This window comes from Leifsonia sp. C5G2, from assembly GCF_013359685.1.
GTDB lineage: Bacteria > Actinomycetota > Actinomycetes > Actinomycetales > Microbacteriaceae > Leifsonia.
Genome location: NZ_JABFMV010000008.1, coordinates 53,535 through 166,064, shown reverse-complemented (window position 1 = coordinate 166,064; position 112,530 = coordinate 53,535). Strand labels below are relative to the sequence as shown.

Below are 112,530 nucleotides of genomic sequence, written 5' to 3'. Positions count from 1 at the left end.
TCCTGAGTTCTTCGCCCGACACGCCGCGCCCGGCTCGAAAAAGTCCGGAGCCGACGGCGTAGCGGGAGGGTTACTGCTGGCGCGGAGCGCGGGTGACGGCGCCGAGGCGCGGCAGCCGCGGCACGTGCGCCTCGGCCCCGGCTTCCGGCGGGACGACGATCTCCTGGGCGGCCGCGACGGGGGTGCCGTCGGCATCCACCGTCAGCGTCGCTCCGGGATCGGCGGAGCGCTTCACCACCGCGAGCGCGATGGGGCCGAGCTCGTAGTGCAGTGCGGAGGAGGTCACCGAGCCGACCTCGGCCCCGTCGAGCGAGACGACGGCGCCGGGAGCAGGGTGCACCCCCTCCGACCCGTCGAGGTGCAGCATCACCAGGCGGCGCGGAGGGTGACCGAGGTTGTGCACCTTCGCCACCGTCTCCTGACCGCGATAGCACCCCTTGCTGAGGTGGACGGCGGTGCGCAGCCAGTCCAGTTCGTGCGGGATGGTGCGCTCGTCGACCTCTGTGGCGAAGCGCGGCCGCCAGGCCGCGATGCGCAGGGCGTCGGCCGCGAGGGTGCCCGCCACGGACAGTTCGCCGGTGCACACGCGTGCCACCAGCGACGGCAGAGCGTCGCGCGGGACGAGGCGCTCGCTCCACGTCCACCCGGCGCCCGGATGCTCGCCGCGGGCGTACTGGTGGCCGCCGGGCGTCACCGTGCGCCACGGGTCGTGCCAGATGAGCGGCACGCCGTTCGGGGCGGCGATCGGCAGCGGCGGGTCGCCGAGCGTGCCGACGGTGGCGAGGTCGGCGGTGCGGTCGGCCAGCTCGACGCGCAGCATGAACCGCATCGAGTCGAGCCAGGCGAGCAGTCCTGCGGCCTCCGGCCGGTCCACGAGCAGCCACAGCGTCTCGCCGTCGTCGAGGAGGCGGGCGGCGTGCTCCACGCGGCCGGTGACATCCAGCAGCAGCGTCTCGGACGACTCCCCCGGCCGCAGCCCGGTCAGCGCCTGGCTGGTCAGGGAGTTCAGCCAGCTGAGCCGGTCGGGGCCTTGGACGGTGAGCACGGCGCGGTCGGAGAGGTCGACGATGGCGTCGCCCTCGGCGAGGGCGCGCTGCTCGGAGAGCGGGCTGCCGTAGTGGGCCGGGACTCCTGCGCCGGTCGAGTCGACGGCGCCGGGGAGCTCGAGGAAAGGAGAAGGGGATGCGTCGCTCATGGCGCCTCAGTCGACCTTGGCGAGCCGGGCGGAGGCGTGCGTGCGCAGCTCCTGCCCCAGGGCTGCGATGTCCCACGCCCAGAGCAGGTGGCCCTCCACCAGTCCGTACAGCCGGGTCGCGGCCGTGTACTCCTTCGCCCCCGCCGTGCGGAGCACCGCGTCGGTCGCGAGGTCGATGCGCGGACCGGAGACCTGGCCGAGGTAGAGCTCGCTGACGCCGTCGGGATGGATGATCGAGACGTCGATGTCGAAGGCGCCGTTGGAGTTGCGCAGCGCCTCGACCGACTGCGCCGTGGAGAACGGCCGCGCGCCGATCCCGGGCAGCATCGCCGGTCCGGCGTCGCCCTCCACGAGCTTGCGGTGCAGGCGCCAGTACCCCGTCTCGGCGGCGAGGGGCGTGTTCTCCTCGTCGAGGATCCACGACGTGGACGAGTAGTTGAGGTACCCCAGACCGTCGTGGCTGAAGCTGATGCGCTGGCCGAACTCCCGCTGCGTGTGCTCCTCGCCGACCGCGTAATCGAGCACACCCGTGCCCTCCCAGACCCCGATCAGCCAGGAGAGGGGGACCAGCTCCGCCGGAAGGTCGGTGGGGATCTCGATCATGGGAGCGGGATGCTCAGCGCTGACCGCGGAAGAGGTTGTAGACCACGACCCCGGAGACGCCGAGGATCGCGAGCGTTGCCAGGCCGAGAAGGCCGATGAAGAAGAGTTCGAGAGCGACCAGCATGGGTCCAGTCTAACCGGCTGCCGCCGACATCCGGTCGGTGTCGTCAGCGCAGTCCGGCGATCAGGGCGAGGACGGCGCCGATGACCCCGAGGATGACGAAGCTGCCGGTGAGGGTCGCGGCCAGGCGCGTGACGAAGCCGTCCTTCTGCTGCGTGGCGAGCTGCGAGACGAAGCCGAGCAGCGCGCAGACCGCGAGGGCGAGGGAGAGCCAGGAGGCGTACGCCGCCGGGTGCGAGAGCGAGCCGATCAGCACGCCGAGCACCAGCGCGATCGCCCAGACCGAGCCGATGCTGAGCGCGGTCGCCCACCGCGGGAGCGGAGGCTGTGCGGCTCCGGCCGCCGCGGCCGGGCCGAGCGCGTGCGGGAGAGGGGTGTCCGGGATGTCGTCGCTCACGCTCCCATTCTGCCCCGCGCGGCCCGCGGTCCGGCTGCCGAGGGCCGCGGGAAGGGGTGCTGCGCATTTCCGGTAGCATTGCGGCACAGACGGGTGAGGAGGAATGGGTGGCGCAACTTCTGATCCTCACGTCTGCGTCGAACGCTTCCGGACAGGGCCAAAGCAGTGCCGCCTCCCCGGGATCCGCAGCCTCTGTGAGCGATGCCGAGGTGCTCCCCTCCCTCGCGCTACTGAGCCACCGGGTCCGCCACATCCCGGCCGAGCCGGCCGCGCTCGTCAACGCTCCGAGTTGCGACCTAATCTTCGTGGACGCCCGGCGCGACCTGGCCAGCGCGAAGTCGCTGTGCAAGATCCTCACCACGACCGGAGTCACCGTCCCGCTCGTGCTCGTGCTCACCGAGGGCGGCCTCACCGCCGTGAGCGCCGACTGGGGCGTCAGCGATGTCGTGCTCGACAACGCCGGTCCTGCCGAGGTGGATGCGCGCATCCGGCTGGCGATCGGCCGCCAGACTCAGGAGCACGCGCAGAGCAAGATCCAGGCCTCGGGCATCACGATCGACGAGGCCAGCTACTCGGCGAAGGCGCACGGACGCCAGCTCGACCTCACCTTCAAGGAGTTCGAACTGCTCCGCTTCTTCGCGACGCACCCCTCCCGTGTCTTCACGCGCGAGCAGCTGCTCAGCGAGGTGTGGGGCTACGACTACTTCGGCGGCACGCGGACGGTCGACGTGCACGTGCGGCGGCTGCGGGCGAAGCTGGGCGACCTCGAGTCGCTCATCGGCACCGTGCGCAACGTCGGGTACCGGTTCAACGTCTACGAGGACGACAACGACCGGCTGCCGACGTCGGTCCGGCCCTGAACCGGCGGAGCAGCACGGAGCGTTCTTCCACAGCGAGGCGTTTATCCACCGTTTACGTACGGCCGTCCCTGGCGCGCGTCGGCGGTGACATGATGGGGGGATGGACGAGCGCACGACCCTCGAGAACGGCCTTCTTGACTCCGGGCTGGGCGGGAGCCTGGGCAGTGACTTCGACGACGACTTCGCCCCCTTCATCTACGAGCCCGACCCGACGCTGCCGGAAGACCGCTACCTCGACCGCGAGCTGAGCTGGCTGGCATTCAACCAGCGGGTGCTCGAACTGGCGGAGGACCCGCTGCTCCCGGTGCTGGAGCGCGCGAACTTCCTCGCCATCTTCGCGAGCAACCTCGACGAGTTCTTCATGGTGCGCGTCGCGGGTCTCAAGCGACGCATCGCCACCGGTCTCGCGGTGCCGACCAACGTCGGCCGCGCTCCGCAGGACGTGCTGGCCGACATCTCGGAGAAGGCGCACGAACTGCAGCTCCGGCACGCCCGCGCCTACCACGACCTGGTGCAGCCGGCGCTGGCGGAGGCCGGCATCACGGTGGCGACGTGGGGTGAACTCGACGAGGCCGACAAGGCGCAGATGCGCGAGGTCTTCTCGCAGCAGATCTTCCCGGTCCTGATGCCCCTCGCGGTCGACCCGGCGCACCCGTTCCCCTACATCTCCGGGCTCTCGCTCAACCTCTCCGTGCGGGTGCGCAACTCCCGCTCGGGCAAGGAGCAGTTCGCCCGCCTCAAGGTGCCGCAGATGCTCCCCCGGTTCGTGCGCATCGACCAGCGCGAGGGCCTCGGCCAGGTCCGGTTCATCATGCTGGAGGACCTGATCGCCAACCACCTGGGCGACCTCTTCCCCGGCATGGAGATCCTCGACCACCACGTCTTCCGCGTCACCCGCAATGAAGACGTCGAGATCGACGAGGACGAGACCGAGAACCTCATCCAGGCGCTGGAGCGCGAACTCCTGCGCCGCCGGTTCGGCCCGCCGATCCGCCTCGAGGTCACCGACGACATGGATGCCGTCACCCTCGGCCTCCTGGTGCGCGAGCTCGACGTGACCGAGCAGGAGGTGTACCGGCTGCCCGCCCCGCTCGACCTCGGCGGCCTGTTCGACCTGGCGAAGATCGACCGGCCCGACCTCCACTACCCCAACCACGTGCCGACCACGCCCGCGCAGTTGATGCCGAGCGAGCCGAATGCCAAGCCCGACATCTTCGCCGCGATCTCGCGGCAGGACGTCCTGGTGCACCACCCGTACGAGTCCTTCGCGACCAGCGTTCAGGCGTTCCTGGAGCAGGCCGCGGCCGATCCGCACGTGCTCGCCATCAAGCAGACGCTCTACCGCACCTCCGGCGACAGCCCGATCGTCGAGGCCCTGATCGACGCCGCCGAGGCCGGCAAGCAGGTGCTGGCGCTCGTCGAGATCAAGGCGCGCTTCGACGAGCAGAACAACATCTCCTGGGCCCGCAAGCTCGAGAAGGCCGGCGTGCACGTGGTCTACGGCCTCGTCGGGCTCAAGACCCACTGCAAGCTGGCGCTCGTCATCCGCGAGGAGAAGGGCGTGCTCAAGAGCTACAGCCACATCGGCACGGGCAACTACAACCCGAAGACGTCGCGCATCTACGAAGACCTCGGGCTCTTCACCGACGACGATCAGGTCGGCAAAGACCTCACGCGCCTGTTCAACGAGCTCTCCGGCTACGCGATCGAGAAGAAGTTCAAGCGGCTGCTCGTCGCCCCGCTGCACCTCCGCAAGGGACTGCTGAAGCGGATCGACACCGAGCGGGCCAACGCCGAGGCGGGCCGGCCCTCCGGCATCCGGATCAAGCTCAACTCCATCGTCGACGAGGCGATCATCGACGCCCTCTACCGCGCCAGCCAGGCCGGCGTCCCTGTCGACCTGTGGGTGCGCGGCATCTGCGGCGTCGTCCCCGGGCGCGAGGGCCTGTCCGAGAACATCCGGGTGCGGTCCGTTCTCGGCCGCTATCTCGAGCACTCGCGGGTGTTCTCGTTCGTCAACGGCGGGGAGCCGCAGGTCTACATCGGCAGCGCCGACATGATGCACCGCAACCTCGACCGCCGCGTCGAGGCGCTCGTGCGCCTCAGCGACCCGGACCACGTCCGCGAGCTGGAAGACCTGTTCGACCTCGCCTTCGACGAGCGCACCGCCACCTGGAAGCTCGACCAGGACGGCGTGTGGACACGGCACCACCTGGACGACAACGGCAAGCCGCTGGCCGACCTGCAGAGCAAGCTCATCCAGCAGTACAGCCACCGTCCGCGCAGCACCCGCACGGGAACGAGGCGGTGAGCCCGGCCATCTACGCCGCGGGCGCCCTCTGCTGGCGCGTCGTGGACGACCGCATCGTCGTGCTCGTGGTGCACCGCACGAAGTACGGCGACGTGACGATCCCCAAGGGCAAGGTCGATCCGGGCGAGACGCTTCCGCAGACGGCCGTCCGCGAGATCCTGGAGGAGACCGGGCTCGCCATCGGCCTGGGGGTCCCGCTGGGAGTCTCCACCTACGCGCTCGGCAGCGGCAGGGAGAAGATCGTCCACTTCTGGGCCGCCGAAGTGTCCGACAAGGCGATCGAGCGCTCCACCTTCGTGCCGAACAGCGAGATCGCGGCGATCGAGTGGGTCACCATCAAGAAGGCGCGCGGCTACCTCACCTATGAGCGCGACGTCGAGATCCTCGAGGCGTTCGACGCGCTCGTGCGCCAGGGCATCACCTCCACCTTCGCGCTCATCGCCCTCCGTCACGGCAAGGCGGCTCCGCGCGACAACTGGGGCGGCTCCGACGCCGCGCGTCCGCTCACCGAGCGCGGCGTGCGGCAGGCGGCGGCCGACGTCCCCACACTGCAGTCCTGGCGGCCGAAGCGCATCGTCACGAGCGACGCCGTCCGCTGCGTGACCACGGTCGCGCCTCTCGCCGCCGCCACCGGAATCAAGCCCTCGCGCGACCACGGCATCAGCCAGGACGCCTACGAAGAGGGCGCCGGAGACGTGCGGCGCGTGGTCGGGAAGCGCATCCGCTCCCGGAAGACCGCGGTGCTGTGCAGCCACGGCCCGGTCCTCCCGGAGATCATGCGCGAGATCGCGCTGGCCACCGGCACGATGCCGGGCGGCTACCTCAACGACGCCGCCGACCTGGACACGGGCGGATTCTCGGTCGTGCACCTCTCTGCGACCAATCCGGCCTCCGGCATCGTGTCGATCGAGACCTACCCGCCCGCCGGATAGCGTCCCGACCCCGGCCCGGGGGAAGCCTTCGCCGACGGCGGCGCACGAGTCGTCCGAGAATCCCAGCGGCGGAGGCGCCGAATGGGCAACGCCGGCGTGAAATGCAATCATTACTGGCATATCATGCATAAGATTGTGGATTGGTGTGTCTCCTGTTAGCGTGACTGCGGCGTCGATTCGGGCGCTCAGAAACACCAGAGGAAATACATGACCAGCTCTACGCGAATCCGATTCGGGGCCCTCGCGGCCGCGGCGGCCGTGGTCGCCGGCGGCTTCTTTGCCGCCGCGCCGGCCAACGCCGCCACCGGAACCATCACGCTCAATCAGTCCAGCTTCGTCGAGGGCGACTGGGCCGGCGGCATCGCCGTCGCGGGCACCGGCTTCACCGCCGACTCGGAGGTGACACTCCACCTCGCCAACTCCGCGACCGGCCCGATCGAGGACGCGCAGGTCACGGCCGACAGCTCGGGCGACTTCAGCACGATCTTCGTCCCCACGGCACCGCCGGTTCTCCCTGCCGACGGCGAGACCCTCTCCATCTGGGCAACCAGCGATGCGGGCGATGACTCCAACGCAGTCCAGCTGATCGTGGTCGCCGCGACGGATCCGACCGACCCGACGGACCCGACCGACCCGACGGACCCGACCGACCCGACGGACCCGACCGACCCCACGGACCCGACCGACCCCACGGACCCGGCCGCACCGACGATCACCACGGACGTCTCCACGATCACGACCGCTGACCTGATCGACGCCGAGGAGGGCATCCACGTCAACGCCACGGGCTACACGCCCGGCGAGAAGGTCACCGTGACGGTCGACTACGACGGCGAGGAGATCACGCTGGGGACGTACGACGCCGACGAGAACGGCGAAGTCGAGTTCGGCTTCTACCTCAAGGCCGGCCGCGCGACCGCAGGCCCGCTGAAGATCACCGTCACCGGCGTGGATTCGGGCGTCAGCCAGGACATCACGGTCACCGTCACCGGCGACGACCTCGTCGCGGGCGAGGAGACCGGCGGCGAGGAGACCGGCGGCGAGGAGACGCCGTCCGACGACGATGCGCCCATCCTCGGCAAGACGCCCGCCTCCGTGACGCCCGCCGCGCAGTCACACCTGCCGGTCGTCGCAGGCTGACTCGCGCTTCCTGAGCGAATGGCGGCGCGGACCCCGGGTCCGCGCCGCCATTCTGCGTTCCGCCCGCCGCTTGATCCGAACCACCCCAGGGAGACACCGCACATGACCCTCCGCCGCCTCCTCACCACCGTGCTCGCCGCCACGGCCGCGCTCGCCCTCGTGGCCGGCTGCAGCGAGCAGCCCGCCCCGGCCCGAAGCTCTGCCGCACCTCCCCTGCCGCCCGGGCTCACCACCTCCACCCTCCGCGCGCTCCCCGCAGCCGACTACGGCGCGGTCATTCCCGGGCTCCTCGCCGCTCCCGCGCAGTTGCGCATCCGCGACTCTTACAAGGTCGTCTTCGACACCGCCGTCTACGGCGACGACTTCACGACCCCCGTCGCCCGGCTCCTGGCCAAGAACTTCCTCGGCGAGCCCTCCGTGGTGGTCCGCGCCGAAACACGTGGCGACTGGTCCCTCGTGCTGACGCCGGCGCGGCAGAAGCTGCCCTCGAAAGCCTCCGCGGCGTCTCCCGCGCCCACCCAGAGCGCCGCCTGGGTCCCCACCTCCGCGCTGCGCCACACGGCGAAGCTCGACAAGCGTGTCGTGGTCTCGACCGCGAAGCAGACGCTGACCGTCGTCGACGCACAGGGTGCGACGCTCGACAGCTTCCCCGTCGGTGTCGGCGCGAAGGATACGCCGACGCCGACCGGCACGGGGTACCTGCAGGCGCGCTACTTCGACCCCGCGCAGGACCAGACCGCGCACCGCATCCAGCTGACGTCACTCCACGCCACCGCCGCCGACGAACCGTACGGCGGCTCGGACGGCGGGCTGATCGGGATCCATCACCAGACCACCGCGACCGGGGCGGTCTCGCACGGCTGCCTGAGGCTCTCCGCCGCCGCGATCGCGGCGGTCGACGCGCTGCCGCTCGGAACAGCTATCGAGATCGCGGACTGATCCTTCTCAAACATCTCCATCTGGGCTGAGAAATCCCAACGTTTGACGGTGACATTTCAAACTGTTATGGTCATCGCGATGCCAATCGGCATCTCTTCCGCGATCATCTTGAGGAAACGAATGACCAACTCAACCCGCATCCGGTTCGGAGCCCTCGCGGCTGCGGCGGCCGTCGTCGCCGGAGGCTTCCTCGCCGCCGCGCCCGCGAACGCCGCCACCGGGACGATCACCGTCGCCAACACGACCTTCACGGCCGGCGACTGGGGCACCGGCCTCGACGTCTCCGGGACCGGCTTCACTGCCGACGCCGTCGTCACTGTCGCCGTCGCCGTGGTCCCGAACGGCAGCACCGACACGACTCTGCTGGGTTCGAAGGACGTGACCGCCGACGCGACGGGCGCGTTCCAGCTGGACGACTTCGTTCCGGCCGGCGCGCTCCCGCTGCCGGGCCCGGATGCGACGGTTCAGGTCAGTGCCATCAGCGACGCCGACGACACGGCCAACACCGTTCCGCTCACTGTTCTCGCCCCGAAGGGCCTGACGACCAGCGTCTCGACGATCACGACGGCCGACCTGGCGAACAAGGAGGTCGGCTTCGACATCGCCGGCGGTGGCTACACCCCCGGCGAGACCGTCAAGATCTCGGCCACCTACAACGGCGAGGTTCTGGACAGCACTCTGGAGGCGACGGCCGGGGCGGACGGCTCGATCCTCCTCGAGCACGTCTACATCACCGGCTTCGTCGAGTCCGGCACGCTGGTCATCACCGCCACGGGTGTCGACTCGGGCCTCGCGCAGACCGCCTCCATCTCGGTGGTCGGCGAGACCATCGTCACGGACGACGGCGCGCCGACCGTGGGCGGCTCGACCGCGCCCGCAGCGACCCAGACCCCGGCCAAGCGCCTGCCGGTCGTCAGCGGCTGACACGCACCACACGCCGATGGCGGCGCGGACCACTCTCCTGGTTCGCGCCGCCATCTCCGTTTGACCCCGTCGCCGACACCCACTCTCAGTACCCAGTGCACCCAACGAATCGCCGAGAACAATGACCCAACGCCGCATGCTCACCGCCCTCCTCGTCGCCGCAGCCCTGACCGCCACGACGACCGCCTGCACCGCGCCCTCGCCCGCAGCGACTCGCACGCCGACCGCGAGCGCGACCGCCGCGCACAGCGGCCCCGCCCTTCCGCCGGGCCTCACGACGTCGGCTCTTCAAGCCCTCCCCGCCGCCGAGTTCGACGCGGTGATCCCCGGGCTCCTGGCCGCGCCGACCGCCACCCCGAAGATCGACGCCACCTACCGCATGACGTTCGACACCGCTGTCTACGGGAGCGACTTCCGAACGCCGGTCGCGCGTATCCCCGCCAAGAACTTCCTGGGCGAGCCCACCGTGATCGTCCGGATCGAGACCCGGGGAGACTGGTCGCTCATCCTCACCCCTGCTCGTCAGCAGCTGCCGTCGAAGGCGACCGCCGAGGCTCCGGCTCCGGCCCAGAGCGCCGCGTGGGTACCGACCTCCGCGCTCACGAAGGCCGGGGCAGTGGACAAGCGCGTCCGCATCTCGACATCCAAGCAGACCCTCAGCATCCTCGATGCCAAGGGCGCCGCCGTGAGCACGTTCCCCGTGGGCGTGGGGACCGCCGAGACGCCGACCCCGACCGGCGTCACCGGGTACCTGCAGGCGCGCTACCACGACCCGGAGCAGGGACAGACGGAGCACCGCATCCAGCTGACCTCGCTTCACGCCACCGCTGCCGACGAACCGTACGGCGGCTCCGACGGCGGCCTGATCGGCATCCATTACCAGGCGACCGCGACGGGCGCCGTCTCGCACGGCTGCGTGCGCCTGAGCAGCGAGGCCATCGCCGCGGTGGATGCGCTTCCGCTCGGCACGCCCGTCGAGGTCACGGACTGACCGAGACCCCGATCAGCTGATTCAGTATTCACGTATTAATACTTGCACCCAGAATTTCTCACTGTTACGGTCGATACCGCCACTCGGCACACTTCAGCAATCCAAAGGAAACGAATGACCAGCTCTACGCGCATCCGCTTCGGTGCCCTCGCCGCCGCGGCGGCCGTCGTCGCCAGCGGCTTCTTCGCCGCCGCTCCGGCCCAGGCCGCTGATGAAGCGACCATCAGCCTCGCGAACACCACCTTCACCGCGGGCGACTGGGGCTCCGGCCTCGACGTCACGGGAACCGGCTTCACCGCCGACTCTGATGTGACGATCTTCGTCGCCCAGTCGATCGGCGGCGACCTGACGAGCGTCCAGACCACCGCCGACGGCTCGGGCGGATTCCAGATCTCGTACAAGCCCACGGTCGAGCTCCCCCTGCCCGCTTCGGGCGAGTTCCTCTATGTGACCGCGACCAGCGACGAGGGCGACAGCTCGAACCAGGTCAAGCTCACGGTTCTCGCGCCGAAGGGCATCGCGACGAGCGTCTCGAAGATCACCACGGCGGATCTCGCCGACAAGGAGATCGGCTTCACGTTGAGCGCGGGCGGCTACACGCCCGGCGAGACGGTCACGGTCTCTGCGACGATGAACGGCGAGGCGCTCCAGGGCACCTTCGACGAGATCGCCGGCCCGGATGGTGCTATCGCCGTCCAGATCTACATGGGAGGCGTCGTCGAGTCCGGCACCCTGACCATCACCGCGGTGGGCAAGACTTCGGGCCTGTCCCAGTCCGTGTCCCTCGAGGTGATCGGCGAGACGGTCGTCACCGAAGGCACGCAGACCCCCACGATCGGCGGCGGCGCGACCGCGACCGCGTCGACCTCGCGGTCCCTCCCGGTCGTCAGCGGCTGACGCCGGCACTTCCCGCGGTGGCGGCGTGGACTCCCGCAGTCCACGCCGCCATCGCGCTTTCGCCCCCTCGTCACCGGACCGGACGCGCCGGGACCCTCGCAAGCACTGTCTTTCGCCGCCGAACGGTTGCCTGTTCACTGGCCGCATCCGCTTCGACCACACGAGGACGTTCATGACCACTTCACTACGCATCCGCTACGGTGCCCTCGCGGCCACCGCCGCCCTCATCGCCGGAGGACTCTTCGCCGCCGTCCCGGCGAACGCCGCCCAGGAGGGAACGCTCACCGTCACCCCCGACGTCATCTCGGGTGACGCGACCGGATGGGGCGATGGCTTCACCGTCACCGGGAGCGGATTCACCCCCGACTCCACCCTCGACCTCGACCTGGAAGGCCCCGACTCCGCGTCGCTGGAGACCTTCCCCGTGACAGTCGACGGCACCGGCGCGTTCTCGGCCGAGATCGACCCGACGGTCGCATTCCCCGCTCTGCTTCCTCGCGAGACGCTCACCATCGCCGTCACCGACAGCAGCGATGGCGACAGCGCGAACCCCGTCACCATCACGCAGCTCGCGCCGACCGGGATCCGGACGAGCGTGTCGACGATCTCCACCGAGGATCTCGCCGCCGGCACACCCATCGACGTGAACGCCTGCGGCTACGTTCCGGGCGAGCCCATCACCACCACGGTCGACTACTCGGGCCAGACCTTCGACATCTCGGAGTCCAGTCACGTCGCGGACGAGGCAGGCTGCATCGCGATCTCGATCGCGCTGCAGGCCGGGACCGCGGTCGCCGGCGAGATCGTCGTCCACGTCGCCGGTGCGACGCTCACCCAGGACGCCACCGTCACCGTCACCGGGTCGCCCACCGAGGTCCCCGGCGGCGACCCGGGCACCCCGCCGGCGGTCGGAACGGGCTCGGCCACGGGCGCCGTCACTCCGTACCTGCCCGTCGTCAGCGGCTGACCGTTCGTCGACGCTGTGGCGGCGTGGGCTCGCAGCCCGCGCCGCCACAGCGCTTTGCTCCTCCCCCAGCAGCCCCTCCCCGAATCGCCACACAACCGAAAGACCAGGATGCGTCGTCGCGCGATCCCCCTCCTCCTCGGCGCTGCCGTCGTCTCGGCGCTCCTCACCGGCTGCGGCCCGACCTCGACGGCCGGAGAGCCCTCCCGACCGACCTCCGCCTCGACGCCGAAGGCGACCGCCCGGGAAAGCGCCGATGCCGGGCCGGCGGTTCCTCCCGCTCTCAGCGCGGAGGCGCTGAAGGCGCTTCCCGCGGCGCAGTTCGATGCCGTGATCCCCGGGCTGCTCGCCGCACCTCCACGGCTCGACGCCCGCGCGGTCTTCCACGTCCCCTTCGACACGGCGGTCTACGGCGCCGACTTCACGACGCCGGTCGCCCGAATCCCGGCTCATGACTTCCTGGGCGAGCCCACGGTGCTGGTGGTGGCCGGGACCCGCGGGAAGTGGTCCCTGGTCCTGACGCCCGCGCGCCAGAAGCTACCGTCGACGGCGACCGCCGACGCGCCGGCTCCGGCCCAGAGCGCGGCATGGGTTCCGAGCTCGGCACTGCAGTTCGCCGGACGTCTCACCGAGCGCATCGTCATCTCCACGTCGACGCAGACGCTCAGCATCCTGGATGAGACGGGCGCCGTCGCGAGCAGCTTCGCGGTCGGCGTGGGGACTCCCGAGACCCCCACCCCGACGGCAACGGGCTACCTGCAGGCTCGCTACCTCGACCCGTCGCAGGGTCAGGACGAGCACCGCATCCAGCTGACCTCACTGCACGCCACGGCGGCGGACGAGCCGTACGGCGGGTCCGACGGCGGGCTCATCGGCATCCACTACCAGTCGACGGCCAGGGGCGCCGTCTCTCACGGGTGCGTGCGCCTGAGCAGCGACGCGATCGCCGCGGTCGACGCGCTGCCCCTCGGGACGACCGTCGAGATCGGGGATTGACCCGCCGCCGAGCACACCCCTTCGAGCACAAGAGAACACCCCGCGTTAACCTTCCGTTTACCAGTGCGGGGGACTCTGGACAGACATCGGGAATAGCGTCACCAGCGGGTCGCACCGGCCCCGTCCTGTTGTTACTGATCCCCGAAGGGACAACTGTGAATCTCAAGCGCATCGGCGCTCCTGTGGCTCTGCTCGCCGCGGCCGCCATCTCTCTCACCGCCTGCGCGGCGAACGAGGGCAGCACCCCGTCGACCACGACGGCTGCTGCGACGAACTTCTCCGGCACGCTGAACGGCATCGGCTCGTCCGCCCAGGCCGCCGCGCAGACCGTCTGGGCCGCCGGCTTCCAGCAGGCCAACCCGAAGGCCACCGTCAACTACGACCCGCAGGGTTCCGGCGCGGGCCGCAAGAGCTTCATGTCGGGCGCGGCGGACTTCGCCGGTTCCGATGCCGCCCTCAAGACGGAGGAGCTCGCCGGAACGTTCGCGGGCTGCGCCGCGGGCAGCAAGGGCATCGACCTCCCGGTCTACATCTCCCCGATCGCCATCGCGTACAACGTCGACGGCGTGAAGGACCTCAAGCTCGACGCCGCGACCATCGCGGGCATCTTCTCGGGCAAGATCACCACCTGGGACGACGCCAAGATCAAGGGCCAGAACTCGGGTGCCTCGCTCCCGTCGGCCCCGATCACGGTCGTGCACCGCTCCGACGACTCGGGCACCACGCAGAACTTCACCGAGTACCTCGCGGCGAACGCTCCCGACGTCTGGACCGCTCCGTCCTCCCAGACCTTCCCGTTCCAGGTCGGCGACGCCGCCAAGGGCACCTCTGGTGTCGGCGACGCCGTGAAGAACGCGAAGAACTCGATCACCTACATCGACGAGTCGGGCTCGGCCGGCCTCAGCATCGCCCAGCTGAAGGTGGGCGACAACTACGAGAAGATCAGCGCCGACGGTGCTGCCGCCGTGGTCGCCGCCTCCCCGATCGCCAGCGGTCGCGAGACCAACGACCTCGCCATCCAGATCGACCGCAAGGACACCAAGAAGGGCGCCTGGCCGCTCGTGCTGGTCTCCTACGTGATCGCGTGCCAGGAGTACAAGGACGCCGCCAAGGCGGACCTGGTCAAGGGCTACGTGAACCACATCATCTCCAGCGACGCCCAGAAGGCCGCCGCGGAGCAGGCCGGCTCGGCCCCGCTGTCGAGCGACCTGACGGACAAGATCTCGAAGGCCGTCAGCAGCATCAAGTAACACCGGACCGCTCGGCCTGGGCTGCATCCGCAGCCCGGGCCGAGCGGCGCTCCCGCCCTCAGCCGCCCACCGGGCGGCACACCCGATGAGAGAAAGCAAGGAATGACCGCCGGAACCGCAGGAGCCGTCAGGCCGAGAGCGAAGGTCCGCCTCGGCGACCGCGTCTTCTCCACCAGCACCGTCGTCGCGGGGTCGCTCATCCTCGCCACCCTGGCCGCCGTCGCCCTCTTCCTCGTCCTGCAGAGCATTCCCGCGCTCTTCGCCACGGCCGGCGAACTGCCCAACAACGCCACCAACTTCTGGTCGTGGGTCTGGCCGCTCGTCTTCGGAACCATCTGGGCCGCCGTCATCGCGCTGCTCATCGCGACCCCGCTCTCCATCGGCATCGCGCTCTTCATCTCGCACTACGCGCCCCGCCGGGTCGCGCAGGCGCTCGGCTACATCATCGACCTGCTCGCCGCCGTCCCCTCCGTCGTCTTCGGCCTGTGGGGCATCGCGACGCTCTCGTCGTTCGTGCAGCCCTTCTACGTCTGGCTCGGCGACAACCTCGGCTGGATCCCGCTCTTCGCACCGCCGGTCTCCGGCACCGGCCGCACCATCCTGACCGCCGGTCTCGTGCTCGCCGTCATGGTCATCCCGATCATGACGGCCATCTGCCGCGAGATCTTCCTGCAGACCCCGCGCCTGCACGAGGAGGCGGCCCTCGCCCTCGGCGCCACGCGCTGGGAGATGGTCAAGATGGCCGTGCTCCCCTTCGCCCGCAGCGGCATCATCTCGGCCATGATGCTCGGCCTCGGCCGCGCGCTCGGCGAGACGCTCGCCATCGCCATGGTGCTCTCCCCCGCCCTGATCGTGAAGTTCGCGCTGCTGCAGGCGCAGAGCCCGAACACGATCGCCGCGAACATCGCGCTTCAGTTCCCCGAAGCCACCGGCATCGGCGTCAACGCGCTCATCGCGTCCGGCCTGGTGCTGTTCGTGGTGACGCTGCTGATCAACATGCTCGCCCGCTACATCGTCAGCCGCCGCAAGGCCTTCTCTGGAGCGAACTGATGGCCACCACGACCGCCACCGCCCCGCGCCCGCTCGCCAACTCCTACACCGCGGGCAAGCTCCCCGGCTGGGCCCCGTGGACGATGCTCGTCGTCTCCTGGCTCGTCATCGGAGCCGTGTTCGCCATGCTCGCGGCGAGCGGAGCGACCAAGGGCTTCAACATCGTCGGGGCCGTCTTCTTCGGCACCGTGCTGTTCGACATCGCCATCTACGTCACCTCGCTGCTGATCGAGGGCTCGCGCAAGGCGGCCGACCGGCTCGTCACCTCGCTCGTCGCCACCGCGTTCATCATCGCCCTGCTGCCGCTGATCTCGCTCGGCTGGACCGTCGTCTCGCAGGGCCTCGCCCGCTTCGACCTCGCGTTCTTCTCCGAGTCGATGCGCAACGTCATCGGCGACGGCGGCGGCGCGCTGCACGCCATCGTCGGAACGCTCGAGATCACCCTCCTGACGGCGGTCATCTCGGTTCCGATCGGCCTGCTCACCTCGATCTACCTGGTCGAGTACGGGCGCGGCGTGCTCGCGCGCGGTATCACCTTCTTCGTGGACGTCATGACGGGCATCCCTTCGATCGTCGCGGGTCTGTTCGCCTACGCCCTGTTCGCGCTGTTCTTCGGCCCGAGCATCCGCAACGGCTTCATGGGCGCCGTCGCGTTGTCGGTGCTCATGATCCCGGTCGTGGTCCGCTCCAGCGAGGAGATCCTCCGGATCGTGCCGAACGAGCTGCGCGAAGCGTCGCTGGCGCTCGGCGTGCCCAAGTGGCTCACCGTGCTCAAAGTCGTGCTGCCGACCTCGCTCGCGGGACTTGTGACCGGCGTCATGCTGGCGATCGCCCGCGTCATCGGCGAGACCGCCCCGCTGCTGATCGTCGCCGGCTTCACCACGAGCATGAACTACGACCCCTTCAACGACCGGATGATGACCCTCCCGGTGTTCGTGTACACCCAGTACACGCAGGCGGCCGGTCTGCACGCACAGGCCTCCATCGACCGCGCCTGGACCGGCGCGCTCGCCCTGATCATCATCGTGATGCTGCTCAACCTCATCGGCCGCATCATCGCCAAGGCCTTCGCCCCCAAGTACGGCCGCTGAGCCCGCACCCGAACCCACAAGGAAAAAAGTGTCAAAGCGCATCGAAGTCAACGACCTCAACGTCTACTACGGCAGCTTCCGCGCCGTGGAGGGCGTGTCGCTCACCATCGAGCCCCGCACCGTCACCGCCTTCATCGGCCCGTCGGGATGCGGCAAGTCGACGTTCCTCCGCACGCTGAACCGCATGCACGAGGTCATCCCCGGCGCCTACGTCGAGGGCGAGGTGCTCATCGACGGCAACAACCTGTACGGTGCGGGCGTCGACCCCGTGCTCGTCCGCCGCCAGGTCGGCATGGTGTTCCAGCGGCCGAACCCGTTCCCGACCATGAGCATCCGCGACAACGTGCTCGCCGGCGTGAAGCTCAACAACCGCCGGATGTCGAAGAGCGACGCCGACGACCTGGTGGAGAAGTCGCTGCAGGGCGCCAACCTGTGGAACGAGGTCAAGGACCGACTGAACCTCCCCGGCTCCGGCCTCTCCGGCGGTCAGCAGCAGCGCCTCTGCATCGCGCGCGCCATCGCCGTCTCCCCCGACGTGCTCCTGATGGACGAGCCGTGCTCGGCACTCGACCCGATCTCCACCCTCGCCATCGAGGACCTGATCGAGGAGCTGAAGAACGACTACACGATCGTGATCGTGACCCACAACATGCAGCAGGCCAGCCGTGTCTCGGACCGCACCGCGTTCTTCAACATCGCGGGCACCGGCAAGCCCGGCAAGCTCATCGAGTACAACGACACGAACATGATCTTCTCGAACCCGACCGTTCAGGCCACCGAGGACTACGTCTCCGGCCGCTTCGGCTGATCCCCCACCCTCTCTTCCACGGAAAATCCCACGAAACGCATCGTTTCGTGGGTTTTTTCGTGGAAGCGAGGGAGGGGCCGGAGGGCGTCAGGAGGAGATGGCGACGATCGGGTCGGTCGTGGGGCGGTCGGAGCCGCCGGAGGGCTCGACGGTGACGCCGACGGTGTCCCCCGCGGCCATGTCGCCGGTGAGCACGCGCCAGGTCGAGCCGGAGCCCGACGGGGTCATGGTGCCGGCCGGGATGGCCTTGCCGTCGCGGATGTACCAGAGCTCGTAGGTCTTGTCGTCCGGCAGCGGCGGGAGCTGGTCGGCGACGAGTGCGGACCGGCCGAGCTTCCCCGACCAGACCAGCGTCGCCGTTCCGCCACCCGCAACCGTCGCCGTTGCCCGCTGGACGTCCGGCGCCGCGTTGATCTCGGCAAGGGCGGAGGCCTGCTGCGACTGATAGGAGTTGCTGCCGGAGAGCGTCGAGCCGACGAAGGTGCCGCCGACGAAGAGGAGCACGGCCGCCGCGGCCGCGCCGAGGATGAGCCCTGGACGCTGGAACCAGCGGCGCCGGGCCGTGCGCTCGGCCGGGGTGAGGGCGGGCGACGGCATCGGAGCGGAGGTGGCCTCGCCCGCGGTTTCCTCCGCGCCCACCTGCTCGTCCGCATCCTGTGCAGGCAGCTGCGGGGTGTCCGCGAGGCGCGCGAACAACGCCGCCTTCAGCTCCGGCCGCGGCTCGACAGGGTCTGCGGCGAGCGCGAGCTCGGCCGCGACATCCTCGAAGGATCTCGCCTCCGCCTCGTCCTGGGCGCCGAGACGGTATCCCAGGCGCTCGGGGTCGCTCCCGCGCCCGCGGTCGTTCTCGTCGGTCATGTCGTCACCCCCAGTTCCTCTCGCAGCCGTATCATCGCATCGCGCAGCCGTGTCTTCGCTGTGCCGAGCGGGATGCCCAGCTGTGCGGCGACCTCCGATTGGCTGAGACCGCCGTAGTAGGCGAGGGTGATGGCCTGACGCTGCGGCTCGCTCAACGTTCGCATCGCCACCTCCACCCTCTCGTGCTCCACACGGACCTCCACCGTCTCGGCGACCTGGTCGTACGCGGTGGGCAGGTCGCGCATCCCGACCACGGCGTCCCTGTCACGGGACGCCTGGGATGCGCGGATGCGGTCCACCGCACGACGGTGGGCCATCGTCAGGATCCACGTCTGCGCTCGACCTTTATTCGGATCGAACCGCGCAGCGGATTGCCACGCCTCCAGGAAGACCTCCTGGGCGACCTCCTCCGACTGCGCGGTGTCGACGAGGAGCCGCCGGATGAGGCCGAGCACGCGCGAGGCGGTGGCGTCGTAGAAGAGGGAGAACGCCTGCTGGTCGCCCTGAGCCGTGCGCACGAGCAGGGCGTCGAGCTCAGCCGCAGGGGCGTCTTCCACGTCGTCTCCGCTCTCGACAGAAAAAGTGCCGGGCCGCAGAACGCCTCTCGGCGCGAGGCCGCTCGAAGCGGCTAGTTTTGGAGCCCGGGGTTACTGCGGCCCGGCGACATCCAGTGTACAGGAGGCGTTCCGCCGACCCGTCGGCGTGGCGTTCGCGGCCCGAGAACGGCCGATGCCGGGCAGGGCTTGACCTCACGGGCTTCAGTCGAGCGAGTCGGACCGCCACAGCCGGGCACAGGCGGACAGCTCCTCCGCCGTGCGCGTGAAACGCAGGGCGCGGGTGGTCAGCTCGCTCGCCCGTTCCGGGTCGAGCACGTCGCGGTCGTCCGCGACCGAGGCGGCACCCGCCGCGGTCACGCGGCAGAACGCGGCGGCACGGTCGAGCGCGACGGCGAAGTCGCCCTCGAACAGTCCGCGCAGGATGCGATCCGCCAGCTCGGTGATCTCGGCCGGCCCCGCCGGCGTCGGCGCCCCCGCCACGACGGCGTCGATCGACGGCAGCACCTCGGTCCCCCGCTGGTACAGGTAGGCGGTGCCTTCCGCGTCCTGCCGGATGAGCAGCCGCAGCAGGTAGATGCGCCAGAGCGCCCCGGGCAGGCTCTTCGGCGTGGACCGCGACCACAGCTCGGCGATGGCGTCGATGCCGTTGGCGTCCGTGAACGCGACGAGCCGGTCGACCACCTCCGGCTCGGGGTTGTCGCGCACCCGCGCGAGCAGGGCGCGCGCGGTCTCGTGGGCGACCCGGCTGATCTGGGCCGGGTCCTCCCCGCCCATGAACGCCTCGAACATCCCGCTCGTGAAGAAGGTGGGCTTGTGGAACCGATCCGACATCCCTCCATTCTGCCCCCGTGTGCCGGGGGCAGCGGCAGCCGGGCGGGACGAATCCACGCTAGATTGGTGGGACGGGCCTCTAGCTCAGTCGGTAGAGCATCGGACTTTTAATCCGCGGGTCGTGGGTTCGAGCCCCACGGGGCCCACGTCATCGCCAGACGCACCCGTGAAGCACGAGTGGCACAGCATCTTGCACCACGTGGAGGAACCATGGCCATCACGGCAAGCGAAGCTCGCAGCGACCTGTTCGGTCTCATCGAGCGTGTGAACCTCGACCAGACCGAGGTCGAGATCACGTCCAAGTGCGGTTCGGCCGTGCTGATGTCGAAGGACGAGTACGACTCGCTGCTCGAGACCACCTACCTCCTGCGCTCCCCCAAGAACGCACGACGCCTCATCGACGCCATCGAGAGCGCCCGATCGGGAAGCATCACCGCGACCTGACCGGTGAGTGACCGCACGCCGGCCTGGACGGCCGGCGGCTGGGAGGACTACGTCCACTGGCAACGCCAGGACCGGCGAACGCTCAAGCGGATCAACTGTTGACGACGGGTGAAAACTAGTCCGGAAACGGCGGGCGAATTTGGTGCATCCTCCGATACGTCTGGAGGGTGATTTCCTTGGAAGACTGGGCTGAGATCCGTCGGTTGTACCGGGTCGAGAAGCTTTCGATGACCGAGATCGCGAAGCATCTCGGGATCGGCCGGAACACGGTCTCTCGGGCGCTCGCGTCGGATCGCCTGCCGAAGTACGCGCGGCCCGCACGTGGGTCGAAGGTCGACGCGTACGAGCCACAGATCCGTGCATTGCTGGCGGACTTCCCGCGGATGAAAGCGACGGTGATCGCTGAGCGGCTCGAGTTCCCGCACTCGATCTCGATCCTGAAAGACCGGATCCGGCAGATCCGCCCGGAGTACGTCGGGATCGACCCGGCCGATCGCACCGTGTATCGGCCGGGTGAGATTACACAGTGCGATCTCTGGTTTCCCGGGGTGGCGATCCCGGTCGGGCACGGACAGACCGATGACATGCTGCCGGTGCTCGTGATGACGAACACGTACTCGAGGTTCCAGTCCGCGATGATGCTCCCGTCCAGGCAGGGCGGCGACCTGACGGCGGGGATGTGGTCGGTGATCGACGCGATCGGGCGGGCACCGAAGACACTGCTGTGGGATCGGGAATCCGCGATCGGGCCGCGTGGGAAGGTCACCGTGCTCGCGGCCGCGTTCGCGGGGACACTGTCGACTCGTTTCCGGTTGGCGCCACGGCGGGACCCGGAATACAAGGGCATGGTCGAGCGGAACAACGACTACCTCGAGGGATCATTCCTGCCCGGGCGGCGGTTCAGATCGCCGGCGGATTTCAACCTGCAACTGCAGACCTGGCTCACCGAACGCGCGAACCGACGGCACGTTCGCTCGTTGGGTGGGCGGCCGGTCGACTTCCTCGAGGAAGACTACGACCACATGATCCCGCTTCCGCCGACCGCGCCGGTCATCGGGCTCAAGAACCGCATCCGGTTGGCGCGTGACTACTACGTCCGGATCGGGTCGAACGACTACTCCGTCGACCCACGCGTGATCGGGAAGTTCGTCGACATCACCGCCTCGATGACGAAAGTCACCGTCCGGTGCGAGGGCGAGCTCGTCGCTGAGCACGAACGCTGCTGGGCGTCGCACCAAGTCATCCGCGACGAGAACCATCTCGTGCTGGCCAAGCAGATGCGTCGGGCGTTGGCAATCGAACGGGACAGCCGTGAGCGTGCCGAACGTCACCATGCCGACGGGCACACGGTGATGCTCAGAGCGCTCCCGGACTACGACGCCCTGTTCGGCGTCGACTTCACCGCACCACCCAGGAAGGAAGGAACAAACCAGTGACCACCATCACCACCCCGGCTGAGGGAATACCGTCCCAGCTCGCGTACCTCAGCCGAGTCCTGAAGACCCCGACGATCGGACGGGTCTGGGAAGAGATCGCCCAGCACGCCCGCGACGAGAACTGATCCCACGAGGAGTACCTCGCCGCAGTCCTGCAACGCCAACTCGCGGACCGGGAGTCCGCCGGCAGCATCATGCGGATCCGCACCGCGCACTTCCCAGCCCCGAAGACCCTCGAGGATTTCAACCTGGACCACCTCCCGTCCCTGCGTCGCGACCTGCTCGCCCACCTGGCCATGTCGACCTTCGTCGCGAAGGCGGAGAACGTGATCCTGCTCGGCCCGCCCGGGATCGGGAAAACCCACCTCGCGATCGGGCTCGGCATCAAAGCCGCCAACGCCGGCTACAGCGTCTTGTTCGACACCGCAAACAACTGGATCGCCAGACTCGCGGCCGCGCACCACGCCGGCCAGCTCGAGGCGGAGCTGAAGAAGATCCGCCGGTACAAGCTGATCATCGTCGACGAGGTCGGGTACATCCCGTTCGACCAAGACGCCGCGAACCTGTTCTTCCAACTCGTCGCATCCCGGTACGAGCAGGGCTCGATCATGGTCACCTCGAACCTGCCATTCGGCCGCTGGGGCGAGACCTTCAGCGACGACGTCGTAGCCGCCACGATGATCGACCGCCTCGTCCACCACGCCGAAGTCCTCACCCTCACCGGCGACTCCTTCCGCACCCGCCAACGCCGCGAACTCCTCAGCAAGAAGAACAGCGATGACCGCTAGCAGGAGAGTTGTCGCGGCTAATGCCGGAAGAACTCAATTGGTGAGGGCAGCGGAGACGGGTAGCCCATCGGCACAGTCCAGATATCCGGGCTACCTTCCTCGTTCGTGCCATAGAACAAGGCAACGTGATCATCAGGCACACCGGCATCACCCGGAACGCCGACCACCACAGCGAATGCACCGTTCATCTTCACGAGCGAGCCCAGTTCGAGTGATGACATCCGCCGAACCCTTCCCCACGACAGCAAGCGATCACGGCAGTCAGGCCCCGCAGTAGCCCCAGAAGGGCGGAATCTGACCGGTCCGATTCCGTTCCAGCGATGTTACGTGACCGCTCATCGCCTGACCGCACACCAAACCTTAGCTACATCCGCTAAGCACAAACCACAACAGGATGCACCAAATTCAGTCGCCGAAACCGGTATCAAACTAAGTCGTCGTTGACATCAACCTCCTGATCGACGACATCCTGCGAGACGACCCGTTCGAGGGCGTCGGCAAGCCGGAACCCCTGAAGCACGTCCTGGCGGGGGCATGGTCACGACGCATCGAAGCGGAGGGATCCGCGTCCCGGATGGCCGCGGGTGCGCGCGGCGGACTAGTGGCGGACGGAATCGGTTCGGATCTCCGCCTGGGCTGCCTTCGGTCGGAGATCCGGGCGCAAGGCGCTCGAATCTCCGACCCCGTCGGCGGGGCGGGCGTGCAGAACGGCACGGACGGCGCTGGGGCCGGTCCTACGCCGCGTGAGCCTCCGTCGCGGGCCGGCCGGCGGCCAGGGCGGCTCGGGCGTCGAGGCGGGCGTGCGCCCAGGCGCGGATCGGTCGCTCGACGAAGCGCCAGGACAGCAACGCCAGCGCGGTCGTGATGAGGAACGCAAGCCCCACGCGGACGATCTGCGGGCCGGCGAGCGCGGGGATCATCCCGAGCACGGGGTAGTGCCAGAGGTAGAAGCCATAGGACAGGTTGCGGCCAGGCCAGCTGAGCCAGCGCGCCGAGAGGCCGCGGGTGAGCGGCGACGTCGGATTGGTGGCGAGGCCGCAGATCGCGACGGCCGCGAGGACGCCGGTCACGACGAAGCCGAAGCGGTGGTGGTACGCGAGCCCGGCCGCATCCAGGCTCCGGTACGGGTAGAAGAGCGCGATCCAGACGAGGCCGGCGAGCGCCGGCCACATCAGGATCCGGCTGATCCGCTGGAACCAGCGCGCGAGCGGCGGCCAGCCGACGAGCACCAGGGCGAGCGCGCAGCCGAACAGCAGCTGGTCGGCCCGGGTGTCGAGGCCGTTCGTGACGCGATTGGCGCCGGCGCCGCCATGCCAGAGCAGGATGCGCATCCCGAGCGGGACCAGCGACAGTGCGGCCGTGACGACGGCGGCGGAGCGCAGGCTCAGCCAGCGCAGCAGGACGACGAGCAGGATCGGCCAGACGAGGTAGAACTGCTCCTCCACGCCGAGTGTCCAGGTGTGGCCGATGGGGCTCGCCGTGAGACCGTCGACGGGGGTGGCCGCCCGCACGATGTTCTCCACGTACGTCGCACCCCAGAGCGCGTCCCACGCGCCGTTCCGGTAGAGCAGATCGTGGCGGAAGATCGCGATGACGGCGACCGCGGCGCACATCGCCAGCAGCGCAGGCCACAGCCGCGCGAGGCGCAGCAGGTAGAACCGGCCGAACCGGATGCGGCGGGTCGCCGTCCACTCGCGCAGCAGCAGGAGGGTGATGACGAAGCCGCTCAGGACGAAGAACACGTCGACGCCGACCTCGCCGCCGAGCATCCTGTCGCTGTACGCGTGGAAGACGAAGACCGCGATGACGGCGAAGACCCGGAGCCCGTCGAGCGCGAAGAGCCGCGTGGACAGGATGGGAGGATTCACGTCGTGCAGGATACCGGACCTCGCGGTTCAGGGTCGGGCGGGGAGCGCCGCCGCCGCGGGGATGCGCAGCCGGACCCGATAGTCGGCGCCCGAATAGCCCTCCGGCCGGTCGTCGACCGGGACCGCATCCACCTCGCGTTCGACCGTGTCGTCCGGATCGGTGCGGTGGGCCCCGGGCACGATCCGAGCGTGCACCGCGACGATGCGCTCGACTCTGCCGCGGACATCCACCAGCGGCAGATCGTGGACGTTGTGGCGCTCGTCGGCGAACTCCGGCGCATCCGGGCCGGCGTGGCCGGCGGGCAGCCCGATGAGCGAGAAGCCGATGTCGTCGCCCCGGGCGAACGGCACGCCGCAGCAGCCGTAGTCCATCCCGGAGACGAGCACCTCGATCGTGCGCGTCGCGTCCATCCGGACACGGTAGCGGACATCGCCGCCTACGCCACCCCGGTGACGCGGGCGCGCTCGAGCAGATAGCCGACCGCAACGGCGCCCGCGATGCACAGCATGACGGGCACGAGCAGGTCGGGCCCCTGCCCGGTGAACTCCATGGTCAGCAGGAGGGCCGTCAGCGGCGCCCGCATGGTGACCGCGAGGAACGCCGCTGCGCCGATCAGGGCGAACGCGGGGAGCTCGGCGCCGGGCCAGAGGTGGCTCCAGACCGCGCCGCCGGCCAGCCCCAGTCCCGCGCCGATCGCGAGGGAGGGCGTGAGCGTTCCGCCCGCGGCGCCCGCGCCGATGGTGCCTATCGTCGCCGCGGCCTTCACCAGCGTGGTGAGGAGGATGACGATCAGCGGGAGCGACGCCGCGAACGCCAGCTGGCCGAGCGCCCGGCCGTTGCCGAGGATGGCCGGCAGCCACAGCGAGGCGACGCCGACGGCGACGAAGGTCAACGGCATCGCGATGAGGATGCCCCACGACCTCGGCCGGTGGTCCTGCGCGAACCGCGCACCGCGCACGAAGCCGACCGCGGCGAAGCCGATCAGTGGACCGGCGAGCAGCGACCAGACGACGATCGACGGCGACAGGTGCAGCTCCGGGAGCTGGTAGAGCGGGTTCGCCGGGACGACCGCCCGTGCCACCAGCGCCGCGATGGCGGAGGTCGCGAACGCCGGGAGCACGGTGGCGAAGCTCACCTCCGCCAGCAGGATCTCGACCGCGAACACCGCGCCACCGAACGGGACGTTGTAGACCGCCGCCAGCCCGGCGCCCGCGCCGCAGGCGACCAGGATGCGGCGCTCCCGAGCGGTCACCCCCGCGCGCTCGGCGAGCCAGCCCGCCCACAGCGCGCCGACCTCGCGCGGGGCCACCTCGCGCCCGATGGACGCTCCGAGTCCGACGATGATCACCTGCAGCCCGGCATTGAGCACGGTGACGATGCCCGGCATCCTCCGCCCGCCGACCGCCTGCTCCACCGACACGACCGTGTGCGAGGGCGAGCGCGAACCCCAGCGCCGGAGGGCCCACCAGCCGACGCCGCCGATGACACCCGCGACGGCGAGCGCGACCACCCGGTTCAGCGGGGGCGCGTCGAGCAGTCCCTCGTAGAAGTCGCCCTCCGAATAACCGAAGGCGAGATGCTGGATGGAGTGGAGCCCCAGATACACCAGCCCGCCTCCGACTCCGGCGCCGACGCCGACGAGGGCCGTCACCACGATCAGCCGGACGAACCAGCGGGGCGTGGATCGGCCGGGCGGCACGGAGGGGAACGGGGGCACGGCTTCCAGCGTACTGGGACGCCGCGGGCCACCCGGCAGCGACCGAATCCGGCAACGAACAGTTCACCCGCGGGCGGTAGCGTGCTGTCGTGGCGACGATTCTGGAGGAGCCGCCGGCAACGGGGCACGGAACGCGGCGGACCGGGAGCATTCCCCCCGCCGTCTCACCGTCCGGCACCCGGCGGCCGGGGATGACCGGGCTGCGGTCCGGCGCTCTGGCCCTCGCCGGGGGCGTCGTCGCTGCGACCCTCGTGCTCTCCGTCGCGCTGCAGTCCGAGTTCCCGCTGTTCGCGGAGGCCTCCGCCGCCCGGGGGCGGGACTGCATCGTGATCGCCAGCGCCCGGCACGCGCTGGACGCCGCGCTCGACGCCCGGCTGCCGCTCCGGCCGGCCGACCCCGACGGCGCACGCGCCGTGCTGTCGGCGATCGCGGCCTTCGACGCCCGCACTTCGGACCTGGGGACGGAGTCCGCCGCCGACGGGCTGGCGGATGTGCGCGGGTCGCTGTCGGAGCTCGCGGGACGCGTTCAGGCGGCGTCGGCCACCGGCTCGCAGCAGGCGGCCGCGGACGCCGTGGAGGAGGCGCTGGGGTCGGTGCGCCACGCCTGGCGGGGCACCATCGCGCGCGTCTGCTCCTGACCTCGCGGGCGGCGGGACGGGTCAGCCGGCGACCAGGCCCCCGACGGTCAGCAGGGAGATGGTGTCGGAGGTGCAGGCGGTGACGCCCGCGTCCTTCACGAACAGCGACTCGGTCGATCCGGGCGGGTAGACCCGGAACCCGTCGGCCGCCTTCGGCTTGCACTCGGCCTCGTCGTAGTTGAGGGCCTGCGTGATCTTCAGAGGCGCCGTGGCGGTGCCGCCGGGCTGCAGGACGACGGTGGGATGCGGCTTGCTCCGGTCGAACGACGCTGCGGCGCCGAGCTGGGTACCGTTGCCGTCCCCGACGAAGGACACACCCGGCCAGCCCTGCAGCGAACACTCGGTCGACCCGGTGTTGGTGAGCACCAGGCTCACCTCGACGCTGCCCGCTGCGCCTCCGCCGCCCCGGCCGATGCTCCCGGTGAGCTTGCCGGTATCGCACTGGCCCTCGATCGGCACCGCTGTGGAGGAGGCGGTGGCGGTGGGCCGCGGGCTCGTCGTCGCCGTGGACGACGACGATGCGGTCGGCGTTCCGGTGTCCTGCCCGGAGTTCGTCGTCGCGCAGGCGGCGACGACGACGGCGACGGCGAGGGCGACGGCGGCGGCACCGGCCGCGCGGAAGGTCAGCTTCCCAGTCATGGGGCCATCCCATCACGCCGGGCGGAGCACGTCGCGCGGACCCGCCGGGGTCCGCCGCCTTCGAGAAAGGAAGACGGCGGGTTCTCCACAACCCGGCGGATCCCGGCCGCTCGGCAGGCGGCGGCTGGCAGGATGGACGCATGAAAGCGATCGGCTCCTGGCTCGCACGATGGTGGACGGTCGTGGTGCCGGTGGTCGGCGTCGTGGTCCTGGTGGCGTTCTGGGCGGTGGAGCTGAACACCGTGGCCGTGGTAGTGATCGCCGTCGTGCTGGCCGGCACGGTGCTCGCCGCTGTGCAGCACGCCGAGGTGGTCGCCCACCGGGTCGGCGAGCCCTTCGGGTCGCTGGTGCTCGCGGTCGCCGTGACCGTGATCGAGGTCGCCCTGATCGTCACGCTGATGACGACGGGCAAGGACTCGCCGGAGCTCGCGCGCGACACGGTCTTCTCCGCCGTCATGATCACGATGAACGGCATCGTCGGGCTGTCGCTGCTGCTGAGCGCCTCCCGCCGCGAGTCCACCGCCTTCAACGCCCAGGGCAGCGGCGCGGCGCTCGCGACCGTCACCGCGCTGGCGACGCTCACCCTCGTGCTCCCGAGCTTCACCAGCTCGCCGGGGCCGGTCTTCTCGGGTCCGCAGCTCGTTTTCGCGGCGGTCGCCTCTCTCGCCCTCTACGGGATGTTCGTCTTCACCCAGACGGTCGCGCATCGCGACTTCTTCCTGCCCGTCGGCAGCAAAGGGCAGCCACTGACCGAGGACGACCACGCGGCCGCGCCGTCGAACCGTACAGCGCTGATCAGCCTCGGCCTCCTGTTCGTCTCCCTCGTCGCCGTCGTCGGACTGGCGAAGCTGGAGTCCACGCCGATCGAGCGGGCCGTGACCGGCATCGGGCTGCCGCAGTCGTTCGTCGGCGTGGTGATCGCCCTTCTCGTGCTGCTCCCGGAGGGCATCGCGGCGGCGAAGGCCGCGAACCGCAACCGTACGCAGACCAGCCTGAACCTCGCCCTCGGCTCCGCCATGGCGAGCATCGGCCTCACCATCCCGGCGATCGCCGTCGCCTCCATCTGGCTGCCGGGCGCTCTGCACCTCGGACTCGGCGCGAGTCAGATCGTGCTGCTCGTCCTCACCGTGCTGGTTAGCATCCTGACCATCGTGCAGGGGCGCGCGGTCCGGCTGCAGGGCGGCATCCACCTCGTGCTGTTCGCGGCGTTCATCTTCCTGTCGATCTCGCCGTAGACCGGCCCCCGTCGACGGTCAGCGCGGCCGCACCGCGGCGTCGAACAGTTGGGCGGCGGCGTCGAGAGCCGCGTCGGGCGTCCCACCCCGCATCGCCGCGCCGGCGGAGGCCCCGTCGAACAACAGGGTCAGCTGCACCGCCAGGAGGTGCGGATCGACCGCGCCGGCGGCGGCCGCCTGGCGCTCGAAGTACTCGGTCAGCCGGTCCTTGTACTGCCGCGCCACGACCGCGGCAGGATGCTCCCGGTCGCGCAGCTCGGTGGCCACGTTGACGAACGGACAGCCGAAGAAGTCGCTGACGGCGGCCGCCTCGTGCAGCGCCTCGAAAACGTGCAGCGCGCGCTCCCGCGGGGTGCCGAGATCGTCCGGAGCGAAGTAGCCCGCGACCACCGCGGGGCCGTACTCCTGCAGCATCGTCGCGACGATCGCATCCTTGCTGTCGAAGTGCTGGTAGATCGACCGTTTGGACACGCCGGCCTCCTGAGCGAGCCGGTCCACGCCGACGGCGTTCACGCCTTCCCGGACGAAGAGGCGTGCGGCCGCATCCAGCACCCGCTCGCGCGGTCTCGGCTTCGCTTCGGAGTCGGTGGTCACGCGCTCAGTCTACGAAGAGGCTTGCAGAAAGTAAACCGATCTGTGTACATTGTCCCGGTACTCGATACACAGATCGGTTTACTTTTCCGGAAGGACTCCCCATGACCGACATCACCGGACGCGTCGCCCTCGTCACCGGCGCCAACCGCGGCCTCGGCGCCGCCTTCGTCGCCGAGCTCCTCGAGCGCGGCGCCGCCAAGGTCTACGCCGCCGCGCGACGCCCCGAGAGCATCGCCGCCGACGACCCGCGAGTGGTCCCGCTCGCGCTCGACGTGACCGACCCGGACAGCATCGCGGCGGCCGCCGAGGCGGCCCCCGACGTCACGATCCTCGTCAACAACGCGGGAATCGCCGCGAACCAGTCGCTCGTCACCGGCGACCTGGACGAGGTGCGGCGCGAACTCGACACCAACTACTGGGGACCGGTCCTGCTCACGCGGGCCTTCGCCCCGGCGATCGAGGCGAACGGCGGCGGCGCGATCGTCACGATGCATTCCGCCCTGAGCTGGCTGGCCACCGGCTCGTACAGCGCATCGAAGGCCGCGGTGTGGTCCGCCAGCAACTCGGCGCGCGTGGAGCTGGCGCCCCGCGGCATCCAGGTCGTCGGCGTCCACGTCGGCTACGTCGACACCGACATGGCGGCGGACGTCACGGCGGACAAGGTGCCGCCGCAGCAGGTCGTCGCCGAGGCGCTCGACGCGGTCGAGGCGGATGAGGCGGAGGCGATCGTCGGCGACGTCGCGCGCCACGTGAAGTCGCGGCTGCACGAGGACGTCCGCGTGCTCTACCCCCAGCTGGCCAGGTAGGCCTCGCCGCCGAACCCCTCCGGCCGGATGCCCCAGCTCACGGTCCAGGTCTCGCCCGGCTCCAGCCAGCGCAGACCCGTCCCGGAGTTGAGGGCGTTCGCCGGGGCGGTCATCGGCTCGATCGCGAGCGCGACTCCCCCGGGCTTCGTCGCGAAGGACCGGTGCGTGAAGACCTGCACGTAGCGGAACGCCTCGTCGCCCCAGAGCACGACCCGGCGCCCGTCGTCGGCCGCGAGCACGTGCTCCACGGCCCCCTCCGGCAGGTCGGCGAACCCGGTGTCCAGGTCGAGCTCGCTGACGCGGCGGCCGGCGGAGAGGTCGAAGTCGGTGCCCTCCACCGGCAGCTGTGCGACCACGTTGCTGCGGGCATCCACCTCGAAGCGCGTGCGCGCCTTCACGGTGACGGTCAGCTGCTCCGGTGGCACGTCGGCGATGCGGAGGTATGGATGCGCACCGACCGCGACCGGCGCCGGGCGGTCGCCCGCGTTGACGATCGAGTGGGTGACCTGGAGGCCGTCGGTGTGCAGCTCGTGCGTCACCGCCGTCTCGAGCAGGAACGGGTACCCCGGTTCGGGGAAGATCGTGGCCGCTTGGGTCACCGTCGAGTCGGTGCGGTCGACCAGTTCGTACGGGCGGCGGCGGAGCAGACCGTGGATGGCGTTGCGCTTGGCCGGCTCCGTCAGGTCGAGCTGACGCGGCTCGCCGTCGAGCTCCCAGCGCCCGTCCGCGACGCGGTTCGGCCAGGGCACCAGCACGATCCCGCACGCCGACGGCGGCTGCTCCTGCGCCCCGTACGGTTCGGTGAGGTCGGACTCGGCGAAGCGCAGCGACCGGATGCCGGCGCCCACCTGCGTGATCGTGGCGCTCAGGTCGCCGAAGTCGAGCTCGTACTGTTCGCCGGTCGCTGGTCGCATGAAACCAGGGTAGGCCTCAGGCGACGACCACAGGGAGACCCGCATCCCGGAGCGCCTCGACCTGGTCGACCGGAGCCGAGGGCCCGGTGACGAGCTCGGCGACCTCGCCGAGGGCGGCGATGCGGCCGAGGTGGGTGCGGCCCAGCTTGCTGCCGTCGGCCACCACGACCGCACGTTCGGCGGATCCCACCATCACCCGCTTGAGGTCCGCCTCCGGCAGGTTCACGTTGGTGATCCCGCCCGCGGGGTGGACGCCGGTGCAGCCGATGAACGCCAGGTCGGCATGGACGCGCTCCAGCAGCACGGCCGCGAGCGGCTCGACCAGCGAGTGCTGCAGGGGGCGCAGCGTCCCGCCCGTGACGACGACGTCGAAGCGCGGGATGGCGCGCTCCAGTTCGAGCGCGATGGTGAGCCCGTTGGTGATCACCGTGACCTGCTCCAGGTCCTCCCGCTCGACGAGGGCCCGCGCGATCGCCGTGGTCGTGGTGCCGACGTCGAGGAGGACGCTGCTCCCGGAGGCGACCATGGCCGCTGCGGCCTGGCCGATGCGGCGCTTCTCCTCCGCCGACGACTCCAGGGCCTCCTCGAAGCTGGCTTCGCGCATCCCGGCGGTCCGGAGCACCGCACCGCCGTGCACGCGCCGGATGCTCTGCTCGCGGTCGAGCGCGTCGAGGTCGCTGCGCACGGTGACGTCGGAGACCTGGAACGCCTCGCTGAGGTCGGAGACGCGTGCGAAGCCGGCGCGGCCGATCAGCTCCAGCATCCGCTCGCGGCGGAGCGCGGCGGGCAGCGGTTCGCTCATCCGCCCATGGTGGAACGCTTGCGGATTCTTGTCAATACGAAAGCGCCAGCGTATTCTTCCTTTCGGAAACGAAAGGAACGCATGGCCGCGATCACGAAGCGACCCACCCGTCTCTCCGACGGCCGGGAGCTCATCTACTACGACGACGCCGACACGAGTCTGTCGCCCGCGCGCAAGCCGGACGGCCGGGAGCCGGCCGCTCGTCCCGCGACCGCCGCCATGCGGCAGGATCCGCTCACCGGCGAGTGGGTGTCCATCGCCGCCGCGCGGCAGAACCGCGTCATGCTCCCCCCGGCCGAGCTCGACCCGCTCGCGCCCGCCTCGCCGACCAATCCGTCCGAGATCCCCGACCTGTACGACGTCGCCGTCTTCGAGAACAAGTCGCCGTCGTTCGGCCCGCTGCTCGAAGACGGCAACGCACCGGAGAGTATCGAGGACCTCGCGCAGGTCGGCCTCGACCGCACCCGCACGTCCGTCGGCCGCTGCGAGGTCGTCTGCTTCAGCCCGGCCACCGCCGGCGCGTTCGGGAGCCTCACGCCGTCGCGCGCGCGGACGGTCATCGAGGCATGGGCCGACCGGACCGCCGCGCTCTCCGCCCTGCCCGGGGTGCGCCAGGTCTTCCCGTTCGAGAACCGCGGCGAGGCGATCGGCGTCACACTGCACCACCCGCACGGCCAGATCTACGCCTATCCGTACATCACCCCGCGCACCTCCGCCCTCATCCGCTCGCTCGACTCCTACGGGCCGACGCTGTTCGCCGACATCCTGGAGCGCGAGCGGGCGTCCGAGCGCGTGGTGCTCGCGGGCGAGCACTGGACCGCCTTCGTGCCCTTCGCCGCGCGCTGGCCGATCGAGATCCACGTCCTCCCGCACCGCCACGTCGCCGACCTCACCGAGACGAGCGCCGCCGAGCGCGACGAGCTCGCGACGCTGTACCTCCGGGTGCTCCGCGGGGTGGATGCGCTCTACGACTCCCCGACGCCGTACATCGCCGCGTGGCACCAGGCCCCGGTCGGCGTCCGACGCGACGAGATCCGGCTCATGCTCCAGCTCACCTCTCCCCGCCGCGGCGCGGATAAGCTGAAGTTCCTGGCCGGCTCCGAGGCCGCCATGGGCGCCTGGGTGGGCGATGTCCCGCCGGAGCAGGCCGCCGCCGCGCTGCGCGACGCCGTCGCGAAAGCGGACCGCGAGAACCCGGTCGGCGACCTGCCGGTCCGGGTGACCGGGCTCGTCACCGAGCCCGTCGCCGCCAGCGCCCCCACGACCGACCGAGAGGCTGACCGATGACCGACCTGCGCACGGGTGTCCGCGACGACTTCGCCGAGGTGTTCGGCCGCGAGCCCGACGGCGTGTGGTCGGCTCCCGGCCGCGTCAACCTGATCGGCGAGCACACCGACTACAACCTCGGCTTCGTGCTGCCCTTCGCGATCAACCGCCGGACCGTCGCCGCCGTCGGGGCGCGCGACGACCGCATGCTGCGCGTCGGGAGCACCTTCGCCGACGAGCTGGTGGAGGTGTCCCTCGACGAGCTCGGCCCGGAGGTGCTGAGCGGCTGGTCGGCCTACCCGCTGGGCGTCGCCTGGGCGCTCGGCGAGTTCGGGACCGACCTGCAGGCCGTCCCCGGTGTCGACATCCTGATCGACTCCAACGTTCCGGTCGGCGCCGGCCTGTCGTCGTCCGCCGCGATCGAGAGCGCCGTGCTGGTGGCCCTCGACGAGCTCTGGCGGCTCGGTCTGGACCGCCGCACGCTCGCGCGGGTCGGACAGCGCGCCGAGAACGTCGCCGTCGGCGCCCCGACCGGGATCATGGACCAGTCCGCCTCGCTCCTCGGCCGCCGCGACGCGGCCGTCTTCCTCGACTGCCGGTCGCTGGAGTCGCAGATCGTTCCGCTCGGCCTCGAGGAGGCCGGGCTCGAGATCCTCATCATCGACACCGGCGTCACGCACGCCCACGCCACCGGCGGGTACGCCGACCGGCGCGCCTCCTGCGAAGAGGGTGCGCGCATCCTCGGGGTCGACGCGCTCCGGGACGTCTCGGTCGCCGACCTGGACCGTGCGCGCGAGGTGCTCGACGACGTGACGTTCCGTCGCGTCCGCCACATCGTGACCGAGGACCAGCGCGTGCTCGACACCGTGCGCACACTGCGCGAGCAGGGGCCGCGGGCGATCGGCGAGCTGCTCGACGCCTCCCACATCTCGATGCGGGACGACTTCGAGATCTCGGTGCCGGAGCTCGACCTCGCCGTCGAGACCGCGCAGGCGAACGGCGCGATCGGCGCGCGGATGACCGGGGGCGGCTTCGGCGGCTCGGCCATCGCGCTGGTGCCGTCCGACGCCGTCAGCCGGGTGCAGGTCGCGCTCGACGGCGCCTTCGCAGAGCACGCCTTCGCCGCACCGGACGTGTTCACCGTGGCGGCCTCGGAGGGCGCCCGCCGCGAGAGCTGACGCGAGGTGCTCGCCGTTGCGCTCCCGGCCGGCGTGTCGGGCGCAACGACGAGCACCTCACCGGGCTGTTCACCTGGGGTTTACCGGGGGTTGGAAGAATAGAGGGTGTGACTGGGGATGCTGCGCCGGAGGTGACCTGGCTGGACGGGGACACGGTCCAGGTGCGCCAGCCGAAGGGCTCGCACTGGGAGGCGCCGTTCCTGTTCCTGCTGTTCGGCCGCGAGCGCGCCCTGCTCATCGACACGGGTGCGACCACCGACGAGTCGGTCTTCCCGCTCCGGGCCACCGTCGAAGGGCTCATCGCGGAGTGGCTGCGCCGCAATCCCGTCGTGTTCGTCCGGCCGTATCCGCTCGTCGTGGCGCACTCGCACGCGCACCGCGACCACATCGCCGGCGACGCGCTGCTGCGGGACCGGCCGGGCACGACCGTCGTCGGCACCAGCCCCGCCGAGGTCATCGGCTTCTTCGGCTTCCGCTCCTGGCCGGACGACAGGGTCGCGTTCGACCTGGGCCGCCGCGTCGTCGACGTGATCGGCGGGCCGGGCCACGAGCCGTCCGCCGTGGTGTTCTTCGACCGCCGCACCGGCATCCTGTTCACCGGCGACACGGTGCTCCCGGCGCGCCTGTACGTGCGCGACCTGCCGCAGTACCGGGCGACGATCGAGCGGCTGATCCGGTTCCGCGACGACCCAACGGCGCCCGTACGGGAGCTGCGCGGCGCGCACGTGGAGATGTCCACCGAACCGGGCGTCGACTACCCCGCGGGCACGGTGGAGCAGCCCGACGAAGCGCCCCTGCCGCTGCGGCCGGGCATCCTGGACCGGGTGCTCGCCGCACTCGGCGACCTCCGCGGCGAGCCGGGCGAGCGGGTCGTGCGCAAACGGTTCGTGGTGGTGTTCGAGGGCTAGGGGCGGCGCGGTCGCCCGCCGAGGACGGCCAGCGTGAGTCCGCCGCCGATCGCCGCGTAGGTCGCGGCAGACAGGGCGAGGTCGCCGTTGTCGCTCCTCACGGTCCCCCGGCCGTCGGCTCGGCGCCAGTCGCAGACGCTGCCGATCGGCCAGAAGCTCCGCTGTTCGCCGACCACCGCCGGGGTCTCCGATACCACGGCGCCGGGAGGTGGAGTGCCGAAGCGCGAGCACGGGTTCTTCCATGCCGCGCCCAGCTGCATCACGCCGGCGTACAGTCCGAATCCGACGAAGAGGACGCCGACGCAGACGGCGAGCGTACGGCGGGTGGACGACCTCATGCGTCGACGGTAACGGCGATCACCGTCCCGCATCGTCCGCCTCCGGTCGGACGCGGCTCCGTCGTCAGGCCGACGCCGGCCCCGGCTCCACCGGCCCGGGCTCGCCGCCGGTGAGCCGGACCAGCTCGTCGAACGTGGTCGGGAACACCGTGTGCGCGTGGCCCGCCGCGGCCCAGACCTCCGGGTAGCCGGCGAGCGCCACATCCACCACGGTCCGCAGCGGCGCAGGGTGTCCGACCGGCGCGACACCGCCGATCGTCTGGCCGGTCGCCGCCTTCACGGTGTCGGCGTCGGCGCGGCGGATCCGGCCGCCCAGCCGCTCGCCGAGGAACTGCGTGTCGACGCGGTGCGCGCCGGAGGTCATCACGAGGAGCGGCTCCCCGTCGATCGTGAAGACGAGGGAGTTGGCGATCGCGCCGACCTCGACGCCCAGCTCCGCGGCGGCCGCGACGGCGGTCGGCGTGGCGGTCTCGAACCACCGCACCCGCGGCTCCACCCCGGCGGCGAGCAGCGCCGCCTCGACGCGCTCGACGGCCGGATGCGTGCGCTCGGCGTCGGTCACGCCAGCTCCCGCTCCGCGGACTCGACGACGTTCTGCAGCAGCAGGGCGCGGGTCATCGGCCCGACGCCGCCCGGATTCGGCGACACCCAGGAGGCGACCTCGGCCACATCCGGTGCCACATCGCCCGCGACGACGCTCTTGCCGGTCACCGGGTCCTCCACACGGCTGACGCCGACGTCGAGCACGATCGCGCCCGGCTTGACGTTCGCGGCCGTGACCAGGCCCGCGACGCCCGCAGCGGCGACGATGATGTCGGCGCGGCGCAGGTGCGCGTCGAGGTCGCGGGTGCCGGTGTGGGTGAGGGTGACGGTCGCGTTGAACTCGCGGCGGGTGAGCAGCGAGCCGATCGGGCGGCCCACGGTGACGCCGCGGCCCACGACCACGACATCCTTGCCGCGGATGTCGATGTCGTGGCGCAGCATGAGCTCGATGACGCCCCGAGGGGTGCACGGGAGCGGGGAGGTGATGGGGCGGTTCACGTTCAGCACCAGGCGGCCGAGGTTCGTGGGGTGGAGGCCGTCGGCGTCCTTCGCCGGGTCGACCAGCTCGAGGATCGCATCGGTGTCGAGATGCGCCGGCAGCGGCAGCTGCACGATGAAGCCGGTGCAGTCGGGGTCGGCGTTGAGCTCCTCGACGACGGCCTCGAGCTCGGCCTGCGAGATGTCGGCGGGGAGGTCGCGGCGGATGGACGCGATGCCCACCTCGGCGCAGTCCCGGTGCTTGCCCGCGACGTACCACTGCGAGCCCGGGTCGTCCCCGACCAGAATCGTCCCGAGCCCCGGTACGACCCCCTTCTCGCGCAGCGCGCTGACGCGCTCCTTCAGCTCCGCCTTGATCTCTCCGGCGGTCGCCTTCCCGTCCAGAATCCGTGCCGTCACATTCTCTCCTTGCGCGCGAAGCCAACAGCTCCTGAGTTCTTCGAGCAGATCGGCGCGAAATGCTCGAAGAACTCAGGAACTGATGGTGAGGGGGGTGGGGTCAGATCGAGGAGGGGAGCTCGACCGGGAAGCCCTCCTGGCCGGACGGGGTCAGGCCGGGATAGAGCGGGAAGGCCGCGGTGAGGGCGTCGACGCGGGCGCGGAGGGCGCGGGTGTCGGCGCCGGGGCGCAGCGCGAGGGCGATGATGTCGGCCACCTCGGTGAACTCGGTGTCGCCGAAGCCGCGGGTCGCGAGCGCCGGAGTGCCGATGCGCAGGCCGGAGGTCACCATCGGCGGGCGCGGGTCGAACGGCACCGCGTTGCGGTTCACGGTGATGCCGACCTCGTGCAGCACGTCCTCCGCCTGCTGGCCGTCGAGCTCCGAGGTGCGCAGGTCGGCGAGCACCAGATGCACGTCGGTGCCTCCGGTGAGCACGTCCACGCCGGCGGCGCGGGAGTCGTCGGCGGTCAGCCGCTCGGCCAGAAGCTGGGCGCCGCGGATGGTGCGGGCCTGGCGGTCCTTGAACTCCTCCGTCGCCGCGAGCTTGAACGCGGTCGCCTTCGCCGCGATCACGTGCATGAGCGGTCCGCCCTGCTGGCCGGGGAAGACGTTGGAGTTGAGCTTCTTGGCGAGCTCCATGTCGCGGCTGACGATGAAGCCGGAACGCGGGCCGCCGATGGTCTTGTGCACCGTGGAGCTGACGACGTCGGCGAAGGGCACGGGCGAGGGGTGGAGCCCGGCGGCGACGAGGCCGGCGAAGTGCGCCATGTCGACCCAGAGCTTGGCGCCCACCTCGTCCGCGATCTCGCGGAAGGCGGCGAAGTCGAGCTGGCGCGGGTAGGCGGACCAGCCGGCGATGATGACCTGCGGCTTGTGCTCCAGCGCCTTGTCGCGCACGACGTTCATGTCGACGAGGAAGGTCTCCGGGTCGACGCCGTACGACACGGCGTTGTAGAGCTTGCCGGAGAAGTTGAGCTTCATCCCGTGGGTCAGGTGGCCGCCGTGGGCGAGCTCCAGGCCCAGGATGGTGTCGCCGGGCGTCGCGATCGCCGACAGCACCGCGGCGTTGGCCGAGGCGCCGGAGTGCGGCTGGACGTTGGCGTACTCGGCGCCGAACAGGGCCTTCGCCCGGTCGATCGCCAGCTGCTCGGCGATGTCGACGTACTCGCAGCCGCCGTAGTAGCGGCGGCCCGGGTAGCCCTCGGCGTACTTGTTGGTGAGCACCGAGCCGACGGCTTCGAGCACCGCGCGCGGCACGAAGTTCTCGGAGGCGATCATCTCGAGGTAGTCGCGCTGGCGACCGAGCTCGAGCTGCAGCACCTCGGCGATCTCCGGGTCGACCTCGGAGAGCGGGGCTGTGAAGGTGGAGGGCAACGTGTCGGTCAAAACCGGCTCCTTCGGACAGGGGTGGACCATCTGCGTATCGACCCAGGCGCGCGGCCGAATCCACCCGTGTTCAAGGAGGTTGCGTGTCGCTCCCCGATGGTGACCATCTGAGCGCCAGTTGCGACCTGGCCAGCATAGCAAAGCGGGCGGTGGGCGGAACCCTTGCCCATAAGTAAAGGCTCCTGCAATACTCGCTGTGGCCGACCCTCGTGGGGCGGGCGACGTCGGCCCCCCGTCCCCGACGTGCAAGGAGCCAGCGTGGTCGTGCCCCGCCCTGTCCGCATGGACCAGCTGGACGCCGCCCCCTTCACCCTCTCCCCCGCCGCCCGCATCAGCGTGGCCGGCCCGGGCGCCCACGACGTCGCGGTTCTGCTGCGCGCAGAATTGGCGACGGATTGCGGCCGCCTGCCTGCGATCGTGGACGAGCCCCCCGCGTTCGGCGACATCGCCATCGTGATCGCACCGGGCGAGGGACCGCACGGGGACGGCGCCGACAGCGAGGAGGGCTACACGCTGGAGGTCGCGGCGGAGGGCGTGCGCATCGGCGCGGCCACCCCGGCCGGCGCGTTCTGGGGCGCGCAGACCCTCCGGCAACTGCTGCCCGCAGACGGCGGCGACGCGCCCACGATCGACGCGGTGAACGTCCACGACCACCCGCGCTTCCGCTACCGCGGGGCGATGCTGGATGTGGCCCGCCACTTCTTCACGCCCGCCGAGGTCGAGCGCTTCATCGACGCGATCGTGCTGCTCAAGGTCAACCACCTGCACCTGCACCTGACCGACGACCAGGGCTGGCGCCTCCAGATCGAGTCGTGGCCCGACCTGACCCGCGTCGGCGGCTCGACCGGCAGCGACGGCAGCCGCGGCGGCTCCTACACGCAGCGGGAGTTCCGCGACCTCGTCGCGTACGCCGCCGCCCGGCACGTGACGATCGTGCCGGAGATCGACATGCCCGGGCACACCAACGCCGCGCTCGCGTCGTATCCCGAGCTCACCGCGGACGGCGTCGCGCCGGAGCTCTACACCGGCCGGGAGGTCGGCTTCAGCAGCCTCCGGTCGGGCGACGAGACGACGCGCCGGTTCGTGCGGGACGTCGTGCGCGAGGTCGCCGCGCTCACTCCCGGCCCGTTCCTGCACCTGGGCGGCGACGAGGCGCTGAGCACCACGCCCGGCGACTTCGCGGAGTTCGTCCGGGATGCCGCCGCCGTCATCGCCGCGAACGGCAAGATCCCGGTCGGCTGGCACGAGGTGGGGAAGGTCGAGGGTCTTCCGGCGGGGACCGTCGGCCAGTACTGGGATTTCACGACCCCGCGTGACCGAGCGGCCGACCTCGCGCTCGCCTTCGTCCGCAACGGCGGGTCCGTCATCCTGTCGCCCTCCGACGCCGCCTACCTCGACATCGTGTACGAGGACGGCGACACGATGGGCCAGGACTGGACCGGCGGCCCGACCACGCTGCGCGACTCCTATGCCTGGGACCCGGCCCGCATCGTGCCCGGTCTCGGAGACGCGCACATCCTCGGCGTCGAGGCGCCGCTCTGGACCGAGACGGTCCCGACCATCGAGGACGTCGAGGAGATGGTGTTCCCGCGCCTGGCCGCGGTCGCGGAGATCGGCTGGTCCCCCGCCCCGGCCGACACCGAGCCGGTCGAGTCCGCCCGCGACCTCGAGGAGTTCGCCGAGCGGGTGGCCGTGCTGGCCGAGCACTGGGACGCGGCAGGGACCCGCTACCGGCAGGTGCCCGAGGTGCCATCGCGGCAGCTGGCCGCGGAGCCCGGCGCCGGCTGAACCGGCACCACCCGGATCACGGGTACCCGATGAACCACAGCAGCACGAGCGCCACCGGCTGCAGCGCGATGCAGGTCAGCAGCGCGGCCTTCCGCGCCCTGCGGTGGCGCGTCAGCCCGCGGGCCCCGGCCAGCGGCGCGAGCGGCAGCAGGAGCCGGAACGTGCTCTGCTGCGGGAGGAACACCGCGAACAGGTACAGCCCGTAGCTCGCCGCGTACGCGATCACCTCGGTGCCGAGGGCTCGCACGGACGGCCGGGTGAGGATCCAGGTGTAGCCGGCGACGATCCCGATCACGATCACGGCACCGAGGATGCTCAGGTACCGCCAGCTGAGCAGGAACCACGGGGTCAGCGGAACGAAGGCGACGTTGCCGATGAAGCCGGTCCACCACGACAGCTCCGTGCTCACGTAGGCGTCGCCCGTGCCGGTGACGACCGCAGCGATGATCGGCCACGCCATCCCGGCGACCGCCATGAGCGCGCCGGTGACGAGCATGGTGAGCTGCTCGCGCGGCCGGAATGCGTCCGTCCCACGGCGGGCGCGCACGAAGCGCACGACCAGCACGATCGCGAGGGCCAGCGGGAGCGCGAGCGCGCCGGGCCGCGTGAACGCGGCAGCCACCCCGAACGGCAGCATCACCCAGTAGCGGCGGTGGATCATCGCGAGCAGCGCCGCGAACATCAGGAAGAAGAACAGCGTCTCGGCGTACGCGATCTGCAGCACGAACGACAGCGGGCTGAAGCAGAAGAACGCCGTCGCCCAGAAAGCGCTGGAGACCCCTGCGCGCGCCGCGACCAGCCGGAACAGCACGACGCTCGCCGCCGCCCCGAACAGGATCGCCACGGTGAACCCGGCCGGGTAGAAGCCGAGCCCGGTGACGAACATCAGCCCGCGCACGATCAGCGGGAACAGCGGGAGGAACGCCCACGGGTTCTGCTGCACCGAGCCGTCGGCGTCGAGCGGGAGCGAGGTCGGGTAGCCCTGCTCGACGATCTGGCTGTAGTACGAGCCGTCCCACGAGCCGGAGAACGTGAAGAACGTGGGGTTCATCCGGGGGCTGGCGAACTCCCAGTGGCCGACGGTGGCGGCGATGAACAGGGCGAGCATCAGCGCCGTCGTCAGCAGCCGCGAGACGGCGTAGACGACCAGCACGGCCGCCCACCACGGGACCTCGCGGCCGGCGAAGCGCAGCCGGCGCGGTACTCCCAGCGGTTCGGCGGCGACCGGTCGCCTGGTGCTCGTCGTGCCCGCTGTCATCGTCCCATCCGGTTCGGCCATCCGCTGTCCGCCATCTTGGATGGTACCCGCCGAGGCGGGTCCGCGGGCACGGGTCGACGCGGCGTCGCGCTCCGCCCCGTCCATGGGACGCAACACGCCGTTATGCGCCAGCGTGAACGGCGTGTTGCGACCCATGGATGCCGCGTCGCGACCCATGGATCAGGGGCGGCGCTCCAGGCGGCCCACCACCGCGACGAGCACGACCGACACGAGCAGCAGCGCGACGTAGCACCACGGCAGCACCATCAGCCCGCCCGCGTCGAAGATGAGCGAGCCGACCAGCGCACCGCCGCCGATCCCGATGTTGAACGAGGTCGTGTACAGCGCGCTCGCGGTGTCGCGGAACGCCGGCGACGACATGTGCAGGAGGCGGGTCTGCAGGAGCGGCGGGAGCGCGCCGAAGGCGAGGCCCCAGAGCAGGAACGCGACGAGGGCGGCCACCGGCTGCGCGGCGACCAGGGCGAGCACCGCGACGGACAGCCCGGTGACCAGCAGCGTCACGATCAGCCCCAGCTGCGGGCGCGGCCCCAGCACGGATCCGGCAAGCAGCAGGCCGCCCGCCCCGGCAATGCCGTAGACGAACAGCAGGGCCCCGACGTTGCCCGCGGCCACGCCCATCGGGCCGGTGAGGAAGGGCACGACGAACGTGTAGAACGCGTAGTGGCCGACCATCGTCACGGCCGCGATCACGCACACCATGACGACGGCGGGGATGCTGCGGTCGCGAACCTTCGGCGCCGAGCGGTCCCGGCGGCGCGACGACGCGCCGTCCGCATCGCGCTGCACAGCGGGCAGGAACCTCCAGATCACCAGCGCGCCCACGACCATCAGCCCGGCCAGGAGCCCGAACGACAGCCTCCAGCCGAACACATGGCCGGCGAACGTGCCGAGCGGCACGCCGAGCACGAAGGCGAGCGTCCCCCCGCCCAGCGTGATCGAGACCGCGCGGCCGATCTGCTCCTTGGGCACGAGGTGCCCGGCGTAGGCACCGACGATCGACCAGAACATGCCGTGCGCGACACCGCCGAGGATGCGCGAGCCGACGACGAACTCGTAGCTCGGAGCGATCGCGGTGAGCCCGTTCGAGACGGCGAGCACGAGGAGGATGCCGATCAGCAGCCCGTGCCGCGGCCAGCGCCGCGTCAGCGCGGTCAGCGGGGTGCTGGTCACGACGACCGTGAACGCGAACACGGTCACCAGCAGGCCGATCTGCGCCTCGCTCACGCCGAGCGAGGCGCTCATGTCGGGCAGGAGCCCGGTCGGGATCATCTCGCTGGTCACCGACAGGAAGGTCGCGGCGGCGAGGGCGATCAGCCCCGTCCAGGGGAATTTCGGCGCGACGCGCGCCGGGGTCGTCGAAGTGGCAGTCATACCGGATCTGTCCAACGGATGGCGTTCCCCGGCCATTCCGCGCGGTGCGCGTCCCGGAGTCGCCGGGGGGAATGGCGGGTCGACTACGCGCCGATGTGCGCGCCCAGGGCCGTGCGGGAACCGCCGACCACACCCGATTCTACCGGAGGCCGTCAAGCACGGCCGCGGAGTCCGTGATCTCGATGAGGGGCGCGTAAAGGGCCATCGCATCCAGCGCACGCCGGTGGTCGTCGTCGCTCAGGCCGGCGCAGGCGTCCGCGGCCACCCGGATGTGCACGCCGGCGTCGGCGGCGCCGAGGGCCGTGCTGAGCACGCAGCAGTCGGTCGAGACACCGGCGAGCACCACCTCCGTCGAGCCGCGCAGCGCCTCCCGCAGCGACGGGCCCCACTTGCCGAAGGTCGGCTCGGTGACGACCGCGTGACCGGTGTCGCGGAACGCGAGCACCAGGTCGTAGATCGGGTCGTCCGCGGGGACGAGCGCGAACGGCCACTGCTCGTAGTACGGCACCCAGGCGCCTTCCGGACGCTCAGGAGCGATGAAGCGCGTGAAGACGACGCGGTCGCCGAACGCCGGCACGAGGCCCGCGATCGTCGCCTCCGCCTCCGCGAACCGCGGCGTGAACCACGGGCTCGCCGGGTCGCCGAACACCTGCTGCATGTCGACGACGACGAGGGTCGCGTCGTCGGTCACCGCTGCTCCTGGCGGCGCACGGCGTTCCGCGAGAACAGCAGGGTGCCGAGGTAGCCGATCACGAGGGCGACGAGCACGCCGAGGTTGGCGAACGCCCAGTCCCCCTGCTTGCCGCCGAGGGGACCCAGCAGGTAGCCCTGCCAGCTGAGCCAGTCGGCGTAGGTGTTCGTCACCAGGCCCCAGCCGATCGCCGTGCCGATGACGATGAGCGCGATCGGCAGCCAGCGCACCGAGCCGTAGCGCCCGTTCCTGTCGTACAGCTCGGCCTCCGCGTAGTCGCGCTTGCGCAGCTGGATGTCGGCGACGAAGATGCCGCACCACGCCGCGATCGGCACGCCCAGGGTGATGAGGAAGCCCTGGAACGGACCGATGAAGTCGGTGGCGAAGAGCACGACGTAGATGGCGCCGGCGGTCATGATCACGCCGTCGATGCCCGCCGCGACGTACCGCGGCACGCGGACGCCGACGCTCAGCAGCGCCAGGCCCGAGGAGTAGATGTCGAGCACCGCACCGCCGACGAGGCCCAGCACGGCGACGATCACGAACGGCACCAGGAACCAGGTCGGGAGCAGGGTGGCGAGCGCGCCGATCGGGTCCGCCCCGATCGCCTGGCTCAGCTTCGTGGACGACCCGGCGAGCAGGATGCCGAAGATCAGCAGGATCACGGGCGCGAGCGAGGAGCCGAACGTCGTCCACCCCACGACCGCACCGCTGCGGGAGGAGCGCGGCAGGTAGCGGGAGTAGTCCGCCGCCGCGTTCACCCAGCCGAGTCCGAACCCGGTGAGCATGAAGACGAAACCGCCGATCACATGAGGCGCGTCGCCGGCGGGGAGCGCGGCCACGGCGCCGAGGTCGATGTGGTTCAGCACGAGAAGGATGTAGAGGACCGTGAGCACGCCGGTCACGATCGTGATCACCATCTGCATGCGCATGATCAGGTGGAAGCCGACCACCCCGCCGACGATGACGAGGGCCACGACGACGATGAGCGCCACCAGCTTGGTGACGATGCCGCCCTCCCAGCCGAGCTGCTGGAACACCGTCGCGGTGGCGAGCGCCGCGAGCGAGACGAGCACCGTCTCCCACCCGACCGTCAGCAGCCAGGACAGGAACGACGGGACGCGGTTGCCCTCGACGCCGAACACGGCCCGGCTGAGCACCATCGTCGGGGCCGAGCCGCGCTTGCCCGCGAGCGCGATGATCCCGCACAGCAGGAAGGAGGCGACGATGCCGACGACGCCGATGATGGTCGCCTGCCAGAACGAGATGCCGAAGCCGAGCAGGAACGACCCATAGCTGAGCCCGAACACCGAGACGTTCGCGCCGAACCACGGCCAGAACAGGTCGCGCGGCCGTCCCTTCCGCTCGCTCTCGTGGATGGTGTTCAGCCCGTTGAGCTCGACGTTGAAGGCGGACGCCGCGCCCGTCCGGGCGTCGGGCGTGTCCTCGCCGGTGGTGGTCATGCACCGATCGTGGTGCACGCTGCGGCGATCGTCAACTTCCGACGCGCGTCAGGCCGCCCAGGGGTCCAGCACCGGGATGCCCACATCGGTGAAGTCCTTGTCGCGCGTCGCGATCGCATCCGCTTCGACGGCGATCGCCGTGGCGGCGATCATCGCATCGGCCAGCGCGATCGGACGGCCCGCCGCGAAGCGGAGCGACGTGATGTTCGCGCACTCCGTCGCGGCGAGCGCGTCGAACGCCAGAGTCCTGCGGTGGTAGCGCTCAAGGACCTTGAGGACCATCTCGGCCTTCGCGTCTGCATCAGGGCTGTCCTCCATCCGGTTGACCCCGGTCAGCATCTCAGCCATGGTCACGGTGGTGATGTAGAGGTCGGCTTGGCTCGCCCGCTGATACCAGCGGATCACGTTCGGATCCGGTCGACGCTTCGTCAGTTCCGAGAGGACGTTCGTGTCGACGACGATCATCAGTCCCACGCCTCGACCCGGTTGCGGATGAACTCGACGAAACCGAGCTTGGGAATCTCCGGACGAGGATCGACAGGCTCTCCGACCGCAGCCTGTCCGACGATGTAGTGCAACTCTTGGTCCACCGTGCGCCGAGAACCCGCGGCCAGCCGTTCGATCACCTCGTACAGGTCCTCGTCGATCCCGAACGTCACCGAAACTTGCTTCATCATGGATGCCCCCTAAATGCAGACATATTTTGGATATCAATCCATACTAGCAGCCCCTCCGGATGCCGCTACCCTGATCAGGTGACCGACTCGTCCCCCTCCAACCACTGGGTGCTCACCTTCAGCTGCGCCGACCGTCCGGGCATCGTGCACGCCGTCAGCGGTGCGATCGTGGCGGCCCGCGGCAACATCACCGAGAGCCAGCAGTTCGCGAGCACCGACACCGGGCGCTTCTTCATGCGGCTGCAGGTCGAGTCGGAGGCCGGCCGGGACGAGTTCGAGGACGCCCTCGCCCCCGTCGTCGAGCGCTTCGGGATGACGCACCGCGTCGACAACGTCGGCCGCCCGTTGCGCACCCTCGTGCTGGTGTCCAAGGCCGCCCACTGCCTCAACGACCTGCTGTTCCGGCAGCGCGCCGGCCAGCTGCCGGTCGAGATCCCGCTCGTGCTCTCCAACCACGACACGCTGAGCGACCTCGCCGGGTTCTACGGCGTCCCGTTCGAATCGCACCCGGTGAGCGGCGCAGAGGACAAGGCGGCGTTCGAGCGGCGCATCCTGGACGCCGTCGAGGAGCACGACATCGAGCTGGTCGTGCTCGCCCGCTACATGCAGATCCTGTCGCCGGAGCTGTGCGAGCGGCTGGCGGGGCGTGCGATCAACATCCACCACTCGTTCCTCCCCGGCTTCAAGGGGGCGAACCCCTACCGCCAGGCCCACGCCCGCGGGGTCAAGCTGATCGGCGCGACGGCGCATTTCGTCACGAGCGACCTCGACGAGGGCCCGATCATCGAGCAGAACGTCGTGCGGGTCGACCACACCAACACGGTGCAGGAGCTGGTGGCGATCGGACAGGACGAGGAGAGCCGCACCCTCACCCAGGCGGTGAAGTGGTTCGCGGAGGACCGCGTGCTGCTCGACGGCGCCAGGACGATCATCTTCCGGTAACGGTGGCCCCGTAAACTGGCCAGGTGACTTCCGCGCCCGATCAGCATCCCGCCGTCAAGGTGGGCGTCAACGACGTGCTCCGGTTCGTGCTCGAACTGTTCGCCATCGTCTCGCTCGGCCTCTGGGGCTTCCTGGCGTGGCCGCTGCCCTGGAACATCCTGATCGGCATCGGCGCTCCCGTCATCGCGATCCTGCTCTGGGCCCTCTTCCGCTCGCCGAAGGCGGTGCTCCACGTCGACGCGTTCGTGAAGGCGATCGTCGAGGTCGTCGTCATGGGATCGGCGGCCTTCGCCTGGTGGGACCTCGGCCAGCCCGTGGTCGCGATCGTGTTCGCGGTGGTCGCCACGGTCAGCGGCGTCGTCAACGGACGGCGCGAGTTCGCATGAGCGGCCTCGTCGTCCACAGCGCCCGCAAGCTCGATGCGGACGGGCGCTCCGACGACTTCTGGCTGGCGGCCGACGGCGCGCACATCGTCGCCACGGGGACGGGCGCGGGATGGCGCACTCACGCCGCCGGGGCCGACGTCGCCGTGATCGACGGCCAGGGCCGCTGGCTCACCCCCGGCTTCATCGACCTGCACTGCCACGGCGGCGGCGGTCACCCCTACGACGACGGCGTCGACGAGATGCGCGCGGCCCTCGCCACCCACCGGGCCCACGGCACCACCCGGTCGCTGGTCTCGCACGTCGCCAACCCGCTCGCCTCCCTCCGGGAGAGCCTCGGGATCGTCGCCGAGCTGACGGCGAGCGACGCCCTGGTGCTGGGTTCGCACCTCGAGGGCCCCTTCCTCGCGCCCGAACGACGGGGCGCGCACGACGCCCGCTTCCTGCGCGACCCGGAGCCGGAGGCGGTCGAGGAGCTGCTCGGCGCCGCGCGCGGCACGCTCCGCACCGCCACCATCGCGCCGGAGCTGCCGAACGCGCTGGAGGCGATCGGCGTGCTGATCGAGGCCGGCGTCGTCGTCGGCGTCGGGCACACCACCGCCGACTACGCCACGGCCGCCCGCGCGTTCGAGGTGGGCGCGCGGCTGCTCACCCACGCGTTCAACGCCATGCCGGGCATCCACCACCGCGCGCCCGGGCCGGTGATGGCGGCCGTCGAGAACCCCGAGGTGACGCTCGAGCTCATCCTCGACGGACTGCACGTGCACCCGTCGGTCGCCGCCCTGCTGTTCCGGGAGGCGCCGGGCCGCGTCGCACTCGTGACGGACGCGATGGCCGCGGCGGGCGCATCCGACGGCGACTACCGCCTGGGCGGTCTCAACGTGACGGTCCATGACGGGCTGGCCGTCCTATCCGGCACCGACACGATCGCGGGCTCGACCCTGACCCAGGATGCGGCCCTCCGCAACGCCGTCACCCTCGCCGGCGTCGACCCGGTTGCCGCCGTGACCGCCCTGACCCGCACCCCGGCGCGCGTCCTCGGCGAGGACCACCGCCTCGGCCGGCTGCGCGCCGGCTACCTGGCCGACGCCGTGCTGCTCGACCACGACTGGCACGTCCGCACGGTCGTCGCCGACGGCGCCGTCCTCCCCGGCTGACCCGCTCCTCATCCGACAGCTCCTGAGTTCTTCGACCGAATCGCGCCGATCGGGTCGAAGAACTCAGGAGCTGTCGGCTCGGGCTCGGCCCTAGAGGGTCTGCCAGGCGGGCTTGTTGGCGTACGCGTAGCGGTAGTACGCGAGGTTGCGCAGCCGCGAGGCGGCGGCCTCGTCCACCAGCACGGTCACGTGCGGGTGCAGCTGGATGGCCGACCCCGGGTTCGAGGCCGACACCGGCCCCTCGACCGCGCCGGCCAGCGCCTCCGCCTTGCCCTCGCCGAACGCCAGCAGCATCAGGTGCCGCGCCTTCAGGATGGTCGAGAGCCCCTGGGTGATGCAGTGCATCGGGACGTCGTCCTCCGAGGCGAAGAACCGCGCGTTGTCCTTGCGGGTCTGCTCCGTCAGCGTCTTCACCCGGGTGACCGACGCGAACGAGGAGCCGGGCTCGTTGAACCCGATGTGCCCGTCCGTCCCGATGCCCAGCAGCTGCACATCCACCCCGCCGGACTCGGCGATCGCCTTCTCGTAGTCGGCGCCCGCGTGCTCGATCCCCTGCAGCGATCCGTTCGGCACGTGGATCAGCGACGGCGTGAGCCCGAGCGGCTCCACCACCTCCCGCGTGATCACCGCCCGGTACGACTCGGGGTGGTCGGCCGGCAGACCCACGTACTCGTCCAGTGCGTAGCCGCGCACGTGCGAGACGTCGACGCCGCGTTCGCGGATGCCGCGCTCCAGCGCCCGGTACACAGCGAGCGGCGTCGAGCCCGTCGCCAGCCCCAGCACGGTGTCCGGCTTGGCGGCGATCAGGTCGAGGATGCTGCCCGCGGCGAGCTCGCCCGCGGCATCCTGGTCGCGGACGACGACGATTTCGGCCATCAGTTCTCTCCTACGAGGGCCGCTCCGAGCGCGGCGACGGGGGTTCCTTCCGGGACGAGGCGCACCCGCGCAGGGAGGTCGAGCGACGCCAGGAACGGCGACGTGCGCTCCCAGTCGTGCAGCACCTCGTGGACGTCACCGAGCAGGCGCTCCCCCAGGTGGCTCAGTCCGCCGCCGATCACGACGGTGCCGACGTCGACGGTGAGCACGAGGATGCGCACCGCGGAGGCGATGCCCTCCGCCAGCCTAGCCTTGATCGTCAGTGCCTCGCGGTCGCCGTCGGCGGCCGCGGCGAACAGCGCGCGCACCGGAAGCGGGTCGCCGGTCGGCCACTGGCGCGCGATGCCTGAGCCGCTCGCGACGGTCTCGAGGCAGCCGCGCTGGCCGCAACCGCACAGGGCGCCCGCCGGGTCGACCGGGATGTGGCCGATCTCGCCCGCGATCCCGGTGCTCCCCCGCCACAGGCGGCCGTCGACGACGATGCCCGCCGCCATCCCGGTGCCGAGGTTCAGGAAAGCCATGGTCCCGCTGAGCCGCAGCAGGTGGTAGGTGCCGAGCGCCGCCGCCTTGACGTCGTTCTCGACCCGGACGCCGACGCCGAGCCGGCCGGCCAGCATGCCGCCGAGCTCGAGCCGCTCGAGCCCCAGGTTGACGGCGTGGGCGACGTGCCCGGAGACCGTGTCGACCATCCCGGGCACGCCGACGCCGATGGACTGGAACCCCGCAGGCGACAGGCCGGTCAGCTCGCCGATGCGCGACACGGCCGTCACGGCCGTCTCGACGACGGCCGTGTGCCCGAACCCGGTGGCGAGGCGCACGCGCTGCGCGAGCGCGCCGCTCTCGTCGACGGCGACCGCGTCGGTCTTGGTGCCGCCGATGTCGATGCCGAGCCTCACGAGCCGCGACCGAGCAGTTCGAGCAGCGCCCGGCCGACCAGCCGGGAGGCGCCGAAGGTGGCGATGTCCGCGTACGCGCGGTCGGGTGCAGGCCAGCCCATGTCCACGACGACCACGTTCTCACGTTCCGCGCGCAGGCGGTCGATCGCCGCACGGGCGAACGCGTGACGATGGAGGTCCTTCCCGACGACGAGCACCGGCAGAGCCGGGTCGAGCGCGAGCACGGAATCCCTGTCCGCCCCTTCGGTGAGCACCGCGACCGGGTTCGCCGCGAAGGCCGCCGCAGCCGGATCCCCCGGATCGGCCTGCGCCGCAGCGAACGGCCCCCACGGGGCCACCCCGACCGCGATGTTCGCCACCGTCTCGACCCGCACCACCGAGTACGTTCTTCCGCCGTGCGCCCTGACCCACGCCCGCCCCGCCTCACTCACATCGAAGCCCCCCACCGTCGAGTCCGCAGAGACTGCACAGTCCTCCGGCGTGTCGCGTGCAGTCTGTGCGGACTCGACGGGGGCGGACCCGACGGGGGCGGAGAGGGCGTGGACGCGGTGGGCGGCGTCGGCTAGGCGAGCGGGGGTCAGGCGGGAGGTTGCGACGGCGTGGGCGATGGCGTCCTCGATCGACTGCAGCTGGGCGTCGGTGTTCTCGGTGCCGATGCAGAGCAGGTCGCAGCCCGCGGCGAGCGCGAGGACCGCCGCCTCCGGGATGCCGCGTTCACCGCTGGCGCCGTGCATGTCCAGGGCGTCGGTGACGATCACGCCGTCGAAGCCGAGGTCGTCGCGCAGCATCCCGAGGATGGCCGGGCTCATGGTGGCGGGCAGCTCCGGGTCGAGCTGCGGCAGCAGGATGTGCGAGGTCATCACGGCCCGGGCTCCGGCTTCGACGGCGGCGCGGAACGGCACCAGCTCCCGCTCACGCAGCACCTCCGCCGGAACGTCGACGACGGGCAACTCCAGGTGCGAGTCCGCGGCGGTGTCGCCGTGACCCGGGAAGTGCTTGGCGGCGGCCGCGATGCCCGTGGACTGCAGCCCGCGCGTCCAGGCGGCCGCGTGCCGCGCGACCAGCTCGGGCGAGGCGCCGAAGCTGCGCACCCCGATCACCGGATTGTCCGGGTTCGAGTTGATGTCGACGTCGGGCGCGAAGTCGAGGGTCACGCCCGCGCGGCGCAGCTCCTCCCCCACCCGGCGTCCGACGCGCTCGGTGAGGGCGGTGTCGTCGAGGCGGCCGAGCACGGCGTTGCCGGGGAACGGCGACCCGGTGGCGTAGTGGAGCCGCGTGACGTCGCCGCCCTCCTCGTCTATCGCGATGACCGCGTCGGGGTTGGCGGCGCGGATGGCGTCGGTGAGGGCACGCAGCTGCTCGGGCGACGCGATGTTCTGCCCGAACAGGCAGATGCCGCCGAGGCCGGCGCGCAGCCGCGCCTCGAGCCACGCGGGCAGGGTGGTGCCGACGAAACCGGGAAGCAGGGTCGCGGCGATGCTCCGGCGCAGCTCCGCGTCCGCCGGGGCGGTCGTGACGGAGGCGCCGCTCACCCCTTCACCGCCCCGCTCACCAGGCCGCTGGTCATCCGGCCCTGCACGATCAGGAAGAAGATGATCACCGGGACGGCGACCAGCGTCGACGCCGCCATGACCTGTCCCCAGTCGGTGGCGCGGGAGGCGGACTGCTGCACGAAGCCGCGCAGCCACAGCGGCAGGGTCGCGCTGCTCGACTGCGGCAGGATGACGAGCGCGACGGTGAACTCGTTCCACGCCTGCAGGAAGGCGTACACCCCAGACGCGACGAGCCCAGGCGCGAGCAGCGGGAACGTGATCCGCAGGAACGCCTGCGTGCGGCTCAGTCCGTCCACCATCGCCGCCTCCTCCAGGTCGGCGGGGATGCCGGCGACGAAGCCGCGCAGCATCCAGATCGTGAACGGCACGACGGCGGCGATGTAGAGGATGCTGACGCCCACGACGGTGTTGAGCAGACCCAGCGTGCCCATCAGCTTGTACTGCGCGATGAACAGGCCTTCGGCGGGCAGCATCTGGATGAGCAGCACTGCGAGCACGAACGAGCGCCGCCCGCGGAACTTGAACCGGCTGATCGCCAGCGCCGCGAGGAACGCGAACGCCAGGCAGCACACCACGGTGATGAGCGCGACGGCGAGGCTCATGCCCAGCGCCGGGAAGAACGTCCCGCCGGCGACCACCGCGCTGAAATTGTCGAAGGAGCCGCCGAACGGCAGCCACGTGGGTGTGGTGTTCTGCAGGATGACGTTCGGCAGCAGTGCCGAGTTCACCATCCAATACACCGGGAACACCCAGATCAGCGCGAGCACGACCCCGAGCGCACCGAGCAGCACGCGGGAGGGGCGGATGCGGCGGCGCGGGCGCGGGCGAGCCGTGGAGGTGAGCGTTCTGGTCGACGTCGCGGCGGTCACGATTCGTCCTCCTTGAGCAGCGAGCGGACGTAGAACCAGCTGAGGGCGACGGTGAGCACGAGCACGAAGACGCTGACGGCGCTCGCCATCGCGAAGTCGCTCGAACCGACGCCGAGCTGGTAGATGTAGGTGCCGAGCAGGTTGGTCTCGCTGGCGATCGAGCCCTTGTCCTGCAGCAGCTTGATCTGGGCGAACACGCGCAGGTCCCAGATGATCTGCAGCAGCAGCACGATCCCGAGCACCGGCCGGATGATCGGCAGGATGATGTAGCGCAGCCGCTGCCATCCCCGCGCGCCGTCCATCTGCGCGGCCTCGACCACCTCCGTGGAGACCTGGGTCAGCCCGGCGTAGACGGAGAACGCGACGAAGGGGACGCTCATCCACACGACGATGACCATCGCGACGAAGAAGAACGAGAGCGGATTCTGCAGCCAGTTGTGGTCCTGGAAGTCGAGGCCCCACGAGGTCAGCGTGTAGTTGACGACGCCGCGGCGCCAGTCGAACAGCCAGTTCCAGACGGTCATCGCGGCGACGACCGGCATGGCCCAGGCGAGCAGCAGGGCGACCTGCAGGATGATGCGGACGGTCCGGCCGACGGCGTTCATCAGGAGCGCCATCCCGATGCCGATCACGACGGTGACGAAGGCGGTGACCAGGCAGAACGCGATGGACCGGGCCACGACGACCCAGGTGTACGAGTCGGAGAACAGCGTGATGTAGTTCTCGAACCAGACGAACTCGGCCGGCTTGCCGAACTGCTGGGCGAGGCCGAAGTGCTGCATCGCGGTGACGAACTGCCAGACGATCGGGTAGCCGAGTGCGACGAGCAGGATGACGATGGCCGGGAGCAGCAGCACGTACGGCGCGATCCTGCCCCGGCGGCGGCGGGGCTGCGTCGCCGCGGGTCGCGGCGCCTGCGGCAGGACCAGGCGGGTGTCCTCTGTGGCGGTCACGGGCGTCCTCCCTCCTTGGGTGAAGTCTTGTTGACGCGACACGCCGTGCCGGCGCATTCCGGCACGGCGCGTCGCGTCAATCGGGTGGAGTCGATCAGCTCTTGGCGTTCAGCATGCCGTCGAGCTTCTTGTCGTACTCCTGCGCCAGCGCCTTGAGGTCGGCGGCGTCACGGATCTTGGAGAAGAACTCCTCCATCACGTTGCCGGCCTCGACGCTCGCCCAGCCGGGCGCGGCCGGGGTCAGCTTGGAGTTGGACGCGGACGCGATCAGCGCCTTCGCGAACTGGTCGTCGCCGAGCGAGGAGGTGTACTTCGCGTTCGCCGGGCCGAGGCCGTTCTTGCCCAGCATCTCCTGGTACTCCTTCGAGAAGATGATCTTCAGGAGCGTCTTCGACAGGCCCGGCTCGGAGGTCTTCGCCGAGATGCCGATGTTGGAGCCGCCGGCGAACACCGGGGCCGGCTTGCCGTCGTTGCCCGGGAGCACGTAGGTGCCGAAGGTGGCGTCGTTCCAGGTGCGGACCGGCTTCCCGTCCTTCTGCGACAGGTCGCCGATCGACCAGTGCGCCCATCCCGGAGCCATGATGGTGGCCGCCGCGAGGGAGGTGTCACCCGTCTTGTTGCCGTTGGCGTCGAGGGTCTGGTCGGTGTCGTTCAGGTAGATGTACTGGTTCGAGTCCTTGGCGTCATTCGGCGCCTTGGATGCGTTCTTGTACAAGTCCTGCAGCTGCTGGAGGCCCTTCAGCGAGTCGGCGGATTCGAGGGTGCCGACCCACTTGCCGTCCTTCTTCTGGGCGATGTCCCCGCCGTTGGCGAAGATCCAGGAGATGCCGTCGCGCCAGTCCTGGCCGCCGAGGAAGAAGCCGGAGAAGTTGCTGATGTTCTTCGGGTTCTTCGCGGTGATGTCGGCCACGGTGGTGTTGAACTGGTCGAGCGTGGTCGGCACCGTCGCGCCGGCCGCCTGGTAGACGTCCTTGCGGTAGAACATGTAGCGCGAGCCGAAGTAGTAGGGCAGCGTGTAGTTCTTGCCGTCGACCTTGCCCGCGTCGACGAACGACTGCAGCAGGTCGCTCCCGCCCAGCTCCTTGTACATGTCGGAGACGTCGAGGAACGCGCCGACGTTGGTGAAGGTCGGCGACTGCGTGTTGCCGATCTCGGTCACGTCGGGAGTGTTCTTCGCGTCGGGCAGGGCGGTCGTCAGCTTGGTGACGATGTCGCTCCAGTCCTGCTGCTCGATCTTGAGCGTGGCCCCGGTCTCTTTGTTGAACTCCGTCTTGAGGTAGGTGCGGAGCGCGTCCGGTGTGTCGGAGCCGACCAGCCACAGGGTGACGGTCTTGCCCTTGCCGTCGGTGCTCGCTGCGGTCGAGCCTCCCGAGGCGCATCCGGCGAGCACGAGAGCGGAAGCTGTTGCCACAGCGGCGAGGCCGACGAGCTTTCTCTTCATTGCTGGTTCCTTTCTTGAGTGTCAGTGGCTGCGGCTGCAGCGCACCGTCGGTGCAGGGGTCGGGTGTTTCGGGTCGTGCTGTGTCAAGAGACCCCGAGTTGTCCGGAGAGGACGAGTACGGCCGCGCCGCGCAGGACGATGTCCTGCCCCTGCGTGGTCATCCGGAGGGACAGATCGGCGTGGTTCTCGGCCATCGTCCGGTTCCGGAGCGTGTGGACGGTCGCCTCCGCGAGGGGGCCGTCGAGCAGTTCGGTCGGGCCGCTGAGCACGATCTCCGACAGGTTGAGGGCGCCGACGACCGGCGCGAGGGCGATGCCGAGCCGCTGGCCGGCCTCGCGGAGCAAGGGGGTCGCGTCGGCCCCTGCGGCGTGGGCGGCCTGGATGCCGCGCTGCAGCTGCGGGACGCTGAGCCAGTGCTCGAGCACCTGGTCCCGGCTGTAGGTGGCGTCGAGGCCGAGGTCGGTGCCGACCATGACCTGGCCGATCTCGCCCGCGGCGTAGTGGCTGCCGTAGACGAGGGCGCCGGCGACGAGGAGGCCCGCGCCGATACCGTGGCCGATCCGGATCAGCATCATGTCGCCCGCGGCGTCGCCGTACGTGTGCTCGGCGAGCGCGGCGACGTTCGCGTCGTTCGCGACGACGACGGGGAGGCCGGTGCGGGAGGCGAGCCGCTGCTGCAGCGGCAGGTCCTTCCAGCCGAGGTTCGGCGCGGTGAGGATGGTGCCGCTCAGGTCGACGACACCCGGCGACCCGACGCCGAGCCCGAGGATCGGGGCCGTGGCGGCGGCGACGAGCCGGTCGACGAGTGCGTCGACCTTGGCGGCGGCGGTCTCGCCGGTGGCGGCGGATCCCCCCTCGTCATCGGCGAGCATAACCTCGGCCCGGGCGAGGATGGCGCCGTCGAGGTCCATGACAGCACCGCGGAAGCGGTCGTGGTCGCTGAGGTCGACGCCGACGATCTGGTGGGCGCCGCGGTCGATGTCGAGCAGCACGGCGGGCTTGCCCGGCCGGGCGGACTCGCGCTGGCCCAGCTCGACGACGAGCCCTTCGGCGAGGAGTTCCGCCACGAGGTCGGAGACGGTGACGCGCGTGAGGCCGGTCTCGCGAGCGAGGTCGGCCCGGCTCAGGCGGCCGCAGCGGTAGAGCGTCTGCAGCACCAGGGAGCGGTTGTGGCTGCGGGCGTGCTCGGGCAGCACTTTCACGCGGGGCCGGAGCACCCGGCCCGGGCCCAGCCCATTGGCGCCACCCTGCACCTCGGTCGTCGTCATGTTTGTTAGTAAACCTTACGAACAAATAAATCGCAAGAGACGAAACGAAGTCGTTACACGACGGTGGACTCCGGCATCCGACCGGACTCCGGAGTGGCGCAGGGCTACGCTCCAGGCATGACCGACTCCCCCGCCGCCGCCCGCACCCCGTTCTCGCTCACCGGCTCCCGAGCCCTCGTCACCGCCGCGAGCCGTGGCCTCGGGCGGGAGATCGCACTCGAACTCGCCGGCCAGGGCGCCGACGTCATCCTCGGCGTCCGCGACCCCGGCGGGTCCGCCGAGCTCGTCGAGGAGCTGCGCGCGTTCGGCGTGGAGGCCTCGGCCATCCGGATGGACGTGCTCGACCTCGCCGCCTGCCGTTCCGCCATCGATGCCGCGGTCGCCGAGCACGGCCGCATCGACATCCTGGTGAACAACGCGGGCGGTGGAATCGACGCTCCGGCATTGGAGGTCACCGAGGAGGACTTCGAGCGCGTCTGGCAGCTCAATACGCGGTCGACGTTCTTCCTCTCGCAGCATCTGGCCAAGCACATGCGCGAGCACGGCGGCGGCGCGATCGTGAACATCGCCTCGCAGGCGGGGCTCGTCGCCCTCCCCGGCGAGTCGTCGTACTGCAGCGCGAAGGCCGCGGTCGTGCACCTCACCCGTTGCCTCGCGGTGGAATGGGGTGAGTACGGCATCCGGGTGAATGCGGTCGCGCCGACCTTCATCGAGACCGACGGGACCGCCGCCGCGCTCTCCGACGACGCATTCCGCGCCGACACCGTCGACCGCATCGCGGCGCTGCACCGCATCGGGCAGCCGCGGGAGGTGTCGGGCGCCGTCGCCTTCCTGGCCTCCCCCTCCGCCTCCCTCATCACCGGGGTCACCATCCCCGTCGACGGCGGGTGGACTTCCCGCTGACCCCTTAACGATTCGTGCCGAATGCGCGCAATCCGTGACGGAGAGCGCGCATTCGGCACGAATGTCGCGAGGGAGGGTTAGGAGAGGCGGGCCTTCAGGTTGGCGGCGATCGCGTCCAGGAACTCCTCGGTGGTGAGGAACTTCTGCTCCGGGCCGACCAGGAGCGCGAGGTCCTTGGTCATCTTGCCCTCCTCGACCGTCTTCACCACGACGTCCTCGAGGGTGTGGGTGAAGTCGATCAGGTCCTGGTTGCCGTCGAGCTTGCCGCGGTGCGCGAGGCCGCGCGTCCAGGCGAAGATCGAGGCGATCGGGTTGGTGGAGGTGGGCTTGCCCTGCTGGTACTGACGGTAGTGGCGGGTCACCGTGCCGTGCGCGGCCTCCGCCTCGACGACGGAGCCGTCGGGCGTGGTCAGCACCGACGTCATCAGGCCGAGCGAGCCGAAGCCCTGCGCGACCGTGTCGGACTGCACGTCGCCGTCGTAGTTCTTGCAGGCCCAGACGTAGCCGCCCTCCCACTTGAGACTGGAGGCGACCATGTCGTCGATCAGGCGGTGCTCGTAGGTGAGGCCGGCCGCGTCGAACTTCTCCTTGTACTCGGTGTCGAAGACCTCCTGGAACAGGTCCTTGAAGCGGCCGTCGTAGGCCTTCAGGATCGTGTTCTTGGTGGAGAGGTACACCGGGTACTGACGGTCGAGGCCGTAGTTGAAGGAGGCGCGGGCGAAGTCGCGGATGGACGCGTCCTGGTTGTACATGCCCATCGCGACGCCGGCGCCGGGCGCCTGGTAGATCTCGAACGACTGCGCCTCACCGCCGTCGGCCGGCTGGAAGCTCATGGTCAGCGTCCCGGGGCCGTCGAAGACGAAGTCGGTCGCGCGGTACTGGTCGCCGAAGGCGTGACGGCCGATGACGATCGGCTTGTTCCAGCCCGGGACCAGCCGCGGGATGTTCGAGATGATGATCGGCTCGCGGAAGACGACGCCGCCGAGGATGTTGCGGATGGTGCCGTTCGGGCTCCGCCACATCTTGTTCAGGCCGAACTCCTCGACGCGCGCCTCGTCGGGCGTGATCGTCGCGCACTTCACGCCGACGCCGTGCTTCTGGATGGCGTGCGCCGCGTCGATGGTGATCTGGTCGTCGGTCTCGTCGCGCTTCTGGATGCCGAGGTCGTAGTACTCGAGGTTCACGTCGAGGTACGGGTGGATGAGAGAGTCTTTGATGGCCTTCCAGATGATGCGAGTCATCTCGTCGCCGTCGAGTTCGACGACCGTTCCGTCAACCTTGATCTTGTCCATGGTTCTCCTGGGGTGTCTGCCGTTTCAGCCGACGACAGCTTACCCGTTCGCGGCAACTATCTTGACATCGAGACACTTTCTCCCGGCGAACGGTCGGGTTGCGGCCGAGCTATGCCTCGGTCGCCCGCGCACGTTACCCTTTCGTCATGGCTGAGTTGAGACTGGAAGAGTTGAGCGCGCGGAACGTGGTTGCGGCGAACGCGCTCACACTGAAGCCAGGCCAGGAGCAGTTCGTGGCTCCGGTCTCCTACTCGGCCGCTGCGGCCATCCCGGACCCCACGACCTCCTGGCAGCGCGTCGTCCTCGACGGCGACGAGGTCGTCGCCTTCGTCATGGGCAGCTTCGACCCGAACGCCGAGCACGAGGAGTTCAAGGCCATCCTCTGGCGCATCAACGTGGATGCGGACGACCAGGGCCGCGGAATCGGCACCTTCGCGGTCCGCGCCCTCGCCGACGAGGCCCGCGCGCGCGGCCACCAGCGCCTCTACGTCATCTGGGAGTCCGGCGAGCTCGGCCCGGAGCAGTTCTTCCTCCGCAGCGGCTTCCAGCCGATCGGCGAGACCCAGTACGGCGAGACGATCGGTGCCCTCGATCTCTGACGGCCGACCGGGTCCCGACGATGCGCCGGGCTCCTTCGTCGAGCGGGTCCTGAACGTCGTGGACGCCATCCCGCCTGGCCGCGTCATGACCTATGGAGACGTCGCGGCGACGCTCGGCTCGCGGGCCGCGCGCATGGTCGGCCAGGTGATGGCGTACTACGGCAGCGACGTGCCGTGGTGGCGCGTCGTGCGGGCGAGCGGCCATCCGCCCGCGAACCACGAGCACCTCGCCCTGCAGCATTACCGGGCCGAGGGGACGCCGCTCCTGGGCGGCGGGGACGCGCCGTACCGCGTCGACCTGCGCACCGCCCGGCTCGACGGGGCTGTACCGTGGGATGCGGGTGGGGGGAATCATCCCTCCGGCCGATGATTCGTTCAGCCGCGTAGTGTTCACTGCGTTAACAGACCCTGTCCACTTCTCCTGGAGCTGCCCGTGCCCCGCATCCGAACCGCCGGAGTCATCGCGACGATCTCCCTGCTCGCCCTGACCCTCTCCGGATGCTCGGTGGTGAGCGCGTTCGAGCCTCACGTGGAGGCGGACATCTTCGATACGGCGAAGGACATGAAGGCAGCCGGCACCTCCGCGTTCGGCTCCCCCGGTTTCGTGCCCGACGACGCGACGATCATCCGGGTCGACTACGACCGCCAGAACGGGTCGGCGATCCTGACCTACGGGGCCAAGTCGATCATCAAGCCGAACGTCTGCATCACGGAGGTCCCGGTCCCGAAGCCGCCGATCCAGGACAGCTGGTGGCCCGTCGACGGTCTGCCGCCGAAGGCCTATCGCTGCCCCGGCGGGTGGACCGCCTTCAACATCGGCGAGCAGGTCTGGGCGGCGAAGGCCGCGACGAAGTAGGTCCCGGCCGCGCGTCGACGCGCTGAAGAAACACCTCCCGGTCAGGCGCCGAGCGGGATGGTCAGCTCCACGATCGTTCCGAGCCCTTCCACCGAACGCACGTCCGCCCGGCCGGACACGGCCTCCACCCGGTCGCGCAGGCCCTCGAGCCCGCCGCCCGGCTCGATGCGGGCTCCGCCCTGACCGTCGTCCTTCACGACGACGCTCACGGTGGAGTCGGCGGCTGCGACCACGACCGAGCAGGTGCGGGCGCGGGCGTGCTTCGCGGCGTTGGCGAGGCACTCGGAGACGCAGTAGTAGATGGTCTCCTCGACGACCTCCGGCAGACGTCCCGGAATGTCGACGTCCACCTCGACGGGCAGGTGGCTGCGCATCCCGAGCTCCTCGATGGCCGAGCGCAGGTCGCCGTCGGTGAGCACGGTCGGGTGGATGCCGCGCGCCAGCTCCCGCAGCTCCCGCAGCGCGTCCGCGAGCTGACCGGACGCGCGCTGGAGGTCGCCGGCGAGGTCCTCGTCGCCGTGCGCCTCGGCCTTCGCGGTGGCGATCCGCAGGCTGATCGCGAGCGAGACCAGTTGCTGCTGGCTGCCGTCGTGCAGGTCGCGTTCCAGCCGCCGACGGGCCAGGTAGCCCTCCTCGACGATGCGCAGGCGCGACTCCCGCAGCTCCTGGATGGTGCGCTGCAGCCGCTCCCGCAGCCGGTCGTTGTCGACGGAGAGCAGCAGGGCGGAGGAAACGGCGTCGAGCAACCGGTCGTCCTGCGCGAGGGCGACGTCGTGCTCGATGAGGGCGATCGGGCCCTGGTCCGAGTCGATGGCGAGCGTCGAGCGGCCGGGGCGGTCGGTGGGTCCTGCGTCGGGGACCGGGCTCCCGTCGCTGGTCTGGTACGTCTGCAGCGGTTCGTCCCACCAGAACACGCGGAGCGACGGATCGTGCAGCGTGCGCGCGAGGCTCGACTCCCACAGCTCGCGGTCGACCTTGTCGCGCGCGACGATCACCAGGTCGGCCACGCGGGAGCGCAGCCCGCGCGCGTACATCACTCCGCCGACGAAGGCGGGAGGGATGAGCGCGATCGCGACGGGCGGGATGAACTGCAGCCAGCCGCCGTCCCAGTCGAGCGCGAAGCTCAGCGAGTCCTGCACCGTGCCGTAGCACCAGAGCAGGATCGCCAGCGGCATCACGAACGCGACGCGCCTGGCCGGGAGCGAGCTGGTGAACCAGCGGGCGATGAGGCGGGCGGCGACGGTGAGCATCAGGGCGAGACCGACGGCGCGCCAGGCGATGCCCAGCCAGAAGTCGGCAGTGTCGCTCGGCAGCACCGCGTACGGGTTGGTGGCGCATCCGCACTCCGCGGGCGCGGGCGAGGAGAACAGCAGGATTCCGCCCAGCCGGACCGCGAACGCGACCGCCACGGCCAGCACCACCACGCGGTCGAAGCGCGCGGTCAGCCGACCGGTCGGATAGCAGAGCACGAGGATGCCGACCAGGACGGCCCACAGGTCGGTGACGCCCGCCACCCACGGCCACACCCAGCCCCACTGGCGCACCAGGGGGTACCACGCGCCGGCCGACCAGAAGAGGGCGGCGCCGACCATCAGCCACCCCGGAACGGGACTGCGGACGATACGCCACGCGACCACGGCGCACACGATGTAGACCATGGCGACGGAGATGAAGATGAGCGCCCAGCCCAGGCCCGCAGGACGCGGCCCGTAGTCGCCGGTCATCGCGCTGATCACCTGCGCGATCACGTTGGAGGCGACCGCGACGGCCACCGCGAGCGCGCGGAGGGCGATGCGCGCGAAGGCCGGCCGTCCGGCGTCCATGGGGCTCAGGCGTCCCGGCCGAGGAACCGCAGCACGGCGAGCACCCTCCGGTGGCCCTCCGCGGAGTCCTCCACACCGAGCTTCGCCATGATGTGGCCGATGTGCGACTCGACGGTGCGGAGGCTGAGGTGCAGGTCGCCGGCGATGCCGACGTTCGACTTGCCCTCGGCCATGAGCCGCAGCACGTCGCGCTCGCGGGCGGACAGCGACTCGACGGTTGCCTCGGAGGATCGGGCCGTCACGAGCAGCTGCACGACCTCGGGGTCGACGACGGAGCCGCCGCGGGCGACCGTGCGCACGGCGCTGACCAGCGTGTCGGCGTCGGCGACGCGGTCCTTCAGCAGGTAGCCCGTGCCGCTGCCGGCGCTCATCGCGCGGATCGCGTACGACGCGGTCGTGTACATGGAGAGCAGGAGCACTCCGGCGCGGTTCCCGCCGGCCCGCAGGCGTTCCAGTGCGCGCAGCCCCTCGTCGGTGTGGGTCGGCGGCATCTTGATGTCGAGCACGATGGCGTCGATGCCGTCGTCGTCCGCGACGGCGCCGAGGAGCTCCTCAGCGGTGTCGACCGATGCGACGACCTCCATACCGCCCGCACGCAGGATCTGGCCGATCCCTTCGCGCAGCAGCACTGCATCGTCGGCGACGGCCACCCGGAGCGCGCGGGAACCATCTGTCTGTCCCCCGCTCACGCGCTTACCTTAGCAGGCTGCGGATCGCCTCACCGGTCAGTTCGTCTTTGCTGACGAAGCCCTCTGCCCCGCTGTCGGCCACACGTCTGCCGTAGTCCTTCGCCGAGCGGCTGGAGGTGAGCACGACGACCGCTCCGACGGCCCGCATCGCGGCGACCACGTCGAAGCCGCTGGCGTCCGGCAGGCCGATGTCGAGGAGGACGACGTCGGGGGCCAGCCGCCTGCTCAGCTCGACGCCGCGAGCCGCCGTGTCCGTGTCGCCCACGACCGTGAACCGCTCCAGACGGAGCAGCTCCGCGGCTTGTTCGCGGAACCGTTCGTGGTCGTCGACGATCACAACACGGAGGGACATGTGCCCATCATCTCCGCACGCGACCCGGCATTCATCCGTGCCTCCACGCATTCGGAATCTCGTGACCCCCCGGATGCGGGTCAGATCGGGCGAGGCCACGATATGAGACAACCTCACCGACCCGAACGGAGGGGGACCCGCCCGTCGTGGCGGGACGTACGACCGAGGAGAGGGCGATGTCCACCGTCACGCGAGCCGCCGACCCGACCGGCGCCGCCGACCCCGACGGCACGGCCGTCCGGCCCGGCCCGGCGTCCGGGGCGGCCGCCGGCGCAGCGCCCTCTCCCGTGGTCGTGATCGACCTCGACCGTGCCGCCCGCCGGTTCCGCGAACTGCGCGAGGCTCTGCCGTGGGTGGATGCGCGCTACGAGGTGACCGCACTGGCCCACCCCCGCCTGCTGGCCGGCTTCGCCGCGGACGGTTCCGGCTTCAGCGTGGCGAGCGACGCCGGGCTGGAGGCGCTCCGCCGCGTCGACGCCGATCCGCGCCGTGTGCTGCACGCCGCGACCGGGGCGGCGTGGCACGAGCGCCGGCGTGCGTGGGACGCCGGGGTGCGCCTGTTCGTCGTGGACGACGTCCACGCCCTCGACGTCTTCGTTGGCGCACCGGCCGAGACGGCTGTGCTCCTCCGGCTCGCGCCGGAGCATGCGGTGGCGGCCGCGCGCCACGCCCAGATCCTCGGCATCCGCGTGGCGGGCCTGTCCCTCCGCCTGCCCGCGGGTGCCCCGGCCGCCCGGATCGCCGCGGACCTGCGCGAGGCGTCCGCCGCCTACACCGCGATCGCCGCGGCGACCGGGCGCAGGCCCGCGATGCTCGACCTCGGCGAGATCCTGGCGACGCGCGCCTCCGTGCGCCCGGCGGAGGTCGCCGAGCTCGCCCGCAGCGTCCGCTCGCTGATCGCCCCTGCGACCTTCGGCACGGTCGTCACCGCGTCGCTCGGCCGGGCGGTCGTCGCCGACTGCATCTCCATCGTCAGCGGCGCCGACGAGCGGTACGCCGACCCGGCCACCGCGAGCGGCTACATCGACGAGGGAGCCGAGGTCGTCATCGTCCGGGCCCGCACCCGCACATCCTCACGCGCTCCGCGTCGCCCGACGCGCGCGCGGACCACCTGGTCCCCGGCCGGCTGACTCGACCCCTCGCCGCCGGAGACAGGAGACGGGGCCACGGGAGTCTCCTCCCGTGGCCCCGTCGGAGCCCTGCCTCGCTGCGCGCTACACCAGCGAGTCGCGCCAGGCGGCGTGCAGCTGGGCGAAGCGCCCTGTGCCGGCGATCAGGTCGTCCGGCGTGCCGTCCTCCACCACCCGGCCGTGCTCCATCACGAGCACGCGGTCCGCGATGGCGACCGTCGACAGACGGTGCGCGATGATCACGGCGGTGCGGTCGGCGAGCAGCGTCTGCAGCGCCTCCTGCACCAGGCGCTCGCTCGGGATGTCGAGCGAGCTGGTGGCCTCGTCCAGGATGAGCACCGACGGGTCGGCGAGGAACGCCCGGGCGAACGAGATCAGCTGCCGCTGACCCGCCGAGACCCGGCCGCCGCGCTTGTTCACGTCGGTGTCGTAGCCGTTCGGCAGGCCCTCGATGAACTCGTGGGCGCCGACCGCCTCCGCCGCCCGCACGATCTCCTCGCGCGTCGCGTCCGGCTTGCCGAGCGCGATGTTGTCGGCGACCGAGCCGCTGAACAGGTAGGCCTCCTGCGTGACCATGACGATCGCGCGGCGCAGGTCCTTCGGGTGCAGGTCGCGCAGATCCACGCCGTCCAGCATCACCGAGCCCTCGCTGGGGTCGTAGAACCGCGAGATCAGCTTGGCCAGCGTCGACTTGCCCGCACCCGTGGAGCCCACCAGCGCGACGGTCTGCCCCGCCGGGATGTCGAGCGTGAACTCCGGCAGGATCACCCGGTCGCGCTTGTACGCGAAGGTCACGCCGTCGAAGCGCACGTGGCCCTCCGCCTGCCACAGGTCGACCGGCTTCACCGGGTCGGGGACGCTCGGCTCCTCCTCCAGGACGCCGGAGATCTTCTCCAGCGCGGCCGCGGCCGACTGGTAGGAGTTGTAGAACATCGCCATCTCCTCGATCGGGTCGAAGAACCGGCGCGTGTACAGCAGCACCGCCAGCAGCACGCCGATCGCGAGCTGGCCGTCGGCGACCCGGAAGCCCCCGACGAGCAGCACGACGCCGACCGCCACGTTGCCGATCATCACGAGGCCCGGGTCGAAGATCCCGAACAGCTGGATGACGCGCGCGTTGACATCCCGGTAGTCCTCGACCAGGCCGCCGAACTCCTTCTCGTTGCGCTTCTCCTTGCGGAACGCCTTGACCGCGCGGATGCCGGTCATGGTCTCCACGAAGTGCACGATCAGCTTGGCCGACGCCACCCGCGAGATGCGGAACAGCCTCTGCGAGCGCTTCTGGAACCAGCGGGTGAGCAGGTACAGGGGCACCAGCGAGCACACCAGCACCACACCGCTCGCCCAGTCGATCGAGAACAGCGCGATCGCGATGAAGAGCATGTACAGCACGCCCTGCACCAGCTGGTTGATGCCGGAGTCGAGCAGCTCGCGGATGGAGTCGAGGTCGCTCGTCTGGCGCGAGATGATGCGGCCGGACGTGTACGACTCGTGGAACTCCAGCGAGAGCTTCTGCGTGTGCAGGAACACCCGCTTGCGCAGGTCGATCAGGATGGCCTGGCTGATCCGCGCGCTCAGCACCGTGTACCAGGCGATCAGGCCGGCGCCGATGATGCCGGTGACCAGGTACGCGACACCGGCGGCCGCCAGCGGGAACCAGTCCTGCTTCAGCAGGGCCGGCAGTCCGTTGTCGATGCCGAACGCGATGATCGCGGGGCCGGCCACCTGCGCGGCCGTGCTCACCACGACCACCACCGCGGTCAGCAGCAGCCGCGACCGTAGCGGATGCAGCAGCGAACCGAGCAGCCGCAGCGAACGCCCGCGGATCTGCCTGCTCTCCTCTTTGCTGAGGTCGTTGCGCTCCTCGCCCTCGACGCCCAGCACTGTCGTCGTGCTCACAGGTTCACCTCCTCCAGGATCTCCTCGTTCTGTTCGTCCTCCAGGCTGGAGATGACGAAGCGGTAGTGCTCGCTGGTGGCGAGCAGTTCGCTGTGGGTGCCGACCGCGGTGATGCGGCCGTCCTCCAGCAGCGCGACCCGGTCGGCGAGCATGACCGTGGACGGCCGGTGCGCGACGATCAGCGCGGTGGTGGAGGCGAGCACCCGCCGGAGGGCCGCCTCGACGAGCGCCTCTGTGTCGACGTCGAGCGCCGACAGCGGGTCGTCGAGCACCAGGATGCTCGGATTCGCCGCCACGGCCCGCGCCAGCGCGAGGCGCTGCCGCTGGCCGCCGGAGAGGCTGAGCCCCTCCTCGCCGACCTTCGTCTCGACGCCCTCTGGCAGGTCGTAGACGAAGCCCGCCTGGGCGATCTCGAGCGCCTCGGTGAGCACTCGCTCCGCTTCCGCCGACACGGGGTCGAGGCCGTCGCGGCCCAGCAGGACGTTGTCGCGCACGGAGGCCGAGAACAGGGTCGCGTCCTCGAAGGCCATGGCGATCGCCTTGCGCAGGTCGTAGCGGGTGAGGTCGCGCACGTCGACGCCGTCGACCTTCACCGCGCCTCCGGTCACGTCGTACAGACGCGTCGTGAGCGCGGTCAGGGTCGACTTGCCGGAGCCGGTCAGGCCGACGAGGGCCATCGTCTCCCCCGGCTTCACCGTCAGGCGCACGCCGTCGAGCAGGTCGGGGAAGCGCTCCGGCGAGTCCTGGTAGCGGAAGTGCACGTCGTCGAAGACGAGCTCGCCCCGGGGCTCCTCGATCGTCTTCGGGTCGGCGGGATCGGTGATGGAGTTGGTCTCGTCCATCACCTCGAAGAAGCGGTCGGCCGCGGTGCGCGTGTCGAACGTCATCGAGAGCAGGAAGCCGATCGACTCGATCGGGAACCGCAGCACGGTGGCCGTCGCGAAGAACGCGACCAGCTCGCCGACCGACAGCTGCCCCTGCGACGAGAGCCAGACGCCGACGACGAGGGAGATGGCAAACGCGATGTCCGGCACCAGCAGCAGCCACAGCCAGATCCCCGCGATCGCCTTGGCCTTCTCGATCTCGGTGCCGCGCAGCTGCTCCGCCTGCGACTCGAAGCTCTTCAGGGCGTGCTTGCCCCGGCCGAAGGCCTTGAGAACGCGGATGCCGTGCACCGACTCCTCCACGGCCGTGGCGAGGTCGCCGGCCTGGTCCTGGCTGCGGCGGGCGACGACCGAGTACTTGTTCTCGAAGACGAAGCCGTAGATCCACAGCGGCACCGAGCACACCAGGAAGATGAGCCCGAGGATCCAGTTCCAGCCGATCAGGATGGCGAAGCCGACGATGATCGTGACCACGTTGACCACCAGCAGCACGATGCCGAAGGACAGCCAGCGGCGGATCAGGCTGAGGTCGCTGACGGCGCGCGACAGCAGCTGGCCGCTCGGCCAGCGGTCGTGGAAGGCGACGGGCAGGTCCTGCAGCTTCTCGTAGAGCGCGTTGCGCATCCTCGCCTCGACGTGGGTGCCCGGGGTGAGCACGAACCAGCGGCGCAGCGAGATGAACACCGCCTCCGCCGCGCCCAGCCCGACCACGAGCAGTGCAGCCGGCCAGACTGCGCTGGGGTCACCGGTCGACAGCGGGCCGTCGACCAGCCAGCGCAGCACCTGGGGGATGCTGAGCGCGACCAGGCTGGCGAGCAGCGCGGCCACCATGCCGAGCACGATGCGGGGCGCGGCGGACTTGGCGAACGGCAGGATGCGCAGCAGGGTGCGGACGGTGCTCGACCGCTTCTTCGTGGTGTTCTTCTGTGCCGTGGCGACAGACATGGAGATTCCGTTTTCTGTGAGTGGTCCGACGTCGTGGGTCGGCGGCGACCACGCGGAGGAGTCGCCGAAGGCCTGCCGACGGTGGCAGACCCTGTGAGTGAGGGAGCGGGTGCGCGCGGGAACGGCGCGGGGCGGGTGACCTACCGCCCGTACGGTCGGGCGCCGGCCACACGGGCGGCGACGGACCCGGGCACGGTGGTCTTTCGTGCGGTCTCGATCGTCGTCATGGCGTCCTCCCAGCCTCGATGTATGCGTCCTCAGTGCCGCGACAAGGCAGCCCTACAGAATATTGCCAGGTTCATTGAGTTCGCAAGAGTTTTCTTGGATGCGGTCGTCTGGAACGACTGCGGCGGGTCGACCCGTCGCCGTCGTTCCGCACGCACGCAGTCGCGGCGGCGGCCCGCCCGCGTCAGCGGATGCGGATGGAGAGGCAGGTGACGCAGCCCTCGAGCTTCTCGAACTCCGAGATGTCGACCTGGACGACCGTGTAGCCGAGGTCCTCGACCAGGGCCACCGACTGCGGCGCCGACGACGACATCAGCACGGTGTCGTCGGAGAGCACGACGACCGCGGTGCCGTGCGCCTCGGGCACCGGGAGGAAGCGCTCGAAGATGCGCGGATCGTCCACGATGGGCTCGTACCCGATGACGGTGCCGTCGGGCAGGGCGGTGACCGCGGTCTTCAGGTGGAGCGCCTTGGTCACCGGCACGGCGACGACCGAGTAGCCGAGCGGGCCGGCGATGGCGCGCAGCTGGCGGATGCCCTCGGCGTTCGTGCGGCCGCCGCGGCCGACGTACACGGTCGAGCCGACCTTGAGGACGTCGCCGCCCTCGAGCGTGCCCGGCGCCACGATCCGCTCGAGGTGCAGGCCCTGGGCGCGCAGGGCGGCCTCGGTGCCCTCCGGCTCGTTCTGGCGCGACTCGGCGCCCGGACGGGTGATGACGGCGAGGTCGCCCAGGACAACGGCCGTGTCCTCGACGAACACCGAGTCGGCCATGCGGTCGGCGCTCGTCACCTCGACGGTCTGCCAGCCGGCCTCGGACAGGGCGGCGACGTAGGCGTCCCACTGCTTGTCGGCGAGCTCCGCATCCACCGGCTCGCGGTCGATGTGGGTGACGAGGCCCTCGGCCAGGTTGGCGGCGGGGATGCGCACGAGCGCGATGCGGCGCTCGGTGCGCTCCCCGCCCTCGATCGTGCGGAACACCGCGTAGCCGGCGGTCGGGAACGCGACCGCGACCGCCAGCCAGAACGGCAGGTTGATGCCGATGAACGACTGGAACAGCTGGCCCCACGCCTCACCGGAAAGGGTCACCTTGAGGACCGTGAACAGGATCAGCGTGCCGAGCAGCGTGCTCACCAGGGCGAGCACGATACCGGTCACGACGGCGATCCAGCGCCGCTCGAAGCCGCCGAGCAGTCCCGCACCGAAGCCGAGCACCAGCGCGACGAGCGTGTTCCATCCCACGTACGGCGTCGTGGTGGCGAGCGCCGCCGAGTTCAGCTGGCTCGCCACCAGGATCACGAACGTCGAGGCGACGAACGCGATCGCAGCGACGGCGACAGCGGCGGAGATGGATGCGGCGAGCCTGCGGCCCCAGGAAGACGTCATGGCATCCAACCTAGCGGAGCGCTGCTATGCGTTCGCTGGCTCCCGCAGCCGGCCGAGCGCCAGTTCCTCCGCGGCCTCGAGCGTGGTGACGCCGCGCTCCGCCGCGACCCGGAAGATCTCGGTCACCGTGTCGCCGATGCGCTCGACCCGCTCCTGCGTCGCCTCGGCCGTGATGCCGGGCTCTCCGGCCATCGAGAGGAAGATGACGCCTCCTGCGTTGACCACGAAATCGGGGGCCCACAGGATGCCGCGGGCGGCCAGGCGCGCGGCCCCGGAGCGCTCCGCCAGCTGGTTGTTAGCGGGCCCGACCACCGCGCGCACGCGCAGCTCGTCGATGACGCGCTCGGTGAGCACGCCCCCGACGCCGGCCGGGACGAACACATCGCCCTCGACGCGGTGCGCCTCCTCGGGCTCGACCCAGGTGGCGCCGATCGCCTCGGCGAGCGCGCGCTTCGCGGGGTTCACGTCGGTGACCGTCAGCACGGCTCCCTCGCTCGCCAGCCGCATCGCGATCAGCGAGCCGACGTGGCCGAGGCCGAGCACGATCACGTGCCGGCCGGCCACCGAGCGGCTGCCGAAGACCTGCTCCAACGTCGATTGCAATCCGGCGTAGACGCCGGCCGCCGTCGCGTCGCTGGGCTCGCCGACGCCGCCCTCCGACGGCGGGAGTCCGCACACGTGCGCGGTGCGGGTGGCGACGACCGACATGTCCTCCGCGCTCGTGCCCACATCCTCAGCGGTCATGTACGCGCCGCCGAGCGTCTCGACGGCGTCGCCGAGGTCGAGCATGGCCTCGTACCGCTCGGTCGGGGTCAGCGTCGTGCCGCGAGGCACGTAGACGACCGCCTTGCCGCCGCCGCGGTTGAGGCCCGCGGCCGCGTTCTTCATCGTCATCCCCTCGGCCAGGCGCAGCGAGTCGGACACGGCCTCCTGCCAGGAGTCGTACGTCCAGACCCGGCAGCCGCCGAGGGCGGGGCCGAGGACGGTGGAGTGGACCGCGATGCTGATGGTGAGGCCGCTCCGCCTCCCCTTCACGACGTGCAGTGTTTCGTGGGGCAGGTCAGCGGGCAGGACGGACATCGGTGTCTCCTCGTGGGATCGCGGTGAAAAAGGTGTGGCGGTCTTGTGGACCGCCGTCCATTCTCCCGCGCCCGCGGGACGTAAGCAACGTGCGACGCGGCCTCAGTGGAAGAAGTGCCGCTCCCCCGTGAAGTACATGGTCACGCCGGCCGCCTTGGCCGCCTCGACGACCTCCTCGTCGCGGATGCTCCCGCCCGGCTGCACGATCGCCCGAACGCCGGCGTCGATCAGGATCTGCGGGCCGTCCGCGAACGGGAAGAACGCGTCGGAGGCCGCCACGGAGCCGCGGGCACGGTCGCCCGCCCGGCTCACCGCGAGGTTGCAGGAGTCGACGCGGTTGACCTGGCCCATGCCGACGCCGACCGAAGCGCCGTCGTGGGCGAGCAGGATGGCGTTCGACTTGACCGCTCGGCACGCCTTCCAGGCGAACTCGAGGTCGGCGCGGGTGGCCGCGTCGGCCTCCTCGCCGGCGACGAGCGTCCACCCGGCGGACGAGAACCCATCGAAGCGGTCGCTGTCCTGCACGAGCACGCCGCCCGAGATCTGCCGGAACTCGGTCAGCGCACGCGCGTAGCCCTCGGGCAGCTGCAGGATGCGCAGGTTCTTCTTGGTTTGCAGCAGCTCCAGCGCCTCCGGCTCGTACGCCGGAGCGATGAGCACCTCGGTGAAGATGCCCTTGACCGTCTCGGCCATGGCGAGCGTCACCGTGCGGTTGGCCGCGATCACGCCGCCGTACGCGGAGACCGGGTCGCACTCGTGCGCCTTGCGGTGCGCCTCGGCGATGTCGTCGGCGACGGCGATGCCGCACGGGTTGGCGTGCTTGATGATCGCCACCGCCGGCTGGTCGAAGTCGTACGCGCTGCGCAGCGCGGCGTCGGCGTCGACGTAGTTGTTGTACGACATCTCCTTGCCGCCGAGCTGTGTCGCCTGGGCGATGCCGCGTCCCGTGGGGTCGGCGTAGAGGGCCGCGGCCTGGTGCGAGTTCTCGCCGTAGCGCAGCGTCTGCTTGAGTTCGGCGCGGGCCTCCCAGCGCTCCGGGAAATCCAGGGTCGAGGGAGCCTGTCCGGCGAACCACGCCGCCACCGCGCCGTCGTAGGCGGCCGTGTGCGCGAACGCCTTGGAAGCGAGCTCACGCCGCTGGTCGAAGGTCGTCCCGCCCGCGGCGACGGCCTCGATCACGGCGGAATAGTCGTCGGGCGAGACCACGATCGCGACATTGGCGTGGTTCTTCGCCGACGCACGGACCATCGCCGGGCCGCCGATGTCGATCTGCTCGACCACGTCGTTGCCGACCGCCCCGGAAGCGACCGTCTCGACGAACGGGTACAGGTTCACGACGACGAGCTCGAACGGATCGATCCCCAGCTCCTTCAGCTGCTCCTCGTGCGAGGCGAGCCGGAGGTCGGCGAGGAGACCGGAGTGGATGGCCGGGTGCAGCGTCTTGACGCGGCCGTCGAGCGACTCCGGGAACCCGGTGACGCTGGCGACGTCGGTCACGCCGTAGCCCGCATCCCGGATCGTCTGCGCGGTGGAGCCGGTGGAGACGATCTCGACGCCGGCGGCCGCCAGGGCGGCGGCCAGGTCGAGCAGCCCGGTCTTGTCGCTGACCGAGATCAGGGCGCGGCGGACGGGGACGAGGTCCCGTTCGCGGTACAGGCTGGCGTCGTGGCGGGGTCCGCTCATGCTCTGGCAAGCTCCTCGAGGTCGATGTGTCCGTTGGCGATGTCGAGCACGGCGTCGATGAGCAGCCGTCGCTCCACGGGTTTGATGCGCTCGTGCAGGGCGGCCTCCGTGTCGCCGGGAAGCACCTCCACGCGCTCCTGGCTGATGATCGGGCCCGCGTCCACTCCGTTGTCGACGACGATGAGGCTCGCGCCGGTCTGGGTCACTCCGGCGGCGATCGCATCCCGCACCGCGTGGGCCCCCGGGAACTCGGGCAGGTAGGCGGGATGCGTGTTGATGAGGTTCGGGGACAGGGCCTCCACCACCCGCGGCGGCACGAGGCGCATGAAACCGGACAGGATGGTCAGGTCGGGCTCCCACTGGCGGATCTGCTCCAGCAGGGCGTCCCCCCACTCCTCCCGGCTCGCATACGAGGTGAACGGCACGCTGAAGGTCGGGATGCCGAAGCGCTCGGCGTGCTCGAACCCGTCGGCCTCGCGGTCGGCCCCGACGGCGACGACGCGCGCCGGGAACTCCGCGTCCTCCGACGCCTCCAGCAGAGCGCGCAGGTTGGAGCCACCGCCGGAGATCAGCACCACAATCGAGAGCACCCCACAAGCCTAGCGGCGAGCGGCGCCCCCGATCACCGCCGGGCGCGGCCCCCGGCGGCGCGACGGCCGGAGACGGCGAGGCCGATGGCCGCCGCGACCGCGACCTCGGCCGCCGCGAGACCCCCGACGAGCCAGGGGTTCGGGCCGACGTCGTGCAGGCGGCCGGGACCGAGCGCCCCGGAGGACCACCACGCGAGCAGGCCGAGCTGGATGCCGGCGACGGCGCCCATCCCGAGGGCCGTCAGGGCGACCGAGCGGACGCCCTCGATCCGGTGCGCTCCCGGGCGCGCACGCAGCAGCACCCCGCTGACGAATCCCGCGAGGATCGGGACGACGACGCCGACGAGTCCGAAGGCGAAGCCGCCGGGCGGGATCACGCCGAACAGCGGAAGGCCCGGCAACGGCCCCAGCGCCGTCCCGAGCGGGCTGACGGCGGAGCCGGTGCCGATCGCGAAGCCCGGGCCGATCAGCCAGGACGCCATCCACACCACCAGGTTCGGGAGGATGGCGAGCTGCCCGACCGTCAGGGCCACGCCTCCCGCCACACCGGTCTGCAGCTGCTCGTAGAGGCCGATGATGGCGCCGTAGTTGCCGAAGATGAGCAGGGCGAGCACGAGCGCCGCGAGGCCGACGATCATCGCCGTCGCGGCCGAGCCGCCGCGCACGACGGCGACGGCGCCGTCGGCGAGCGCCTCCGGGATCGCCCGGGTCCGGGTGCGGAGGAGGGACAGCACGGCGACACCGCCCGCATCCGTCCGCGGTGCGCGGGGGTTCGCGGCGCCCTCCACCGAGCGCACCGCCGAGTCGTCCTCGGCCGTACCGCGCAGTGCGGCCAGCCCGAGACCTGCGGCGATGCCGATGCCGTAGACGAACGGCGGGAGCACGATGCCCTGCCAGATCGACGGCTGCACCATCGGCGCGCCCGCCGTCAGCACGACGAGGGTGGCGATGACCGCAAACGTCGCCAGCGCGCTCGCCGCGCCGACGAGACGCTGTCCGGTGTCGGCGGCGCGCATCCCGGTCCGGACACCGAGGCCGGCCGTGAGGACCGCGAAGCCGAGCAGGGCGATGGTCACCTGGAACGGCGTCCCGGCGGCGGGCAGGCCCAACTGCGCGACGGTCTGCGGGTCGAGCGAGACGGTCAGGTTGACGCCGTGGCCGACCAGCCAGATGTCGGCGGCGGACCGCCACACCACCGTGAAGTCGGCGCCCAGCTGGTACTGCGCCGCCCACAGGATCGCGATGGGGACCAGGCAGATGCCGAGGCCGATGGCGGCGACGATGAGCGCCTCCAGCGCGGCGAGCAGGGCGACGGTTGTGCGACTCATGACCGAACGGAGCCTACCGGCGCCGTCGCGGCCGGAGCCGCCGACACTTCGGCGCTCAGGAGACCGTCATCACGGGGGTCTCGTCGTCCGCCTCCTCCGGGACGGTGATCGCGGGACGCTGCAGCAGCTCCAGGAGCGCGATGGCCAGGGCCGCGAGCACCAGCGTCCAGATGACGAGCGCGGGCGTGATGGGCCGCACGAGCAGCACGACCGCGGCCGCGATCACGGCGACCGCGGCGCGGAGGAGAGCCCGCTGCGCGTACAGCCATTCCCCGACCCTGCCGGTGGTGATGCCGTGGCGCTCTGCCGCGGCCCGAGCCGAGGCGACACCGGACTGGAAGAAGCCGCGCAGGCGCCGGGGCACCGCGAAGGGGCCGGCGTACCAGCCGACGAGCGCGACGGCCAGCGCGAGGACCAGCACCGCGACCGCGGTGGCGATCATCGCGTCCGTCACGGTCGAGTACAGCGTCTGCGCCAGCTTCGACGGCACCAGCGACGGCGAGGCGGACGCGACGAAGACGATCCGTCCCACGGCGAGCGCAGCGAGGGTCAGCGCCATCGCGAGGCCGAGAGCGACCGCTGCCCAGATCAGCGCGAGCGCGCGCCGCCGTGCCACGATCACGCCGAGGGCGAGCAGGCCGATCGCCACCCACGGCAGCCAGGCGCCCGCGGCGATCGCCAGGCCGTAGAACAGCTGGAGGGTCGGGATGGACGAGTTCTGCGCCACCGTCACCGTGCGGTCCACGGACGGGATCTGCGAGGCGAAGGTGAGCCCCTGATCCACCAGCAGCTGTTTCACCCGGTCGATGATGGGGCCGAGCTGGATGCCGATGGAGCCGTCCGCCCCGACGGTGACCGCGGCCTTCGGGTCGTTCTGCATCGTGGCGACGAGCTGGTCGTGGCTCGTACGCAGGGCCTGCTCCCAGACCTGAGCGAATGCGTCGGAGGCGACGAACCGCTGCACGGTGGAGCTCATCAGCGACACGATGCCCTGCGCCAGCGGCCCCTTGAGGGCGTTGAGAGCCTTCGTCGCCACCGGGCCCGTCCCGAGCTCTGTGATGCCGTCGATCACCTGCGAGGTGACCTGCGGGATGTCGACATGGTCCTGGACGGCCTTCACCGCCTGGTCGGTGATGAACCCCTGGACGGCCGGATCCTTCGCCAGCGGCGCATAGGTCGCGACGAACGAGTCCGTGTCGGTCAGCTGGATCTTCGCCCACGACGCCACGACCGCGACGGGCGCCAGGATCGCACCGAGCACGATCAGGACGACCGCGAGCAGCGTCCACGCCCAGCTGCGCCGGTGCTTCACGGGTGCGGCGGGCGGCGGGAGGGGCCGCGTCGCATCCGGGTCGGCGACGGCCTGCTCGCGGAGGGCCGCGTTCTCCTCCTCCAGCGCCTCGATGCGCTCCAGCAGTTCGGCGTTCGTGAGGCGAGCCATGGGCCTCCCCCTTCCGGCATCCAGGTGGCGACACTGTAACGCGCGGGGTCGAGGGTCGGGCAGAGAGCAGTTTCGGGAGCGGACGCCGGGAGGCCGGGACCCTCAGGGATCCCGGCCTCCCGGTTCGTGCGTGCTGCCGTTACAGCGCGGCGTACACCTCGCGCAGCAGGGCGGCGGTCTCGGACGGCGTCTTGCCGACCTTCACGCCTGCGGCCTCCAGGGCCTCCTTCTTCGCCTGCGCGGTGCCCGCCGAGCCGGAGACGATGGCGCCGGCGTGGCCCATCGTCTTGCCCTCGGGAGCCGTGAAGCCGGCGACGTAGCCGACGACCGGCTTGGTGACGTTGGCCTTGATGAAATCGGCTGCGCGCTCCTCCGCGTCGCCGCCGATCTCGCCGATCATCACGATCGCCTTGGTCTCCGGGTCGGCCTCGAACGCGGCGAGCGCATCGATGTGGGTGGTGCCGATGACCGGGTCGCCGCCGATGCCGATGGCGGTCGAGAAGCCCAGGTCGCGCAGCTCGTACATCATCTGGTAGGTGAGCGTGCCGGACTTCGACACCAGGCCGATCGGGCCCTTGCCGGTGATCGTGGCCGGGGTGATGCCGACCAGCGACTCACCCGGGGTGATGATGCCGGGGCAGTTCGGGCCGATGATCCGCGTCTTGTTGCCCTTCTCCTTGGCGTAGGCCCAGGCCTCGGCCGAGTCCTGCACCGGGATGCCCTCGGTGATGACGACGAGCAGCGGGATCTCGGCGTCGATCGCCTCCACCATCGCGTCCTTCGCGAACGCCGGCGGCACGAAGATGATCGACACGTCGGCGCCGGTCTTCTCGATCGCCTCGACGACGGTGCCGAACACGGGCAGCTCGACGTCGCCGTGGGTGACGGTGGTGCCGGCCTTGCGGGCGTTCACGCCGCCGACGACCTGGGTGCCGGCCTTCAGCATCAGAGCGGTGTGCTTGGTGCCCTCGCCGCCGGTGATGCCCTGGACGATGACCTTGGAATCCTTGTTGAGGAAGATAGACATGTTCGTTCGTCCTTCGCTTACTTCGCGGCCAGCTCGGCGGCCTTGTCGGCGCCCTCGTCCATGGTGAGCGCGAGGGTCACCAGCGGGTGGTTCGCCTCGGTGAGGATGCGGCGGCCCTCGTCGACCTTGTTGCCGTCCAGGCGCACCACGAGCGGCTTGTTGGCCTCGCCGCCGAGGATCTCCAGCGCCTTCACGATGCCGTTGGCGACCGCGTCGCAAGCGGTGATGCCGCCGAAGACGTTCACGAAGACGCTCTTGACCTGCGGGTCGTTGAGGATGACGTCCAGACCGTTCGCCATGACCTCGGCCGACGCGCCGCCGCCGATGTCGAGGAAGTTCGCCGGCTTGACGCCGCCGTGCTTCTCGCCCGCGTAGGAGACGACGTCCAGCGTGGACATGACCAGTCCCGCGCCGTTGCCGATGATGCCGACCTGGCCGTCCAGCTTGACGTAGTTGAGGTTCGCGGCCTTGGCCTTTGCCTCCAGCGGGTCGGCCGCGGCCTTGTCCTCGAGCTCCTCGTGGTCGGGGTGGCGGAAGTCGGCGTTCTCGTCGAGCGAGACCTTGCCGTCGAGCGCGATGATGTCGCCCTCCTCGGTCAGGACCAGCGGGTTGACCTCGACCAGGGTCGCGTCCTCGCCGGTGTAGACCTCGTACAGCTTCACGAAGACGGCGGCGACCTTCTCGACGAGGTCCTCCGGGAACCCGGCGGCCTTCGCGATCTCGACGGCCTTCGCGTGGTCGATGCCGCCGCGCGGGTCGACCTCGACGCGGGCGAGCGCCTCCGGCTTCTCCACGGCGAGCTGCTCGATCTCCATGCCGCCCTCGACGCTCGTGAGCGAGAGGTAGGAGCGGTTGGCCCGGTCGAGCAGCACCGAGAAGTAGAACTCGCGGGCGATCCGGGCGCCGCCGGCGACCATCACGCGGCGGACGACGTGGCCCTTGATGTCGAGCCCGAGGATCGCCTTCGCGGCCTCCTCCGCCTCGTCCGGGTTCTTGGCCACCTTGACGCCGCCGGCCTTGCCGCGGCCACCGGTCTTGACCTGCGCCTTGACGACGGTCACACCGCCCAGCTTCTCAGCCGCGGCGCGCACCTCCTCAGGGGTGTCGGCGACGATGCCCGGAAGGACCGGGACCCCGTACTTCTCGAACAGGTCTCTGGCCTGGTACTCGTATAGATCCACGGTTATCCAATCCGCTGATTGCCCGGTGCGCTCGTGGCTGCCGGCTGATTCCTCGAGGCGGCCCGACGCGAGAATAGCTCGACGCCGAGATAAATTCGCCAGGAAGAACTTTAGCGCGTCCGCCTGAACGCCCCGAATCGGGCAAGGTGCGCACAGGGAACGCGCGGCCGTGGTTCTCCACAGATCGGATCGACCGGCACCGCGCAGGAGCGCGCGCCGGAACGGTGGAGGCATGACACATCGACCCTTCACCCTGATCACCGCGGTCAGCCTCGCCGGGCTCGCCGTCTTCCTCGGCGTCCTCCACAGCCTCTTCTCCGCGGGGACCCCGGCGCGGGCGCTCACCGGCGACGGCCACGGTCCCGGCTACCAATCGTCCGACGGCTGGTGGCTCGGCAGCTACCACTTCGACGACGGCGCGATCGGCTTCTGCCTGCATCCTGCGAAGAAGGCACCGACCGGACTCGAGTACAGCTACGCCGATGCGGCATCGACAGGGTGGTGGACACCGGAGCAGGCCGCCGTCTTCGCCTACATCGCCCGCACGTGGGCCGGGTCCGGAGACCGCACGACCGCCGCGGCCGGCCAGCTGGCGACGTGGATGCACGCCGGACTCCACCCGGCCGACGCCCGCAGCAAGGCGGCCCGCGCGGGGAACGACGGAGACGCCGTCTTCGCCCGCGCGATGGAGATGCTGGACGAAGCCCGGAGCCGGGCGTCGACCGGTGTCCGGGCCGCCGTCGTGGTCGAACTGGCCGAGACCGGGCCCGGCAGGGTGCGTGTGGAGCTCACGGTCGACCGGCTGTCCGGTCCGGAGGTGCTCCCGCCCGCGGCTCACCTGGTGCAGACGACCCTGACCGGGGCGACCTTCGCCGATGGCTCGACGACCGCCTCCCTCGCCTCCGGAACGGACGCCGACATCGCCCCGACCGGGAGCGAACCCAGCGTGTCGGTCAGCGCGACGGCCACGACAGGAGAGCTGCCGTACGGCAATGCGGTCACCGTGGCGCTCCCGGCGACGGACGCACAGGCGGTCCTGATCGCCCAGCCGTCGTCCGCCTCCGCGAGCGCGTCGGCCGACGCGAAGGGCCCGTCGCCCCTGCCCTTCCAGCCGCAGGTCGAGACCCGGACGTCCGCGCCGGAAGCGCGACCGGGCGCAGAGGTGACCGACACCCTGATCGTCTCGGTGACGGACGGAGAGGGTCTGCTGCCGACCTGGGGCGTGCACGAGACGGAGAACGGCTTCGAGCCCGTCACCGCTGTCGTGCAGAGCACGCTGCACGGTCCCTTCGCCGATCCCATCGCTGTCGCGCCGGAAGCACCGGCCGGAGCGCCGGCCGTGTGTACCGTCGAGACGGTGGTGAACGGGGCGGGCCGCTACACGACACCGGCCTGCACGCTTCCGGCGGACGGCTATTACGTCTGGACGGAGCAGATCGACCCGGAGCGCACCGATCCGGCCGCAGGAGGCGCGCGGCTCAAGCCGTGGCGCTCGTCCTTCGGCATCGCGAGCGAGGTGACCCGGGCGACCACGGCGATGTCCCCCGCCGTCACCCCGACCGAGCTCGCCGCGACCGGTGCCGCGGACTCGGTCGTGCCGGCGCTCTTCGGGACCGGGGCAGGCGTCGCGGGGGCGACCATGCTCACCGCTGCGCGTCTGCGCGGGCGTCGTGGGGAGGGGCCGCGCGGCGCGCGTCACGTCCGAAGAAAGACACGTCCTGGCCGCACTCACTCGCTCGCCGTTGGCCGGCTCGTGGGGGGCCGGCTCGTGGGGGGCCGGCTCGTCGGGCCGCGACACCCGCGGTCGACCTGGTTCCGGGCATGAGCCTCGCTATGCCGCCCCTCTCCGCACCTTCGCAGGCACGGACGGCACCATGGGGACATGGGGAACGGCAGGGGCTTCCGACCGGTCGCGGTGGAGGACATCGCGGCGGAGGCCCTCTCGTTCGCCGGCGGCGCCCGGGCGCTCCTGCTCCAGATCGCACACCCCGCGGTCGGTCGTGGCGTGGTGGACCACAGCGATTTCGCCTCCCGGCTGATGGACCGCTTCGAGGGCACCGTGCTCTACCTCATGGCGACCATGTACGGGTCACCGGAGGAGCGGGCGGCGGTGCGCCGGGCGGTGAACCGGGCGCATGCTCCGGTCAGGGGCGTGCACCCGGCCAGCGGTACCACGTACAACGCTTTCGATCCGGACCTTCAGCTCTGGGTCGCCGCCACCCTGTACCAGACGATGATGGACCTCCGCGCGCGAGTCTTCGGCCCGCTTTCGCCGGACGAGGCCGAGACGGCGTACCGCGCCATCTCGCAGGCACCGTCGAACCTGCAGCTGGCTCCCGCGCACTGGCCCGCCGACCGCGCCGGGTTCGACGACTACTGGGAGCGGATGGTCGCGTCGCTCCGGGTCGATGCGGATGTCCTCGCCGTATCGCGTCAGATCCTGTATCCCGCAGGGATCGCCTGGTGGCTGCGACCCGGCCTGCCGCTCATGCGTCTCGTGGCGGCGGGACTCCTCCCTCCGAGCGTGCGCACGGAGTTCCGGCTGCCGTGGGACGGCACCCGGCAGCGACGATTCGACCGGGTGATGCGCTGGACCGGGCGGATCTATCCGCACCTGCCATTGCGGCTCCGGCACCTGCTCCGGGATCGTTACCTCGCGAAGCTCCGGCGACGTGTCGGCTCATCCCCGGCGAGGAACAGCGGCGGGCCCGGCGGAGGTTAGCCCGCGAGTCCACGTCGGCGCTCCACCAGCCGGGCCAGCAGCACCAGCAGGACGCCGATCGCGGAACCCAGCACCGTCTCCAGCACGCGGTCGACCACGAGCACCGGGAGCGGGGTCGGGCTCGCAAGGTGCGAGACGGAGAGCGCGAGCGGGGTGATGAACACCAGCGCCGCCCCGTAGTGCCGGGCGACCAGGATCTCGGCGAAGAACTGGCAGACCACGATGATGCAGATCACGGCGAACGCCGGTGGCGACCAGACGAGCAGGAGGGCCGTCACCGCGACTCCGACGATGGTCCCGACGATCCTGTGCAGCGAACGCGAGATCGAGTGCGCCGCGCGGGCCGGCGGTATCACCGCGACGACGCTGACGACGGCCCAGTAGGCGTGCCCGAAGCCGAACAGCAGCGCTATCCCGCCCGCGATGACGACGCCGATGACGTTCTGCGCGACCGTGAGCCAGACCCGCGCGTCCCGAAAGGCCGCGACATCCACGGCCGGACGACGACGGAGTTCGGTGACCAGCCCCCAGCGTGCGAGCGCGCCGCGCTCGACGCCGGGGATCCGCCGGATCGCCCACCCCGACATCGTGAGCAGCCACGCGAAGGCGGCGGCCACCGCGGCGACCCCGAGCCGGGGAAGCGCCTCGCCGGCCGGTGTGGGCACCGCCGCGCAGACCAGCAGCGCGAAGACGAAGAACAGCGCCTGCGGCGGGACCATCTGGAAGACCGTGACGAAGAGCGTCCCCCCGCCGACGACGACCACGAGCGCGAGCACGACGAGAGGCAGCGGCTCGCCGAGCACCGCCAGCCCCGTCCCCGCGGCGATGCACAGCAGCAGGGCGATCGCCGCGACGGTGAGCGTGCGGATCCGCAGTCTGTACGGCTCATTCCGGCCGTACAGGGCGGTGAACGCGCCGAAGGTGGCATAGGCGGTCAGGTCGAGCCGCCCCACCGCGAACAGGGTGAACAGGGGAACCGCGACGGCGAGAGCGGCACGGAGCCCGACCTCGAGGTTGCGCGGTCCGGCGGTGTCCGCCCTCACAGCTTGTCGATCGGAGCGATCTTGATCAGGAGCTTCTTCGCGCCCGCCTTCTCGAACTGCACGTGCGCGACGCGCTTGGCACCCTGCCCGGTCACCTGGGTGACCCGGCCCTCGCCGAAATCGGCGTGGCGGATGCGGTCGCCCGGAGCGAGCTCCAGCTCGCCGTTGTCGCGAACCTTCCCGGTGACCCGGTTCGGCCACTCCGCCTTCGGCCGCTCCTGGCGGAACGGCGCAGCGGCGAGGCTGTCGTTCCAGCCGGAACCTCCCGAGCCGCCGGAGCCGGCGCCCAGGCCCGGTCGACGGGCGTTCAGAGCGCGCGACTGGGTGCCGCCGCGGCCGTTCGCAGACCCCGGAGACTGCCGCCACTCGATCAGATCGGCGGGGATCTCTTGAAGGTACCGACTGGGCATCGCGACGGCGGTCTCGCCGAACTGCGCCCGCGTCATCGCCAGCGAGAGGAACAGTCGCTTCTTCGCCCGCGTGATGCCGACGTAGAACAGCCGGCGCTCCTCCGCAGGTCCCCCCGGCTCGTTCGCCGACATGCGGTGCGGAAGCAGGTCCTCCTCGATGCCGGTGAGGAACACGGCGTCGTACTCGAGGCCCTTCGCGGTGTGCAGGGTCATCAGCGAGACCGCGCCGCTGGAGTCGTCGATCTCGTCCGCGGCTGCGACGAGCGACACCTCGGTGAGGAAGTCCACGAGCGTGCCGTCCGGGTTGTTGCGCGCGAACTCGCGCGTCACCGCCACGAGCTCGTCCACGTTCTCCGCACGCGCCTCGTCCTGCGGATCGCGGCTGTTGCGCAGCGTCTCGATGTAGCCGCTGCCGTCGAGCAGGAACGTCAGCACGTCGGCGACAGGGGCGACCCCGGCCGGGTTCGACGGGTCGATCTTGGCCGCCGCCTCGTCGAGCAGGCTCGACAGCTGCAGAATCGCGTTCGTCACCTTCGGGCCGAGCCCCAGGGAGGCGGCGTCGCGCATGGCGGCACGGAACGTGAGCCCGTTGTCCTCCGCGTAGCTCGCCAGCTGCGTCTCGGTCGCCGGGCCGATGCCGCGCTTCGGCGTATTCAGGATGCGGCGGAGCGCGAGCATGTCATCCGGGTTGGCGACCGTGATCAGGTACGCCATCGAGTCCTTGATCTCGGCCCGCTCGTAGAACTTGGTGCCGCCCATGACCTTGTAGGGCAGCGCCGAGCGGATGAAGATCTCCTCCAGCGCACGGGTCTGCGCGTTGGTGCGGTAGAAGACGGCGATGTCCTTGTAGGCCATGCCCGCGCCGTGCAGCTTCTCGATCTCGTCGGCCACGAACTGCGCCTCGTCGTGGCCGGAGTACCCGGTGTAGCCGATGATCTTCTCGCCATCGCCCACGGCCGTCCAGAGCTTCTTGTCCTTGCGGTCGAAGTTGTTGGAGATGACGGCGTTGGCGGCGCTCAGGATGTTCTGCGTCGACCGGTAGTTCTGCTCCAGCAGCACGACCTTCGCGCCGGGGAAGTCGCGCTCGAACTCGACGATGTTGCGGATGTCGGCGCCGCGGAAGGCGTAGATCGACTGGTCGGAGTCGCCGACGACCGTCAGCGAAGCGCTCGGGATGACGCCCGCCGCGTCGCGGAGCGGACGCACGTTGCGGCCGTGCGACTCCAGGTCGTCGACGATATCGGGAGCGACCGGCATCGTCAGCTCGCGGATGAGCGAGTACTGGGCGTGGTTGGTGTCCTGGTATTCGTCGACCAGGATGTGCCGGAACCGGCTCTGATAGAGCGCTGCCACCCGAGGGAAGGCACGGAACAGGAAGACGGTCTCGGCGATCAGGTCGTCGAAGTCGAAGGCGTTGGCCCGCCGGAGCTCTCGCGTGTACTGGCGGAAGATCTCGAGGAACATCACCTCCTGCGGGTCGCTCAGGTTGGCGGACCGGGCGAAGGTCTCCAGGTCGGTCAGCTCGTTCTTGAGCTTGGAGATGCGGTTCGCCGCAGCGCCGACCGTGAAGCCCAGGGTGTCGGCGTCGAGTTCCTTGATGATCCGCTTGAGGAGGGCGCGGGTGTCGCCCGAGTCGTAGATCGTGAAGCTGGCGGTCTTGCCGATGGTCTCCGCCTCGCGGCGGAGGATGCGGACGCACGCCGAGTGGAAGGTCGAGATCCACATGCCCTGCGCCTTGCCTCCGAGCAACTGCTCGACGCGCTCACGCATCTCGTTCGCGGCCTTGTTCGTGAACGTGATGGCGAGGATCTCGCTCGGCCACGCCTCACGGCTCTCGATGAGGCCCGCGATGCGCCGGGTGAGCACACTGGTCTTGCCGGAGCCGGCGCCGGCCACGATGAGCAGGGCCTGCCCGCGATACTCGGCCGCTTCGCGCTGCTGCGGGTTGAGCCCTTCGAAGAGGCGCTCGCTCGCGCCGCGCCAGCGCTTCCCGGAGCCGTCGCGGGCGGATCCGTCGGCACCGTCGCCCTGCCATCCGTCCAGGATGATCGGTACGGAGGAAGGGGTGGTCTGCGGGGCGTCGGGGAGGCTCGTCATGTCTTCGTCGATTTTAGACGCTGCCACCGTCATTCGGCCGGGAGCGGGGCGATCGGCCTCAGCGGCCGTCGCGAACCGCGACCGCGAGGTCGGGATGGTCGGCGAACACGCCGTCCACCCCGGAGTGCAGCAGGATCGAGAAGAAGCGCCGCCAGTCGCCCCAGTCGGAGTCCGCACCGGCGGTCCGGAACTCCTCCGGGAGCATGCCGTTCTCCGGGCGCAGCGTCCAGCAGAAGACCGCGAGGCCCGCCGAATGGGCGAGGTCGACGAGGTCGGACGTGACCGCACCGACGTCGGCGGCGTCCTCCTCGCCGAACAGGGCCACCGACACCGAGCCGGAGGACAGCACCTGCGCCGTCTCGACGCTGATGCCGTCCACCCGTTCCGCCGCCGACCGCGCAGCGGAGCCGAGGGCGTACAGGCCGCGCAGGCTGAGGTCGGACTCGTACCCGGGAGCGGCGGAGCCGAGAGCTGCGACCCGGTCTGCGGGAGCGCCGGAGTCCTCCACCAGGTAGACCCGGCGACCGCGGAAGCCGCGCTCGTGCAGCCGGGTGAGCACCGTGTGCTCGAAGCTCTCCACCACGACACCGGCACGGTCGGTCCAGCCGGCGTCCGCGAGCTCGGCCAGGAACAGTTCGTCGAGTGGGTAGCCCGCGGCGTCGAAGTAGGTGGCGTGCTTCAGCTCGGCGACGAGTCCGGGCGCCTGCGGGCCGGCATCGCCCGTCCGGTCGATCAGCTCGAGGAGGTCGCGCAGCCGCAGGAGCGGATAGTGGTCGTCGAACGTCGAACTCGGCTGGCGCAGGCCCGGGATGCGCTCCCGCGCCCGCAGCGTCGACAGCTCATCCCAGGTGAAGTCCTCGGTGAACCACCCGGTGAGCGGCGTGCCGTCGACCTCCTTGGTCGTGCGGCGATCGGCGAACTCGGGATGGTCGGCGACATCCGTGGTGCCCGAGATCTCGTTCTCGTGCCGCAGCACGAGGACGCCGTCCTTCGTGGCGACGATGTCGGGCTCGACGGCGTCCGCCCCGAGCCGGAACGCCAGCTCGTACGACGCCCGGGTGTGCTCCGGTCGGTACCCCGGCGCCCCACGGTGACCGATCACCACGGGAGCCGTTCGAGCGCGCATGGCCCGATCCTAGCGGCGCCGCGTCGCCGCATCGGGAGCCGCGGGGTGCCAGAATCGACGCGTGTCCGCCGACCCGAACCCGTCGCCGCCCCGGTGGACGGAGCCCGCCTCCCGGCTCCCCCTCCGCTGGGGCGCCTACCGGCCACGACTGATCGCCGGCCTCGTCCTGCTGTTCGTCGGCACGGCCTGCGTGCTCGGCACGACCGCGTACAGCCTCCCGCTGCTCTTGGTCGGATCGCTCATGCAACCGGCCGGATGGGCCGTCCTCCCGTCGACCATCGGCCGGAGGGTCGCCGTCCCCCTTCCGGTGCTCGGCTTCACCTGGCTCATGCTCGGCGGATCCGGCTTCGCGTGGTGCTACGCCGTCGCCCTCGCCGCCTGGCTGCTCGTCCGGCTGCGCCCGTTGCCGTCGTTCGCCGTCCTGCTGCTCCCGATCCTGTGGAGCATCGTCCTGCCGCTGTTCGTCCACGACTACCAGCACGGCTGGATCACCATTCTGACGAGCACGGCCGTCGTCGTCGCCGCCGCCTGGCTCGCCCGCTGGACCGCCGTCCGGTTCGATTCATGGCAATCTGTCAGAACTCTCAGAAAAGAACCCCGTACATTTGAGTGAAGACGACCACACTCGGTCCACATAGAACGAGGAGCTCATGGCACTCACCAACCCGGCCTTCTCCACCAATCCGGCGTTCTCCGGCAACGGTCAGGCCGCGACCGCCACCGCCGAGAACCTGGAGCAGATGTACCAGGCCCCCTCCGCGACGTCCGTGGACACCGACCGGATGACGGTCGAGGACACGATCACGAAGACGGCCATCTGCTTCGTCCTCCTGCTCGCGGGCGCCGGCGTCGGCTGGTTCGTCCCCGTCCTCGCCATCCCGGCCGCGATCGTCGGTTTCGTGCTCGCGCTCGTCAACATCTTCAAGAAGCGCCCGGTGCCCGGCCTCGTGCTCGGCTACTCGGCCGCACAGGGCATCTTCCTCGGCGCCATCTCGATGTTCTTCGAGTCGCAGTGGTCCGGCATCGTCATCCAGGCGGTCATCGCGACCTTCGCCGTCGTCGGCGTGACGCTGGCCCTGTTCGCCTCCGGCAAGATCCGCGCGTCGGCCAAGGCCACCAAGATCTTCCTGATCGCGATGTTCGGCTACCTGGCCTACTCGCTGGTCAACGTCATCCTGATGTGGACGGGCGCCACGAACGGTGCGTTCGGCCTCAACAGCGTCGAGCTCGGCAACACCGGCATCAAGCTGGGCCTGATCATCGGCCTCTTGGTGGTGCTGCTCGGCGCCTACTCGCTGGTCCTCGACTTCGACGCGATCAAGCAGGGCGTCGCCAACCGCGCCCCGCGCATCTACGGCTGGTCGGGCGCCTTCGGCATCATGGTCACGGTCATCTGGCTGTACCTCGAGATCCTCCGGATGCTCGCCATCTCGCGCGACTGACGACGCCGCCGCAACGTGAGAAGGGCCGGGATGCTGACAGCATCCCGGCCCTTCTCACGTCGGGGAGATCACTCCCACTCGATGGTCCCCGGCGGCTTCGACGTCACGTCGAGCACGACGCGGTTCACACCGTCCACCTCGTTGGTGATGCGGTTCGAGATCTTCGCCAGCAGGTCGTAGGGCAGGCGGGTCCAGTCGGCCGTCATGGCGTCCTCGCTGGACACCGGGCGCAGCACGATCGGGTGACCGTAGGTGCGGCCGTCGCCCTGCACGCCCACCGAGCGCACGTCGGCGAGCAGAACGACCGGGCACTGCCAAATCTCCTGGTCGAGGCCGGCGGCGGTCAGCTCGGCGCGGACGATGGCGTCGGCGTCACGGAGCAGGTCGAGGCGCTCCTGCGTGACCTCGCCGACGATCCGGATGCCGAGGCCCGGGCCCGGGAACGGCTGACGCGAGACGATCGCCTCAGGGAGCCCGAGCTCGCGGCCGATGGCGCGCACCTCGTCCTTGAACAGGGTGCGCAGCGGCTCGACGAGCTCGAACTGCAGGTCCTCCGGCAGGCCGCCGACGTTGTGGTGGCTCTTGATGTTCGCGGTGCCCGTGCCGCCGCCCGACTCCACCACGTCGGGGTAGAGCGTGCCCTGCACGAGGAAACGGATGGGATCGCCCTCGCTCGCGGCCTCCGCGATCAGGTCGGCCTGAGCCTTCTCGAACACGCGGATGAACTCGCGGCCGATGATCTTGCGCTTCGTCTCCGGGTCGCTGACGCCGGCGAGCGCGTTCAGGAACTGCTCCTGCGCGTTCACGGTCACGAGCCGCACGCCCGTCGCCGCGACGTAGTCCTCCTCGACCTGACGGGCCTCGTCCTTGCGGAGCAGGCCGTGGTCGACGAACACGCACACCAGCTGGTCGCCGACGGCCTTGTGGACGAGCGCGGCGGCGACCGCGGAGTCCACGCCGCCCGAGAGCGCGCAGATGACCCGGCCCGAGCCGACCTGCGCCTGGATCGCGGCGACCTGGTCGGCGATCACGTTGCCGCTGTTCCAGTCGGCCGGGATTCCGGCGGCGCGGTGCAGGAAGTTCTCCAGCACGGCCTGGCCGTAGGTGGAGTGCTTGACCTCGGGATGCCACTGCACGCCGTACAGGCGGCGCTCGTCGTTCGCGAACGCGGCGACCGGAGTGCCGTCGGTCGAGGCCAGCACCTCGAAGCCCTCCGGTGCACGCGAGACCGAGTCGCCGTGACTCATCCACGCGGTCTGCTCGGCCGGCTGGCCGTCGAGCAGGACACCCGAGTCGGAGATGCGCACGGCGGTCGAGCCGTACTCGCGCTGGCCGGTCTTCGCGACCTCGCCGCCGAGCGCCGTCGCCATCACCTGGAAGCCGTAGCAGATGCCGAGCACCGGGACGCCGAGGTCGAAGATCGCCTCGTCGAGCCGGGGCGCGCCCTCCTCGTACACCGACGACGGGCCGCCCGACAGAACGATGCCCGACGGGTGCTTCGCCGCGATCTCGGACGCCGTGACGGTGTGCGGCACGATCTCCGAGTACACGTTCGCCTCACGGACCCGGCGGGCGATCAGTTGCGCGTACTGCGCACCGAAGTCGACCACGAGCACGGGCCCGGACGGGTTGGCGGAGTCTGCCCCGCCCAGCATGTCGGTGAACGCAGCGTCTGCACTCATGGAATCTCCGCTAATTTGTCGCCTCCACGGGAATCACGGCTTCGGCCTCGCGGCCGGCCAGGTAGGTCTTGACCTGCTTGCTGATGCGCGTCTCCACGAAGAACGACAGGAACGGCACGACGCCGCCGAGGGCGATCGTGACGAACTTCGTGAACGGCCAGCGCATGAGCGACCACAGGCGGAAGTCGGAGATCAGGTACACGACGTACAGCCAGCCGTGCGCGATCAGGATGCCCGTGCTCAGGTCGACGCCGGTCGGCGCGACCGCGGTCTGCACGGGGACGAAGGTGAGGACGCCGTAGTTGCTGAACGCGAACAGCTGGTAGCCGAGCCCGTACTTGACGATCATCTCGGCGCACAGCAGGAGAAGCATGATTCCCGTGACGTACGCGAACACCTGGTAGAACCGGAGCGCCCCGCGGATCTTCGGGAAGTCTTCGAGCTTGGGAGCGAGGGGCATGGGCCTATTCTAAGTGCTCGGCCTGCACGTTCCCCGCGGTCTGCGACGGGTGCGCTTCGAGCTCCCGCAGCTCGTCCTCGCGCTCTTTCGCGTCCCGCACCAGCCGGTACCAGAGGAAGACCGCGAAGCCGGCGAAGATGATCCACTCGACCGCGTAGAACACGTTCAGCCAGTTCAGCTCGGTCTGCGCGATGGGTGGCGGGGAGTCGATCTGCACGAGCCCGGCCGGGGCTCCGCGCTCGACGACGTACGCGGCGTAGACGTCCACGCCGTCGACGCCCGTCCACAGGTTGTAGAGCTGGCCGACGCCGAGGGTCTTCATCGCCGTCGGGTCCGACTTGTCGGGCACCTGCGGCTGCTCGTCCGGCAGGATGCGGCCGACGACCCGTTGCGGATCGGCCGGCTCGTTCGCCAGCCGGGCCATCGCGGCCTTCGCGCTCGCCTCATCCGGCGCCCAGCCCCGCGCGACGGCGAGCGCGACCGGCTGCCCGTCGCGCTGCAGCGTCAGATGGCCGACGACCCACCAGCCCGAGCGGCCGTCGTTGAGGCGGCCCTCCAGCAGCTGGTAGTCGCCGGGCACGAACGCGCCGGTGAACTCGACCAGCTGCCCGACCGCGGCGTCCCGAAGCGGGGACGACGGCGCGGCGACCTTCGCGAGCGGAAGCACGGTCTCCGTCGGTGCCTCGACAGCCTTGCCCGACTCCACGGCGCGCTCCAGCTGCCACTGGCCCAGCCAGGCGAACCCGGCCGCGAGGAGCAGCGCGAAGATCAGCGCGCCGATCCACCGCGGGCGCAGCATCATCTGGAAGAGGGTGGTCTCGCTGGTCGCCGGCGCTCCGCCCGTGGTCGTGTCGATGGTCAGTCCCGTTCCCGTTCGCCGCTCATGTCGTCCTGCATGGCCCGCTCGACGATGCGATCCACGGCCTGCCGTGTCTCGTCCGCGCTCGTCCCCTCGCGGCGCGCGTCGGAGTCGAGGTCGGCGGTCGCCGCCTCCACGAGCGCGATCTCCTCGTCGAGCATGGGATCGCGCGTCTTCTTCTTCCGTTCGCGCCGGCGTTTCGGGCCGGTCCGTAGGATCATCGCACCGATCCTCTCGGAGTTCGCTGCGAGGATCGGGCCGAGCACCGCCATGATCAGCACGTACAGCCCGGCGAACGGCTGGATGCGTTCGTCGAGCCCGGCCGCGAGCGACAAGGTCGCGAGGATCAGAGCGAACTCGCCGCGGTTCTGCAGGATCACCGTGGTGTTGATCCCTGCCTGCACCCCGAACCCGTTGATCCACGCGACGAACTGGCCGGCCGCGATGTTCAGCACGATGGTCAGCAGCACGGCGACCAGCACCGGCACGAGCACCGACGGGAACTTCGCCGGGTCGAGGGCGAGGCCGAAGTTCAGGAAGAAGAACGCGGCGAACACATCCCGCAGCGGGATGGCGATGTGCTCGATCTTGTTGCGGTACTTCGTCGCACCGAGCACGAGGCCGATGAGGAACGCCCCGATCGCGTCGGTGACGCCGATGATCTCGCCTAGACCGGCGAAGAGCACGGCGAACCCGAAGAACAGGATCGTGAAGAGCTCGTCGTCCTTGGTCCGGAACAGGCGGGAGACGAACCGGCCGCCCCAGCGGGCGATCGTGAACATGACCACGAGGAAGGCGAACGCCACCGCCAGCTTGCCCACGACCGGCCAGAAGTCGGTCTCGCCGCTGAGCACGACCGAGACGATCGCGAGGTAGATCGCGATGAAGATGTCCTCGACGACGGTGACACCGAGGATCATGGGCGTCTCGGTGTTGGCCAGCCTGCGCAGCTCGATGAGCAGCTTCGTCACGATCGCCGAGGACGAGGTCGCCGTCATGCCGGCGATGATGAGCGCCTCGCGCGTCCCCCAGCCGACCATGAAGCCGAACACCAGCCCGACCCCCATGTTGATGAGGATGTACGAGCCGCCGGAGACGATCAGCTTGCCGAAGTTGCCGAAGAACTCGTCCTGGTCGAATTCCAGGCCCAGGTTGAACAGCAGCAGGATGAGCCCGAAGATCGCGATGAGCTCGATGTAGTGGCTCTCGAAGCTGAGCGGGAACCAGCCCGTGTGCGGGCTGGCCAGCAGTCCCACGAGCATGTAGACGGGGATCGCGGGGAGACCCACAAACTTGCCGAGGCGCCCGAGCACGTACGCGACGAGCAGGAGGATGCCGAGAACGATGAGGTCTTCGCCGAGATGCATCGGAGGATCAGCCCCCCGGCGGAGCGTCGGCGGCGACGCGCGCAGCGACCTCGCCGGTGCGGAAGAACGAGAACGCCTTGGCGACCTTCTCCGGGGTTCCGGCGACGACGAGCGTGTCGCCCGGGAACACCTTGAAGTCGGGAGCGGGAGCCGGGTTGGCGGAGTCCCCCCGGACCACCGCGACGACCGTGAGGCCGACGAAGCCGCGGTCGCCGGGGGCGCCGAGCTGCTGGCCGGCGATGTAGTCGTCGTAGTCGACGGTGAACCAGTCGATGCTGAGGCCCGGGATCTGGTCGAGGGCGGTCAGCGTCTCGGTGATCTGCGTGCCGCCGAGGAGCTCGGCGAGCGTGTGCGCCTCATCCTCGTTGAGTCGCAGCGACACCTTGGTCACGTCGGCGCCGTCTTCGTGGTCCGAGAAGGTGATCAGGTCGCTGTGCCCCGAGCGATGCGCGATGACGCCGACTTTGCCGCCATCGTCGGTCACGAAGGTGTGCAGCACCCCGACCCCGGGCAGCTTGACCCGTCGAACGTCAACCATCAGCCGTCTCCATCCGCCGGGTTCGCCGGCATAAGGGGGGTGAGGTTCCAGTCTACCGGAGGCTCGGCGCCCCCTTCCCGGCCGCGCGCGACTGCGGCGTCCCGGAACGTCTGCGGCGGTTCGCCCGCGCGCAGTCGTTCCGAGACGCCGCAGTCGGTGTCTGTCGCGAGGTCAGCTCTTGGCGCTCTTGGCGGCGGCCGCGTCCTCCTCGACGATGTCGGGCGCCTGGAGACGGATGCGCTCGGCCGACTCGTCGTCGGGCTGCAGCTGGCTGCCGCGCTCGGCCTCCACCCGCTTCAGGTAGGTGCGCACCTCGCGCTCCTCGCGGTCCTTGTCCCAGCCGTGGACGCGCGCCATCAGCGCGGCGGCGACAGGTGCGGCCGACACACCGCGGTCCCAGGCCTCGATCGAGATGCGCGTGCGGCGGGCGAGCACGTCCTCCAGGTGCAGGGCGCCCTCGTGCGTCGCCGCGTAGACGACCTCCGCCCCGACGTAGTCGTCGGCTCCCGGCAGCGGGTCGGCGAGCGACGGGTCCTCGCGGATCAGCGCCAGGATGTCCTCGGCGAACGTGCCGTACCGGTTCAGCAGGTGCTCGATCCTGGCGACGTGGAGGCCGGACTCCTTCGCGATCCGGCCGCGCCGGTTCCACGCTGCCTGGTAGCCCTCGGCTCCGACGAGGGCGATGTCCATGGTCGCCGACCCCGGGATCTTGCCGTCGAGCGCGCTGACCGCCGCATCCACCGCGTCCTTCGCCATCACCCGGTACGTGGTCCACTTGCCGCCCGCGATCACGACCAGGCCGGGCACCGAGTGCGCGACCAGGTGCTCGCGCGAGAGCTTCGACGTCTGCTCGGACTCGCCCGCCAGCAGCGGCCGGAGCCCCGCGTAGACCCCCTCCACATCCTCCCGGGTGAGCGGGACGTTGAGAACTTCGTTCACGTGCGCCAGCAGGTAGTCGATGTCGGCCGCGGTCGCCGCCGGGTGCGCCTTGTCGAGGTGCCAGTCGGTGTCGGTCGTGCCGATCAGCCAGTGCCGGCCCCACGGGATGACGAAGAGCACGCTCTTCTCGGTGCGCAGCAGCAGTCCCATCTTCGACTGGAAGCGGTCCCGCGGCACGACGAGGTGGATGCCCTTGGACGCGCGCACCTTGAACTGCCCGCGCTCCCCCACCATCGACTGGGTGTCGTCCGTCCACACACCGGTCGCGTTGACCACCTGCTTCGCGCGGATGTCGAACCGCTCGTCGGTCTCCAGATCGTGAGCGCGCACGCCGACGACCCGCTCGCCCACCTTGATGAAGCCCTCGACCCGGACGCGCGAGGCGACATGCGCGCCGTAGTGGGCTGCCGTGCGGACCAGGTTGGCCACGTAGCGAGCGTCGTCCACCTGTGCGTCGTAGTAGGTGATGCCGCCGACCAGGGCGTCCTTGTTCATCGACGGGATGGCGTTGAGAACCTGGCGCTTGCTGAGGTGCCGGTGGTGCGGGACCCCCGGAGGGCGGCCTCCCGTGTAGGAGAAGATGTCGTACAGCAGCATGCCGGCGCCGATGTAGAACCGCTCCCAGACCCGCTTGTGCAGCGGGTAGAGGAAGCGCACGGGCTTCACCAGGTGCGGAGCGATCCGCTGCAGCAGCAGCCCGCGCTCGATGAGGGCCTCGCGGACGAGGCGGAAGTCGAGCTGCTCGAGGTAGCGGATGCCGCCGTGGACGAGCTTGGACGAGCGGCTGGAGGTGCCGGAGGCGAAGTCGCGCGCCTCCACCAGGCCGGTCGTCAGGCCGCGCGTGGCAGCGTCGACGGCGGAGCCCGCGCCGACGATGCCGCCGCCGACCACCAGGATGTCGAGCTCGGTGTCCTTGAGCGCCGCGATCGCGGCGGCGCGCTCAGCCGGACCGAGGCGCGACGGATACGTCACGGCCGGGTTCGACGCGGGGGTGGCGTGCCTGTCCCCACCCGGAGCCGATTGGGATACGGTCATCGTTCTCTCCCTCCCCGGCCGCCGTCGGCCGGTACCTGGTGCTACTGCGTTCGGTAGGGCGCGACGACCACCTCGACGCGCTGGAACTCCTTCAGGTCCGAGTATCCCGTCGTCGCCATGCTCCGACGCAATGCTCCCACCAGATTCGCAGAGCCTTCGGCCACGGGGGCAGGTCCGTAGAGGATCTCCTCGAGCGGAGCCACCTGGCCGACCGCCACGCGGTTGCCGCGTGGCAGCTGCGAGTGGTGCGCCTCGGCACCCCAGTGCCAGCCGCCGCCCGGGGCGTCGGTCGCGCGGGCGAGCGTGGTGCCGAGCATGACCGCGTCGGCACCGCACGCGATGGCCTTGACGATGTCGCCGGAGCTGCCGAGGCCGCCGTCGGCGATGACGTGCACGTAGCGGCCGCCCGACTCGTCCATGTAGTCGCGGCGGGCGCCGGCGACGTCGGCGACCGCGGTCGCCATGGGCGCGTGGATGCCGAGGGTCGACCGGGTGGTGGACGCGGCCCCTCCGCCGAAGCCGACGAGCACGCCGGCCGCACCGGTGCGCATCAGGTGCAGCGCCGCGGTGTAGGTGGCGGCGCCGCCGACGATGACGGGAACATCCAGCTCGTAGATGAACTTCTTGAGGTTGAGCGGCTCGACGTTCTTCGAGACGTGCTCGGCCGAGACCGTGGTGCCGCGGATGACGAACAGGTCGACGCCCGCGGCCACGACCGTCTCGTACAGCTCCTGCGTGCGCTGCGGCGACAGCGCGCCGGCGACCGTCACCCCGCCCTCGCGGATCTCGGCGAGGCGACGGGTGACGAGCTCGGGCTTGATCGGCTCGGCGTAGATCTCCTGCATGCGGCTGGTGGCGCGCTCGGCCGGCAGCTCGCGGATCTCGGCGAGAAGCGGCTCAGGGTCTTCGTAGCGCGTCCACAGGCCCTCGAGGTCGAGCACGCCGAGGCCGCCCAGCTGGCCCATCATGATCGCGGTCGTCGGCGAGACCACCGAGTCCATCGGGGCGGCGAGGAACGGGATGGAGAACTGGTAGGCGTCGATCGACCAGGACACCGAGACGTCTTCGGGGTCGCGGGTGCGACGGCTGGGAACCACCGCGATGTCGTCGAAGGCGTACACGCGGCGTGCGCGCTTGGCGCGCCCGATCTCGATCTCCATACTCACGTGATCCAGTCTAGGCCGCGGCCTGTGGGAGGGTGGTCGTGTGATCGTCGAAGCCGAACCCCTCCCCCGCCTTCGCCAGCGCACGAGCGAGAAGTGGCGCGCCTACCCCGACGACGTGCTCCCGCTGTTCGTCGCCGAGATGGACTACCCGCTCGCGCCGCCCATCGCGCAGGCGCTGCACGCCGCCGTCGACCGCAGCGACACCGGCTACATCGGCCCGGACGACCGCACGCAGCGGGCCTTCACCGACTACGCCGGAGCCCGCTGGGGCTGGAGCGTCGACCCGGCGCACACGCGCACCACCACCGATGTGAGCGTGGTGATCGTCGAGGCGCTTCGAATGCTGATCGCACCCGGCGACCGCGTCGTCATCACGCCCCCGGTGTACCCGCCGTTCTTCGAGCTGATCCCGGAGGCCGGCGGCGTCGTCGAGGAGGTACCTCTGCTGGAGGGCGGGACGGACGGCCGCGGCTGGGCGCTCGACCTGGCCGGGCTCGAGCGTGCCTTCGCCGGCGGCGCCACGGCGTTCCTGCTGTGCAACCCGCACAATCCGCTCGGCCTCGTGCACCCGCGGGAAGAGCTGGAGGCGGTGGCCGTCCTGGCCGCCCGCCACGGCGTCCACGTGGTGAGCGACGAGGTGCACGCCCCGCTGACGCACTCGGACGCCGCGTTCACGCCGTTCCTGTCGGTGTCCGACGACGCCCGGCGCGTCGGCGTCGCGGCGCACGCGGCGAGCAAGGCCTGGAACCTCGCCAGTCTCAAGTGCGCGCTGTTCGTCGCGGGCTCGCCGGAGCTGGCGGAGCGCATCCACGCCCTGCCGATCGAGGTGGAGGTCCGGACCAGCCAGTTCGGCCGCATCTCCACGGAGGCGGCCTATCGTCACGGCCAGGAGTGGCTCGACGGCGCCCTGCGTGCGATCGAGACGAACCGCGCCCTGCTCTCCGTGCTGCTGACCGACCGGCTGCCGCGCGTGGGCTACCGCGAACCGCACGCGGGCTACCTGGCCTGGCTCGACTTCCGCGAGCTCGGCTGGGGCGACGACCCCGCGGCGCGCATCCTGGAGGAGGCGCGGGTAGCCCTCAACCCTGGCGCCGACTTCGGGACGCAGGGCGCAGGCTTCGCGCGCCTCAACCTGGCCTGCTCCCCCGAGGTGCTGACCGAGGCGATCGACCGCATCGCGGAGCTCGCCCGCCGCTGACTGCCGGGCGGCGGCTCAGCTCGCCTGAGCCCGCGCGTGCTCGAGGTCGTAGCGCATCTGCATCTTCAGCCAGAGCTCGGCGGTGCCGATGCCGTTGTCCTCCAGGCTCAGCGCGAGCTTCGTGCTGATCCCGGCGTGCCCGTGGAGGACGCGCGAGAGGGCAGGACGGGACAGGTTCAGCCTCATCGCCGCCTCCGCGACGGTCAGACCGAGACCTTCCGGTCCGAGCTGTTCGGCGAGCACCTCGCCGGGGTGGGGCCTGTTGTGCATCATGTCGTCGCCTCCTTCGTCAGTGGTAGTCCAGATAGTCCACGAGGATCACGTCTTCGCCGTCGAACGCGAAGATCACCCTCCAGTTGCCGTTCACCCGCACCGACCATCGCCCGACAAGGGAGCCAGACAGCGCATGCAGACCGAAAGCCGGGAGATCGACGTCTTCCGGCAGCGAGGCATCGTCGAGCGTGGTCAGGATGAGCCGCAACCGCTTCGCGTGCTGCGGCACGATCCCCTTCGCGGACCCTGTCCGATAGAACAGGGCGAGGCCCTTGTGTTCGAAGCCCCTGATCACCCCACAACTGTAACGCGTAACGTTACGCGTTACAATAGCCGCGGTCAGCGGGTGCGGGCAACCCGGCGCTCGTCCCAGACCGGCTCGTCCGCCTCGTAGACGACGCCGTCGGTGCCGAACACCAGGAAGCGGTCGAAGCCGCGCGCGAACCAGCGGTCGTGGGTGACCGCGACCACGGTGCCCTCGAAGCCGGCGAGCCCCTCCTCCAGCGCCTCCGCCGAGACGAGGTCGAGGTTGTCGGTCGGCTCGTCGAGCAGCAGCAGCGTCGCACCCGACAGCTCCAGCAGCAGGATCTGGAGGCGCGCCTGCTGACCGCCCGAGAGCGACTCGAACGCCTGCTCGGCCGCCCCCGCGAGCCCGTACCGGTCGAGCACGCGGCTCGCCGCCTCCCGCTGGAGCCCGTCGCGCCGGTCGTCGCCGCGGTGCAGGATCTCGAGCAGCGTGCGCCCGACGAGCTCGGGATGCTCGTGCGCCTGGGCGAACAGTCCGGGGGCCACGCGGGCGCCGAGTTTCGCGGACCCGGTGTGCGGGACGGGCGCACCTGACACGTCCGCCGACGCCAGATGGCCCGCCGACGGGTCGGGGTCGGTGCCGCCCGCGGCGAGCAGCCGCAGGAAGTGCGACTTGCCGGAGCCGTTGGAGCCGAGGACGGCCACTCGCTCTCCGAACCACACCTCGGTGTCGAACGGACGCATGAGCCCGGTCAGCTCCAGGTCGGTGCACTCGAGCACGCGCCGGCCGGTGCGGGCGCCGGTCAGCCGCATCCGGACGTTCTGCTCGCGCGGCACCGCCTGCGGCGGCCCGGCGGCCTCGAACCGGGCGAGCCGCGTCTGCGCCGCCTGGTAGGCGTTCGCGAGGTCGCTGTTGTACTTCGCCTTCTCCTTGAATCGCAGCACGAGGGCCTTGAGCTTCGCGTGCTCCTCGTCCCAGCGGCGGCGCAGTTCCTCCAGGCGCTCCATCCGCTCGCGGCGCGCGTCGTGGTACCCGGCGAAGCCGCCGCCGTGGGTCCAGGTCGTGTTGCCGGCCGCGCCCAGCTCCAGGGTGACGATGCGGTCGGCGGCGTTGGCGAGCAGCTCGCGGTCGTGCGAGACGACGAGCACCGTCTTCGGGGTCGCGCGCAGCTGCTCCTCGAGCCAGCGCTTTGCGGGCACGTCGAGGTAATTGTCCGGCTCGTCGAGGAGCAGCACCTGCTCCGGCCCGCGCAGCAGCGCCTCCAGCACCAGCCGCTTCTGCTCGCCGCCCGACAGCGTCCGCACCTGCCGGTAGCGGGCGCGCTCGAACGGGACGCCGAGGGCGGCGACCGTGCACTGGTCCCAGACGACCTCCTGGTCGTAGCCGCCGGCGTCGGCGTACTCGGTGAGGGCGGTGGCGTAGCGCAGCTGCGTGTCCGTCTCGTCGCGCTCGATGATCGCGTTCTCGGCGGCCTCCAGCGCCTCGGCGGCCGCACGCACGGCCGCAGGCGCCACACCCACGAGCAGGTCGTGCACGGTGCGCTCGTCGCGGACGTGGCCGACGAACTGGTCCATCACCCCGAGTCCGCCGTCGATGGCCACGTTGCCGGAGTCGGGCCGCACCTCGCCACGGATGATCCGCAGCAGTGTCGACTTGCCCGCGCCGTTCGCGCCGATGAGCGCAGCCACCCGTCCGTCACCCACGCGGAAGGAGACGTCGTCGAGCAGCGGACGGCCGTCGGCGAGCGTGTACGAGACGCCGGAGACATCGATGTGAGACATGCGGGGATCCTGATCTGGTGGCGGGCAAAGCCTTCCAGAGTAGCGCGGTGGAGCTATGAGCAGCGCGAAGCGATGCCGCGACCCCAGCGCCGAGGGAGCCTGCGACCGAGGTCAACCGCCGCCCGCGGGAAGGCGGACGGCGGTTTCGAGTGAGGTTCGCGGCTCAGCGGCGGTAGTTGGGCGCCTCCACGACCATCTGCACGTCGTGCGGGTGCGACTCCTTGAGACCTGCGGCCGTGATGCGGACGAACTTGCCGTTCGCCTTCAGCTCGGGGATGGTGCGAGCGCCGACGTAGAACATCGACTGGCGGAGGCCGCCGACCAGCTGGTACGACACGGCCGAGAGCGGACCGCGGAACGGCACCTGACCCTCGATGCCCTCGGCGATCAGCTGCTCGTCGCTCGGCACATCCGCCTGGAAGTACCGGTCGCGCGAGTACGAGGTCTTCTTGCCGCGGGTCTGGAGCGCGCCGAGCGAGCCCATGCCGCGGTAGTTCTTGAACTGCTTGCCGTTGACGAAGACGAGCTCGCCGGGCGACTCGGACGTGCCCGCGAGCAGCGAGCCCAGCATGACGCTGTCCGCGCCGGCGACGAGCGCCTTGGCGATGTCGCCGGAGTACTGCAGGCCGCCGTCCGCGATCAGCGGGACGTTCGCCTCACGCGCAGCGAGCGAGGCCTCGTAGACCGCGGTCACCTGCGGGACGCCGACGCCGGCGACCACGCGCGTGGTGCAGATCGAGCCCGGGCCGACACCGACCTTGATGGCGTCCGCACCCGCGTCGATGAGCGCCTGCGCGCCGGAGCGGGTCGCGACGTTGCCGCCGATGACGTCCACGTGCGAGGCACGCGGCTCTGCCTTGAGGCGGCGGATGATGTCGAGCACGCCGGCGCTGTCGCCGTTGGCGGTGTCGACGACGATCACGTCGACCCCTGCGTCGACGAGCGTCATCGCGCGCTGCCAGGCGTCGCCGAAGAAGCCGATCGCGGCGCCGACGCGCAGGCGGCCCTCGTCGTCCTTGGTGGCGTCGGGGTACTTCTCGCTCTTGTCGAAGTCCTTGACCGTGATGAGGCCACGGAGCTTGCCGTCGGCGTCCACCAGCGGCAGCTTCTCGATCTTGTGCTCGGCGAAGATGGCGACCGCCGAGTCCGGATCGATGCCCACCGGAGCGGTGATCAGCGGCTGGCGGGTCATCACGTCGCGGACCTTCGTGGTCGACCGCTCGAACGGCGAGACGAAGCGCATGTCTCGGTTGGTGATGATGCCGACCAGGGTGCCGTCGGGCTCGACCACCGGCAGGCCGCTGACGCGGAACTGGCCGCACAGCGCGTCCACCTCTTCGACGGTGGCGTCGGGCGTGGTCGTCACCGGGTTGGTGATCATGCCCGACTCGGAGCGCTTCACCTTGTCGACGTGCGCAGCCTGGTCCTCGATGGAGAGGTTGCGGTGGATGATGCCGATGCCGCCGTGACGCGCCATGGCGACCGCCATGCGCGACTCGGTGACGGTGTCCATCGCGCTCGACAGCAGAGGCGTGGCCATCGTGATGCGCCGGGTCAGGCGAGTCGAGGTGTCCGCCTCGCTCGGGATGACGTCGGTGTGCCCGGGGAGCAGCATGACGTCGTCGTAGGTCAAACCGATGAAACCGAACGGATCGGGCTGATCCATTTCACCCCTATCAAGAAGATGCGCGACTGTGGATGCTCAATGGTAACGGCAGAACCTGGGCGGGTATTCCGTGGATCCGGCGCCTCAGTCGACCGTCGCCAGGTCGAGCTCCGCCGCGCGCTTCCCCTGTCGCGCCGCGACGATCATGTCGACGCTCAGGATGAGAAGCGCCAGCCACACGATGGCGAAGCCGAGCCAGCGCTCGGGGGGCATCGCCTCGTGCAGCACCGCGACGCCGACGATGAACTGGATGAACGGCGCGAAGTACTGGATGAAGCCCATGTACACCAGCGGGAGCCGGCGCGACGCCGCGGCGAAGAACAGCAGCGGGACGGCGGTGATGACGCCGGCGCCGACGAGGAGGACCGTGTGCCAGACGCCCGCGGTGCCGATGGTGAGACCGGCCGTCACTCCGACGACGATCAGCTGGATGACAGCCACCGGGGTCAGCCACATCGTCTCGAGCGTGAGGCCGGAGAGCGCGTCCACCCGGTTGCCGACGCGCTTCTTGATCAGGCCGTACAGGCCGAACGAGAACGCGAGGATGAGGGCGATCCAGGGCATCGAGCCGTAGCCGACCGCCAGGACGATCACGGCGACGATGCTCACGCCGACCGCCACCCACTGCGCCACGCGCAGCCGCTCGCGCTGCACGAGGACGCCCAAGAAGACCGTCACGATCGGGTTGATGAAGTACCCGAGCGCGGCCTCCACGACGTGCCCGCTCACGGTGGCGAGCACATAGGTCTGCCAGTTGACGTAGATCAGGACGCCGGCGAGACCCATCGTGAAGAGCACGCGCCGGTCCGTGAGCAGGCGGCCGAAGGTCTTCCACGTGCGGGTGACCGTCAGGGCGATGGCGCAGAAGCCGAGCGAGAAGACGATCCGCCAGGCGACGATCTCCCAGGCGCTGGAGGGCGCGAGGGCCAGGAAGTAGATCGGGAGGATGCCCCAGAGCACGTACGCGGAGACCGCGTAGACGAGGCCGGAGGTGCGGTGCGAGGTGAGGTCGTCGGAGGGTGCTGCCACTCACCCGACTCTACCTCTGCCCGCCGACACGGATGTTCCGCTCGGTCCCCTCCCGGCGGCCGCCGTTCGTCACGAATGGGCGCCATTCGTCACGAAGGACGTCGATTCGTCACGAATGGCGGCGCGCCCCCGGGAAACGACGACGGCCCGGCTGCACAGGGCAGCCGGGCCGTCGGAAGCGGGGTGTCGCGTCAGCGCACGACGACCGCGAGCACGTCGCGGGCCGACAGGACGAGGTAGTCCTCGCCGCCGAACTTGACCTCGGTGCCGCCGTACTTGGAGTAGATCACCTTGTCGCCGACGGCGACGTCGAGCGGGATGCGGTTGCCGTTGTCGTCGATGCGGCCCGGGCCCACGGCCACGACCTCGCCCTCCTGCGGCTTCTCCTTGGCGGTGTCGGGGATGACCAGACCGGAAGCAGTGGTCTGCTCAGCCTCGACCTGCTTGATGACGATGCGATCCTCGAGCGGCTTGATGGAGACCGACACGTTGACCCCTTTCCTGTGGAGCTTGACGAAGACTGATTAGCAAACTCGTGGTGAGAGTGCTAACACGAGTCTAGGGGGTGCATTAGCAGTCACGCAACGTGAGTGCCAAGGGTAGCGTTGAGCACATGGAACGGTCCGAGCTGGTCGCACTTCTGAGCCCCGAGGGGCTTCGGCTGCTCGACTCCCTCCCCCCGTACCGCAGCGAGCGGGACGTGCTGCACCTGGTCGCCGACCTGCGCAAGCAGGGCCACTCGCCTGCCCTGGTCGCCGCCGTGCTGACCCAGTCGAAGCTGCGCAGGAAGGCGCAGGCGAAGTTCGGCGACTTCGCCTCCCAGATGCTGTTCACCGAGGCAGGGCTGGAGCAGGCGACGCGCCTCCCCGTCGCCGCCCGGCACGCCGGCCGGTTCCGCGCAGCGGGCCTGCGCTCGGTCGCCGACCTGGGCTGCGGGATCGGCGGCGACGCGCTCGCCCTCGCCGCGCTGGAGCTGGACGTCACCGCCGTCGACGCCGACGAGGTGACCGCGGCGATCGCCTCCTTCAACCTCGCACCGTTCCCCACCGCCGTCGTGGAGCAGAAGCGGGCCGAGGACGTCGACCTGCGCGGGATCGACGGCGTCTTCCTCGACCCCGCCCGGCGCACCGCCGGGCACACACAGACCGAACGACTGACCGATCCCGACGACTACACGCCGTCGCTCGGGTTCGCGTACGAGCTGGCCACCGGGCGTTCGGTCGGCCTGAAGCTCGGCCCCGGGTTCGATCGCGACCTCATCCCGTCCACCGCCGAGGCCCAGTGGGTGTCGGTCGACGGCCAGGTGGTGGAGCTGGGGCTGTGGTTCGGCGCGCTGGCCCGTCCCGGCATCCACCGGGCTGCGCTCGTCCTGCGCGGCGACCGGGCCGACGAGCTCACGGCCGATGCCGACAGCGAAGATGTCGAAGCCGGTCCGCTGGGCGAGTACCTCTACGAGCCGGACGGCGCGGTGATCCGCGCCCGCCTCATCGGCGACCTCGCGCGCAGCATCGACGGGCGGATGCTGTCCGAGCAGATCGCGTACATCACCGCGGACGCGCCCGTCGCGACGCCCTTCGCCGCCGGCTTCCGCATCCTGGAGACGCTGCCCTACGCCGAGAAGGACCTCAGGAAGGCGCTGCGGCAGCGCGGCATCGGCACGCTCGAGATCAAGAAGCGCGGCGTGGATGTGGACCCGGCCGCCCTGCGCCGCCGGCTCTCCCTGAACGGCGACCGCCCGGCGACCCTGATCCTGACCAGGGTCGCCGGGCGGCACACGGCTCTGCTCGCCGAGCGGCTCTGAGCCGCCCGGCGCCGCATCTCAGTAGGTGCTCGGGTAGCTGTTCGCGATGCTGGCGAAGATGATCGCCAGGAAGATCCAGTAGATGATCGCGATCGCGAGGCTGACGAAACCGAGGATGATGCCGGTCAGCCAGAACCCGCGCGCCTGCGGCTCCTTGTTGCGGCCGATGAAGCCGAGCACGATCGCCGCGATGCCGAACAGGAAGCCGATGCCCCAGGCGATGTTCAGCACGATGCCGAGGATGCCGCCGACGAGCGAGAGGATGCTCAGGATCGGCGATTTGGCGGCCGGCTGCGCGTACGGCTGGGTGTAGCCCGGCGCGGGCTGACCGTAGGCGGGCTGGCCGTAGGGCTGCTGGCCCGGCTGGCCGTACGGCTGGCCCGGCTGCGCGTAGCCCGGAGCCGGCGGCTGCTGACCGTACGGCTGGGCCGGAGGCTGCTGGCCGTAGCCCGGAGCGGGCGGCTGCTGGCCGTAGCCCGGGGCGGGCGGCGGCGGCACCGCGCCGGTGTCACCGGCGGGCGGCGCGGGCGGAACCGGTGCCGCGGGCGGCGTCGGCGGGGTCGGAGCGGCCGGCGGCACGGAGCCGTTCTGGGCGTTGGGTTCCGCCGGGTCGGCGGGAGCGTTCGGATCGGTCATGGGACCCATCTCCTTCAGTGCTGGAAGCGTGCGGTCGGCGCCTCACGGGAAGGGAAGATCCTGAGAGAACGCTGTATCTGTTCCATGGTGGCAGGGCCCGCGCGGGGGTGTCAACGCACCTCTCAGCGCATGACCTGAATGTCCGTCACCGGGAGGGTGGAGTCGGCGGAGAAGGTCAGCTCGCTCGGCCCGTGCCCGGCCATGATCAGCTGCGCGCCGAGCGCCGCGATCATCGCCCCGTTGTCGGTGCACAGCGAGAGCGCCGGGATGCGCAGGGCGACGCCCGCGTCCGCTGCGCGCGCGATCGCCAGCCGACGCACGCGGGCATTGGCGACGACGCCGCCGCCCAGCAGCAGCCGCGGCACGTCGAAGTCCCGGCAGGCCGCCAGCGCCTTGGTGATGAGCACGTCGGCGACCGCTTCGCGGAAGGAGGCGGCGACGTCGGCCACCGGCACCTCCTCGCCCGCGTCCTGGCGCTGCTCGACCCAGCGCGCGACCGCCGTCTTGAGGCCGGAGAACGAGAAATCGTAGCGGTGCTGCTCCAGGTCTTTGGGCTTGGTGAGCCCCCGCGGGAAGCGGATCGCCTTCGGGTCGCCGTCCGCGGCGACCCGGTCGATCTGCGGGCCGCCGGGGTACGGCAGGCCGAGAACGCGCGCGACCTTGTCGAAGGCCTCCCCCGCCGCGTCGTCGATCGTCTCGCCGAGCAGCCGGACGTCGGACACCAGGTCGCGCACCAGCAGCAGCGACGTGTGACCGCCGGAGACGAGCAGCGCGATCGTGGGCAGCTCCACCGGGTGACCGGGCCCGCCGGAGGCGTCGAGCAGGTCGGCCCCGACGTGCCCGACGAGGTGGTTGACGGCGTACAGCGGCTTGCCGAGGGACACGGCGAGCGCCTTGGCCGCACCGACCCCGACCATCAGCGCGCCGGAGAGGCCCGGTCCGCTCGTGACGGCGATCGCATCCACGTCGGCCAGCCGGATGCCCGCGTCGTCGACCGCCGTCCGCAGTGTCGGCTCGAGCGCCTCCAGGTGTGCGCGTGCGGCCACCTCCGGGACGACGCCGCCATACCGGGCGTGCTCCTCCATCGACGAGGCGATCGTGTTGGAGAGCAGGGTCGTGCCGCGGACGATACCGACACCGGTCTCGTCGCAGGAGGTCTCGATGCCGAGCACCAGGGGGCCGGCTGCAGAGGCGTCGAGGTGGGTCATGCCAGGGTGGTCTCCGGGTTCGGGACGGCGAGACGCATCACGATCGCGTCCACCCCGTCCGGCTGGTAGTAGCGCGGCCGCACGCCGATCTCCTCGAAGCCGAGCTCCCGGTACAGCGTCTGGGCGCCGGGGTTGTCCGCGCGCACCTCCAGGAACAGCTCGCGCGCGCCGCGACGCCGGGTCTCGGCGATCAGCGCGAGCATGAGCGTGCGTCCGAGGCCGCGGCGGCGGGCGTGCGGCGCCACGGCGATGGTCTGGATGTCGCCCTCCGCCCCGCCGCGCGGCGCCAGCAGCCCGGCGTACCCGTCGATGCGGTCCGGCGTCTCCGGCTCGAACGCGACCAGGTAGTACCCGTGCTCGCCCGTCACCTCGGAGAGCATCGACCGCTCCGACCAGGCGTCGGTGATGAAGATGGACCGCTCCAGCTCCATGATCGCGGGCACGTCGTCCGCCTGCGCCCGGCGCAGCTGGTAGGCGGTCACGCGGTCACCCGCTTCGGTCCCGCGGACAGCGTCACGTCGGGCGACCGCAGGTACAGCGCCTCGTCGGCATCCATCGGCAGACCGTTCGCGTAGCGCAGCTCGGCGAGCATGCCGAGCCGGCCGGCGGGCACGACCTGCGCGTCGATCCGGGAGAGGTCGGGATGCGGCAGCTCGTCCGGCTTCGCCAGTCCCGGCCCGTCGAGGCGCACCGGGAGGCCGAAGCCGTCGGCGCCCGAATACGCGGTCCAGTACCGCTCGCGGCGCCGGGCGTCCGTCACCACGATCACGGGACCGCTGTTGCCTTCGGCGTACCAGTCGTAGGCGACGGCGTCGTGGCTGACCACCGGGACCAGCGGCTTGCCTGCGCCGATCGCGAAGGCCTTGGCGGCGGCGATGCCGACGCGCAGGCCCGTGAAGGGACCGGGTCCCATTCCCGCGACGACGCCCGACAGCGCACGGACCTCGACGCCGGAGGCGGTGAGGGCCTCCTCGATGAGCGTGCCGATGACCTCGGCGTGGCGCATGGTGTCGGTCTCGATGACCTCCGACAGCACGCCGCCGTCGCGGTCCACCACTGCCACGCTGGTGCCGGCGGACGTGTCGATGGCGAGGAGCATGCCTCCAGCCTAAGCGGGATCGCCGACGACCGGCGTGCCCGCCCAGCGGGGGCCGTACCCTGTGACCGTGACCGTGCGCGGCTCGTCGGACTCGCCGACCTCGTCCGCCTGCTCCGCGTCGGGCGCGTCTCCGGCCTCCCGTCGCTCGTCGGCGCCGGTGGGCCGTTCGATCGCGACCTCCAGCCACGACTCGGCGACGCCGTCCAGCATCCCGGCACCCCACTCGACCACGACGACGGACCGGGCGAAGTCGATGTCGAGGTCGTCCAGTTCGAGCGCGCTGGACAGCCGGTACGCGTCCACGTGCACGAGCGGCGCCCCTCCGGTGAGGCTCGGGTGCGTGCGGGCGAGCACGAACGTGGGGCTCGTCACGGGGCCGCGCACCCCCAGCCCTTCGCCGATGCCGCGGGTGAGGGTGGTCTTGCCCGCGCCGAGCGGTCCGGACAGCACGACGAGGTCGCCGGCGCGGAGCGCGCCCGCGAGCTCCCGGCCGAAGGCGTGCATCCCCTCGGCCGTGGCGATCCGTCGCGTGGTCACGCCGCGCCTCCGACGAAGGTCCGCGCGAGACGGCCGCCGAGCCGCGTGACGATCTCCCAGTTGATCGTGTCCGCCGCCTCGGCCCAGTCGTCCGCGCTCGGAACGCCGGTCGCCGGGTCGCCGAACAGCACCACCTCGTCGCCGACCTGCACCTCCAAGTCGCCCACGTCGACGATGAACTGGTCCATCGCGACCCGGCCGCTGATCCGGAAGGTGCGGCCGCCGATCGACACCGGGGCGCGGTTGGACGCGTGCCGCGGGATGCCCTCGGCGTACCCGAGCGGCACCAGCGCCAGCGTGGTCTCCTCCGTGGTGCGGTACGTGTAGTCGTACGACACGCCCTTTCCCGCCGGCACCCGTCGCACGGCGGCCACACGCCCGCGCACGGTCATCGCCGGGCGCAGCCCCAGCTCGGCACCGTGCCCGCCGCCGAAGGGCGACAGCCCGTAGGCGGCGATGCCGAAGCGAACCAGGTCGTAGCGCGCCTCCGGGAGGGAGAGCGCTGCGGCGCTGGCGGCGAGGTGCCGCAGCTCCGGCTGCAGTCCCGCGGCCTCGGCCCGCGCGAGCGCCCTCTCGTACACCGCGACCGCGGCGAGGTCGTCCTCCGGGGACGCGTTGGAGAGGTGTGAGAAGATGCCGCGCACCACGATCCGCCCCGCGTCCTCGAGCTCGCGCGCCCGGGCGAAGACGGCGTCCCAGTCCTGCTCGGCGACACCGTTGCGGCTGAGGCCGGTCTCCACCTTCACCTGCACGGCGACCGGCGTCTCGCCGTCCCCGGCGGCCGCGGCGGTCTCCAGCTGGACGAGCGACGACAGACCGAGATCGATGCGCGCGCGGACGGCCTCGGCGAAGTCGTCCTCCGGGTCGTGCAGCCAGGCCAGCACGGGAGCGGTGATGCCGGCCTCGCGGAGGGCGAGACCCTCGGCGATCTCGGCGACCCCGAGCCAGTCCGCGCCGCCGGCGAGCGCCGCCCGGGCGCATTCGACCGCCCCGTGCCCGTAGGCGTCGGCCTTGACGACCACCATCGCGTGGGGCGTGGGCACCAGCTCTCGCAGGCGCCGAACGTTGCCGGTCACCGCGTCCAGGTCGACGACGCGCTCGCGGAACGCCGGGGTCACGGCGCCGACTCCGTCACGACGAACGCGGTGGCCACCCCGGCGTCGTGCGACATCGAGACGTGGATGCGCACGATGCCGCGTTCGCGCACCTGCGCCTCGACCACGTTGTGCAGCACGAAACCGGGGTTCCTCTCCTCGTCCGGGACGATCTCCATGTCGTGCCAGCGCACGCCCTCCGAGCCGCCGAGCGCCTTGATCAGCGCCTCCTTGGCAGCGAACCGGGCCGCCAGCGAGTGCACCGCCAGCGGACGCTCCGCCTCCGTGAACAGCCGCTCGCGCAGCTTCGGGGTGCGCTCGATCGACCGCTCGAAGCGGGCGAGGTCGACGACGTCGACCCCGATGCCGGCGATCATGGGATCACTCCACGGTGACGGACTTGGCCAGGTTGCGCGGCTGGTCGACGTCGAGGCCCTTTGCGGCGGAGAGCTCCATCGCGAAGACCTGCAGCGGGATGACCGCGAGCAGCGGCTCGAACAGCGGAGCGGCGAGCGGGATGCGGATGACCTCGTCGGCGAACGGCAGCACGGCCGCGTCTCCGGCCTCGGCGATCGCGATGACGCGGGCGCCGCGGGCGCGGATCTCCTGGATGTTCGAGACGACCTTCTTGTGCAGCTCGTCCGACCAGCGCGGGCTGGGCACCACGACGAACACGGGCTGACCCGGCTCGATCAGCGCGATCGGGCCGTGCTTCAGCTCTCCCGCGGCGAAGCCCTCGGCGTGGATGTAGGCCAGCTCCTTGAGCTTGAGCGCACCCTCCAGCGCGATCGGGTAGCCGACGTGACGGCCGAGGAACAGCACGGAGCGGGTGTCCGACATCCACTTGGCCAGCTGCGCGATCTCGGCGTGCGACTCGAGCACGGTCGCGATCTTCTCCGGGATCTGCTGCAGCTCGTCGATGGCGTCGCGCTGCTGCGCATCCGTCAGCGTGCCGCGGATGCGGGCCAGGTGCAGACCGAAGAGGTACAGCGCCGTGATCTGGGCGACGAACGCCTTGGTCGAGGCGACCGCGACCTCCGGGCCCGCATGCGTGTAGAGGGCGGCGTCGGACTCGCGCGGGATGGTCGCACCCTGCGTGTTGCAGACGGAGATGGCCTTCGCGCCGGCCTCGCGGGCGTACTTGACGGCCATCAGCGTGTCCATCGTCTCGCCGGACTGGCTGATGGAGATGACGAGCGTGCCGTCGGTGAGCACAGGCTCCCGGTAGCGGAACTCGTGGCTGAGCTCGACCGTCACGGGCACGCGAGCCCACTTCTCGATGGCGTAGCTGCCGACGACACCGGCATAGGCGGCGGTGCCGCAGGCGATGATCGTGATGCGGTCGATCCCGGCGAAGTAGTCGTCGCCGAGCGCGTCGAGCTCGGGGATGTGCACGGTCTCGCCCACGATCCGGCCGCGGAGGGTGTTCGCGACCGCGTCGGGCTCCTCGGCGATCTCCTTCGCCATGAACGACGACCAGCCGCCCTTCTCGGCGGCGGAGGCGTCCCACGCCACCTCGAACGGCTCCACCTCGACGGGAGCGCCCGCGAAGTCGGTGACGGTCACGCTGTCGGGCGTGATGGTCACGATCTGGTCCTGACCGATCGCCATCGCCCGGCGGGTGTGCTCGACGAAGGCGGCGACGTCGGAGCCGAGGAAGTTCTCCCCGTCGCCGAGGCCGATGACGAGCGGCGAGTTGCGGCGCGCGCCGACGACGACGTGCGGCTGGTCCTGGTGCATGGCCAGCAGCGTGAAGGCGCCCTCCAGACGCGAGACGACGCTCTGGAACGCCTGCGGCAGGTCGCCCGTACGGCGGTACTCGCGGCCGAGGAGCACGGCGGCGACCTCGGTGTCGGTCTCCGACTCGAAGGCGAAGCCGTCGGCGAGCAGCTCGTCCTTCAGTGTCGCGAAATTCTCGATGATGCCGTTGTGGATGACGGCGAGACGGCCGTCGTCACCCAGGTGCGGGTGGGCGTTCACGTCGGTCGGGCCGCCGTGCGTCGCCCAGCGGGTGTGCCCGATGCCGGTCTGCCCGTTCGGGATGGGGTGCTCCTGCAGGTCCTCGGTCAGCACGGAGAGCTTCCCGGCCTTCTTCGCGGTGCCCAGGGCCCCGTCCGGGCCGATCACGGCGATGCCCGCCGAGTCGTAGCCGCGGTATTCCAGGCGCTTCAGGCCACCGAGCAGCACCTCGAGGCTCTTGTCGGTACCGACGTACCCCACGATTCCACACATGCACCCGAGTCTACCGTGGGTCCAGGTGCGGACCCGCTGGGAGCGCACCCCTAGACTGGGTGCCCTATGCTCCCCCACGGCGACTCCTCCACCCCCTTCGTCGAGCTCAGCAGGGCCGACTGGGCGGAACTGGCGCAGAACACCCGCCTCCCGCTGCAGGAGACGGAGATCGTGCAGTTGCGCGGTCTCGGCGATCCGCTCGACATGCGCGAGGTCGAGGAGGTCTACCTCCCCCTGAGCCGACTGCTCAACCTGTACGTCGCCGGAACGAAGCAGTTGCACAGGGCGACCAGCGACTTCCTGGGCGAGCGCGCGGCGAGCACCCCGTTCGTCATCGGCGTCGCCGGGTCGGTCGCCGTCGGCAAGTCGACCATCGCCCGGCTGTTGCGCGAGCTGCTCTCGCGCTGGGACGACACGCCCCGGGTCGAGCTGGTGACCACCGACGGGTTCCTGCTCCCCAACGCCGAACTGCAGCGCCGCGGGCTGATGGAGCGCAAGGGCTTCCCCGAGTCGTACGACCGCAAGGCGCTGCTGCGCTTCGTCACCGCCGTCAAGAGCGGGGCGCCGGAGGTTCGCGCCCCGTTCTACTCGCATCTCAGCTACGACATCGTGCCGGACGCGGAGATCGTCGTGCGCCGCCCGGACGTCCTGATCGTCGAGGGCCTCAACGTGCTGCAGCCCGCGGGCGGCGGAAACCGGCTCGCCGTGAGCGACCTGTTCGACTTCTCGGTGTACGTCGACGCCCGGCAGCGCGACATCGCGCACTGGTACGAGGAGCGCTTCCTGAAGCTGCAGCGCGGGGCGTTCGCGAACCCGAAGTCGTACTTCCACCGGTACGCCGAACTGACCGAGGATGAGGCGCGTGCGCGTGCCGCCAGCATCTGGACGAGCATCAACGAGCCGAACCTGGTGCAGAACATCCGCCCGACGCGGTCGCGGGCGAAGCTCGTCCTGCGCAAGGATTCGGAACACGCGGTGAGCTCCGTTCTGCTGCGAAAGCTCTGACCCGCCCCTCTGCCTGGGGTCCGGACGCGCGAGGTCGAGGTGCTCTGGCCCGCGATGCGGCAATGCCATAGACATGAGGTATGCCAGTACCACGCTCCCGGGCCGCAGACATCCTCGGCAGACGCGTGCGCGAGGCCCGCATCGCGCTCGGTATGAGCCAGGAGGACATCGCCAACCTGGCCGGCATGCACGTCACGAACTTCGGCCGGATCGAGCGCGGCGAGGCGAACTCCGAGCTGCACACCATCGTCCGCATCGCGACGGCGCTGAACGTCGATCCGGCGGTCCTGATGGCCGGCCTGTACGGCACCGAGATGCTCCCGGACCGCTCGCGGTCCTACTCGGTCGCCGATTTCGTCGCCGCGCAGCGCGCGCAGCCCGAATGACCGACCTGGCTCTTACACCTCAGTGCTGTGAGCCACGGACGTAGACGCTCTGGTCGGGAATGCAGGCATTCGGTAGGCATGAAGCATGCCGACCCCTCGCTCCCGCGCCGCCGAACTCTTCGGCCAGCGCGTCCGAACCGCCCGCGTCGCTCTCGGGATGAGCCAGGAGGAGATCGCCAACCTCGCCGACATGCACGTGACGAACTTCGGGCGGGTGGAGCGCGGCGAGGCCAACTCCGAACTGCACACCATCGTGCGCATCGCCACGGCGCTCGACACCGACCCCGCGGAGCTGATGGCCGGCCTGTACGGCGATGGCATGCTGCCGCAGCACGCCCGCGCCTACTCCGTCGCCGACTTCATCGCGGCCCGCCGGGCCGAAGAGGGCCGCTGACCGCAGGCCGCGACTGCGGCCGCTCGGAACGATTGCGGCTGCGCGCGCAGGCGCACTCGTTCCGAACCGGCGCAGACGCGGGCGAACGGATGCGGCTAGAGCGCCAGCCGCTCCCGCACCACGTCGGCGAGCTCGTTCGCGAGCCGCTCCGCGGTGACCTGATCGGACGCCTCCACCATCACGCGGACCAGCGGCTCGGTGCCGGACGGTCGCAGCAGCACGCGGCCGGTGTCGCCCAGCGCGCTCTCCGCCGTGCGGACCGCCGTGCGGAGGCCCTCGTCGGTGTGCACGGCGTGGTGGTCCACGCCCTTCACGTTGACCATGACCTGCGGGTACACCGTCATCACCTTCGCCAGCTCGGCGAGCGTCTTCCCGGTCCTGGCCATCTCCGAGAGGAGGTGGAGGCCGGTGAGGATGCCGTCGCCGGTCGTCGCGAACTCGCGCATGATGACGTGACCCGACTGCTCGCCGCCGAGCGAGTAGTCGTTCTCGTTCATCTCCTCGAGCACGTAGCGGTCGCCGACAGCCGTCTCGACCACGCGGATCCCGTTGTCGCGCATGGCGAGCTTCAGGCCCAGGTTGCTCATCACGGTCGCCACGAGGGTGTCGTCGCGCAGCTTGCCGCGCTCCTTCATCCCGACGGCGAGGATCGCCATGATCTGGTCGCCGTCGACGATGTTGCCGTCCGCGTCGATCGCGAGGCAGCGGTCCGCGTCGCCGTCATGGGCGATGCCGACGTCCGCCCCGGCGGCCAGGACGGCCTTCGCCAGGTTGTCGAGGTGGGTCGAGCCGACCCCGTCGTTGATGTTCATCCCGTCGGGGGCGTCGCCGATGACGGTGACGCGCGCGCCGGCGTCGGTGAAGACCTCGGGCGAGACGCCGGCGGCCGCGCCGTGGGCGCAGTCGAGCACCACGTGGATCCCGTCGAGCCGATGCGGCAGGCTCGCCAGGAGGTGGAGAACGTAGCGGTCCTCGGCGTCGGCGAAGCGGCGGATACGGCCGACATCGGCCCCGGTCGGGGTCAGCTTGTCGAGGTCGAGGTGCTGCTCGATGCGATCCTCGACGATGTCGGGCAGCTTGGTGCCGCCGCGGGCGAAGATCTTGATCCCGTTGTCGGGCGCCGGGTTGTGCGAGGCGGACACCATCACCCCGAAGTCGGCGTCGAAGTCGGAGATCAGGAAGGCCGCAGCCGGGGTGGGGATGACTCCCGCGTCGAACACGTCGATGCCGGAGCTGGCGAGCCCGGCGGCGACGGCGGCGGAGAGGAACTCGCCCGAGACGCGGGGGTCACGGGCGACGATGGCCGTCGGGCGCTTGCCGGCTGCGCGGCGCGCCTCGGCGCTTCGGCCTTGCGTCAGTACAGCTGCAGCTGACTGCGCAAGGCCGAGCGCCAGGTCGGCGGTGAGACTGCCGTTCGCGAGACCGCGAACGCCGTCGGTTCCGAAAAGGCGGGGCATGGACCGAAGCCTAGACGCTCGCGAGCGTCAGCGCTTGGAGAACTGCGACGCCTTGCGGGCCTTCTTGAGACCGGCCTTCTTGCGCTCGGTGACGCGGGCGTCGCGGGTCAGGAAGCCGGCCTTCTTCAGCGTCGGGCGGTTGTTCTCGCGGTCGATCTCGTTGAGCGCGCGCGCGATGGCGAGGCGCAGCGCGCCCGCCTGGCCCGAGGGGCCGCCGCCGGTGATGCGGGCGACCACGTCGTAGGAGCCGAGGAGGTCGAGCACCTTGAACGGGTCGTTGATGAGCTGCTGGTGGAGCTTGTTCGGGAAGTAGTCCGCGAACTCACGGCCGTTGACCGTGATGGTTCCGGCGCCCGGGACCAGGCGCACACGCGCGATGGCCTCCTTGCGGCGGCCGACGGCCGCGCCGGGCACGGAGAGGACGGGACGGGGCGCGGCCGGGGCCGCGCTCTCCGGGGTCTCGGTCGAGTAGGACTCGACGTTCTCGACCTGGGCCGAGTCGATGCTGTCTGCGATCTTCGCCACGGTGG

Annotated in this window: 112 protein-coding genes, 1 tRNA gene, 4 pseudogenes and 1 riboswitch (1 of these 118 cut by a window edge); of the genes and pseudogenes, 45 read left to right on the top strand and 72 right to left on the bottom strand. The window is 70.6% G+C overall.

What is annotated here, in order from left to right; all coding sequences use genetic code 11:
• Positions 1-6 carry the end of a class I SAM-dependent methyltransferase gene (locus HNO83_RS12445; RefSeq protein WP_175337830.1) on the top strand. The gene continues 840 nt to the left of window position 1, outside the view, so the window shows 6 of its 846 coding nt (coding positions 841-846); its start codon lies beyond the left edge, outside the window; it ends in the stop codon at positions 4-6.
• A gap of 64 nt (positions 7-70) precedes the next feature.
• Here the strand turns inward: HNO83_RS12445 and ygfZ are convergent, their stop codons facing one another.
• From ygfZ to HNO83_RS12430, 3 genes are all read right to left on the bottom strand, one after another.
• Entirely contained in the window at positions 71-1,195 is a 1,125-nt protein-coding gene (gene ygfZ / locus HNO83_RS12440) for a CAF17-like 4Fe-4S cluster assembly/insertion protein YgfZ (protein ID WP_175337829.1), read from the bottom strand.
• Between the two features lie 6 nt (positions 1,196-1,201).
• Positions 1,202-1,798, bottom strand: a complete 597-nt coding sequence (locus tag HNO83_RS12435) for a heme-binding beta-barrel domain-containing protein (protein ID WP_175337828.1) — start codon at positions 1,796-1,798, stop codon at positions 1,202-1,204.
• Between the two features lie 167 nt (positions 1,799-1,965).
• Complete coding sequence (locus tag HNO83_RS12430; RefSeq protein ID WP_175337827.1) at positions 1,966-2,316, bottom strand: hypothetical protein; 351 nt, start codon at positions 2,314-2,316, stop codon at positions 1,966-1,968.
• Between the two features lie 107 nt (positions 2,317-2,423).
• Between HNO83_RS12430 and HNO83_RS12425 the strand changes: the two genes are divergently transcribed.
• The 14 genes from HNO83_RS12425 to pstB all read left to right on the top strand — a co-directional run bounded on the left by HNO83_RS12425 (position 2,424) and on the right by pstB (position 17,469).
• A complete protein-coding gene (locus HNO83_RS12425) occupies positions 2,424-3,176 on the top strand; it encodes a response regulator transcription factor (protein WP_502708433.1) in 753 nt (250 codons plus the stop codon).
• Positions 3,177-3,276: 100 nt separating this feature from the next.
• Positions 3,277-5,487 carry an RNA degradosome polyphosphate kinase gene (locus HNO83_RS12420; protein WP_175337825.1) on the top strand — a complete coding sequence of 737 codons (2,211 nt, stop codon included), beginning with the start codon at positions 3,277-3,279 and terminating at the stop codon, positions 5,485-5,487.
• Positions 5,484-6,419 carry an NUDIX hydrolase gene (locus HNO83_RS12415; protein ID WP_175337824.1) on the top strand — a complete coding sequence of 312 codons (936 nt, stop codon included), beginning with the start codon at positions 5,484-5,486 and terminating at the stop codon, positions 6,417-6,419. Before HNO83_RS12420 ends, HNO83_RS12415 begins: the two co-directional genes overlap by 4 nt.
• A 207-nt stretch (positions 6,420-6,626) precedes the next feature.
• Positions 6,627-7,559: a hypothetical protein gene (locus HNO83_RS12410; RefSeq protein WP_175337823.1), complete on the top strand. Its 933-nt coding sequence runs from the start codon at positions 6,627-6,629 to the stop codon at positions 7,557-7,559.
• 102 nt (positions 7,560-7,661) lie between these two features.
• Complete coding sequence (locus HNO83_RS12405; RefSeq protein WP_175337822.1) at positions 7,662-8,498, top strand: L,D-transpeptidase; 837 nt, start codon at positions 7,662-7,664, stop codon at positions 8,496-8,498.
• 120 nt (positions 8,499-8,618) lie between these two features.
• Positions 8,619-9,422 (top strand): hypothetical protein, encoded by an 804-nt coding sequence (locus HNO83_RS12400; protein WP_175337821.1) that lies wholly within the window; start codon positions 8,619-8,621, stop codon positions 9,420-9,422.
• A gap of 121 nt (positions 9,423-9,543) precedes the next feature.
• Positions 9,544-10,413 carry a L,D-transpeptidase gene (locus HNO83_RS12395; RefSeq protein WP_175337820.1) on the top strand — a complete coding sequence of 290 codons (870 nt, stop codon included), beginning with the start codon at positions 9,544-9,546 and terminating at the stop codon, positions 10,411-10,413.
• A 114-nt stretch (positions 10,414-10,527) separates the two neighbouring features.
• A complete protein-coding gene (locus tag HNO83_RS12390) occupies positions 10,528-11,310 on the top strand; it encodes a hypothetical protein (RefSeq protein ID WP_175337819.1) in 783 nt (260 codons plus the stop codon).
• A gap of 172 nt (positions 11,311-11,482) precedes the next feature.
• On the top strand, positions 11,483-12,277 hold the full coding sequence (locus tag HNO83_RS12385; protein ID WP_175337818.1) for a hypothetical protein: 795 nt from the start codon (positions 11,483-11,485) through the stop codon (positions 12,275-12,277).
• A 108-nt stretch (positions 12,278-12,385) separates the two neighbouring features.
• Positions 12,386-13,270, top strand: coding sequence for a L,D-transpeptidase family protein (locus HNO83_RS12380; RefSeq protein WP_175337817.1), 885 nt, complete (start codon positions 12,386-12,388; stop codon positions 13,268-13,270).
• A gap of 155 nt (positions 13,271-13,425) precedes the next feature.
• Positions 13,426-14,520, top strand: a complete 1,095-nt coding sequence (pstS, locus tag HNO83_RS12375; RefSeq protein WP_175337816.1) for a phosphate ABC transporter substrate-binding protein PstS — start codon at positions 13,426-13,428, stop codon at positions 14,518-14,520.
• Between the two features lie 102 nt (positions 14,521-14,622).
• On the top strand, positions 14,623-15,570 hold the full coding sequence (gene pstC, locus HNO83_RS12370; RefSeq protein ID WP_175337815.1) for a phosphate ABC transporter permease subunit PstC: 948 nt from the start codon (positions 14,623-14,625) through the stop codon (positions 15,568-15,570).
• Positions 15,570-16,661: a phosphate ABC transporter permease PstA gene (pstA, locus tag HNO83_RS12365; RefSeq protein WP_175337814.1), complete on the top strand. Its 1,092-nt coding sequence runs from the start codon at positions 15,570-15,572 to the stop codon at positions 16,659-16,661. The genes pstC and pstA overlap by 1 nt, the downstream gene beginning before the upstream one ends.
• 28 nt (positions 16,662-16,689) lie before the next feature.
• The gene (gene pstB, locus HNO83_RS12360; RefSeq protein ID WP_175337813.1) at positions 16,690-17,469 is read left to right on the top strand and encodes a phosphate ABC transporter ATP-binding protein PstB; all 780 of its coding nucleotides are present in this window, start codon (positions 16,690-16,692) and stop codon (positions 17,467-17,469) included.
• Positions 17,470-17,556: 87 nt separating this feature from the next.
• On the opposite strand, the gene HNO83_RS12355 is transcribed toward pstB, so the two are convergent.
• From HNO83_RS12355 to HNO83_RS12345, 3 genes are all read right to left on the bottom strand, one after another.
• Positions 17,557-18,327, bottom strand: a complete 771-nt coding sequence (locus HNO83_RS12355; protein ID WP_175337812.1) for an anti-sigma factor — start codon at positions 18,325-18,327, stop codon at positions 17,557-17,559.
• Positions 18,324-18,884, bottom strand: coding sequence for an ECF RNA polymerase sigma factor SigK (gene sigK, locus HNO83_RS12350; RefSeq protein WP_175337811.1), 561 nt, complete (start codon positions 18,882-18,884; stop codon positions 18,324-18,326). The genes HNO83_RS12355 and sigK overlap by 4 nt, the downstream gene beginning before the upstream one ends.
• A 201-nt stretch (positions 18,885-19,085) precedes the next feature.
• A complete protein-coding gene (locus HNO83_RS12345) occupies positions 19,086-19,715 on the bottom strand; it encodes a DNA-directed RNA polymerase subunit beta (RefSeq protein ID WP_175337810.1) in 630 nt (209 codons plus the stop codon).
• 73 nt (positions 19,716-19,788) lie between these two features.
• Between HNO83_RS12345 and HNO83_RS12340 the strand changes: the two genes are divergently transcribed.
• The 5 genes and pseudogenes from HNO83_RS12340 to istB all read left to right on the top strand — a co-directional run bounded on the left by HNO83_RS12340 (position 19,789) and on the right by istB (position 22,383).
• Positions 19,789-19,861 (top strand) — tRNA-Lys (locus tag HNO83_RS12340).
• Between the two features lie 64 nt (positions 19,862-19,925).
• A complete protein-coding gene (locus tag HNO83_RS12335) occupies positions 19,926-20,159 on the top strand; it encodes a type II toxin-antitoxin system Phd/YefM family antitoxin (protein WP_175337809.1) in 234 nt (77 codons plus the stop codon).
• A 3-nt stretch (positions 20,160-20,162) separates the two neighbouring features.
• Positions 20,163-20,261, top strand: a complete 99-nt coding sequence (locus HNO83_RS20400) for a type II toxin-antitoxin system YoeB family toxin (protein WP_175337808.1) — start codon at positions 20,163-20,165, stop codon at positions 20,259-20,261.
• Positions 20,262-20,326: 65 nt separating this feature from the next.
• Entirely contained in the window at positions 20,327-21,595 is a 1,269-nt protein-coding gene (gene istA / locus HNO83_RS12325; RefSeq protein ID WP_175337807.1) for an IS21 family transposase, read from the top strand.
• Positions 21,592-22,383 (top strand): annotated as a pseudogene (istB, locus tag HNO83_RS12320) (IS21-like element helper ATPase IstB). Before istA ends, istB begins: the two are co-directional and overlap by 4 nt.
• 17 nt (positions 22,384-22,400) lie before the next feature.
• On the opposite strand, the gene HNO83_RS12315 reads toward istB, so the two are convergent.
• Positions 22,401-22,604 carry a hypothetical protein gene (locus tag HNO83_RS12315; RefSeq protein ID WP_175337806.1) on the bottom strand — a complete coding sequence of 68 codons (204 nt, stop codon included), beginning with the start codon at positions 22,602-22,604 and terminating at the stop codon, positions 22,401-22,403.
• A gap of 224 nt (positions 22,605-22,828) precedes the next feature.
• Between HNO83_RS12315 and HNO83_RS20395 the strand changes: the two are divergent.
• Positions 22,829-22,930: pseudogene (locus HNO83_RS20395) on the top strand (type II toxin-antitoxin system YoeB family toxin); the annotation flags it as partial.
• Positions 22,931-23,117: 187 nt separating this feature from the next.
• On the opposite strand, the gene HNO83_RS20390 reads toward HNO83_RS20395, so the two are convergent.
• From HNO83_RS20390 to HNO83_RS12295, 3 genes are read right to left on the bottom strand one after another with little or no spacing between them, the layout of a single operon-like run.
• The gene (locus HNO83_RS20390; protein ID WP_175337805.1) at positions 23,118-24,251 is read right to left on the bottom strand and encodes an acyltransferase family protein; all 1,134 of its coding nucleotides are present in this window, start codon (positions 24,249-24,251) and stop codon (positions 23,118-23,120) included.
• 27 nt (positions 24,252-24,278) lie between these two features.
• Positions 24,279-24,662 carry a DUF6578 domain-containing protein gene (locus HNO83_RS12300; RefSeq protein WP_175337804.1) on the bottom strand — a complete coding sequence of 128 codons (384 nt, stop codon included), beginning with the start codon at positions 24,660-24,662 and terminating at the stop codon, positions 24,279-24,281.
• 26 nt (positions 24,663-24,688) lie between these two features.
• Positions 24,689-25,969: a chloride channel protein gene (locus HNO83_RS12295; protein WP_349627170.1), complete on the bottom strand. Its 1,281-nt coding sequence runs from the start codon at positions 25,967-25,969 to the stop codon at positions 24,689-24,691.
• An 89-nt stretch (positions 25,970-26,058) separates the two neighbouring features.
• Here HNO83_RS12295 and HNO83_RS12290 point away from each other — a divergent pair, with 89 nt between their 5' ends.
• Positions 26,059-26,607: a transporter gene (locus tag HNO83_RS12290; RefSeq protein ID WP_175337803.1), complete on the top strand. Its 549-nt coding sequence runs from the start codon at positions 26,059-26,061 to the stop codon at positions 26,605-26,607.
• 21 nt (positions 26,608-26,628) lie between these two features.
• Here HNO83_RS12290 and HNO83_RS12285 read toward each other — a convergent pair whose 3' ends face one another.
• Positions 26,629-27,246, bottom strand: coding sequence for a DUF4232 domain-containing protein (locus tag HNO83_RS12285; protein ID WP_175337802.1), 618 nt, complete (start codon positions 27,244-27,246; stop codon positions 26,629-26,631).
• 140 nt (positions 27,247-27,386) lie between these two features.
• Here HNO83_RS12285 and HNO83_RS12280 point away from each other — a divergent pair, with 140 nt between their 5' ends.
• A complete protein-coding gene (locus HNO83_RS12280) occupies positions 27,387-28,481 on the top strand; it encodes a calcium:cation antiporter (RefSeq protein WP_175337801.1) in 1,095 nt (364 codons plus the stop codon).
• 18 nt (positions 28,482-28,499) lie between these two features.
• Here HNO83_RS12280 and HNO83_RS12275 read toward each other — a convergent pair whose 3' ends face one another.
• Entirely contained in the window at positions 28,500-29,075 is a 576-nt protein-coding gene (locus tag HNO83_RS12275; protein ID WP_175337800.1) for a TetR/AcrR family transcriptional regulator, read from the bottom strand.
• Positions 29,076-29,176: 101 nt separating this feature from the next.
• Between HNO83_RS12275 and HNO83_RS12270 the strand changes: the two genes are divergently transcribed.
• Positions 29,177-29,881, top strand: coding sequence for an SDR family oxidoreductase (locus tag HNO83_RS12270; RefSeq protein ID WP_175337799.1), 705 nt, complete (start codon positions 29,177-29,179; stop codon positions 29,879-29,881).
• On the opposite strand, the gene HNO83_RS12265 is transcribed toward HNO83_RS12270, so the two are convergent.
• Positions 29,860-30,795, bottom strand: coding sequence for an aldose 1-epimerase family protein (locus HNO83_RS12265; protein WP_175337798.1), 936 nt, complete (start codon positions 30,793-30,795; stop codon positions 29,860-29,862). The genes HNO83_RS12270 and HNO83_RS12265 overlap by 22 nt on opposite strands.
• Before the next feature lie 16 nt (positions 30,796-30,811).
• On the bottom strand, positions 30,812-31,597 hold the full coding sequence (locus HNO83_RS12260; RefSeq protein WP_175337797.1) for a DeoR/GlpR family DNA-binding transcription regulator: 786 nt from the start codon (positions 31,595-31,597) through the stop codon (positions 30,812-30,814).
• 81 nt (positions 31,598-31,678) lie between these two features.
• Here HNO83_RS12260 and galT point away from each other — a divergent pair, with 81 nt between their 5' ends.
• From galT to HNO83_RS12245, 3 genes are all read left to right on the top strand, one after another.
• Positions 31,679-32,884, top strand: a complete 1,206-nt coding sequence (gene galT, locus HNO83_RS12255) for a galactose-1-phosphate uridylyltransferase (protein ID WP_175337796.1) — start codon at positions 31,679-31,681, stop codon at positions 32,882-32,884.
• Entirely contained in the window at positions 32,881-34,041 is a 1,161-nt protein-coding gene (gene galK, locus HNO83_RS12250) for a galactokinase (RefSeq protein ID WP_175337795.1), read from the top strand. The genes galT and galK overlap by 4 nt, the downstream gene beginning before the upstream one ends.
• A gap of 107 nt (positions 34,042-34,148) precedes the next feature.
• On the top strand, positions 34,149-34,949 hold the full coding sequence (locus HNO83_RS12245; protein ID WP_349627169.1) for an MBL fold metallo-hydrolase: 801 nt from the start codon (positions 34,149-34,151) through the stop codon (positions 34,947-34,949).
• Here HNO83_RS12245 and HNO83_RS12240 read toward each other — a convergent pair.
• From HNO83_RS12240 to glyA, 4 genes are all read right to left on the bottom strand, one after another.
• Complete coding sequence (locus HNO83_RS12240; protein WP_175337794.1) at positions 34,946-35,287, bottom strand: hypothetical protein; 342 nt, start codon at positions 35,285-35,287, stop codon at positions 34,946-34,948. The genes HNO83_RS12245 and HNO83_RS12240 overlap by 4 nt on opposite strands.
• 64 nt (positions 35,288-35,351) lie before the next feature.
• Positions 35,352-35,849: a YbaK/EbsC family protein gene (locus HNO83_RS12235; protein WP_175337793.1), complete on the bottom strand. Its 498-nt coding sequence runs from the start codon at positions 35,847-35,849 to the stop codon at positions 35,352-35,354.
• Positions 35,846-36,727 carry a bifunctional methylenetetrahydrofolate dehydrogenase/methenyltetrahydrofolate cyclohydrolase gene (locus HNO83_RS12230; RefSeq protein WP_175337792.1) on the bottom strand — a complete coding sequence of 294 codons (882 nt, stop codon included), beginning with the start codon at positions 36,725-36,727 and terminating at the stop codon, positions 35,846-35,848. The genes HNO83_RS12235 and HNO83_RS12230 overlap by 4 nt, the downstream gene beginning before the upstream one ends.
• 100 nt (positions 36,728-36,827) lie before the next feature.
• Entirely contained in the window at positions 36,828-38,183 is a 1,356-nt protein-coding gene (gene glyA, locus HNO83_RS12225) for a serine hydroxymethyltransferase (RefSeq protein ID WP_175337791.1), read from the bottom strand.
• Positions 38,184-38,186: 3 nt separating this feature from the next.
• Positions 38,187-38,285, bottom strand: a riboswitch (ZMP/ZTP riboswitch).
• A 126-nt stretch (positions 38,286-38,411) separates the two neighbouring features.
• Here glyA and HNO83_RS12220 point away from each other — a divergent pair.
• Positions 38,412-39,941, top strand: a complete 1,530-nt coding sequence (locus tag HNO83_RS12220; RefSeq protein ID WP_175337790.1) for a beta-N-acetylhexosaminidase — start codon at positions 38,412-38,414, stop codon at positions 39,939-39,941.
• A 16-nt stretch (positions 39,942-39,957) separates the two neighbouring features.
• Here HNO83_RS12220 and HNO83_RS12215 read toward each other — a convergent pair whose 3' ends face one another.
• The 6 genes from HNO83_RS12215 to HNO83_RS12190 all read right to left on the bottom strand — a co-directional run bounded on the left by HNO83_RS12215 (position 39,958) and on the right by HNO83_RS12190 (position 45,422).
• A complete protein-coding gene (locus tag HNO83_RS12215) occupies positions 39,958-41,199 on the bottom strand; it encodes a glycosyltransferase family protein (protein WP_249776694.1) in 1,242 nt (413 codons plus the stop codon).
• A 180-nt stretch (positions 41,200-41,379) separates the two neighbouring features.
• On the bottom strand, positions 41,380-42,591 hold the full coding sequence (locus HNO83_RS12210) for an MFS transporter (RefSeq protein ID WP_175337789.1): 1,212 nt from the start codon (positions 42,589-42,591) through the stop codon (positions 41,380-41,382).
• A 139-nt stretch (positions 42,592-42,730) separates the two neighbouring features.
• Complete coding sequence (locus HNO83_RS12205) at positions 42,731-43,282, bottom strand: cysteine hydrolase family protein (protein ID WP_175337788.1); 552 nt, start codon at positions 43,280-43,282, stop codon at positions 42,731-42,733.
• Positions 43,279-44,745 carry a purine-cytosine permease family protein gene (locus HNO83_RS12200; RefSeq protein WP_175337787.1) on the bottom strand — a complete coding sequence of 489 codons (1,467 nt, stop codon included), beginning with the start codon at positions 44,743-44,745 and terminating at the stop codon, positions 43,279-43,281. The genes HNO83_RS12205 and HNO83_RS12200 overlap by 4 nt, the downstream gene beginning before the upstream one ends.
• A 48-nt stretch (positions 44,746-44,793) precedes the next feature.
• The gene (locus tag HNO83_RS12195) at positions 44,794-45,210 is read right to left on the bottom strand and encodes a PIN domain-containing protein (RefSeq protein WP_175337786.1); all 417 of its coding nucleotides are present in this window, start codon (positions 45,208-45,210) and stop codon (positions 44,794-44,796) included.
• Positions 45,210-45,422, bottom strand: a complete 213-nt coding sequence (locus HNO83_RS12190; protein ID WP_249776693.1) for a hypothetical protein — start codon at positions 45,420-45,422, stop codon at positions 45,210-45,212. Before HNO83_RS12190 ends, HNO83_RS12195 begins: the two co-directional genes overlap by 1 nt.
• A gap of 78 nt (positions 45,423-45,500) precedes the next feature.
• Between HNO83_RS12190 and purU the strand changes: the two genes are divergently transcribed.
• The 3 genes from purU to nagA are packed head-to-tail and all read left to right on the top strand — an operon-like array spanning position 45,501 to position 47,904.
• Complete coding sequence (gene purU / locus HNO83_RS12185) at positions 45,501-46,364, top strand: formyltetrahydrofolate deformylase (protein ID WP_175337785.1); 864 nt, start codon at positions 45,501-45,503, stop codon at positions 46,362-46,364.
• A gap of 23 nt (positions 46,365-46,387) precedes the next feature.
• Positions 46,388-46,750 (top strand): YrdB family protein, encoded by a 363-nt coding sequence (locus HNO83_RS12180; protein ID WP_175337784.1) that lies wholly within the window; start codon positions 46,388-46,390, stop codon positions 46,748-46,750.
• A complete protein-coding gene (nagA, locus tag HNO83_RS12175) occupies positions 46,747-47,904 on the top strand; it encodes an N-acetylglucosamine-6-phosphate deacetylase (RefSeq protein ID WP_175337783.1) in 1,158 nt (385 codons plus the stop codon). The genes HNO83_RS12180 and nagA overlap by 4 nt, the downstream gene beginning before the upstream one ends.
• A gap of 90 nt (positions 47,905-47,994) precedes the next feature.
• Here the strand turns inward: nagA and nagB are convergent, their stop codons facing one another.
• The 7 genes from nagB to HNO83_RS12140 form a co-directional block, all read right to left on the bottom strand.
• On the bottom strand, positions 47,995-48,780 hold the full coding sequence (nagB, locus tag HNO83_RS12170; RefSeq protein ID WP_175337782.1) for a glucosamine-6-phosphate deaminase: 786 nt from the start codon (positions 48,778-48,780) through the stop codon (positions 47,995-47,997).
• Positions 48,780-49,676, bottom strand: a complete 897-nt coding sequence (locus HNO83_RS12165; RefSeq protein ID WP_175337781.1) for an ROK family protein — start codon at positions 49,674-49,676, stop codon at positions 48,780-48,782. The genes nagB and HNO83_RS12165 overlap by 1 nt, the downstream gene beginning before the upstream one ends.
• On the bottom strand, positions 49,673-51,208 hold the full coding sequence (gene nagZ, locus HNO83_RS12160) for a beta-N-acetylhexosaminidase (RefSeq protein WP_175337780.1): 1,536 nt from the start codon (positions 51,206-51,208) through the stop codon (positions 49,673-49,675). Before nagZ ends, HNO83_RS12165 begins: the two co-directional genes overlap by 4 nt.
• Positions 51,205-52,098: a carbohydrate ABC transporter permease gene (locus tag HNO83_RS12155; protein WP_175337779.1), complete on the bottom strand. Its 894-nt coding sequence runs from the start codon at positions 52,096-52,098 to the stop codon at positions 51,205-51,207. Before HNO83_RS12155 ends, nagZ begins: the two co-directional genes overlap by 4 nt.
• On the bottom strand, positions 52,095-53,051 hold the full coding sequence (locus tag HNO83_RS12150) for a carbohydrate ABC transporter permease (RefSeq protein ID WP_175337778.1): 957 nt from the start codon (positions 53,049-53,051) through the stop codon (positions 52,095-52,097). The genes HNO83_RS12155 and HNO83_RS12150 overlap by 4 nt, the downstream gene beginning before the upstream one ends.
• A 94-nt stretch (positions 53,052-53,145) precedes the next feature.
• Positions 53,146-54,492 (bottom strand): extracellular solute-binding protein, encoded by a 1,347-nt coding sequence (locus HNO83_RS12145; protein ID WP_175337777.1) that lies wholly within the window; start codon positions 54,490-54,492, stop codon positions 53,146-53,148.
• An 83-nt stretch (positions 54,493-54,575) separates the two neighbouring features.
• A complete protein-coding gene (locus HNO83_RS12140; protein ID WP_175337776.1) occupies positions 54,576-55,760 on the bottom strand; it encodes an ROK family transcriptional regulator in 1,185 nt (394 codons plus the stop codon).
• A gap of 117 nt (positions 55,761-55,877) precedes the next feature.
• Between HNO83_RS12140 and HNO83_RS12135 the strand changes: the two genes are divergently transcribed.
• Positions 55,878-56,663, top strand: coding sequence for an SDR family NAD(P)-dependent oxidoreductase (locus HNO83_RS12135; protein ID WP_175337775.1), 786 nt, complete (start codon positions 55,878-55,880; stop codon positions 56,661-56,663).
• 77 nt (positions 56,664-56,740) lie between these two features.
• On the opposite strand, the gene HNO83_RS12130 is transcribed toward HNO83_RS12135, so the two are convergent.
• Positions 56,741-57,955, bottom strand: a complete 1,215-nt coding sequence (locus tag HNO83_RS12130; RefSeq protein WP_175337774.1) for an NADP-dependent isocitrate dehydrogenase — start codon at positions 57,953-57,955, stop codon at positions 56,741-56,743.
• A gap of 146 nt (positions 57,956-58,101) precedes the next feature.
• On the opposite strand from HNO83_RS12130, the gene HNO83_RS12125 reads away from it, so the two are divergent.
• The 3 genes from HNO83_RS12125 (at position 58,102) to HNO83_RS12115 (ending at position 59,410) form a co-directional block, all read left to right on the top strand.
• Positions 58,102-58,554, top strand: a complete 453-nt coding sequence (locus HNO83_RS12125) for a GNAT family N-acetyltransferase (protein ID WP_175337773.1) — start codon at positions 58,102-58,104, stop codon at positions 58,552-58,554.
• Positions 58,538-58,924: an MGMT family protein gene (locus HNO83_RS12120; RefSeq protein ID WP_175337772.1), complete on the top strand. Its 387-nt coding sequence runs from the start codon at positions 58,538-58,540 to the stop codon at positions 58,922-58,924. The genes HNO83_RS12125 and HNO83_RS12120 overlap by 17 nt, the downstream gene beginning before the upstream one ends.
• A 63-nt stretch (positions 58,925-58,987) precedes the next feature.
• Positions 58,988-59,410: a hypothetical protein gene (locus HNO83_RS12115; RefSeq protein WP_175337771.1), complete on the top strand. Its 423-nt coding sequence runs from the start codon at positions 58,988-58,990 to the stop codon at positions 59,408-59,410.
• Between the two features lie 41 nt (positions 59,411-59,451).
• On the opposite strand, the gene HNO83_RS12110 is transcribed toward HNO83_RS12115, so the two are convergent.
• From HNO83_RS12110 to HNO83_RS12100, 3 genes are read right to left on the bottom strand one after another with little or no spacing between them, the layout of a single operon-like run.
• Complete coding sequence (locus HNO83_RS12110; protein ID WP_175337770.1) at positions 59,452-61,233, bottom strand: sensor histidine kinase; 1,782 nt, start codon at positions 61,231-61,233, stop codon at positions 59,452-59,454.
• Positions 61,234-61,238: 5 nt separating this feature from the next.
• Positions 61,239-61,922: a response regulator transcription factor gene (locus HNO83_RS20785; RefSeq protein ID WP_349627166.1), complete on the bottom strand. Its 684-nt coding sequence runs from the start codon at positions 61,920-61,922 to the stop codon at positions 61,239-61,241.
• A gap of 4 nt (positions 61,923-61,926) precedes the next feature.
• On the bottom strand, positions 61,927-62,274 hold the full coding sequence (locus tag HNO83_RS12100) for a response regulator (protein WP_175337769.1): 348 nt from the start codon (positions 62,272-62,274) through the stop codon (positions 61,927-61,929).
• A gap of 176 nt (positions 62,275-62,450) precedes the next feature.
• Between HNO83_RS12100 and HNO83_RS12095 the strand changes: the two genes are divergently transcribed.
• Positions 62,451-63,404 (top strand): type III PLP-dependent enzyme domain-containing protein, encoded by a 954-nt coding sequence (locus HNO83_RS12095; protein ID WP_175337768.1) that lies wholly within the window; start codon positions 62,451-62,453, stop codon positions 63,402-63,404.
• Positions 63,405-63,488: 84 nt separating this feature from the next.
• Here the strand turns inward: HNO83_RS12095 and HNO83_RS12090 are convergent, their stop codons facing one another.
• The 10 genes from HNO83_RS12090 to sucC form a co-directional block, all read right to left on the bottom strand.
• Positions 63,489-65,303: an ABC transporter ATP-binding protein gene (locus HNO83_RS12090; RefSeq protein WP_175337767.1), complete on the bottom strand. Its 1,815-nt coding sequence runs from the start codon at positions 65,301-65,303 to the stop codon at positions 63,489-63,491.
• Complete coding sequence (locus HNO83_RS12085) at positions 65,300-67,132, bottom strand: ABC transporter ATP-binding protein (protein WP_175337766.1); 1,833 nt, start codon at positions 67,130-67,132, stop codon at positions 65,300-65,302. The genes HNO83_RS12090 and HNO83_RS12085 overlap by 4 nt, the downstream gene beginning before the upstream one ends.
• 409 nt (positions 67,133-67,541) lie before the next feature.
• Positions 67,542-68,741: a dimethylargininase gene (gene ddaH / locus HNO83_RS20610; RefSeq protein WP_175337765.1), complete on the bottom strand. Its 1,200-nt coding sequence runs from the start codon at positions 68,739-68,741 to the stop codon at positions 67,542-67,544.
• Positions 68,742-68,765: 24 nt separating this feature from the next.
• The gene (locus tag HNO83_RS12075; RefSeq protein ID WP_175337764.1) at positions 68,766-69,821 is read right to left on the bottom strand and encodes a Glu/Leu/Phe/Val dehydrogenase family protein; all 1,056 of its coding nucleotides are present in this window, start codon (positions 69,819-69,821) and stop codon (positions 68,766-68,768) included.
• A 102-nt stretch (positions 69,822-69,923) separates the two neighbouring features.
• A complete protein-coding gene (gene purH / locus HNO83_RS12070; protein WP_175337763.1) occupies positions 69,924-71,504 on the bottom strand; it encodes a bifunctional phosphoribosylaminoimidazolecarboxamide formyltransferase/IMP cyclohydrolase in 1,581 nt (526 codons plus the stop codon).
• Complete coding sequence (gene purN, locus HNO83_RS12065; RefSeq protein ID WP_175337762.1) at positions 71,501-72,094, bottom strand: phosphoribosylglycinamide formyltransferase; 594 nt, start codon at positions 72,092-72,094, stop codon at positions 71,501-71,503. The genes purH and purN overlap by 4 nt, the downstream gene beginning before the upstream one ends.
• Before the next feature lie 32 nt (positions 72,095-72,126).
• On the bottom strand, positions 72,127-73,422 hold the full coding sequence (locus HNO83_RS12060) for a cell division protein PerM (protein WP_175337761.1): 1,296 nt from the start codon (positions 73,420-73,422) through the stop codon (positions 72,127-72,129).
• A gap of 55 nt (positions 73,423-73,477) precedes the next feature.
• On the bottom strand, positions 73,478-74,863 hold the full coding sequence (locus HNO83_RS12055) for a coiled-coil domain-containing protein (RefSeq protein WP_175337760.1): 1,386 nt from the start codon (positions 74,861-74,863) through the stop codon (positions 73,478-73,480).
• Between the two features lie 139 nt (positions 74,864-75,002).
• Positions 75,003-75,890 (bottom strand): succinate--CoA ligase subunit alpha, encoded by an 888-nt coding sequence (gene sucD, locus HNO83_RS12050; protein WP_115697861.1) that lies wholly within the window; start codon positions 75,888-75,890, stop codon positions 75,003-75,005.
• 17 nt (positions 75,891-75,907) lie between these two features.
• Complete coding sequence (gene sucC / locus HNO83_RS12045; protein ID WP_175337759.1) at positions 75,908-77,071, bottom strand: ADP-forming succinate--CoA ligase subunit beta; 1,164 nt, start codon at positions 77,069-77,071, stop codon at positions 75,908-75,910.
• Between the two features lie 232 nt (positions 77,072-77,303).
• Between sucC and HNO83_RS12040 the strand changes: the two genes are divergently transcribed.
• Positions 77,304-78,896, top strand: coding sequence for a hypothetical protein (locus tag HNO83_RS12040; RefSeq protein WP_175337758.1), 1,593 nt, complete (start codon positions 77,304-77,306; stop codon positions 78,894-78,896).
• 57 nt (positions 78,897-78,953) lie between these two features.
• Positions 78,954-79,793, top strand: coding sequence for an oxygenase MpaB family protein (locus HNO83_RS12035; protein ID WP_175337757.1), 840 nt, complete (start codon positions 78,954-78,956; stop codon positions 79,791-79,793).
• Here the strand turns inward: HNO83_RS12035 and HNO83_RS20780 are convergent.
• From HNO83_RS20780 to HNO83_RS12020, 3 genes are read right to left on the bottom strand one after another with little or no spacing between them, the layout of a single operon-like run.
• Positions 79,790-80,836, bottom strand: a complete 1,047-nt coding sequence (locus HNO83_RS20780) for an FUSC family protein (protein ID WP_175337756.1) — start codon at positions 80,834-80,836, stop codon at positions 79,790-79,792. The genes HNO83_RS12035 and HNO83_RS20780 overlap by 4 nt on opposite strands.
• Positions 80,833-83,343, bottom strand: a complete 2,511-nt coding sequence (locus HNO83_RS12025) for an ATP-dependent helicase (protein ID WP_175337755.1) — start codon at positions 83,341-83,343, stop codon at positions 80,833-80,835. The genes HNO83_RS20780 and HNO83_RS12025 overlap by 4 nt, the downstream gene beginning before the upstream one ends.
• Positions 83,344-83,401: 58 nt before the next feature.
• On the bottom strand, positions 83,402-84,469 hold the full coding sequence (locus HNO83_RS12020) for a glycerophosphodiester phosphodiesterase family protein (RefSeq protein ID WP_175337754.1): 1,068 nt from the start codon (positions 84,467-84,469) through the stop codon (positions 83,402-83,404).
• 61 nt (positions 84,470-84,530) lie between these two features.
• Here HNO83_RS12020 and HNO83_RS12015 point away from each other — a divergent pair, with 61 nt between their 5' ends.
• Positions 84,531-85,082 (top strand): hypothetical protein, encoded by a 552-nt coding sequence (locus HNO83_RS12015; protein WP_175337753.1) that lies wholly within the window; start codon positions 84,531-84,533, stop codon positions 85,080-85,082.
• 37 nt (positions 85,083-85,119) lie between these two features.
• A complete protein-coding gene (locus tag HNO83_RS12010; RefSeq protein ID WP_175337752.1) occupies positions 85,120-85,911 on the top strand; it encodes a Bax inhibitor-1/YccA family protein in 792 nt (263 codons plus the stop codon).
• A gap of 68 nt (positions 85,912-85,979) precedes the next feature.
• On the opposite strand, the gene guaA is transcribed toward HNO83_RS12010, so the two are convergent.
• The 7 genes from guaA to HNO83_RS11975 form a co-directional block, all read right to left on the bottom strand.
• The gene (guaA, locus tag HNO83_RS12005; protein WP_175337861.1) at positions 85,980-87,566 is read right to left on the bottom strand and encodes a glutamine-hydrolyzing GMP synthase; all 1,587 of its coding nucleotides are present in this window, start codon (positions 87,564-87,566) and stop codon (positions 85,980-85,982) included.
• Positions 87,567-87,603: 37 nt separating this feature from the next.
• Positions 87,604-88,053 (bottom strand): DUF3817 domain-containing protein, encoded by a 450-nt coding sequence (locus HNO83_RS12000; RefSeq protein WP_175337751.1) that lies wholly within the window; start codon positions 88,051-88,053, stop codon positions 87,604-87,606.
• A 4-nt stretch (positions 88,054-88,057) separates the two neighbouring features.
• The gene (locus tag HNO83_RS11995; RefSeq protein WP_175337750.1) at positions 88,058-88,855 is read right to left on the bottom strand and encodes an SURF1 family protein; all 798 of its coding nucleotides are present in this window, start codon (positions 88,853-88,855) and stop codon (positions 88,058-88,060) included.
• A gap of 56 nt (positions 88,856-88,911) precedes the next feature.
• A complete protein-coding gene (locus HNO83_RS11990; protein WP_175337749.1) occupies positions 88,912-90,279 on the bottom strand; it encodes a cation:proton antiporter in 1,368 nt (455 codons plus the stop codon).
• 7 nt (positions 90,280-90,286) lie between these two features.
• Positions 90,287-90,817, bottom strand: coding sequence for a cation:proton antiporter regulatory subunit (locus HNO83_RS11985; protein WP_175337748.1), 531 nt, complete (start codon positions 90,815-90,817; stop codon positions 90,287-90,289).
• Positions 90,818-90,988: 171 nt separating this feature from the next.
• Positions 90,989-92,791 (bottom strand): glycerol-3-phosphate dehydrogenase/oxidase, encoded by a 1,803-nt coding sequence (locus HNO83_RS11980; RefSeq protein WP_249776692.1) that lies wholly within the window; start codon positions 92,789-92,791, stop codon positions 90,989-90,991.
• A gap of 41 nt (positions 92,792-92,832) precedes the next feature.
• Complete coding sequence (locus tag HNO83_RS11975) at positions 92,833-93,951, bottom strand: GuaB3 family IMP dehydrogenase-related protein (protein WP_175337859.1); 1,119 nt, start codon at positions 93,949-93,951, stop codon at positions 92,833-92,835.
• A 46-nt stretch (positions 93,952-93,997) separates the two neighbouring features.
• Between HNO83_RS11975 and HNO83_RS11970 the strand changes: the two genes are divergently transcribed.
• Entirely contained in the window at positions 93,998-95,155 is a 1,158-nt protein-coding gene (locus HNO83_RS11970; RefSeq protein WP_175337747.1) for a MalY/PatB family protein, read from the top strand.
• Positions 95,156-95,170: 15 nt separating this feature from the next.
• Here the strand turns inward: HNO83_RS11970 and HNO83_RS11965 are convergent, their stop codons facing one another.
• The 7 genes and pseudogenes from HNO83_RS11965 to groES all read right to left on the bottom strand — a co-directional run bounded on the left by HNO83_RS11965 (position 95,171) and on the right by groES (position 100,639).
• Positions 95,171-95,428, bottom strand: coding sequence for a HigA family addiction module antitoxin (locus HNO83_RS11965; RefSeq protein ID WP_175337746.1), 258 nt, complete (start codon positions 95,426-95,428; stop codon positions 95,171-95,173).
• 16 nt (positions 95,429-95,444) lie between these two features.
• Positions 95,445-95,723 carry a type II toxin-antitoxin system RelE/ParE family toxin gene (locus HNO83_RS11960; protein WP_175337745.1) on the bottom strand — a complete coding sequence of 93 codons (279 nt, stop codon included), beginning with the start codon at positions 95,721-95,723 and terminating at the stop codon, positions 95,445-95,447.
• Between the two features lie 146 nt (positions 95,724-95,869).
• Positions 95,870-96,418: pseudogene (locus tag HNO83_RS20885) on the bottom strand (ATP-binding cassette domain-containing protein); the annotation flags it as partial.
• 480 nt (positions 96,419-96,898) lie between these two features.
• Positions 96,899-97,456, bottom strand: a pseudogene (locus tag HNO83_RS20880) (ATP-binding cassette domain-containing protein); the annotation flags it as partial.
• A gap of 163 nt (positions 97,457-97,619) precedes the next feature.
• Entirely contained in the window at positions 97,620-99,122 is a 1,503-nt protein-coding gene (guaB, locus tag HNO83_RS11950) for an IMP dehydrogenase (protein WP_175337743.1), read from the bottom strand.
• Positions 99,123-99,206: 84 nt separating this feature from the next.
• Complete coding sequence (gene rarD, locus HNO83_RS11945; protein ID WP_175337742.1) at positions 99,207-100,151, bottom strand: EamA family transporter RarD; 945 nt, start codon at positions 100,149-100,151, stop codon at positions 99,207-99,209.
• Positions 100,152-100,342: 191 nt separating this feature from the next.
• On the bottom strand, positions 100,343-100,639 hold the full coding sequence (gene groES / locus HNO83_RS11940) for a co-chaperone GroES (RefSeq protein ID WP_018191921.1): 297 nt from the start codon (positions 100,637-100,639) through the stop codon (positions 100,343-100,345).
• Between the two features lie 125 nt (positions 100,640-100,764).
• Here groES and HNO83_RS11935 point away from each other — a divergent pair, with 125 nt between their 5' ends.
• Positions 100,765-101,952: a class I SAM-dependent methyltransferase gene (locus tag HNO83_RS11935; protein ID WP_175337741.1), complete on the top strand. Its 1,188-nt coding sequence runs from the start codon at positions 100,765-100,767 to the stop codon at positions 101,950-101,952.
• A gap of 18 nt (positions 101,953-101,970) precedes the next feature.
• Here HNO83_RS11935 and HNO83_RS11930 read toward each other — a convergent pair whose 3' ends face one another.
• From HNO83_RS11930 to glmS, 8 genes are all read right to left on the bottom strand, one after another.
• The gene (locus HNO83_RS11930) at positions 101,971-102,588 is read right to left on the bottom strand and encodes a DUF4190 domain-containing protein (protein ID WP_175337740.1); all 618 of its coding nucleotides are present in this window, start codon (positions 102,586-102,588) and stop codon (positions 101,971-101,973) included.
• A 122-nt stretch (positions 102,589-102,710) separates the two neighbouring features.
• Complete coding sequence (tsaD, locus tag HNO83_RS11925) at positions 102,711-103,796, bottom strand: tRNA (adenosine(37)-N6)-threonylcarbamoyltransferase complex transferase subunit TsaD (protein WP_175337739.1); 1,086 nt, start codon at positions 103,794-103,796, stop codon at positions 102,711-102,713.
• Complete coding sequence (rimI, locus tag HNO83_RS11920) at positions 103,793-104,227, bottom strand: ribosomal protein S18-alanine N-acetyltransferase (RefSeq protein WP_175337858.1); 435 nt, start codon at positions 104,225-104,227, stop codon at positions 103,793-103,795. The genes tsaD and rimI overlap by 4 nt, the downstream gene beginning before the upstream one ends.
• 47 nt (positions 104,228-104,274) lie before the next feature.
• Positions 104,275-104,895: a tRNA (adenosine(37)-N6)-threonylcarbamoyltransferase complex dimerization subunit type 1 TsaB gene (gene tsaB, locus HNO83_RS11915; RefSeq protein WP_175337738.1), complete on the bottom strand. Its 621-nt coding sequence runs from the start codon at positions 104,893-104,895 to the stop codon at positions 104,275-104,277.
• A 9-nt stretch (positions 104,896-104,904) separates the two neighbouring features.
• Positions 104,905-105,399: a tRNA (adenosine(37)-N6)-threonylcarbamoyltransferase complex ATPase subunit type 1 TsaE gene (tsaE, locus tag HNO83_RS11910; RefSeq protein ID WP_175337857.1), complete on the bottom strand. Its 495-nt coding sequence runs from the start codon at positions 105,397-105,399 to the stop codon at positions 104,905-104,907.
• Between the two features lie 29 nt (positions 105,400-105,428).
• Positions 105,429-106,550: an alanine racemase gene (gene alr / locus HNO83_RS11905; protein WP_175337737.1), complete on the bottom strand. Its 1,122-nt coding sequence runs from the start codon at positions 106,548-106,550 to the stop codon at positions 105,429-105,431.
• Positions 106,547-106,903 (bottom strand): holo-ACP synthase, encoded by a 357-nt coding sequence (locus tag HNO83_RS11900; protein ID WP_175337736.1) that lies wholly within the window; start codon positions 106,901-106,903, stop codon positions 106,547-106,549. Before HNO83_RS11900 ends, alr begins: the two co-directional genes overlap by 4 nt.
• 4 nt (positions 106,904-106,907) lie before the next feature.
• A complete protein-coding gene (glmS, locus tag HNO83_RS11895) occupies positions 106,908-108,758 on the bottom strand; it encodes a glutamine--fructose-6-phosphate transaminase (isomerizing) (protein ID WP_175337735.1) in 1,851 nt (616 codons plus the stop codon).
• Positions 108,759-108,824: 66 nt separating this feature from the next.
• Here glmS and coaA point away from each other — a divergent pair, with 66 nt between their 5' ends.
• The 3 genes from coaA to HNO83_RS11880 all read left to right on the top strand — a co-directional run bounded on the left by coaA (position 108,825) and on the right by HNO83_RS11880 (position 110,543).
• Positions 108,825-109,763, top strand: a complete 939-nt coding sequence (gene coaA, locus HNO83_RS11890) for a type I pantothenate kinase (RefSeq protein ID WP_175337734.1) — start codon at positions 108,825-108,827, stop codon at positions 109,761-109,763.
• Between the two features lie 80 nt (positions 109,764-109,843).
• On the top strand, positions 109,844-110,149 hold the full coding sequence (locus HNO83_RS11885; protein WP_175337733.1) for a helix-turn-helix domain-containing protein: 306 nt from the start codon (positions 109,844-109,846) through the stop codon (positions 110,147-110,149).
• 85 nt (positions 110,150-110,234) lie between these two features.
• On the top strand, positions 110,235-110,543 hold the full coding sequence (locus tag HNO83_RS11880) for a helix-turn-helix domain-containing protein (protein ID WP_175337732.1): 309 nt from the start codon (positions 110,235-110,237) through the stop codon (positions 110,541-110,543).
• Between the two features lie 95 nt (positions 110,544-110,638).
• Here HNO83_RS11880 and glmM read toward each other — a convergent pair whose 3' ends face one another.
• Both glmM and rpsI read right to left on the bottom strand, forming a co-directional pair.
• Entirely contained in the window at positions 110,639-112,000 is a 1,362-nt protein-coding gene (gene glmM / locus HNO83_RS11875) for a phosphoglucosamine mutase (protein ID WP_175337731.1), read from the bottom strand.
• Between the two features lie 27 nt (positions 112,001-112,027).
• The gene (rpsI, locus tag HNO83_RS11870) at positions 112,028-112,525 is read right to left on the bottom strand and encodes a 30S ribosomal protein S9 (protein ID WP_175337730.1); all 498 of its coding nucleotides are present in this window, start codon (positions 112,523-112,525) and stop codon (positions 112,028-112,030) included.
• Positions 112,526-112,530: the final 5 nt, after the last annotated feature.

Bases quoted from the DNA above. Each gene is read 5' to 3' on its own strand.
- ygfZ (WP_175337829.1), bottom strand. From the start codon at position 1,195: ATGAGCGACGCATCCCCTTCTCCTTTCCTCGAGCTCCCCGGCGCCGTC.
- HNO83_RS12435 (WP_175337828.1), bottom strand. From the start codon at position 1,798: ATGATCGAGATCCCCACCGACCTTCCGGCGGAGCTGGTCCCCCTCTCC.
- HNO83_RS12420 (WP_175337825.1), top strand. From the start codon at position 3,277: ATGGACGAGCGCACGACCCTCGAGAACGGCCTTCTTGACTCCGGGCTG.
- HNO83_RS12410 (WP_175337823.1), top strand. From the start codon at position 6,627: ATGACCAGCTCTACGCGAATCCGATTCGGGGCCCTCGCGGCCGCGGCG.
- HNO83_RS12405 (WP_175337822.1), top strand. From the start codon at position 7,662: ATGACCCTCCGCCGCCTCCTCACCACCGTGCTCGCCGCCACGGCCGCG.
- HNO83_RS12400 (WP_175337821.1), top strand. From the start codon at position 8,619: ATGACCAACTCAACCCGCATCCGGTTCGGAGCCCTCGCGGCTGCGGCG.
- HNO83_RS12395 (WP_175337820.1), top strand. From the start codon at position 9,544: ATGACCCAACGCCGCATGCTCACCGCCCTCCTCGTCGCCGCAGCCCTG.
- HNO83_RS12390 (WP_175337819.1), top strand. From the start codon at position 10,528: ATGACCAGCTCTACGCGCATCCGCTTCGGTGCCCTCGCCGCCGCGGCG.
- HNO83_RS12385 (WP_175337818.1), top strand. From the start codon at position 11,483: ATGACCACTTCACTACGCATCCGCTACGGTGCCCTCGCGGCCACCGCC.
- HNO83_RS12380 (WP_175337817.1), top strand. From the start codon at position 12,386: ATGCGTCGTCGCGCGATCCCCCTCCTCCTCGGCGCTGCCGTCGTCTCG.
- pstC (WP_175337815.1), top strand. From the start codon at position 14,623: ATGACCGCCGGAACCGCAGGAGCCGTCAGGCCGAGAGCGAAGGTCCGC.
- pstA (WP_175337814.1), top strand. From the start codon at position 15,570: ATGGCCACCACGACCGCCACCGCCCCGCGCCCGCTCGCCAACTCCTAC.
- HNO83_RS12355 (WP_175337812.1), bottom strand. From the start codon at position 18,327: ATGACCGACGAGAACGACCGCGGGCGCGGGAGCGACCCCGAGCGCCTG.
- HNO83_RS12345 (WP_175337810.1), bottom strand. From the start codon at position 19,715: ATGTCGGATCGGTTCCACAAGCCCACCTTCTTCACGAGCGGGATGTTC.
- HNO83_RS12335 (WP_175337809.1), top strand. From the start codon at position 19,926: ATGGCCATCACGGCAAGCGAAGCTCGCAGCGACCTGTTCGGTCTCATC.
- HNO83_RS12315 (WP_175337806.1), bottom strand. From the start codon at position 22,604: ATGTCATCACTCGAACTGGGCTCGCTCGTGAAGATGAACGGTGCATTC.
- HNO83_RS12300 (WP_175337804.1), bottom strand. From the start codon at position 24,662: ATGGACGCGACGCGCACGATCGAGGTGCTCGTCTCCGGGATGGACTAC.
- HNO83_RS12285 (WP_175337802.1), bottom strand. From the start codon at position 27,246: ATGACTGGGAAGCTGACCTTCCGCGCGGCCGGTGCCGCCGCCGTCGCC.
- HNO83_RS12280 (WP_175337801.1), top strand. From the start codon at position 27,387: ATGAAAGCGATCGGCTCCTGGCTCGCACGATGGTGGACGGTCGTGGTG.
- HNO83_RS12270 (WP_175337799.1), top strand. From the start codon at position 29,177: ATGACCGACATCACCGGACGCGTCGCCCTCGTCACCGGCGCCAACCGC.
- HNO83_RS12265 (WP_175337798.1), bottom strand. From the start codon at position 30,795: ATGCGACCAGCGACCGGCGAACAGTACGAGCTCGACTTCGGCGACCTG.
- HNO83_RS12260 (WP_175337797.1), bottom strand. From the start codon at position 31,597: ATGAGCGAACCGCTGCCCGCCGCGCTCCGCCGCGAGCGGATGCTGGAG.
- galT (WP_175337796.1), top strand. From the start codon at position 31,679: ATGGCCGCGATCACGAAGCGACCCACCCGTCTCTCCGACGGCCGGGAG.
- galK (WP_175337795.1), top strand. From the start codon at position 32,881: ATGACCGACCTGCGCACGGGTGTCCGCGACGACTTCGCCGAGGTGTTC.
- HNO83_RS12240 (WP_175337794.1), bottom strand. From the start codon at position 35,287: ATGAGGTCGTCCACCCGCCGTACGCTCGCCGTCTGCGTCGGCGTCCTC.
- glyA (WP_175337791.1), bottom strand. From the start codon at position 38,183: ATGGTCCACCCCTGTCCGAAGGAGCCGGTTTTGACCGACACGTTGCCC.
- HNO83_RS12215 (WP_249776694.1), bottom strand. From the start codon at position 41,199: ATGACAGCGGGCACGACGAGCACCAGGCGACCGGTCGCCGCCGAACCG.
- HNO83_RS12210 (WP_175337789.1), bottom strand. From the start codon at position 42,591: ATGACTGCCACTTCGACGACCCCGGCGCGCGTCGCGCCGAAATTCCCC.
- HNO83_RS12200 (WP_175337787.1), bottom strand. From the start codon at position 44,745: ATGACCACCACCGGCGAGGACACGCCCGACGCCCGGACGGGCGCGGCG.
- HNO83_RS12195 (WP_175337786.1), bottom strand. From the start codon at position 45,210: ATGATCGTCGTCGACACGAACGTCCTCTCGGAACTGACGAAGCGTCGA.
- HNO83_RS12190 (WP_249776693.1), bottom strand. From the start codon at position 45,422: ATGATGAAGCAAGTTTCGGTGACGTTCGGGATCGACGAGGACCTGTAC.
- nagA (WP_175337783.1), top strand. From the start codon at position 46,747: ATGAGCGGCCTCGTCGTCCACAGCGCCCGCAAGCTCGATGCGGACGGG.
- nagB (WP_175337782.1), bottom strand. From the start codon at position 48,780: ATGGCCGAAATCGTCGTCGTCCGCGACCAGGATGCCGCGGGCGAGCTC.
- HNO83_RS12145 (WP_175337777.1), bottom strand. From the start codon at position 54,492: ATGAAGAGAAAGCTCGTCGGCCTCGCCGCTGTGGCAACAGCTTCCGCT.
- HNO83_RS12140 (WP_175337776.1), bottom strand. From the start codon at position 55,760: ATGACGACGACCGAGGTGCAGGGTGGCGCCAATGGGCTGGGCCCGGGC.
- HNO83_RS12135 (WP_175337775.1), top strand. From the start codon at position 55,878: ATGACCGACTCCCCCGCCGCCGCCCGCACCCCGTTCTCGCTCACCGGC.
- HNO83_RS12130 (WP_175337774.1), bottom strand. From the start codon at position 57,955: ATGGACAAGATCAAGGTTGACGGAACGGTCGTCGAACTCGACGGCGAC.
- HNO83_RS12125 (WP_175337773.1), top strand. From the start codon at position 58,102: ATGGCTGAGTTGAGACTGGAAGAGTTGAGCGCGCGGAACGTGGTTGCG.
- HNO83_RS12110 (WP_175337770.1), bottom strand. From the start codon at position 61,233: ATGGACGCCGGACGGCCGGCCTTCGCGCGCATCGCCCTCCGCGCGCTC.
- HNO83_RS12100 (WP_175337769.1), bottom strand. From the start codon at position 62,274: ATGTCCCTCCGTGTTGTGATCGTCGACGACCACGAACGGTTCCGCGAA.
- HNO83_RS12095 (WP_175337768.1), top strand. From the start codon at position 62,451: ATGTCCACCGTCACGCGAGCCGCCGACCCGACCGGCGCCGCCGACCCC.
- HNO83_RS12085 (WP_175337766.1), bottom strand. From the start codon at position 67,132: ATGTCTGTCGCCACGGCACAGAAGAACACCACGAAGAAGCGGTCGAGC.
- ddaH (WP_175337765.1), bottom strand. From the start codon at position 68,741: ATGACGTCTTCCTGGGGCCGCAGGCTCGCCGCATCCATCTCCGCCGCT.
- HNO83_RS12075 (WP_175337764.1), bottom strand. From the start codon at position 69,821: ATGTCCGTCCTGCCCGCTGACCTGCCCCACGAAACACTGCACGTCGTG.
- purH (WP_175337763.1), bottom strand. From the start codon at position 71,504: ATGAGCGGACCCCGCCACGACGCCAGCCTGTACCGCGAACGGGACCTC.
- HNO83_RS12060 (WP_175337761.1), bottom strand. From the start codon at position 73,422: ATGAGTCGCACAACCGTCGCCCTGCTCGCCGCGCTGGAGGCGCTCATC.
- HNO83_RS12055 (WP_175337760.1), bottom strand. From the start codon at position 74,863: ATGGCTCGCCTCACGAACGCCGAACTGCTGGAGCGCATCGAGGCGCTG.
- sucD (WP_115697861.1), bottom strand. From the start codon at position 75,890: ATGTCTATCTTCCTCAACAAGGATTCCAAGGTCATCGTCCAGGGCATC.
- HNO83_RS12040 (WP_175337758.1), top strand. From the start codon at position 77,304: ATGACACATCGACCCTTCACCCTGATCACCGCGGTCAGCCTCGCCGGG.
- HNO83_RS12035 (WP_175337757.1), top strand. From the start codon at position 78,954: ATGGGGAACGGCAGGGGCTTCCGACCGGTCGCGGTGGAGGACATCGCG.
- HNO83_RS12025 (WP_175337755.1), bottom strand. From the start codon at position 83,343: ATGACGAGCCTCCCCGACGCCCCGCAGACCACCCCTTCCTCCGTACCG.
- HNO83_RS12020 (WP_175337754.1), bottom strand. From the start codon at position 84,469: ATGCGCGCTCGAACGGCTCCCGTGGTGATCGGTCACCGTGGGGCGCCG.
- HNO83_RS12010 (WP_175337752.1), top strand. From the start codon at position 85,120: ATGGCACTCACCAACCCGGCCTTCTCCACCAATCCGGCGTTCTCCGGC.
- guaA (WP_175337861.1), bottom strand. From the start codon at position 87,566: ATGCTGGGCGGGGCAGACTCCGCCAACCCGTCCGGGCCCGTGCTCGTG.
- HNO83_RS12000 (WP_175337751.1), bottom strand. From the start codon at position 88,053: ATGCCCCTCGCTCCCAAGCTCGAAGACTTCCCGAAGATCCGCGGGGCG.
- HNO83_RS11995 (WP_175337750.1), bottom strand. From the start codon at position 88,855: ATGATGCTGCGCCCGCGGTGGATCGGCGCGCTGATCTTCGCGCTGCTC.
- HNO83_RS11990 (WP_175337749.1), bottom strand. From the start codon at position 90,279: ATGCATCTCGGCGAAGACCTCATCGTTCTCGGCATCCTCCTGCTCGTC.
- HNO83_RS11985 (WP_175337748.1), bottom strand. From the start codon at position 90,817: ATGGTTGACGTTCGACGGGTCAAGCTGCCCGGGGTCGGGGTGCTGCAC.
- HNO83_RS11980 (WP_249776692.1), bottom strand. From the start codon at position 92,791: ATGACCGTATCCCAATCGGCTCCGGGTGGGGACAGGCACGCCACCCCC.
- HNO83_RS11975 (WP_175337859.1), bottom strand. From the start codon at position 93,951: ATGGAGATCGAGATCGGGCGCGCCAAGCGCGCACGCCGCGTGTACGCC.
- HNO83_RS11965 (WP_175337746.1), bottom strand. From the start codon at position 95,428: ATGATGCACAACAGGCCCCACCCCGGCGAGGTGCTCGCCGAACAGCTC.
- guaB (WP_175337743.1), bottom strand. From the start codon at position 99,122: ATGGATCAGCCCGATCCGTTCGGTTTCATCGGTTTGACCTACGACGAC.
- HNO83_RS11935 (WP_175337741.1), top strand. From the start codon at position 100,765: ATGGAACGGTCCGAGCTGGTCGCACTTCTGAGCCCCGAGGGGCTTCGG.
- HNO83_RS11930 (WP_175337740.1), bottom strand. From the start codon at position 102,588: ATGACCGATCCGAACGCTCCCGCCGACCCGGCGGAACCCAACGCCCAG.
- tsaD (WP_175337739.1), bottom strand. From the start codon at position 103,796: ATGACCCACCTCGACGCCTCTGCAGCCGGCCCCCTGGTGCTCGGCATC.
- rimI (WP_175337858.1), bottom strand. From the start codon at position 104,227: ATGGAGCTGGAGCGGTCCATCTTCATCACCGACGCCTGGTCGGAGCGG.
- tsaB (WP_175337738.1), bottom strand. From the start codon at position 104,895: ATGCTCCTCGCCATCGACACGTCCGCCGGCACCAGCGTGGCAGTGGTG.
- tsaE (WP_175337857.1), bottom strand. From the start codon at position 105,399: ATGCACGCCTTCGGCCGGGAGCTCGCGGGCGCGCTCCGCGCCGGCGAC.
- HNO83_RS11900 (WP_175337736.1), bottom strand. From the start codon at position 106,903: ATGATCGCCGGCATCGGGGTCGACGTCGTCGACCTCGCCCGCTTCGAG.
- glmS (WP_175337735.1), bottom strand. From the start codon at position 108,758: ATGTGTGGAATCGTGGGGTACGTCGGTACCGACAAGAGCCTCGAGGTG.
- coaA (WP_175337734.1), top strand. From the start codon at position 108,825: ATGCTCCCCCACGGCGACTCCTCCACCCCCTTCGTCGAGCTCAGCAGG.
- HNO83_RS11885 (WP_175337733.1), top strand. From the start codon at position 109,844: ATGCCAGTACCACGCTCCCGGGCCGCAGACATCCTCGGCAGACGCGTG.
- HNO83_RS11880 (WP_175337732.1), top strand. From the start codon at position 110,235: ATGCCGACCCCTCGCTCCCGCGCCGCCGAACTCTTCGGCCAGCGCGTC.
- glmM (WP_175337731.1), bottom strand. From the start codon at position 112,000: ATGCCCCGCCTTTTCGGAACCGACGGCGTTCGCGGTCTCGCGAACGGC.